This is a genomic window from Enterobacter cloacae complex sp. 342H5 (assembly GCF_050030905.1).
Classification (GTDB): Bacteria; Pseudomonadota; Gammaproteobacteria; order Enterobacterales; family Enterobacteriaceae; genus Enterobacter; species Enterobacter intestinihominis.
In genome coordinates this window covers 1,549,371-1,664,713 of sequence record NZ_JBLGVB010000001.1, presented here as the reverse complement: position 1 = coordinate 1,664,713, position 115,343 = coordinate 1,549,371, and the positions used below count along the sequence as shown (strand labels likewise).

Annotated in this window: 100 protein-coding genes (2 of these 100 cut by a window edge); 37 read left to right on the top strand and 63 right to left on the bottom strand. The window is 55.1% G+C overall.

What is annotated here, in order from left to right; all coding sequences use genetic code 11:
* The 4 genes in view from mukB to cmoM are tightly spaced (at most 3 nt apart) and all read right to left on the bottom strand, a layout consistent with a single transcriptional unit that may run on beyond the window.
* Positions 1-4,320 carry the 5' portion of a chromosome partition protein MukB gene (mukB, locus tag ACQG03_RS07965; RefSeq protein WP_063163388.1) on the bottom strand. The gene continues 129 nt to the left of window position 1, outside the view, so 4,320 of the gene's 4,449 nt are visible here — the first part of the coding sequence; its start codon is at positions 4,318-4,320; the stop codon falls past the left edge of the window.
* Positions 4,320-5,024 (bottom strand): chromosome partition protein MukE, encoded by a 705-nt coding sequence (gene mukE / locus ACQG03_RS07960; RefSeq protein ID WP_003858208.1) that lies wholly within the window; start codon positions 5,022-5,024, stop codon positions 4,320-4,322. Before mukE ends, mukB begins: the two co-directional genes overlap by 1 nt.
* Positions 5,005-6,327, bottom strand: a complete 1,323-nt coding sequence (mukF, locus tag ACQG03_RS07955; RefSeq protein ID WP_022647635.1) for a chromosome partition protein MukF — start codon at positions 6,325-6,327, stop codon at positions 5,005-5,007. Before mukF ends, mukE begins: the two co-directional genes overlap by 20 nt.
* A gap of 3 nt (positions 6,328-6,330) precedes the next feature.
* Positions 6,331-7,110 carry a tRNA uridine 5-oxyacetic acid(34) methyltransferase CmoM gene (cmoM, locus tag ACQG03_RS07950; protein ID WP_006809373.1) on the bottom strand — a complete coding sequence of 260 codons (780 nt, stop codon included), beginning with the start codon at positions 7,108-7,110 and terminating at the stop codon, positions 6,331-6,333.
* Between the two features lie 120 nt (positions 7,111-7,230).
* Here cmoM and elyC point away from each other — a divergent pair, with 120 nt between their 5' ends.
* Positions 7,231-8,010 (top strand): envelope biogenesis factor ElyC, encoded by a 780-nt coding sequence (elyC, locus tag ACQG03_RS07945; protein WP_063137586.1) that lies wholly within the window; start codon positions 7,231-7,233, stop codon positions 8,008-8,010.
* Here elyC and ACQG03_RS07940 read toward each other — a convergent pair.
* From ACQG03_RS07940 to ACQG03_RS07880, 13 genes are all read right to left on the bottom strand, one after another.
* A complete protein-coding gene (locus ACQG03_RS07940) occupies positions 7,987-8,880 on the bottom strand; it encodes a YcbJ family phosphotransferase (protein WP_003858216.1) in 894 nt (297 codons plus the stop codon). The genes elyC and ACQG03_RS07940 overlap by 24 nt on opposite strands.
* Before the next feature lie 130 nt (positions 8,881-9,010).
* The gene (gene kdsB / locus ACQG03_RS07935) at positions 9,011-9,757 is read right to left on the bottom strand and encodes a 3-deoxy-manno-octulosonate cytidylyltransferase (RefSeq protein WP_023299728.1); all 747 of its coding nucleotides are present in this window, start codon (positions 9,755-9,757) and stop codon (positions 9,011-9,013) included.
* Entirely contained in the window at positions 9,754-9,936 is a 183-nt protein-coding gene (gene ycaR, locus ACQG03_RS07930) for a protein YcaR (RefSeq protein ID WP_003858220.1), read from the bottom strand. Before ycaR ends, kdsB begins: the two co-directional genes overlap by 4 nt.
* A 45-nt stretch (positions 9,937-9,981) precedes the next feature.
* A complete protein-coding gene (locus ACQG03_RS07925) occupies positions 9,982-11,211 on the bottom strand; it encodes a winged helix-turn-helix domain-containing protein (RefSeq protein WP_045308854.1) in 1,230 nt (409 codons plus the stop codon).
* Positions 11,212-11,254: 43 nt separating this feature from the next.
* Positions 11,255-12,232 (bottom strand): tetraacyldisaccharide 4'-kinase, encoded by a 978-nt coding sequence (lpxK, locus tag ACQG03_RS07920; RefSeq protein ID WP_063163389.1) that lies wholly within the window; start codon positions 12,230-12,232, stop codon positions 11,255-11,257.
* On the bottom strand, positions 12,229-13,977 hold the full coding sequence (msbA, locus tag ACQG03_RS07915; protein WP_023299725.1) for a lipid A ABC transporter ATP-binding protein/permease MsbA: 1,749 nt from the start codon (positions 13,975-13,977) through the stop codon (positions 12,229-12,231). Before msbA ends, lpxK begins: the two co-directional genes overlap by 4 nt.
* Positions 13,978-14,013: 36 nt before the next feature.
* Complete coding sequence (locus ACQG03_RS07910; RefSeq protein WP_063137587.1) at positions 14,014-16,278, bottom strand: ComEC family protein; 2,265 nt, start codon at positions 16,276-16,278, stop codon at positions 14,014-14,016.
* A 212-nt stretch (positions 16,279-16,490) separates the two neighbouring features.
* Positions 16,491-16,778 carry an integration host factor subunit beta gene (gene ihfB, locus ACQG03_RS07905; RefSeq protein WP_003858233.1) on the bottom strand — a complete coding sequence of 96 codons (288 nt, stop codon included), beginning with the start codon at positions 16,776-16,778 and terminating at the stop codon, positions 16,491-16,493.
* A gap of 170 nt (positions 16,779-16,948) precedes the next feature.
* Entirely contained in the window at positions 16,949-18,622 is a 1,674-nt protein-coding gene (rpsA, locus tag ACQG03_RS07900) for a 30S ribosomal protein S1 (protein WP_003858235.1), read from the bottom strand.
* A 111-nt stretch (positions 18,623-18,733) separates the two neighbouring features.
* Positions 18,734-19,417 carry a (d)CMP kinase gene (cmk, locus tag ACQG03_RS07895; RefSeq protein WP_015570968.1) on the bottom strand — a complete coding sequence of 228 codons (684 nt, stop codon included), beginning with the start codon at positions 19,415-19,417 and terminating at the stop codon, positions 18,734-18,736.
* 185 nt (positions 19,418-19,602) lie between these two features.
* Positions 19,603-20,886: a 3-phosphoshikimate 1-carboxyvinyltransferase gene (gene aroA / locus ACQG03_RS07890; RefSeq protein ID WP_022647628.1), complete on the bottom strand. Its 1,284-nt coding sequence runs from the start codon at positions 20,884-20,886 to the stop codon at positions 19,603-19,605.
* Positions 20,887-20,954: 68 nt separating this feature from the next.
* A complete protein-coding gene (gene serC / locus ACQG03_RS07885) occupies positions 20,955-22,043 on the bottom strand; it encodes a 3-phosphoserine/phosphohydroxythreonine transaminase (protein WP_063163390.1) in 1,089 nt (362 codons plus the stop codon).
* A 162-nt stretch (positions 22,044-22,205) separates the two neighbouring features.
* Entirely contained in the window at positions 22,206-22,898 is a 693-nt protein-coding gene (locus ACQG03_RS07880) for a DUF421 domain-containing protein (RefSeq protein WP_023299721.1), read from the bottom strand.
* Between the two features lie 127 nt (positions 22,899-23,025).
* Between ACQG03_RS07880 and ycaO the strand changes: the two genes are divergently transcribed.
* From ycaO to pflA, 4 genes are all read left to right on the top strand, one after another.
* Positions 23,026-24,786, top strand: coding sequence for a 30S ribosomal protein S12 methylthiotransferase accessory factor YcaO (gene ycaO, locus ACQG03_RS07875; protein WP_022647625.1), 1,761 nt, complete (start codon positions 23,026-23,028; stop codon positions 24,784-24,786).
* 405 nt (positions 24,787-25,191) lie between these two features.
* Positions 25,192-26,049: a formate transporter FocA gene (gene focA / locus ACQG03_RS07870; protein ID WP_017384832.1), complete on the top strand. Its 858-nt coding sequence runs from the start codon at positions 25,192-25,194 to the stop codon at positions 26,047-26,049.
* A 51-nt stretch (positions 26,050-26,100) separates the two neighbouring features.
* Entirely contained in the window at positions 26,101-28,383 is a 2,283-nt protein-coding gene (gene pflB, locus ACQG03_RS07865) for a formate C-acetyltransferase (RefSeq protein WP_022647624.1), read from the top strand.
* Between the two features lie 203 nt (positions 28,384-28,586).
* Entirely contained in the window at positions 28,587-29,327 is a 741-nt protein-coding gene (gene pflA, locus ACQG03_RS07860; RefSeq protein WP_003858250.1) for a pyruvate formate lyase 1-activating protein, read from the top strand.
* A 36-nt stretch (positions 29,328-29,363) separates the two neighbouring features.
* On the opposite strand, the gene ACQG03_RS07855 is transcribed toward pflA, so the two are convergent.
* From ACQG03_RS07855 to lrp, 10 genes are all read right to left on the bottom strand, one after another.
* Complete coding sequence (locus ACQG03_RS07855) at positions 29,364-29,885, bottom strand: anti-virulence regulator CigR family protein (protein WP_022647623.1); 522 nt, start codon at positions 29,883-29,885, stop codon at positions 29,364-29,366.
* A 123-nt stretch (positions 29,886-30,008) separates the two neighbouring features.
* On the bottom strand, positions 30,009-31,157 hold the full coding sequence (locus tag ACQG03_RS07850) for an MFS transporter (protein WP_063163391.1): 1,149 nt from the start codon (positions 31,155-31,157) through the stop codon (positions 30,009-30,011).
* A gap of 274 nt (positions 31,158-31,431) precedes the next feature.
* Positions 31,432-32,295 carry a dimethyl sulfoxide reductase anchor subunit family protein gene (locus tag ACQG03_RS07845; protein ID WP_023299719.1) on the bottom strand — a complete coding sequence of 288 codons (864 nt, stop codon included), beginning with the start codon at positions 32,293-32,295 and terminating at the stop codon, positions 31,432-31,434.
* Between the two features lies 1 nt (position 32,296).
* Positions 32,297-32,914 (bottom strand): DMSO/selenate family reductase complex B subunit, encoded by a 618-nt coding sequence (locus tag ACQG03_RS07840; protein ID WP_108367357.1) that lies wholly within the window; start codon positions 32,912-32,914, stop codon positions 32,297-32,299.
* A 10-nt stretch (positions 32,915-32,924) separates the two neighbouring features.
* Positions 32,925-35,369 carry a dimethylsulfoxide reductase subunit A gene (gene dmsA / locus ACQG03_RS07835; protein WP_038415775.1) on the bottom strand — a complete coding sequence of 815 codons (2,445 nt, stop codon included), beginning with the start codon at positions 35,367-35,369 and terminating at the stop codon, positions 32,925-32,927.
* A gap of 211 nt (positions 35,370-35,580) precedes the next feature.
* On the bottom strand, positions 35,581-36,873 hold the full coding sequence (gene serS, locus ACQG03_RS07830) for a serine--tRNA ligase (protein WP_003858266.1): 1,293 nt from the start codon (positions 36,871-36,873) through the stop codon (positions 35,581-35,583).
* A gap of 92 nt (positions 36,874-36,965) precedes the next feature.
* Entirely contained in the window at positions 36,966-38,309 is a 1,344-nt protein-coding gene (gene rarA, locus ACQG03_RS07825) for a replication-associated recombination protein RarA (RefSeq protein WP_022647619.1), read from the bottom strand.
* A gap of 9 nt (positions 38,310-38,318) precedes the next feature.
* Positions 38,319-38,933, bottom strand: coding sequence for an outer membrane lipoprotein chaperone LolA (lolA, locus tag ACQG03_RS07820; RefSeq protein WP_022647618.1), 615 nt, complete (start codon positions 38,931-38,933; stop codon positions 38,319-38,321).
* A gap of 127 nt (positions 38,934-39,060) precedes the next feature.
* Positions 39,061-42,744 (bottom strand): DNA translocase FtsK 4TM domain-containing protein, encoded by a 3,684-nt coding sequence (locus tag ACQG03_RS07815; RefSeq protein ID WP_426726112.1) that lies wholly within the window; start codon positions 42,742-42,744, stop codon positions 39,061-39,063.
* A gap of 135 nt (positions 42,745-42,879) precedes the next feature.
* A complete protein-coding gene (lrp, locus tag ACQG03_RS07810; RefSeq protein WP_000228469.1) occupies positions 42,880-43,374 on the bottom strand; it encodes a leucine-responsive transcriptional regulator Lrp in 495 nt (164 codons plus the stop codon).
* A gap of 543 nt (positions 43,375-43,917) precedes the next feature.
* Between lrp and trxB the strand changes: the two genes are divergently transcribed.
* From trxB to infA, 5 genes are all read left to right on the top strand, one after another.
* Complete coding sequence (gene trxB, locus ACQG03_RS07805) at positions 43,918-44,886, top strand: thioredoxin-disulfide reductase (RefSeq protein ID WP_022647616.1); 969 nt, start codon at positions 43,918-43,920, stop codon at positions 44,884-44,886.
* Between the two features lie 114 nt (positions 44,887-45,000).
* On the top strand, positions 45,001-46,767 hold the full coding sequence (cydD, locus tag ACQG03_RS07800; protein WP_058676867.1) for a heme ABC transporter permease/ATP-binding protein CydD: 1,767 nt from the start codon (positions 45,001-45,003) through the stop codon (positions 46,765-46,767).
* The gene (cydC, locus tag ACQG03_RS07795) at positions 46,767-48,488 is read left to right on the top strand and encodes a heme ABC transporter ATP-binding protein/permease CydC (RefSeq protein WP_063163393.1); all 1,722 of its coding nucleotides are present in this window, start codon (positions 46,767-46,769) and stop codon (positions 48,486-48,488) included. Before cydD ends, cydC begins: the two co-directional genes overlap by 1 nt.
* 45 nt (positions 48,489-48,533) lie before the next feature.
* On the top strand, positions 48,534-49,238 hold the full coding sequence (aat, locus tag ACQG03_RS07790) for a leucyl/phenylalanyl-tRNA--protein transferase (RefSeq protein ID WP_022647613.1): 705 nt from the start codon (positions 48,534-48,536) through the stop codon (positions 49,236-49,238).
* Positions 49,239-49,522: 284 nt separating this feature from the next.
* Positions 49,523-49,741, top strand: coding sequence for a translation initiation factor IF-1 (gene infA, locus ACQG03_RS07785; protein WP_002211347.1), 219 nt, complete (start codon positions 49,523-49,525; stop codon positions 49,739-49,741).
* Between the two features lie 71 nt (positions 49,742-49,812).
* On the opposite strand, the gene ACQG03_RS07780 is transcribed toward infA, so the two are convergent.
* The 3 genes from ACQG03_RS07780 to clpS all read right to left on the bottom strand — a co-directional run bounded on the left by ACQG03_RS07780 (position 49,813) and on the right by clpS (position 53,142).
* The gene (locus tag ACQG03_RS07780) at positions 49,813-50,262 is read right to left on the bottom strand and encodes a hypothetical protein (protein WP_023299712.1); all 450 of its coding nucleotides are present in this window, start codon (positions 50,260-50,262) and stop codon (positions 49,813-49,815) included.
* A 252-nt stretch (positions 50,263-50,514) separates the two neighbouring features.
* Complete coding sequence (gene clpA / locus ACQG03_RS07775; protein ID WP_022647611.1) at positions 50,515-52,794, bottom strand: ATP-dependent Clp protease ATP-binding subunit ClpA; 2,280 nt, start codon at positions 52,792-52,794, stop codon at positions 50,515-50,517.
* 27 nt (positions 52,795-52,821) lie between these two features.
* A complete protein-coding gene (clpS, locus tag ACQG03_RS07770; RefSeq protein WP_006174393.1) occupies positions 52,822-53,142 on the bottom strand; it encodes an ATP-dependent Clp protease adapter ClpS in 321 nt (106 codons plus the stop codon).
* A 267-nt stretch (positions 53,143-53,409) separates the two neighbouring features.
* On the opposite strand from clpS, the gene cspD reads away from it, so the two are divergent.
* Positions 53,410-53,631, top strand: a complete 222-nt coding sequence (gene cspD / locus ACQG03_RS07765; protein WP_006174390.1) for a cold shock-like protein CspD — start codon at positions 53,410-53,412, stop codon at positions 53,629-53,631.
* Positions 53,632-53,701: 70 nt separating this feature from the next.
* Here cspD and macB read toward each other — a convergent pair whose 3' ends face one another.
* Positions 53,702-55,642, bottom strand: a complete 1,941-nt coding sequence (gene macB / locus ACQG03_RS07760) for a macrolide ABC transporter ATP-binding protein/permease MacB (RefSeq protein WP_063163394.1) — start codon at positions 55,640-55,642, stop codon at positions 53,702-53,704.
* On the bottom strand, positions 55,639-56,754 hold the full coding sequence (macA, locus tag ACQG03_RS07755) for a macrolide transporter subunit MacA (protein WP_022647609.1): 1,116 nt from the start codon (positions 56,752-56,754) through the stop codon (positions 55,639-55,641). The genes macB and macA overlap by 4 nt, the downstream gene beginning before the upstream one ends.
* Before the next feature lie 159 nt (positions 56,755-56,913).
* Between macA and ACQG03_RS07750 the strand changes: the two genes are divergently transcribed.
* Positions 56,914-57,870, top strand: a complete 957-nt coding sequence (locus ACQG03_RS07750; RefSeq protein WP_063163395.1) for a VirK/YbjX family protein — start codon at positions 56,914-56,916, stop codon at positions 57,868-57,870.
* Here ACQG03_RS07750 and ACQG03_RS07745 read toward each other — a convergent pair.
* Positions 57,867-59,525 carry an ATP-dependent endonuclease gene (locus ACQG03_RS07745; protein WP_426726111.1) on the bottom strand — a complete coding sequence of 553 codons (1,659 nt, stop codon included), beginning with the start codon at positions 59,523-59,525 and terminating at the stop codon, positions 57,867-57,869. The two genes, ACQG03_RS07750 and ACQG03_RS07745, sit on opposite strands and share 4 nt — an antisense overlap.
* 291 nt (positions 59,526-59,816) lie before the next feature.
* Here ACQG03_RS07745 and aqpZ point away from each other — a divergent pair, with 291 nt between their 5' ends.
* The 8 genes from aqpZ (at position 59,817) to ACQG03_RS07705 (ending at position 69,914) form a co-directional block, all read left to right on the top strand.
* Complete coding sequence (gene aqpZ, locus ACQG03_RS07740) at positions 59,817-60,512, top strand: aquaporin Z (RefSeq protein WP_026080729.1); 696 nt, start codon at positions 59,817-59,819, stop codon at positions 60,510-60,512.
* 176 nt (positions 60,513-60,688) lie between these two features.
* Positions 60,689-61,588 (top strand): lysine exporter LysO family protein, encoded by a 900-nt coding sequence (locus tag ACQG03_RS07735; protein ID WP_022647606.1) that lies wholly within the window; start codon positions 60,689-60,691, stop codon positions 61,586-61,588.
* A 144-nt stretch (positions 61,589-61,732) separates the two neighbouring features.
* Positions 61,733-63,385: a hydroxylamine reductase gene (gene hcp, locus ACQG03_RS07730; RefSeq protein ID WP_023299708.1), complete on the top strand. Its 1,653-nt coding sequence runs from the start codon at positions 61,733-61,735 to the stop codon at positions 63,383-63,385.
* A 10-nt stretch (positions 63,386-63,395) separates the two neighbouring features.
* The gene (gene hcr / locus ACQG03_RS07725) at positions 63,396-64,364 is read left to right on the top strand and encodes an NADH oxidoreductase (RefSeq protein ID WP_023299707.1); all 969 of its coding nucleotides are present in this window, start codon (positions 63,396-63,398) and stop codon (positions 64,362-64,364) included.
* A 238-nt stretch (positions 64,365-64,602) separates the two neighbouring features.
* Complete coding sequence (gene poxB, locus ACQG03_RS07720; protein ID WP_063163397.1) at positions 64,603-66,321, top strand: ubiquinone-dependent pyruvate dehydrogenase; 1,719 nt, start codon at positions 64,603-64,605, stop codon at positions 66,319-66,321.
* Positions 66,322-66,359: 38 nt separating this feature from the next.
* Positions 66,360-67,361 (top strand): low-specificity L-threonine aldolase, encoded by a 1,002-nt coding sequence (gene ltaE, locus ACQG03_RS07715; RefSeq protein ID WP_032624552.1) that lies wholly within the window; start codon positions 66,360-66,362, stop codon positions 67,359-67,361.
* Positions 67,362-67,371: 10 nt separating this feature from the next.
* Complete coding sequence (locus tag ACQG03_RS07710; protein ID WP_063163398.1) at positions 67,372-68,808, top strand: SDR family oxidoreductase; 1,437 nt, start codon at positions 67,372-67,374, stop codon at positions 68,806-68,808.
* A gap of 92 nt (positions 68,809-68,900) precedes the next feature.
* Positions 68,901-69,914, top strand: coding sequence for an NAD-dependent epimerase/dehydratase family protein (locus ACQG03_RS07705; RefSeq protein WP_022647600.1), 1,014 nt, complete (start codon positions 68,901-68,903; stop codon positions 69,912-69,914).
* A gap of 144 nt (positions 69,915-70,058) precedes the next feature.
* On the opposite strand, the gene ACQG03_RS07700 is transcribed toward ACQG03_RS07705, so the two are convergent.
* The 15 genes from ACQG03_RS07700 to gspC all read right to left on the bottom strand — a co-directional run bounded on the left by ACQG03_RS07700 (position 70,059) and on the right by gspC (position 86,300).
* On the bottom strand, positions 70,059-71,885 hold the full coding sequence (locus ACQG03_RS07700) for a chitinase (RefSeq protein WP_032624555.1): 1,827 nt from the start codon (positions 71,883-71,885) through the stop codon (positions 70,059-70,061).
* Positions 71,886-72,019: 134 nt separating this feature from the next.
* The gene (gene iagB, locus ACQG03_RS07695) at positions 72,020-72,460 is read right to left on the bottom strand and encodes a type III secretion system invasion protein IagB (protein WP_022647598.1); all 441 of its coding nucleotides are present in this window, start codon (positions 72,458-72,460) and stop codon (positions 72,020-72,022) included.
* A 101-nt stretch (positions 72,461-72,561) separates the two neighbouring features.
* Positions 72,562-75,285 (bottom strand): glycosyl hydrolase family 18 protein, encoded by a 2,724-nt coding sequence (locus ACQG03_RS07690; protein WP_058646187.1) that lies wholly within the window; start codon positions 75,283-75,285, stop codon positions 72,562-72,564.
* A 253-nt stretch (positions 75,286-75,538) separates the two neighbouring features.
* A complete protein-coding gene (locus tag ACQG03_RS07685) occupies positions 75,539-76,336 on the bottom strand; it encodes a prepilin peptidase (RefSeq protein ID WP_063163399.1) in 798 nt (265 codons plus the stop codon).
* Complete coding sequence (gene gspM / locus ACQG03_RS07680; protein WP_063163400.1) at positions 76,333-76,818, bottom strand: type II secretion system protein GspM; 486 nt, start codon at positions 76,816-76,818, stop codon at positions 76,333-76,335. The genes ACQG03_RS07685 and gspM overlap by 4 nt, the downstream gene beginning before the upstream one ends.
* Positions 76,815-77,948 (bottom strand): type II secretion system protein GspL, encoded by a 1,134-nt coding sequence (gspL, locus tag ACQG03_RS07675; RefSeq protein WP_063163401.1) that lies wholly within the window; start codon positions 77,946-77,948, stop codon positions 76,815-76,817. Before gspL ends, gspM begins: the two co-directional genes overlap by 4 nt.
* 15 nt (positions 77,949-77,963) lie before the next feature.
* Positions 77,964-78,974, bottom strand: coding sequence for a type II secretion system minor pseudopilin GspK (gspK, locus tag ACQG03_RS07670; protein ID WP_048966127.1), 1,011 nt, complete (start codon positions 78,972-78,974; stop codon positions 77,964-77,966).
* Positions 78,971-79,624 carry a type II secretion system minor pseudopilin GspJ gene (gene gspJ, locus ACQG03_RS07665; RefSeq protein WP_063163402.1) on the bottom strand — a complete coding sequence of 218 codons (654 nt, stop codon included), beginning with the start codon at positions 79,622-79,624 and terminating at the stop codon, positions 78,971-78,973. The genes gspK and gspJ overlap by 4 nt, the downstream gene beginning before the upstream one ends.
* The gene (gspI, locus tag ACQG03_RS07660; protein ID WP_048966125.1) at positions 79,621-80,001 is read right to left on the bottom strand and encodes a type II secretion system minor pseudopilin GspI; all 381 of its coding nucleotides are present in this window, start codon (positions 79,999-80,001) and stop codon (positions 79,621-79,623) included. Before gspI ends, gspJ begins: the two co-directional genes overlap by 4 nt.
* The gene (gene gspH / locus ACQG03_RS07655) at positions 79,994-80,479 is read right to left on the bottom strand and encodes a type II secretion system minor pseudopilin GspH (protein ID WP_023299697.1); all 486 of its coding nucleotides are present in this window, start codon (positions 80,477-80,479) and stop codon (positions 79,994-79,996) included. Before gspH ends, gspI begins: the two co-directional genes overlap by 8 nt.
* Positions 80,479-80,928, bottom strand: coding sequence for a type II secretion system major pseudopilin GspG (gspG, locus tag ACQG03_RS07650; protein WP_023299696.1), 450 nt, complete (start codon positions 80,926-80,928; stop codon positions 80,479-80,481). Before gspG ends, gspH begins: the two co-directional genes overlap by 1 nt.
* 3 nt (positions 80,929-80,931) lie before the next feature.
* Positions 80,932-82,140, bottom strand: coding sequence for a type II secretion system inner membrane protein GspF (gspF, locus tag ACQG03_RS07645; RefSeq protein ID WP_063163403.1), 1,209 nt, complete (start codon positions 82,138-82,140; stop codon positions 80,932-80,934).
* The gene (gspE, locus tag ACQG03_RS07640; RefSeq protein ID WP_063163404.1) at positions 82,140-83,618 is read right to left on the bottom strand and encodes a type II secretion system ATPase GspE; all 1,479 of its coding nucleotides are present in this window, start codon (positions 83,616-83,618) and stop codon (positions 82,140-82,142) included. Before gspE ends, gspF begins: the two co-directional genes overlap by 1 nt.
* A 14-nt stretch (positions 83,619-83,632) precedes the next feature.
* A complete protein-coding gene (gene gspD / locus ACQG03_RS07635) occupies positions 83,633-85,555 on the bottom strand; it encodes a type II secretion system secretin GspD (RefSeq protein WP_063163405.1) in 1,923 nt (640 codons plus the stop codon).
* Between the two features lie 13 nt (positions 85,556-85,568).
* Entirely contained in the window at positions 85,569-86,300 is a 732-nt protein-coding gene (gene gspC, locus ACQG03_RS07630; protein ID WP_032671003.1) for a type II secretion system protein GspC, read from the bottom strand.
* Positions 86,301-86,600: 300 nt separating this feature from the next.
* Here gspC and ACQG03_RS07625 point away from each other — a divergent pair, with 300 nt between their 5' ends.
* The gene (locus ACQG03_RS07625) at positions 86,601-88,163 is read left to right on the top strand and encodes an ExeA family protein (protein WP_063163406.1); all 1,563 of its coding nucleotides are present in this window, start codon (positions 86,601-86,603) and stop codon (positions 88,161-88,163) included.
* Positions 88,163-88,795: a hypothetical protein gene (locus ACQG03_RS07620; RefSeq protein WP_063163407.1), complete on the top strand. Its 633-nt coding sequence runs from the start codon at positions 88,163-88,165 to the stop codon at positions 88,793-88,795. The genes ACQG03_RS07625 and ACQG03_RS07620 overlap by 1 nt, the downstream gene beginning before the upstream one ends.
* Before the next feature lie 3 nt (positions 88,796-88,798).
* On the opposite strand, the gene ACQG03_RS07615 is transcribed toward ACQG03_RS07620, so the two are convergent.
* The 3 genes from ACQG03_RS07615 to ACQG03_RS07605 form a co-directional block, all read right to left on the bottom strand.
* A complete protein-coding gene (locus ACQG03_RS07615; protein WP_022647582.1) occupies positions 88,799-89,422 on the bottom strand; it encodes a helix-turn-helix domain-containing protein in 624 nt (207 codons plus the stop codon).
* A gap of 259 nt (positions 89,423-89,681) precedes the next feature.
* Complete coding sequence (locus ACQG03_RS07610) at positions 89,682-90,512, bottom strand: N-acetylmuramoyl-L-alanine amidase (protein ID WP_063163408.1); 831 nt, start codon at positions 90,510-90,512, stop codon at positions 89,682-89,684.
* Positions 90,509-90,832 carry a heavy metal-binding domain-containing protein gene (locus ACQG03_RS07605; protein WP_003858361.1) on the bottom strand — a complete coding sequence of 108 codons (324 nt, stop codon included), beginning with the start codon at positions 90,830-90,832 and terminating at the stop codon, positions 90,509-90,511. Before ACQG03_RS07605 ends, ACQG03_RS07610 begins: the two co-directional genes overlap by 4 nt.
* Before the next feature lie 97 nt (positions 90,833-90,929).
* On the opposite strand from ACQG03_RS07605, the gene ACQG03_RS07600 reads away from it, so the two are divergent.
* The 6 genes from ACQG03_RS07600 to artJ all read left to right on the top strand — a co-directional run bounded on the left by ACQG03_RS07600 (position 90,930) and on the right by artJ (position 95,449).
* Complete coding sequence (locus ACQG03_RS07600; protein WP_022647580.1) at positions 90,930-91,448, top strand: lipoprotein; 519 nt, start codon at positions 90,930-90,932, stop codon at positions 91,446-91,448.
* A gap of 226 nt (positions 91,449-91,674) precedes the next feature.
* Positions 91,675-92,403: an arginine ABC transporter ATP-binding protein ArtP gene (gene artP, locus ACQG03_RS07595; RefSeq protein WP_006809439.1), complete on the top strand. Its 729-nt coding sequence runs from the start codon at positions 91,675-91,677 to the stop codon at positions 92,401-92,403.
* An 18-nt stretch (positions 92,404-92,421) separates the two neighbouring features.
* Entirely contained in the window at positions 92,422-93,153 is a 732-nt protein-coding gene (gene artI / locus ACQG03_RS07590) for an arginine ABC transporter substrate-binding protein ArtI (protein ID WP_006174322.1), read from the top strand.
* A gap of 6 nt (positions 93,154-93,159) precedes the next feature.
* Positions 93,160-93,876, top strand: coding sequence for an arginine ABC transporter permease ArtQ (artQ, locus tag ACQG03_RS07585; protein ID WP_003858367.1), 717 nt, complete (start codon positions 93,160-93,162; stop codon positions 93,874-93,876).
* Entirely contained in the window at positions 93,876-94,544 is a 669-nt protein-coding gene (artM, locus tag ACQG03_RS07580) for an arginine ABC transporter permease ArtM (RefSeq protein ID WP_022647579.1), read from the top strand. Before artQ ends, artM begins: the two co-directional genes overlap by 1 nt.
* Before the next feature lie 173 nt (positions 94,545-94,717).
* Positions 94,718-95,449, top strand: coding sequence for an arginine ABC transporter substrate-binding protein ArtJ (gene artJ, locus ACQG03_RS07575; protein WP_015571008.1), 732 nt, complete (start codon positions 94,718-94,720; stop codon positions 95,447-95,449).
* Between the two features lie 75 nt (positions 95,450-95,524).
* On the opposite strand, the gene ACQG03_RS07570 is transcribed toward artJ, so the two are convergent.
* The 11 genes from ACQG03_RS07570 to nfsA all read right to left on the bottom strand — a co-directional run bounded on the left by ACQG03_RS07570 (position 95,525) and on the right by nfsA (position 106,240).
* The gene (locus tag ACQG03_RS07570) at positions 95,525-96,994 is read right to left on the bottom strand and encodes a sensor histidine kinase (protein WP_023299687.1); all 1,470 of its coding nucleotides are present in this window, start codon (positions 96,992-96,994) and stop codon (positions 95,525-95,527) included.
* A complete protein-coding gene (locus ACQG03_RS07565; RefSeq protein ID WP_023299686.1) occupies positions 96,978-97,685 on the bottom strand; it encodes a response regulator transcription factor in 708 nt (235 codons plus the stop codon). Before ACQG03_RS07565 ends, ACQG03_RS07570 begins: the two co-directional genes overlap by 17 nt.
* A gap of 72 nt (positions 97,686-97,757) precedes the next feature.
* Positions 97,758-98,885, bottom strand: a complete 1,128-nt coding sequence (rlmC, locus tag ACQG03_RS07560) for a 23S rRNA (uracil(747)-C(5))-methyltransferase RlmC (RefSeq protein ID WP_032676348.1) — start codon at positions 98,883-98,885, stop codon at positions 97,758-97,760.
* Positions 98,886-98,925: 40 nt separating this feature from the next.
* Positions 98,926-99,423 carry a YbjO family protein gene (locus ACQG03_RS07555; protein WP_087878582.1) on the bottom strand — a complete coding sequence of 166 codons (498 nt, stop codon included), beginning with the start codon at positions 99,421-99,423 and terminating at the stop codon, positions 98,926-98,928.
* Between the two features lie 42 nt (positions 99,424-99,465).
* Complete coding sequence (gene potI / locus ACQG03_RS07550) at positions 99,466-100,311, bottom strand: putrescine ABC transporter permease PotI (RefSeq protein WP_022647574.1); 846 nt, start codon at positions 100,309-100,311, stop codon at positions 99,466-99,468.
* Complete coding sequence (gene potH, locus ACQG03_RS07545; protein ID WP_022647573.1) at positions 100,308-101,261, bottom strand: putrescine ABC transporter permease PotH; 954 nt, start codon at positions 101,259-101,261, stop codon at positions 100,308-100,310. Before potH ends, potI begins: the two co-directional genes overlap by 4 nt.
* Before the next feature lie 9 nt (positions 101,262-101,270).
* Positions 101,271-102,404, bottom strand: a complete 1,134-nt coding sequence (gene potG, locus ACQG03_RS07540; RefSeq protein ID WP_023299684.1) for a putrescine ABC transporter ATP-binding subunit PotG — start codon at positions 102,402-102,404, stop codon at positions 101,271-101,273.
* A gap of 143 nt (positions 102,405-102,547) precedes the next feature.
* A complete protein-coding gene (gene potF / locus ACQG03_RS07535) occupies positions 102,548-103,660 on the bottom strand; it encodes a spermidine/putrescine ABC transporter substrate-binding protein PotF (protein ID WP_063163409.1) in 1,113 nt (370 codons plus the stop codon).
* Between the two features lie 350 nt (positions 103,661-104,010).
* Positions 104,011-104,487 (bottom strand): YbjN domain-containing protein, encoded by a 477-nt coding sequence (locus tag ACQG03_RS07530; protein ID WP_022647571.1) that lies wholly within the window; start codon positions 104,485-104,487, stop codon positions 104,011-104,013.
* 63 nt (positions 104,488-104,550) lie between these two features.
* Entirely contained in the window at positions 104,551-105,453 is a 903-nt protein-coding gene (gene rimK / locus ACQG03_RS07525) for a 30S ribosomal protein S6--L-glutamate ligase (protein ID WP_063163410.1), read from the bottom strand.
* A gap of 64 nt (positions 105,454-105,517) precedes the next feature.
* A complete protein-coding gene (gene nfsA, locus ACQG03_RS07520; RefSeq protein WP_063150544.1) occupies positions 105,518-106,240 on the bottom strand; it encodes a nitroreductase NfsA in 723 nt (240 codons plus the stop codon).
* Positions 106,241-106,425: 185 nt separating this feature from the next.
* On the opposite strand from nfsA, the gene ACQG03_RS07515 reads away from it, so the two are divergent.
* Positions 106,426-106,695 carry a GrxA family glutaredoxin gene (locus tag ACQG03_RS07515; protein WP_014169305.1) on the top strand — a complete coding sequence of 90 codons (270 nt, stop codon included), beginning with the start codon at positions 106,426-106,428 and terminating at the stop codon, positions 106,693-106,695.
* 30 nt (positions 106,696-106,725) lie between these two features.
* Here the strand turns inward: ACQG03_RS07515 and ACQG03_RS07510 are convergent, their stop codons facing one another.
* Positions 106,726-107,100, bottom strand: coding sequence for an inner membrane protein YbjM (locus ACQG03_RS07510; protein WP_023299682.1), 375 nt, complete (start codon positions 107,098-107,100; stop codon positions 106,726-106,728).
* 274 nt (positions 107,101-107,374) lie between these two features.
* Here ACQG03_RS07510 and ACQG03_RS07505 point away from each other — a divergent pair, with 274 nt between their 5' ends.
* The 8 genes from ACQG03_RS07505 to arsC form a co-directional block, all read left to right on the top strand.
* Positions 107,375-109,060, top strand: a complete 1,686-nt coding sequence (locus ACQG03_RS07505) for an aspartate:alanine antiporter (protein WP_001024855.1) — start codon at positions 107,375-107,377, stop codon at positions 109,058-109,060.
* Positions 109,061-109,320: 260 nt separating this feature from the next.
* A complete protein-coding gene (locus ACQG03_RS07500) occupies positions 109,321-110,139 on the top strand; it encodes an abortive infection family protein (RefSeq protein ID WP_045308519.1) in 819 nt (272 codons plus the stop codon).
* Between the two features lie 170 nt (positions 110,140-110,309).
* Complete coding sequence (locus ACQG03_RS07495) at positions 110,310-111,212, top strand: hypothetical protein (protein WP_063163411.1); 903 nt, start codon at positions 110,310-110,312, stop codon at positions 111,210-111,212.
* 821 nt (positions 111,213-112,033) lie between these two features.
* Complete coding sequence (locus tag ACQG03_RS07490; RefSeq protein ID WP_426726110.1) at positions 112,034-112,741, top strand: hypothetical protein; 708 nt, start codon at positions 112,034-112,036, stop codon at positions 112,739-112,741.
* Positions 112,742-112,962: 221 nt separating this feature from the next.
* Positions 112,963-113,442: an Hcp family type VI secretion system effector gene (locus tag ACQG03_RS07485; RefSeq protein ID WP_063163412.1), complete on the top strand. Its 480-nt coding sequence runs from the start codon at positions 112,963-112,965 to the stop codon at positions 113,440-113,442.
* A 224-nt stretch (positions 113,443-113,666) separates the two neighbouring features.
* Positions 113,667-113,987: a metalloregulator ArsR/SmtB family transcription factor gene (locus ACQG03_RS07480; RefSeq protein ID WP_038415737.1), complete on the top strand. Its 321-nt coding sequence runs from the start codon at positions 113,667-113,669 to the stop codon at positions 113,985-113,987.
* Positions 113,988-114,027: 40 nt separating this feature from the next.
* Complete coding sequence (locus ACQG03_RS07475; protein ID WP_023299679.1) at positions 114,028-115,317, top strand: arsenic transporter; 1,290 nt, start codon at positions 114,028-114,030, stop codon at positions 115,315-115,317.
* Between the two features lie 12 nt (positions 115,318-115,329).
* Positions 115,330-115,343 carry the 5' portion of a glutaredoxin-dependent arsenate reductase gene (arsC, locus tag ACQG03_RS07470; RefSeq protein WP_023299678.1) on the top strand. Its footprint extends 412 nt past the window's final position, so 14 of the gene's 426 nt are visible here — the first part of the coding sequence; the start codon lies at positions 115,330-115,332; the stop codon falls past the right edge of the window.

Sequence of the window (115,343 nt, the reverse complement as noted above, 5' to 3'; positions counted from 1 at the left end):
CGGACTGATGTTTTCCGGCGCCGCGATGATGAGCTGCATATCGAGTCGCTCGCAAAGCTCAAACAGCGTGGCGATGGAGCGGGCGTCGAGACGCGCGGCTTCATCGAGGAACAGCAGACGGCATGGAGAGATGTCCTTGCCGCGCAGACGACGCGCTTCATCTTCCCAGCTCTGCACCACCATCACCAGAATCGACATACCAGTACCGATGGCTTCACCGGTAGAGAGCGCACCGGATTCCGCGCGCAGCCAGCCGTCTGAGCCACGGTTAACCTCAACTTCCATTTCCAGATAGTTGCGGTAGTCCAGCAACTCCTCGCCGATGGTTTGCGGCGTACGCTGGCCCATGTCAATCTGCGGATTCAGACGCTGATACAGCTTCGCCAGCGCTTCGGAGAAGGTCAGGCGGTTACTGTTGAACAGATCCTGATGCTGCTCATGCTGTTCAGACAACACGTCCAGCAGCGTGGAGTGCGCCTCACGCACGTTCACGTTCAGCCGCACGCTGTTGACCTGGCCAAACGACACGCTTTGCAGGCCCTGGTTCAGCTGACGGATACGGTTCTGCTCGCGCTGAATGGTTTTACGAATAATATTCGCCACGCTGCGGGAGCTGATTGCCAGCTTCTGCTCGCGGGAGGTCAGCTCCTCCGTCAGACGGCCCAGCTCGATCTCCATCTGTTCGATCGCTTCAACCGGATCGTCGGTACGGATGATGTCCTGACGAATACGCTCGCGTAAGTGCTGATAAACCGCCACGAAGAACTGAATTTTGCGCTCAGGACGCTTCGGATCTTCGGACATGCGCAGCACGTCGCGCAGGTGTTCATTGTCCGCCACGGCCAGACGCAGCGCACCCAGCGCCTTATCCGACATAGAGCGCAGTTCATCGGCTGACAGGTACGCCAGCTCGCGACGGTGCAGACGACGCTCCACGTTGTTGTCCTTCACCATGCGCATCACCGCGCACCAGCCCGCCTTCGCAGTCACAACCTGTTCACGCATCTCAAAATAGTCGCGCTCCAGCTTGCGCAGACGACGCGTCAGGTTGTCCATCTCCGCTTCACAGAAGGTCAGCGCTTTTTCGAGCTGATTACGACGCGCACGGTTGTTGCTGAGCTGAGCATGCAGCTCATCACGGCGAATACGCGCCCGCTCTTCTGCGCCGCTGTCGGCGCGCACGCCAATGTCCTGCAACTCTTTATGCAGGTCATTTAACAGCTCTTTCTTGGTGTCGAAGGAGCTTTTCAGCGATGCCATGACCTGGCTGTACTGGCTCAGCTGTGCAGCGTGAGTACGCATCGCTTCACGGGCGCGCGTTCGTTCCGCTTCGGCCTGCTCAAGACGCTGGCGCAGCTTTTCATTCAGATCGCTGTTCCCGCTCAGCATTTCTGCTGAATCGGAGTAGCCGAAGTGTGCGCGACGTTGCACCACTTCCGTGAGGGCAAACGCCTGCTGACGCGCTTCACGCTGCACCTGCTGTGACCAGGCGTAATCTTCTTTTAACTGCTCAAACTGTTCCGGGTCGCTCTGGAGAACGGAAACCATCGGCTCCAGTTTTGCCAGCTGATTGCCGTGTTGCTGCACAAAGCGCGCCGCTTCCTGCGCTTCGTCCAGACGTTCCTGAATCTCATCCACGCGGTCGGCGAGCGTATCGTCCGCCAGCAGGTTCAGGCGCGGCAGGATGCGGTTAAGGGCCGCAACGCCTTCTTTCGCCTGCTCAAACTGCACGCGGCTTTGCTGGTTGTCATTTTCATGGCTGGCAAGCGCACGCTCCAGCTCACCGCGGCGGGTGTTGAGCTTACGAATTTCGGCTTCCGGATCGGGCTGAAAGGCAACGCCCAGATGGCTGCCGATAAAGCGGCTGAACGCCTGATGCAGACGCTGGGTTTTCTGCACGTCAAACGACAGGGTCGCAAAACGCTCTGAAAGCGTTTCACGCTCGGCGTGCAGGCTTTCAATACGGTTTTCACGCGCGGCGCGGCCAAACAGCGGCAGTTCCGGGAAGCGCGAATAGCGCCACTGGCGATCGGCGATTTTCACCACCACCGCTTTTTCCAGCTCGTCGACGCTGAATACGCTGTCATCAAACGACTGCGGATCCCCTTCGATGAGGTAGAGATCTTCCGGGCAGTCTTCCAGCCCTGCAAGCTGGTCAGAAATCAGCGACAGATCCGGCACTACAATCGCGTTACGGGACGGACCGTACAGCGCGGAGAAGTACGGCGCATCGTCCAGGCCGACGTCGTCGTAAATTTCAGACAGCAGCACGCCGCCGAAACGCTCGGCTAACGCATTCAGGCGCGGATCTTCTGAGCCGCCAGGCTGGCTTAAACGCTCGATTTCTTCATCGACGTCACGCTTGCGCGCGCCCACTTCGTCACGCTCAACAATCGCTTCGCGTTCGCGCTCCAGCAGCTGTTGCATGTATTCGGTGACGTCCTGGCTGGAGGCAAACTCCTGACCACACTGCTCGCTGAGCTGGTTCAGGCTGCTTTGTGCGGCCAGCCAGATCGGCGCACGCTGTAAGAGCGTCTTCGAACGGGACTGAAGCTGTTCCAGCTCCTGACGCAGCGTCATGCGCTGTTCGCTGGCGTTCGATACGGTATCGGACAGGGCCGCAATACGCGCTTCCAGCTCCTGATGCAGAGCCTCAAGCTCGTCGAAATCGTAATTTTTACCCTGACGTTTGCAGAATTCCGCCAGCAGACGCTCAGCTTCCTGCTGTTCACGCAGACGCTGTTCCAGCTCGTTCAGGCGCATGCGCAGCGGCTGCACCTGCTCGGCCAGATGGCGTTGATTGACGCCGTCGCGCAGTAGCTCACGGGCAACGTCCCATGCTTCGTTACGCGCCAGCGGACCGTTGATCGCCACCACCAGCTGGTACGCCTGCTCAAACTGGCTGTGTGCCGTTTGCGCCACGCTCATTTTCTGATCGAGAGAAAGCAGTTTCTCAGTGGCTTCCTGCTCTTTGGCCTGGAAGGTATCCAGCCATTCGTCAGCGCTTTCAGGGGTCAGGTCCGGCAGGTGGCACAGCTCTTTGGCACGCTGCAACGCCTGCAGCGCCTGGTTGTATTGGATCGCGCGGGTCTGCTGCACGTCCAGCGCCTGCTGGTAGTCTGCGAGCTGGCTTTTCAGCTCATCCACTTCCAGCTCGGCGGCTTCCGCGCGGGCTTCGTTCTCTTCCTGCAAATCGGCGGCTTCTGCCACCACTTCATTTTGCTCTTCAAGACGAATTTGCAGCTCATCGAGATCGGCTTCATAGCGCTCGATTTTTTCCTGCTGACGCAGCGCGGTTTGCACCAGGTTCAGATGATCGCTGGCCGCCTGGTAATCGGCTTCCAGATCCCCTTCGGCACCGTTGTGCTCGCCCAGTTCGCGCGCCATTTCGACATGCTTATACTGCTCGGCGACCAGCTGTTTGCGGGAGGTAAACAGCTCGCGGCGGTATTCCAGCGCCTGATCGAGATGAATACGGCGCTCGTTGGCGTGACGCATATAGTCTGCCGCCACGTAGTTGGTGGCTTCGCTGATCAGATGCTTAAACAGATCGCGGTCAGATTGCGTAACGCGAATCGCTTCCAGCGTCATGCGGTTTTCACGCAGCGCGGCTTCCATATCCTGGAAGGCCTTACGCACGCCGCTGTTTTCCGGCAGCAGGTAGTCGCGCAGGGAGCGGGTAATGGCGCTTGAGATACCGCCGTACAGGGAGGCTTCAATTAGACGGTAGTATTTACTACGATCTGACGCGCTGCGCAGACGACGGGCCACCACGCCGAGATCGAACATCAGAGAGTGGTAGTCGGTAATGGAGTTAAACTGCTTAAACTGCACGCCTTCGATGGCTTCCAGCTTGTCTTTCAGCTCCTGGAGCGTCAGAACGCGCGCCTGTCGTTCATTCAGGGTTTCCGTCAGCAGCGCGGTCGGCTGCACGGAGGTTGGCAGCCCCTGGATCGCAAACGGTTTGATATCTACTTTACGGTCGCGGCCGGCAACCTGCTGCAGGCGCACGCCTACAACCACGCGCTGATGACGGGAGTTGAACACGTCCAGCACCGAATAACAGACGCCCGCTTTCAGCTTACCGTGCAGCCCTTTATCTCGGGAGCCGCTCGTTGCACCCGCTTCAGTGGTGTTACGGAAGTGCAGCAGGGTCAGGTCAGGGATCAGCGCCGTCACGAAGGCCGCCATGGTGGTGGATTTACCTGCCCCGTTACCGCCGGAGAGCGTTGTCACCAGCTCATCCAGATCGAAGGTTCGGGCAAAGAAGCCGTTCCAGTTAATCAGCGTTAGTGAGCGAAATTTACCGCGTTCAATCATTACTCTTCCTCCCCGCTATCCGGCTGATTCTCTTCGTGCTCGTCATTGAGCTGCAAATGGTTTTCCACCGGCATCGCTTCACCGTCACGGATCATGCGCAGCTGTGCTTCACGCGCATCGTCACCCGCACGAACGTCGGCACCAAAGCGGAAGACCGATTCGGTAATGCGGAACTTGCTGCTGTCGTGACCCATGAACCAGACCATTCCCAGACGGCGCAGACGGTTCAGGGAAGAGCGAACTTTTTCCTGTAATTTCTGACGGTCCAGATCGGACCCCGTCGAGCGGTTATTTACCAGCTTGAGCAGCTTGCTTTCATCCGCTAGCGACAGCAGCTCATCGTAAAGCTCCTGCTGGGTGAAGATCCCTTCATTCGCCAGACGTTCCGGGCTGAGGTAGAGGTAGCAGAGAATTTTGCCGACCATCATATCCAGTTCGGAAAGCACCGAGCGCGGAATAAGCGTAGTAGAGCGCGGACGCAGGTAGAAAAACCCTTCCGGCGCGCGGATCAGCTCAACGTTATAGCGAGCGTAAAACTCTTCCAGATACTCCTGAAAGTCCATCAAAAAGGCGTGATTATCCAGCTCGTCAAGGCCAATGTGACGACCGGCACGCAGCTGGCTGTCCAGCGCCGGAAACAACGGATTCGCCAGCGCCTGTGCCAGCTTAACTGGCATCACTTGTTCAATATTTGTCAATGACATGCGCCTGTACCTTGGCTCCGTAATCGTTAATCGGCTGCCACTTCGGCGGCAGTCCGGTGAAATCGGCTTGTGCGATGCCCAGGCGCACCGCCTGGTCTACAACAATGCGGGCTACATCGAAGTGGCGCGCGCGCGGATACTGCGCCAGATAGTCGCGTACCACGAGGCCAAGATCCAGCGGTGCTTGTCTGGCTTTATAGACAGCGAGCTGTTCTTCGATCATCGCCGCAAGCTGCTCGCGAATTTCGTTAAATTCTTCGTATTCCAGATCCGGCGGCAGTTCACCGGTGACCTCTTCATCACGCAGCGCCATCTCTTCGTCGCGCATATCCAGAAGACGATCGGCGTTGGCGTAGGTCAGCGCCCACGGCGCATCAAAGTAGGTCTGTACCGACTGGCGCAGACGCTGAGCAAAGACGCGGTTCTTATCCATATCGATGGCGGTACGGATAAATTTATGCACGTGGCGGTCGTAACCGATCCACAGGTCGATCGACTGCTGGCCCCAGCTGATAATGCGGTCAAGCTTACTCTGCAAATCAAACACCAGACGGTCGATAAAATGCAGATCGTCGTGCGCCATCGTCGCGTCCTGGATGCGCAGCAGGTTGGCCTGCAGCTTATCCCCAGCCGCCTCCAGCGTATCCTGCAACTCACGTAGCGTACCGGACGTTTCTGACAGCAAAAGTTCACAGCTGGAGATGGCCGCACGCCAGTCTTTATTCAGCAGTTGAGCGATATCGTCTTTGACCTGCTGCTGCTGTTCGTCCATCAGACGTTGAGTCAGATCGATACTGTCGAAAATCTCGGCGACCGAGTATTTTAGCGGCGCGTAAACGTTGCGATGCCAGTGGAACTCGTCACCGTTTTCATCAGCCGCGTCGGCGGCACGCTTCAGCTCGCCTGCAACAATGGAGAGCTGCATGGAGAGACGCAGCGTGGAAAATTCGCGCTGGCGGATGTAATAGTCGGTAATGCCAATGCCCAGTGGCGTAAGACGATAGATGGCGTTTCCTTCCGCCTGCTCGCTGGTAAAGCGGTTCAGCAGACGTTGACGCACCATATCATTGATTGCGTTGTTGGCACGCACGCTAATGGTTTCGCTGGTTTGCTCAAACGCATCACTGACGTGGCGGAACGCATCCACCAGTTCGCCTTCACTCATTTCGCCATCCAGGCGTTCGCCGTTTAGCGTCGCAACCGCCAGCAGGAATGAGAGTCTGTCTACCGGCAGCGAGATGGAGAAATCGTTTTTCCTGGCCCAGGCAACCAGTTCGGGGACTGTCTGGGAAAATTCACTCATAGATTATCCTTGCATCTGCGGCTTGCGCGCGGTGACGTGGATATAGCGGCCAAGGCTCAGATAAGGCTCCTGGCGGCAGTACCGCGTCTCTATTTCTGTTAAGGCGTCTAAACAGTCATCCTGTTTTTGTTTATCACGCAGATAATCATGAAACACCCTCACGCCAGTTTTGCCGGTAATTTCCCAACCGATCTCCTCCAGCCAGCCATAGACCTGCTGCGGTTCACGGGGGAAATCCGGTGAAAGCGTGCGTCGTTTCTTTTTATACATGCCCTGCTGTACATAGCCAAAATTGCCGACCAGCACGTTTCGCATTAGCAGGCCGTTGGCATTGTAAAACATCAGCGATAACGCACCGCCCGGGCGCAACATCGACCACAGCGTTTTTAACATCGCTTGTGGTTCGGCGACCCATTCGAGCACAGCATGAAACAATATCAGATCAACCTGCGTTTCCAAATGCTGCGGAATGTCCTGAGCGGCGCAATGTATAAAATGCATGTTGTCGCTCACACCTTTCTCTTCTGCCGCTCGCCCGGCGCGCGCAACCATCTCGGCAGAAAGATCGCAAAGCGTGACGTGATGTCCCCGCTGCGCCATCAGAATTGCAGTCTGCCCTTCCCCACCGCCGGCATCCAGTACGCGCAACGGTCGGTCACCAAATTCAGCCAGCAGCTTATCCAGATCCTGCCAGAGGATCGTCTGACGAAGCTGACCTTTGGTGGTGCCATAAATGTTGCGCGAAAACTTTTCCGCGATGTCATCAAAATTGCGATCCCGCATTGGGAGGGTTCCACTCACTGCAAAACCGCTATTTTGTCACACCCGCGCGGAGAATGAACCACTCTGGTGTAATATCACGGGCAATCGCCTGCTGTATGGTTAAAAAAGGAACCAAAAAGGATGCTTTTTACCCTAAAAAAATATATCGGAGGCATGATGCTTCCCCTTCCCCTGCTGTTGCTTCTCATCGCGCTGGGGCTGGCATTGATATGGTTTAGCCGCTTTCAGAAAAGCGGTAAATCCCTCGTCACCGTGGGCTGGCTGGCGCTGCTGTTACTCAGCCTGCAACCGGTCGCTGACGGTTTGTTACGCCCGATTGAAAACACCTACCCGACGTGGCAGGGAAACCAGAAGGTGGACTACATCGTGGTGCTGGGCGGCGGGTATACCTGGGATCCGAACTGGGCGCCCAGCTCGAACCTGATCAACAACAGTCTGCCGCGTCTGAACGAGGGGATCCGCCTGTGGCTGGCCAATCCGGGATCGAAGATGATCTTCACGGGCGCTGCGGCAAAAACCAACCCGGTAAGTACCGCTGAAGCAGGGGCAAGAGTGGCTGAATCGCTTGGCGTACCACGTTCCGCCATCATCACGCTGGATAGCCCAAAAGATACCGAAGAAGAAGCTGCTGCGGTGAAACAAGCCATCGGTGATGTGCCGTTCCTGCTGGTGACCTCTGCTTCACACCTGCCGCGCGCAATGATTTTCTTTGAGAATCAGGGCCTGCATCCGCTTCCTGCTCCGGCAAACCAGCTGGCCATTGACGCCCCGCTCAACCCGTGGGAACGGATAATCCCGTCCCCGGTATGGCTGATGCACAGCGACCGCGTCGGTTACGAGACGCTTGGCCGCCTGTGGCAGTGGCTTAAGGGTTCGTCAGGCAAGCCAGGGCAGGAGTGATTTTGCGGCCAGATCGAAACTGGCTCGATTAAAGCGCCCGGTGTTGACCAGTTGCGCCACCTCATCCCAGAGAAGATAGAGCCAGCGTCGCCAGAGAAAGGCCTCCGCAACGGGGGCGCGCTGAAGATAGTGCCAGAGCAAATCTTCCGCCGCCCCGCCCTCGCTCAGCCTGAACAGTTCGTACTCGCGCGGCGCCCAGAGCATGATCCCCGGCCCGACCATCGCCAGAAGCTGATCGCTGCGCGAGTCTTTAAGCATACTGCGCAGCGTGAAGTTGCCGTGAACCAGCACGCAGTTGTCGTTAAAACCCTCAAACAGCGTCGGCAGACATTCCCGGGTGCGGAACAGAATACGTTTGTCCTGCATCGTTAAACCGGTGTTGTTGAACTGGTTCAGCGTGCCCCAGAGCACTTCGACACGCTGGCGATACCATAGCGGCCACAGGTTTTCCTGGGTGCTGTCTACCGCGCCAACAAGACCCCGGCTGTCCTGCCGATGCCAGGCAAGCAGAGCCTCGACAATCTGATCTTTCAGCTGTTCCCAGCGCTCCGGTGTACGCGTCGGAGCTTCAACAGAAACCCCGCGTAAACGTTCAATAAGCAGAACATCCGGGCCGGGATGCTCCTCATGGGTCATCACGCCGTAGACCGTCGGCATACGGACAGTCCCTTCCCGCGCCAGCATCGACATTTTCCAGGCCAGCTGTCTGGCGACACCCGGCGAGGTAAAACTTCTGGCCATCAGCGGCATGGGGTTTCCCTGACTGTCGTACAACGACCAGAGTGCGGTATCGGCCTTTTCATTCACGCATTCCACCCGGCTTAGCTTTTCGCCAAGGAGATGGCTGAGTTCAGCACGCAGCTGTTCCATATGAGATTACCCCCATTAAGACTACTGCTTTTATAATGAGCGCGCGAACCCCGGATGTCACCCGGTCGAGATCAATAATGAAAAAGAAAAGGAAGAGAACATCCCCCCAGAACGAGGGGATGGCAGCGAATTAACGCAATTCGACGCGTACGCGATCGAGATCTTCAGGCGTATCCACGCCGGTGCCAGGGACTTCCTGGGCAACCGCAACGTGAATTTTCTCGCCGTACCACAGCACGCGAAGCTGTTCGAGCATTTCGATATGCTCAAGCGGGCTTGGTGCCCAGGCGACATAGCGACGAATAAAGCCGGCGCGGTAGCCGTAAATACCGATGTGGCGCAGGAAGGTTTCGCCGATCGTCTCTTTCGATTGCGCGAAACGATCGCGATCCCACGGAATGGTGGCGCGGGAGAAATAGAGCGCGTAGCCCTCTGCGTCCATGACCACTTTCACCGCATTCGGATTGAACGCCTCTTCAGCGTGGTGAATCGGCACCGCGAGGGTCGCCATGCCAACCTTACGCTGGGCCAGGTTGTCGGCCACCTGACGGATAATAGCCGCCGGGATCATCGGCTCATCGCCCTGCACGTTCACAATCACCGTCTCGTCACTGAAACCGCATTTTTCGACGACTTCCGCCAGGCGCTCGGTGCCTGACTGGTGGTCGGCACGGGTCATGCACACTTCCCCACCCGCGGCCTCAACCGCTCGCGCGACATCCGGGTGATCGGTGGCGACGATGACGCGTCCGGCGCCCGATTCGCGTGCCCGTTCAAGGACATGCACAATCATCGGTTTACCGTTGATATCCACCAGCGGTTTACCTGGCAGGCGCGTTGAAGCATAACGCGCAGGGATAATGACAACAAAACTCATGGTTTGATCTCTTCTGCCACCAGAGAACGGGCTTCATTTTCCAGCAGGACCGGAATACCGTCACGCAGCGGGAACGCCAGGCTGTCCAGTTTGCAAATCAGCTCTTGTTTATCCTGGCTGTAATACAGTTTGCCGTTGCACACCGGGCAGGCAATAATTTCAAGTAAACGGTGATCCATAGTTCCTCCGTATGGGTAATTGCTAAAGCTTACCACATTCTTTTTTCAGGGAGTGCCTGTTTCCCAGCCACCTCGACAGGTCGTAAACAGCCCCGCAGGCACGCGACCGAGTACAATTTCATACGCCCCCTGCCAGCGCGCAAATTCACTGAGCGCAGACGTTAGCCCTTTTTCCAGGCCAGCCGTGACTTTTATGCCCTCTTCCAGCCAGAGAGCGATAATTTCAAGCGTGCCGGTTTTACGGTGCATTTTAGCGTCCATGCGCCCGACAAGCTGCCCTTTATGAAGCAACGGCAAAACAAAATAACCGTACTGACGCTTTTGCGCCGGGGTGTAGCATTCCAGACGGTAGCTGAAATCAAACAGCTGTTCGGCTCGCTTTCTGTCCCAGACTACGGGGTCGAATGGCGAGAGCACGGCACTGTGGGTCGCCTGGAGTTTGCCCTCTTGCGCCTGCGCCAGCAGAGGGAACAAATCCGCATGCAGCCACATTTCACCTAACGACTCAACCGAGACCGGCATCACGCGCTGTTCACGCTGCCACGTTTCCAGCAGCGGTTTTAGCTGCGGCTGACGCAGGCGATAATAATCCGCCAGCCACTGTGGGCGGAATATGCCCAGGCTGCGGGCGCTGTTCCCGAGCATGATGGCTTCGGCTGCGTCCTGAGACAGCAGGTCACGCGTATCGTCCCAGTGAGGCATAACGCGGTGCGTGAGGTCATAAACGCGCTGAAAGTTGCGGCGCTCGACCACCATCACTTTGCCCGACGTAAACAGCCCTTCAAGATGGCGTTTGTGCGGTTTCCACTCCCACCATCCGCTTGCGCCTTTTCGCGGGTGTTCAAAATCCGCGGAGCGTACCGGACCGTTTTCCTGAATATGGGCAATCAGTTGTTCTATTTCATCCGCGTGTTCCGCCATCCATTCCTGGCGGTATTTCCAGCCCATTTTGTCCGGGGCGAGCATGCGGTGACGCACCAGTGCAAAATCGCTGCGCGGGAGAAAACAGGCTTCATGCGCCCAGTATTCCATCAGTTCGCCCTGACTTAGCGCATTATCCAGCCACTGCGGAGGATAGTTTCCCAGGCGGCTAAACAGGACCAGATACGGGCTACGCGCCACGATGTTAATGGTGTCGATTTGCAGCAACGACATGCGTTGCACGGTAGAGAGGATATCCGCTGGCTGTGCGCGGCGGCGGGACTTTTTCAGAAGCCCCTGGGCGGCAAGATGCAGGTTTCGTGCGGCTGCAAGTGAGAGTTGCGGTAGAGACATGCGTTTTCCTGTCAGTCAAAGCGCCACCGGAACCGCGTAGAAGTTACTGCACTAACGCGAGCAGTTCCTTGAGCAAATGTTCCGGCTGTTCGCCGCTGAGTTCAGCATCAACCGGCAGATACCACCAGTTTTCTTTCGCAAAGGCCCGGCATTTTACCGCGTCTTTTTCCGTCATGATCAGCGTCTGGCCCGGTGCGGCCAGCCTCTCAATCTCTTCGGCAACCAGCGCCTGGTGATCGGCCAGCGGTACCCGTTTCTCCAGCCGCGCGCCGCACTGCTCCAGCGTCGCGAAGAAACGCGGCGGATGACCAATCCCGGCCATCGCAATCAGATGATCCAGTAACGCGACGTCTTTACGCTTGCCGGTCAGCATATTCACTGCCTTTCCGGGACGAAGATGCATCGGGATCTCACTCGCTCTGGCTTCACCACCGTTTACAATCACGGCATCGACGCTCTTCAGGCGCGACGCACGCTCACGCATTGGACCGGCTGGCAACCACCAGCCGTTGCCAAAACGCCGCACGCCGTCAATAACCACGATCTCTTTGTCACGCGCCAGCGCGTAATGCTGCAAACCATCATCGGTAATTATGATTTGTACGTCATGCTCTGCAAGCAGTGCCTTTACGGCATCACTGCGCACCGGCGATACCGCAACCGGCGCGCCAGTACGTTGGTAAATCAGTACCGGCTCATCACCGGCTTCAGCGGTTGTCGTAGCTGGGCTCAGCACCAGTGGATACTGCGCCGCTTTACCACCGTAACCGCGTGAGACAACTCCCGGGCGGATACCGCGCTTCTGGAGCTGTTCTACCAGCCAGATCACCACCGGCGTTTTGCCGTTTCCACCCGCCGTCAGGTTGCCGACCACCACGACCGGTACCGGTGCGCGCCAGGCGCGCTTGATCCCGATGCGATAAAGCAGACGAATAGCACCGCTCACCAGGCCATACAGCCAGGAGAGCGGGAGAAGCAGCACCCACAGAGGGGATTCACCCGACCAGATGCGTGCAATCATTGACCGAACTGCATTTTATGAAGCTGCGCGTATACACCACGTTGTTCCAGCAGGTCCGCATGGCTGCCGCGTTCAACGATAACGCCGTCTTCCACCACCACGATTTCGTCAGCCTGTTCGATGGTCGACAGACGGTGCGCGATAACCAGCGAGGTACGGTTTTTCTGTAATTCATCCAGAGCCGACTGGATAGCGCGTTCAGATTCCGTATCCAGTGCGGACGTTGCTTCATCGAGGATCAGAATCGGGCTGTTGCGCAGCAGCGCTCGGGCAATCGCGATACGTTGACGCTGACCACCGGAGAGCAGCACCCCGTTTTCGCCAATGATCGTATCCAGACCGTTATCCATTTTGTTAATGAAGTCCATCGCATAGGCCATACGCGCCGCATTCTCGATCTCTTCACGGCTGTACTCTTCGGTACGGGCATACGCAATGTTGTTCGCCACCGTATCGTTGAACAGATGCACGTTCTGCGAAACCAGCGCGACCTGGTTACGCAACGACTGTAGGGTATATTCCCGCAGGTCGTGACCATCAAGCAGGATTTCGCCCTGGTCGATATCGTAGAAACGGGTAATCAGGCTGGCAATAGTCGACTTGCCCGAACCGGAACGACCGACCAGTGCAACGGTCTTACCCGCCGGGATGGACAGGCTGATATCACGCAGCGCCGGCACTTCACGGCCTGGATAGGTAAAGGTCACGTTGCGGAATTCCAGGTCACCTTTAGCGCGCTCTATCACGCGTGTACCTTCATCTTTTTCTTGTTCGGAATCGAGGATGCTGAACAGCGTCTGACAGGCTGCCATCCCGCGCTGGAACTGGGCGTTGACGTTAGTCAGCGATTTCAGCGGACGCATCAGCGCAATCATGGATGAGAACACCACGGTAATCGTACCCGCAGTCAGGGTTTCCATGACGCTCGGGAAGCTTGCTGCATACAGGACGAAGGCCAGGGCCAAAGAGGCAATCAGCTGAATGATCGGATCGGAAATCGACGAGGCCGATACCATTTTCATCCCTTGCAGGCGCATTTTGTTGCTGACCTTGTCAAAGCGTTTGGTTTCGACTTCCTGACCGCCGAAGATCAACACTTCCTTATGGCCTTTCAGCATCTGCTCGGCGCTGGTAGTCACCTGCCCCATCGTATTCTGCATATTTTTACTGATGTTGCGAAAACGCTTTGATACCACGCGGATCGCGATGGAGACAATCGGCGCCAGCACAATAAGGATCAGCGACAGTTGCCAGCTGTAATAGAACATCATCGCAAAAAGACCGATGATGGATGCGCCTTCACGCACAACGGTAATCAGTGCGCTGGAAGAGGACGACGCCACCTGCTCTGAATCGTAGGTAATACGCGACAGCAGGGTACCGGTTGACTGTTTGTCAAAGAATGAGACTGGCATCCCCATCATATGGCTGAATAACCGACGGCGCATGGTCATCACCACTTTACCGGATACCCAGGAGATGCAGTAGCTGGATACATAGCTGGAGATTCCGCGTAAGATCATCAGCCCAATAACCACCAGCGGCATCCATAGCAGCACTGAACGATCCGTTTTACCAAAACCGTCATCCAGTAACGGTTTGAGAAGCGATAACATAAACGTATCGCTGGCTGCGTTGAGGATTAACGCTACGCCCGCCACGATCAAGCCTGCTTTGAAAGGTGCAATCATCGGCCAGAGCCGGCGGAACGTTTGCCACGTGGAGAGATCTTTGTCGTTATGCATTCAAAAAACCAGCATTTGTTGAAATAGCCGCATATTCTACCCGTTATCTACGGGCGCGCCAAACCACTGATGATACCAACGCGGTAAATAGTGTTCACGTAAGCGGCGAATTTGCCGACTTTGGTGCGAAAACGTCACAGTTATCTGTCCGGACTGCGGGGTATCAAGCCAGAGATATCCCTCAGTTCGATAGCGCCTGACTACTTTGATGGAAGGGAAACGCCACGCGTTATAGCGGGCCATCGAGGCCAGCGAAACCTGCCCCTCCACGCGCTGTAGCAGCGGTGTTGAAGATGACGTGTTACTCCCATGATGCGGCACCTGAATCAGTGTAGCCGCAAGTTGACGCCAGCGGTGGCTCAACATTGCCAGTTCTGCCTGCGCTTCAATATCTCCGGTCAGTAAAACGCTCTGTTCGCCGTCATCGATTTTTACCACGCAGGAGCGGTTGTTACCTTTCGCCGGGGTGTTTTCGGGTGGCCAATGCACGGAGAACGTTAACCCATGCCACTGCCATCGCTGTCCACGAAAGCATGGAAGATGTCCGGCCCAGGCTAAGGGGCTTCTGATCCACATTGCAGGCCAGGCAGCTTTTAGCGATGCCAGTCCCCCCGCGTGGTCGAGATGTTCATGGCTCAGGATCACCCCTTCCGGCCTAAGATGATGCCAGCGTAGCCAGGGAATAATCAGCTGCTGCGCGCTGTCCCCACCGGGCCATGCCAGCCCGGTGTCATACAGAATGGCCTTCCCGTGACGCTCAATGACCATCGCCAGCCCTTGCCCTACATCCAGCATATGCAGGGACCAGCTGTCAGTTTTAATCCTGTGCCAGAGGGGAAATGCCATCACCACGCTGCCTGCCAGACAGACTGCGGGTACTGCGCTGAAGGCCCTGAATCGCCAGCCAATGATCAGCAGCCACGGCAGTAACGTCAGGTATTGCCAGCGTTCATCCACGTCCTGCCAGCCATTCGGTAAACGCATCAATAGCCAGAAAAGTCCTGCCAGAGACTTATCGGCAGCCAGCCAGACGATACTTTCCAGCGTCGCCACCGGAAACAGATGCAGAAACATGCCGAGCAGGATCAGTGGAACTGAGATAAACGTTACCAGAGGAACAGCAAACAGATTCGCCACCAGCGAGGAGAGACTGAAACCATGGAAAATCAGTACCTGAAGCGGCAACAGAAGCAGCAGCATTCCAACCTGCAAATACAACAGCGTAACCAGCGGCCGCAGGCACCGGCCACGTTGCCAGTGCGGGAGAGGCAACCACTGATACCAAAAAATAAGCGCGGCGACCGCAACCGCGGATAACGCCAGGCTTTGTGACAGTACCGCCAGCGGATCGAAAAACAGGATCGCCGCCACGCAGGTAAGCCATACCTGCCAGGGCGACCACTGACGACCGCCCATTTTTAATGCGGCCAGCACCACAAGCGCCATAACCGTACGCAGCGCAGGCGGCTGCAAGCCCGTTAGCCATGCGTAAAACGCGGCAAAATGCAGACCTGCCAGTAAAGGCACTTGCCAGATAATCCAGCGGCCCGGCAGGAAAAATTGGATGCCCCGAGCCAGTAGCCAGACAGCAGAAGCGGCCAGCGCAATATGCAATCCCGAGATTGCCATCAGATGCATCGTTCCGGTCTCACGCATCAGGTTTTTTATCTCCCGCGAGACCGACAACCGCTCCCCCATCCCCAGCCCCAGGATCACGGGCCCCCACTGATATGCTGAAAGCGTATTCTGTAGTGATGTCAGGTATTGCGAACGCAGGCTACAGCGTGCGTCGACAATCTCCGCATGGGTAAACCGTCCGCTCAGCGTCTGGTGTCGGGCAAAGGCGTTTTTCTGCGAATCATAGCCGCCATCGTTGAGTTCTCCGTGTACCGCCCTGAGCCGCAGGGTCATTGCCCAGCGTTGACCCACGCAGACATTTTGAGGCAGGTAGTTGCCGTAGAGTGACACGCCCATGGCAGCCCACACACGTTCTCCATTGAGGCTGATAATCCTTCCCTGATGCATCGTTGCGCCGTCCGTTGCGGTAATGACCACCTCGGCCTGCTGCGGTGCTTTCGTTAAATGGTTCATCGGCCACACGCTTTCCTGAGCGGCCAGGATCCCCCAGCACATAAAAAGCAATGCGAGGCCTGAAAACCTGAGCCATTTTCTCTGCTGTACGGATAACGCAATTCCTGCGGCAATCAGCAACCAGACAATATGCAAGTCTGGCAAAACGGGTAACCAATAGAGCGGGATTATGGCCAGAATGGCGCACATACTGATAACGTGGATCCCCATCTTCACCTCCATGTTTCAGGCGATTATGCGGCGGGAGTGATGCGTCGTCAGACAGAAAAGGCGTGATTTACAGCGGGCGCTGCAACGTTTTTAAGCGTTTACAGCAAAGAGAAAATTTAAATGCGGCGCGTATTCAGAAATGCAGGGACGGGATACAAAAAAAGCACCCTAAGGTGCTTTCTTTAAACTCAGTTTAACCCTGATGATTAAACTCAGTTACCGTAAATATTGGCGCGATCGCGCAGTTCTTTACCCGGCTTAAAGTGCGGAACATACTTTCCTTCCAGCTCCACTTTATCGCCAGTCTTCGGGTTACGCCCGGTACGTGGTGCACGATAGTGCAGGGAAAAACTACCGAAACCGCGGATTTCAATGCGCTCGCCCTGGGCAAGAGTGGTAGCCATATGCTCCAGCATCTCTTTAACGGCATCTTCCACAGCCTTGGCAGGGATATGCGGTTGCTGACTGGCAAGTCTTTCAATCAATTCTGACTTGGTCATGATTCCTCCGGTTCCTTTCAAACCCATTAGCTGAACAGCTTATTAAACAAGGGCGGCCGTAGCCGCCCTTTGTTATTGATTACAGGACGAATCCTGCAATCTGTCAAGTCTGCTCTCCATCCTTCGCGCTGTAAATGCGTTACAGCTCAAATGATGGTGCGAACCTGAACTTACTCGCCTTTAGCTGCTTTGAAAGCTTCAGCCATTGCGTTGTTAGAGAAGTTTGCATCTTCCTGTTTGTTCACAGTTGCGATTGCATCTTTCTCATCAGCTTCGTCTTTAGCACGAACAGACAGGCTGATTGCACGGTTCTTACGGTCAACACCGGTGAACTTAGCTTCAACGTCGTCACCAACGCTCAGAACCAGAGTTGCATCTTCAACGCGGTCACGTGAAGCTTCGGAAGCGCGCAGGTAACCTTCAACGCCGTCAGCCAGTTCTACGGTTGCGCCTTTAGCGTCAACAGCAGTCACTTTACCGTTTACGATTGCGCCTTTCTTGTTCAGTGCAACCCAGTTGTTGAACGGATCTTCTGCGAGCTGTTTAACGCCCAGGGAGATACGTTCACGCTCTGCGTCAACCTGCAGAACAACTGCTGCGATTTCGTCGCCTTTTTTGTATTCACGAACTGCTTCTTCGCCTGCAACGTTCCAGGAGATGTCAGACAGGTGAACCAGGCCATCGATGCCGCCGTCCAGGCCGATGAAGATACCGAAGTCAGTGATAGACTTGATTTTACCTTCAACACGGTCGCCCTTGTTGTGGGTTTCCGCGAACTGCTGCCATGGGTTGTTTTTGCACTGCTTCAGGCCCAGGGAGATACGACGACGTTCTTCGTCGATATCCAGAACCATCACTTCCACTACATCACCAACGTTAACAACTTTGGATGGGTGGATGTTTTTGTTGGTCCAGTCCATTTCGGAAACGTGCACCAGGCCTTCAACGCCTTCTTCGATTTCAACGAAGCAGCCGTAGTCGGTCAGGTTGGTAACGCGACCAGTCAGTTTAGTACCTTCTGGGTAACGCTTAGCGATAGCTACCCATGGATCTTCGCCCAGCTGTTTCAGGCCGAGGGATACACGAGTACGCTCGCGGTCGAACTTCAGCACTTTAACAGTGATTTCGTCGCCCACGTTCACGATTTCGCTTGGGTGCTTAACGCGTTTCCACGCCATGTCGGTGATGTGCAGCAGGCCATCAACGCCGCCCAGGTCAACGAATGCGCCGTAGTCAGTGAGGTTCTTAACGATACCTTTGACTTCCATGCCTTCCTGCAGGTTTTCCAGCAGCTGATCGCGTTCTGCGCTGTTTTCGGATTCGATAACGGCACGACGGGAAACAACAACGTTGTTACGCTTCTGGTCCAGCTTGATTACTTTGAACTCAAGCTCTTTGCCTTCGAGGTGCAGGGTGTCACGGACTGGACGAACGTCTACCAGAGAACCTGGCAGGAACGCACGAATACCATTCAGCTCAACAGTGAAGCCACCTTTAACTTTGCCGTTGATAACACCGACCACAGTTTCAGCTTCTTCGTAAGCTTTTTCCAGCGTGATCCATGCTTCGTGACGTTTAGCTTTCTCACGAGACAGCAGGGTTTCGCCGAAGCCGTCTTCTACTGCGTCCAGAGCAACGTCAACTTCGTCACCTACCTGGATTTCCAGCTCGCCCTGGGCGTTTTTGAACTGCTCAGCCGGGATGGCGGACTCAGATTTCAGACCGGCGTCAACCAGTACTACGTCTTTGTCGATAGCAACAACAACACCGCGAACGATGGAACCCGGACGGGTTTCGATTTCTTTTAAGGATTCTTCAAACAGTTGAGCAAAAGATTCAGTCATGTTTAATCTTCAGGTTAATATTAACGTCCACCTGGCTCCGTGCCGGATGGGGTTGTTTCACATACCCGCCGTCAATCCATTGCAGCGGGGGTACTGCTAAATCGGTCGCGATTACGCGAGTGCCAGTTTTTGGCGCGCATATTGTAGCGCTTTTTCAATCACTTGCTCAATAGTTAAACTGGTTGAATCCAGCACTAATGCGTCTTGCGCGGGAACAAGTGGTGCGACGGCGCGGTTACGATCGCGGTCATCGCGCTCTTTTATCTCGGATAAAAGGCGATCAAAGTTAACACTAAACCCCTTTTCCTGCAACTGAAGCATGCGGCGTTGAGCACGTTCTTCCGAAGAGGCGTCAAGGAAAATTTTCACTGGCGCATCAGGGAATACCACGGTTCCCATGTCGCGACCGTCGGCGATCAGCCCCGGCGCTTCGCGGAAACCGCGCTGGCGACGTAACAGCGCTTCACGAACGCGTGGGAAAGCCGCCACCTGAGAGGCCGCATTGGCCACTTCCTGCGTACGGATTTCACCGCTGACATCTTCCCCTTCCAGGATCACTTCAAGGTTGCCATCAGTAGAGACAAAGCGCACATCCAGATGTGCAGCCAGCGGTACCAGCGCTTCTTCAGACGCAACATCTACATGATGATGCAGCGCAGCCAGCGCCAGCACGCGATAGATTGCTCCCGAATCTAAAAGATGCCATTGCAATGCTTCCGCCATCGCTTTGCACAGAGTACCTTTCCCTGCGCCACTTGGCCCATCAATGGTGATTACCGGGGCAATTGCCGTCATCTTTTTCTCCTTAATTAAGGCATACCGTTTACATGAACGCCGCGCATTATACGCGCCAACGTGCGCAACTGTTACCTTTGCGTGCAAATTACGGAATGATTGAAGCAGAGTGTAGAAGAAATGAAAGAGGATGACTGTCAGAAAGCGTAAGGAAATGCCGCATCAGGAGATGCGGCATACGATCGTCAGGCCAGGGTGCTAATGCGCGCCAGCTGTTCGAAGTAGTCCGGGAAGGTTTTCGCCGTGCACTTCGGGTCAAGGATGGTGACTGGCGTATCTGACAGCGCCACCAGCGAGAAACACATCGCCATGCGGTGATCGTTGTAGGTGCCAATTTCTGCAAATTGCAGTTTTGCCGGCGGCGTGACGCGAATGTAGTCTTCGCCCTCTTCTACCACCGCCCCCACTTTACGCAGCTCGGTTGCCATTGCGAACAGGCGGTCAGTCTCTTTTACGCGCCAGTTATAGATGTTACGCAGCGTGGTGGTGCCTTTCGCAAACAGCGCAGCGGTGGCGATGGTCATTGCCGCGTCAGGAATATGGTTCATGTCCATGTCGATGGCGTTCAGCTCACCGTGCGTACAGGAGATGAAGTCATCGCCCCAGGTCACAACCGCGCCCATTTTTTCCAGCACGTCGGCAAAACGAATGTCGCCCTGCACGCTGTTGCGACCAATACCCGTCACTTTTACCGTACCGCCTTTAATCGCACCCGCGGCCAGGAAGTAGGACGCGGATGACGCATCCCCTTCAACCAGGTAGTTGCCCGGAGACTGGTACTGCTTTGCCCCGCGCACCACGAAGCGTTGGTATGACTGGTTTTCCACCTCAACACCAAAGGTTTTCATCAGGTGCAGCGTGATATCAATGTACGGCTTAGAGACCAGATCGCCTTTAATGCTAATCACGGTATCATTTGGAGCCAGCGGTGCGGTCATCAGCAGTGCCGTCAGGAACTGGCTGGAGACGCTACCGTCAACCTCAACATTACCGCCAGTGAAACCACCGCGCAGACGCAGTGGCGGGTAATTTTCTTGCTCAAGATAATCAATCTGCGCGCCGCCCTGACGCAGGGCATCGACCAGGTGGCCGATCGGACGCTCTTTCATGCGCGGCTCGCCGGTCAGCACAATATCGTTGCTCCCAAGACACAGCGCAGCGGCCAGAGGACGCATCGCCGTACCGGCGTTACCCAGGAAAAGCTCCAGCGCTTCAGCGGAATGTAATGCGCCGCCGTTACCGGTGACTTCACAACGGGTACGATCGTCTGACAGCGCGTACTGAACGCCCAACGCTTTCAGTGCATTGAGCATATGGCGCACGTCATCGCTGTCCAGCAGGTTGGAAAGGACGGTGGTGCCGTTTGCCAGAGCTGCCAGCAGCAGAGCGCGGTTCGAGACACTTTTTGAACCAGGCAGATTAATGGTGCCATCTACCCGCGCGATAGGTTGTAACGTCAGGGATTCCATGAAACTTAACTCTCAACTCAACATAATAAAAACCCCGCAGGAACGCTGCGGGGGTGAAAAACAGCCAATTAACCGTGACGACGTTCGAAGTCGATCATGAAATCAGTCAGGGCTTTAACGCCTTCCAGCGGCATCGCGTTATAGATAGAGGCACGCATACCGCCTACCACACGGTGACCTTTCAGCGCATGCAGACCCGCCGCGAAGGACTCTTCCAGGAACACGTTATCCAGGTTGTTGTCCACCAGCTGGAACGGCACGTTCATGCGCGAACGGTTAGTTTTGGCGACATCGTTACGGTAGAAATCGCTCTTGTCGATCACGCCGTACAGCAGTTCAGCTTTTTGCTGATTGATCTTGTCCATCTGCGCCACGCCGCCTTTTTGCTTCAGCCATTTGAAGACCAGGCCGGAGAGATACCAGGCGAACGTTGGTGGAGTGTTGAACATGGAATCGTTGTCATTCAGGACGGTGTAATCCAGAATTGACGGGCAAGACTTATGGGCTTTCCCCAGCAGGTCTTCACGCACGATAACGATAGTCAGACCCGCAGGACCGATGTTTTTCTGGGCACCCGCGTAGATGACGCCGTAGCGGCTGACGTCCAGCGGCGTGGACAGAATGGTGGAGGAGAAGTCCGCCGTCACAATGACATTTTCGCCAAAGTCTGGCTCTTCGTGAATAGCGATACCGTCGATGGTTTCGTTCGGGCAGTAATGAAGATACGCGGCGTTGTCAGAAAGCTGCCACTCACTCATCGGCTTCACGGCGCGCATACCGTCAACGGTCACTTTGGCATCGATAACGTTCGGCGTGCAATATTTGTGCGCTTCTTTTACCGCACTGGCCGCCCAGTAGCCGGCATCAACGTAATCAGCGGTGGATTTGTCGCCCAGCAGATTGAGCGGAATACCCGCAAACTGACCGCGTCCACCGCCGTGACAGAACAATACTTTGTAGTTCGAGGGAATGTTCAGCAGATCGCGAAAATCCTTTTCTGCCTCTTCCGCCACCTGAATAAACGCTTTACCCCGGTGGCTAACTTCCATCACCGACGTACCCAGACCGTTCCAGTCACACAGCTCCTGTTGAGCCTGTTTGAGCACGTCTGCCGGTAACATTGCCGGACCTGAACTGAAATTAAAGACTTGAGCCATTTCCCCTCACCACGCTAAAAGCCATAAGTTATAACTGTGGATATCGGTTTTATCATTCAGTGACACGCGCCGCAATGTCTAAAACTTATGGCCGAAGAAATGTGCCCCTCATCACACAAAACAATCTGCCGTACCGTTGTCGCAAAACCGACAAAATCGCTGTCAGGTAATGCGTTTAGCCCGGCTAACCTTCGTCCATTCTGGATTTGTACAGCGAGGGCATAATTGATGATCGCCCGCCTGCATGACCACCACGTGGCTGCATTTTATGCAGGCATACTGGCCCGCATCAGGGACGGTTTTGTATCGCTCGATAAGCATATCCGGCAGTATGCACAGGCCGGGCTTGACCTCATCGTCAGGATAGTAATAAACGCTGATTTGACCGTTCGTTTCCATAATCGCCAGACGCACCTGCCCCAGCTGTTCAACGCTGCTTATACGTAGCTCCATAAAGAACTCAAACTCCGTCATATTGGCGCTTTGCACATTCTCCCAGGCCAGTTGACCATCTTCGACAATCACCACCGGTTTTCCTTCGAACAGATCTTCCAGTTTTTCACTTTTCGACATCAGCCACATGACCAGCCGGTACAGCAGCGCAAGCGTCACGAAGACGATAAAAACCGGCACCATCGGCACATCGTCATAAAAGGCAACGTCCCCTGCCGCCGAACCCAGCGTCAGGATAATCAGCACTTCAAACAGTGACATCTGCCGCACGCCGCGACGTCCGGTGATTTTCAGAAACAGGAAGACGAGTACAAAGGTGTACAGGCTACGCAACGCCACTTCGCCTAAAAACTCAGGTGGGACTTTATCAAACGCCATCCGCTGGAGATCAAATGCTTTCATTTTTTTATGCCTTAACAGTAGGTTACTGCTTATAAGCATAGCCCAGCCATTTATTTTCGCCGGAGATAGCACCCGTCACGCAAAACCCGTATCATTGCGCGCTTTACGTACGATAAAAGTGAACGCCATGACTCAAACGTTTATCCCCGGCAAAGACGCCGCTCTGGAAGATTCCATCGCTCGCTTCCAGCAGAAACTGACCGACCTGGGCTTTAATATCGAAGAAGCCTCCTGGCTGAATCCGGTGCCTCACGTCTGGTCCGTGCATATTCGCGACAAAGACTGTGCGCTGTGCTTTACCAACGGCAAAGGCGCGACCAAAAAAGCGGCACTGGCCTCTGCGCTGGGTGAGTATTTTGAGCGTCTGTCCACCAACTATTTCTTCGCCGACTTCTGGCTGGGTGAAACGATTGCCAACGGCCCGTTCGTTCACTACCCGAACGAAAAATGGTTCCCGCTACCCGAAGACGACGAACTGCCGGAAGGCATTCTTGATGCCCGCCTGCGCGCGTTCTACGATCCGGAAAACGAACTGACCGCCAGCATGCTGATCGACCTGCAATCCGGCAATGAGGATCGTGGTATCTGCGCCCTGCCGTTCACCCGTCAGTCTGACGAGCAGACCGTTTACATTCCAATGAACATCGTTGGCAATCTGTATGTGTCTAACGGTATGTCTGCCGGTAACACCCGTAACGAAGCGCGTGTACAGGGGTTGTCTGAAGTTTTCGAGCGTCACATCAAAAACCGTATTATTGCTGAATCCATCAGCCTGCCGGAGATCCCGGCTGACGTGCTGGCGCGCTACCCGGGCGTGGTGGAATCCATCGCCAAACTGGAAGCAGAAGGTTTCCCAATCTTTGCTTATGACGGCTCTCTGGGCGGCAAATATCCGGTTATCTGCGTGGTACTGTTCAACCCGGCAAATGGCACCTGCTTCGCCTCTTTCGGCGCGCACCCGGACTTCGGCGTGGCGCTGGAGCGTACCGTGACCGAACTGCTGCAAGGTCGTAGCCTGAAAGATCTCGACGTGTTCACCCCGCCAACCTTTGATGACGAAGAAGTCGCCGAGCACACCAACCTCGAAACGCACTTCATCGACTCCAGCGGTTTGATCTCCTGGGATATGTTCAAACAGGACGCAGACTATCCGTTCGTGGACTGGAGCTTTGCCGGTACGACGGAAGAAGAGTTCGCCACCCTGATGGCGATCTTCAACGCGGAAGATCAGGAAGTCTATATTGCCGACTATGAACACCTTGGCGTTTATGCGTGCCGTATTATTGTGCCGGGTATGTCGGACATCTATCCGGCAGAAGATCTGTGGCTGGCGAACAACAGCATGGGCGCGCATCTGCGTGAAACCCTGCTGGCCCTGCCGGGCAGCGAGTGGGATAAAGAAGATTATCTGAACCTGATCGCCCAACTGGACGAAGAAGGACACGATGATTTCACCCGCGTACGCGAACTGCTGGGTCTGGCAACCGGAAAAGATAACGGCTGGTACACGCTGCGCATTGGCGAGCTAAAAGCGATGCTGGCGCTGGCGGGCGGCGATCTGGATCAGGCTTTGGCCTGGACCGAGTGGACGATGGAGTTTAACCAGTCCGTCTTCTCCGCCGAGCGCACTAACTATTACCGTTGCCTGCAAACGCTGCTCTTGCTTTCTCAGGAAGACGACCGCGAGCCATTGCAGTATCTGAACGCCTTCGTCCGCATGTACGGTGCAGATGCCGTTGAAGCTGCCAGCGCGGCGCTGAGCGGTGAAGAACCGTTCTATGGCCTGCAAGCGGTTGACAGCGATCTGAAAGCCTTCCCGGCGCATCAGTCGCTGCTGAATGCGTATGAAAAATTGCAGAAGGCTAAAGCCGCTTACTGGTCAAAATAAGCGCATATAACATTAATGGCTGTAGGCGTATTCAATCGCCTGAGCTATATTACGGGGCAATTTCATTGCCCCTTTTTTTTATTTTTCCGCAATGACGTTTAATTGTAATAATTAAGTTAACCACGGGTAAATATAAAAACGCTTACCTGGGCTTTACTGTTACTAATTCTAATAAATACTCCATTTTAATTAACTGTTCCACGGGAGGCTGAAGGAAAAAATTCAACTCTTTTCATAACTTTTAAAATTTATTTTTATACGGATAATCAAATACTTACTCCGCTTTTGCTGTAAAACCATACACACTGCGGGCCTATAAGCCAGGCGAGATATGATCTATATCAATTTCTCTTCTATAATGCTTTGTTAGTATCTCGTCGCCGACTTAATAAAGAGAGAGTTAGTGTGAAAGCTGACAACCCTTTTGATCTATTACTCCCCGCTGCGATGGCGAAAGTTGCCGAAGAAGCGGGTGTCTACAAAGCAACGAAACATCCGATGACGACGTTCTTTCTGGCCATTACGGCTGGGGTGTTCATCTCCATCGCTTTCGTCTTCTATATCACAGCCACCACCGGCACTGCCGGGATGCCTTTCGGCATAGCGAAACTGATTGGTGGTATTTGCTTCTCACTGGGCCTGATCCTCTGCGTCATCTGCGGCGCCGACCTCTTCACCTCAACGGTGCTGATTGTTGTGGCAAAAGCCAGCGGAAGAATTACCTGGGGTCAACTGGGGCGCAACTGGCTCAACGTCTACGTTGGCAACCTGATTGGCTGTCTGCTCTTTGTTCTGTTGATGTGGCTTTCTGGCGAGTACATGACCGCCAACGGCGGCTGGGGGCTTAACGTCCTGCAAACCGCCGACCACAAAATGCACCATACATTTATCGAAGCCGTTGCTCTCGGCATCCTTGCAAACCTGATGGTCTGCCTGGCGGTCTGGATGAGCTACTCTGGTCGTAGCCTGATGGATAAAGCCATGATTATGGTTCTGCCGGTTGCGATGTTTGTTGCCAGCGGCTTTGAGCACAGTATTGCGAATATGTTCATGATCCCGATGGGGATTGTTATCCGCAACTTTGCAAGCCCGGAGTTCTGGACTGCTGTTGGTTCAACCCCGGAAAGTTTTTCACACCTGACTATTATGAATTTCATTACTGATAACCTGATCCCCGTCACTATCGGGAACATTATCGGTGGGGGTCTGTTAGTTGGGTTGACATACTGGGTCATTTACCTGCGTGGCGGCGATCATCATTAATGGTTGTCTCAGGCAGTAAATAAAAAATCCACTTAAGAAGGTAGGTGTTACATGTCCGAGCTTAATGAAAAGTTAGCCACAGCCTGGGAAGGTTTTACGAAAGGTGACTGGCAGAATGAAGTCAACGTCCGTGACTTCATTCAGAAAAACTATACCCCGTATGAAGGTGACGAATCCTTCCTGGCTGGTGCGACTGATGCAACCACCAAGCTGTGGGACAGCGTAATGGAAGGCGTTAAACTGGAAAACCGCACTCACGCGCCAGTTGATTTTGACACCTCCGTTGCTTCTACCATCACTTCTCACGATGCTGGCTACATCAACAAAGCCCTTGAGAAAATCGTTGGTCTCCAGACTGAAGCACCACTGAAACGCGCAATCATCCCGTTCGGTGGCATTAAAATGGTTGAAGGTTCCTGCAAAGCGTATAACCGCGAGCTGGACCCAATGCTGAAAAAAATCTTCACCGAATACCGTAAAACCCATAACCAGGGTGTATTCGATGTTTACACCAAAGACATTCTGAACTGCCGTAAATCTGGCGTTCTGACCGGTCTGCCAGATGCCTATGGCCGTGGCCGTATCATCGGTGACTACCGTCGCGTTGCGCTGTACGGTATCGACTTCCTGATGAAAGACAAATACGCGCAGTTCGTCTCTCTCCAGTCTGACCTGGAAAACGGCGTAAACCTGGAAGCGACTATCCGTCTGCGTGAAGAGATTGCTGAACAGCACCGTGCGCTGGGTCAGATCAAAGAGATGGCGGCTAAATACGGCTGTGATATCTCTGGTCCTGCAACCAACGCTCAGGAAGCTATTCAGTGGACCTACTTCGGCTACCTGGCCGCGGTTAAGTCTCAGAACGGTGCAGCAATGTCCTTCGGCCGCGTATCCACCTTCCTGGATGCGTATATCGAACGCGATATCAAAGCAGGCAAAATCACCGAGCAAGACGCTCAGGAAATGATTGACCATCTGGTCATGAAACTGCGTATGGTTCGCTTCCTGCGTACTCCAGAATATGATGAGCTGTTCTCTGGTGACCCAATCTGGGCAACCGAATCTATCGGCGGTATGGGCGTAGATGGCCGTACGCTGGTAACCAAAAACAGCTTCCGCTTCCTGAACACCCTGTACACCATGGGTCCTTCTCCGGAGCCGAACATCACCGTTCTGTGGTCTGAAAAACTGCCACTGAACTTCAAGAAATTCGCCGCTAAAGTGTCCATCGACACCTCTTCTCTGCAATACGAGAACGATGACCTGATGCGTCCGGACTTCAACAACGACGACTACGCTATCGCGTGCTGCGTAAGCCCAATGGTTGTTGGTAAGCAAATGCAGTTCTTCGGTGCGCGTGCAAACCTGGCCAAAACCATGCTGTACGCAATCAACGGCGGCGTTGACGAAAAACTGAAAATGCAGGTTGGTCCTAAGTCTGAACCGATCAAAGGCGACCTTCTGAACTTCGACGAAGTGATGGAGCGCATGGATCACTTCATGGACTGGCTGGCTAAGCAGTATGTCACTGCGCTGAACGTCATCCACTACATGCACGACAAGTACAGCTACGAAGCCTCTCTGATGGCGCTGCACGACCGTGACGTCGTTCGCACCATGGCGTGTGGTATCGCAGGTCTGTCCGTTGCGGCTGACTCCCTGTCTGCAATCAAATATGCGAAAGTTAAACCAATTCGTGACGAAGATGGTCTGGCTATCGACTTCGAAATCGAAGGCGAATATCCGCAGTTTGGTAACAACGACGCTCGCGTTGATGACATGGCGGTTGACCTGGTAGAACGTTTCATGAAGAAAATTCAGAAACTCACTACCTATCGTAACGCTATCCCGACTCAGTCTGTTCTGACCATCACCTCTAACGTTGTGTATGGTAAGAAAACCGGTAACACCCCAGACGGTCGTCGTGCTGGCGCGCCATTCGGCCCAGGTGCTAACCCAATGCACGGTCGTGACCAGAAAGGTGCGGTTGCCTCTCTGACCTCCGTTGCTAAACTGCCGTTTGCATACGCGAAAGATGGTATCTCTTACACCTTCTCTATCGTGCCAAACGCGCTGGGTAAAGACGACGAAGTACGTAAAACTAACCTCGCGGGTCTGATGGATGGTTACTTCCACCACGAAGCGTCCATTGAAGGTGGTCAGCACCTGAACGTGAACGTGATGAACCGTGAAATGCTGCTCGACGCGATGGAACATCCTGAGAAATATCCTCAGCTGACCATCCGCGTATCTGGCTACGCAGTACGTTTTAACTCCCTGACGAAAGAACAGCAGCAGGACGTTATCACCCGTACTTTCACTCAGTCCATGTAAGTGGAATTGACTGAAATCACGCGTTAAAAAGCGTACAATAAAGGCTCCACGCAAGTGGGGCCTTTTTAACACCCTCGCTTCATCAGTCTCTTTTGTCCGCTATCTATACTTAATGGATAACAGCCAAAACAGACTCGACATAGCCTTTGAGCTGTGCATCTACATAGGCCCCCGGATGGGCCAAATTCGGAGATATCACCGCAATGTCAATTATTGGTCGCATTCACTCCTTTGAATCCTGTGGCACCGTCGATGGCCCGGGGATCCGCTTTATCACTTTCTTCCAGGGCTGCCTGATGCGCTGCCTGTACTGCCATAACCGTGACACCTGGGACACCCATGGCGGTAAAGAAGTCACCGTTGAGGATCTGATGAAAGAGGTGGTGACCTATCGCCACTTCATGAACGCGTCCGGTGGTGGCGTGACGGCATCCGGCGGTGAAGCTATTCTTCAGGCTGAATTTGTGCGCGACTGGTTCCGCGCCTGCCATAAAGAAGGTATTCATACCTGCCTCGACACCAACGGCTTTGTGCGCCGTTACGATCCGGTTATTGATGAACTGCTTGAAGTGACCGATCTGGTGATGCTCGATCTCAAGCAGATGAACGATGAGATCCACCAGAATCTGGTTGGCGTCTCAAACCACCGTACGCTGGAATTTGCCAAATACATTGCCAACAAAGGCGTCAAGACCTGGATCCGCTACGTGGTGGTACCGGGCTGGTCAGATGATGATGATTCTGCACATCGTCTGGGCGAATTTACCAGGGATATGGGTAACGTGGAGAAAATTGAACTCCTGCCCTATCACGAGCTGGGCAAACACAAATGGGTGGCAATGGGTGAAGAGTACAAGCTCGATGGCGTGAAGCCGCCGAAAAAAGAGACGATGGAGCGCGTCAAAGGTATTCTTGAGCAGTATGGCCACAAGGTCATGTATTAACGAAAAGGCCCGGTGAAAACCGGGCCTTTTTATATTCTATTTAAAGACGCCGTTAATCACCGAAGTCACAATCGCGGTACTCAGCGCAATTAAGACCAGGTCGTCACCCACCACGCGCCATTCATAGCCCGGATAAGAAGGAAGCTGACCCAGCATATCGGCTGGCACGGTTTTCTTCGCAATGCCCGGAGGCAGTGGCTTACCGCGCGCCAGGTTTTTCGCAATACCCGGAGGCAGAGAGTCGTAGCCCGTTAAGCCGTAATTCAGTGCCAGATGGCGGGCATGATCGAAGCTCACGCGGACGTCAACATCATGACCAACATCGTTGCTGTTTTTAAAGCTCTTATCCGATTTTCCTGGATTATCCTGGCCGGTATTGTGCTTATTACCATGGTTACCAGCGTTCCCGTTACCATGATTGCCGCTATTACCTTGTCCGCCACCGTTTCCGTGACCACCGCCATTCCCGTTTCCTGGATTAGCCATGGCCGGAGCCGTTGCAAACGTTAAAGCCAACACTACGGCAAGTGCGGTAGTGGAAAAACGACGAGTAGACATGATTGCTGCCTTTTAGTGGTAGAACTCATTTGAATTATCGCCAGGCAGTAAAAACTCACAATAAGTAAAAGTCTTATATGTGACAGGGACAAAAAAGCCTGTCATCGACAGGCTTTTATTTAATCAGGCATGTGCCACTGGCGTTGGGTGCTCGCCCGCTTTGCGCAGCAGCATTAACAGATAAATAAACGATACGCTGGCGATCATGATAAACAGCAGATTATCAGAGTAATTTTGCATGAGCATAGCGGTAAAAGTCGGCCCCAGTAAACTGCCGATGGTGTAACTCAGCAACAATGCCTGGTTCATCGCCACCAGCTGGTGATGCTCAACTTTCTCACAGGCCCAGGCCATCGCGACCGGATAGAGCGTAAAACCCGCAGCCCCCAGAATGAACAGCGCAGGCGCCATCGCGGCGTTGCTGAGCATGGCGAGACAGCCCATGATGACCACGAAAACCTGGACGCGCAGCACCAGCAGACGACCAAAGCGGTCCGCCAGGCGGCCAATCGGCCACTGACCGACAATCCCCGCGCTGACCATCACCGCCATCCAGAAACCGATCCCGGAATCGCTGACGCCCTGATGGTTGAGATAGAGCGGCATCAGGCCATAGAGCGACCCCAGCACAATCCCGGAGATAATGCAGCCGTTAATCCCCAGGCGCGCCTGACGCAGTCTCAGCATCGGCCAAACGTGCGTGGCCTCCTGATGCTCACTGCTCTGGTTCACGATACGGGTAAAGAGCAGCGGCAGAATTGCGGCCAGCACCATCCCGTTTACCCATGGCAGAACGCTCATCAGGTCGGTTGGGAATTTGCTGACCATCAGTTGTCCCAGAACGGTACCGACGTAGTAAACCATCATATAAGCCGCCAGCAGACGCCCGCGATTACGGGACGTGCCGCTGCACATCAGCGCACTTTCAACCACCACCCAGATCATGGCGCAGCCAACGCCCGCAATAAAGCGCCAGACCATCCAGCTCCAGAAGCCGACCATCAGTCCTAAACCGGCGCATCCGACGGCAAAGATCAGTGACGCCAGATAATAACTGCGGTTAAAACCAAAGCGCTTAATAAGGCTGCCCGTTAATAAGGTACCCAGCAGATTGCCCGTAAAAAAGGACGAGCTAACCATACCCACCTGCCAGGTTGGTAAGTTTTCATGGGCGAGCCATAGCGGGACGAGTGTGTTCAACACCGCGATCGCCAGGGTCAGCAAAAGCAGGCCACAGAGCAACAAAAGCACCGGGCGGGTATAGGTGGTCATGGATTAAAAACCGTGAGGAAGTTCAGATTTCGTGCGCATCATGCCACTGGCAAAAACAAAGTCAATCCACCGATTCAGGCGTCACGCACGATATGCGCCTTGTCGATTTAAAAAACTCATCCTGCTAATGCAAAGCCTGCTACCAATATTAATTATCTATTTGTTTTTATTTATTTCCGGGAATTTTTACAACGAAACATCAGTCGAAAAATTTCATGAATGAAACAAGAAAAGCCGGGCACTATGTCCCGGCTTTTTATAACAAAATCTAAAATTAGCTGGCGACAGCCATACCGACCGTCATATGCAGACCGTAAAATACGCCGCGACCAATTAACTCCCCTGCCAGCACCAGCACAAAGGCCAGTGACAGCAACGGTAGCGCAGGCGCGTAACCTTTAAGCTGAGGGGCAATCCAGCACACCAGCGCCGCCGTCAGCAGCACCACACGCCAGGCCATCAGAGAACCGTAATCCGGTACCAGCGCCGAAGCCTGTTGGATAGAGCTGTGAATCGTCGCCAGCTCCGCTCCCTGCATAAGCGCTACAACGGTACTGATGACCAGTGCCAGCAGCGAGACCGCGGGCAGCAGGCGCATCGCCCAACCATTAATGCCAGCTACACGCAGAAGCAGATAACCCAGCAGCGGCCCGCCAATAAACATGGTCAGGAAGAAGCTCATCGGCGTCCAGACGCTGTACCAGGTCGGAACGGTATCGATGGTGTTGTACACCCGGACCATCATCCAGACGAAGACAACGCCCAGTACCATGGTGACGATGAGCCACAACGCACGTAACCCTGACGGCAGCTTTTTCAGCGCTGCCAGTAACCACCCCAGCCCGCCAACTGCAAAGAAGATTGCGCCGCTGGCAATCTCGTTACTCAGCGAAGAGGCACCTACGCGGTTCAGGGAGTTAAACGCGCGCATCGGTGAGCCCAGGTGCAGCGTAGAGGCGATAAACCCAATCCCCATCAACACCCACAGGCCAAACATGCTCAACACTAAACGCTGCTGCTGTTCAGCATTGAGGTTCCCTTTTAACAGCGCCAGCGCAAGGACGATAAACCCGCCTGCCACGCACTGCCCAAAGACCGTGAAGATCATAAGCGGCCATTCATGCCATCCACTTCCCATCTCACACCTCCTTCGGGTTTGCCAGGTAGCCGGTGGTGTCACCCGTCGGACGGCTGTTGGCGTTAGGTTTAATCACAATACTCGGCTTCGTGAAGTGCGCAGACGGCAGCGGCGCGACCGCAGCAAGCTGGCCGTGTTTTTTACGCAGCTCTTCAATCGGGCCAAAGTCCAGCGCGCGCAGCGGGCAGGACTCGACGCAGATGGGCTTTTTGCCGTCCGCCACGCGGTTGTGGCAGCCGTCGCACTTGGTCATGCGGCCTTTAGCCGCGTTATACTGCGGCGCACCATACGGGCAGGCCATGTGGCAGTAGCGACAGCCGATGCAGACATCCTCGTCCACCACCACAAAACCGTCGTCGCGCTTGTGCATTGCCCCGCTCGGGCAGACCTTGGTGCAGGCCGGATCTTCGCAGTGGTTGCAGGCAATCGACAGGTAATAGGCGAAGACGTTCTGATGCCAGACGCCGTTATCCTCCTGCCAGTCGCCGCCCGCGTATTCATAAATACGACGGAAGCTGACGTCCGGGGTCAGGTCTTTATAATCCTTGCAGGCCAGCTCGCAGGTTTTGCACCCGGTGCAGCGGCTGGAATCAATAAAAAATCCATACTGGGTTGTCATCGGTTACTCCTTACGCCTTTTCAACCTGAACGAGGTTTGTGTGGGATGGGTTGCCCTTCGCCAGCGGCGATGGACGCTGCGTAGTGAGAACGTTGATGCAGCCCGCCTGATCGATACGGTTCGCATCCGGGTTATACCAGGCCCCTTCCCCCAGCGCGACAACGCCAGGCATCATGCGCGGAGTCACTTTAGCTTCGATATGCACTTCGCCACGTCCGTTGAAGATACGTACGCGATCGCCATTACTGATGCCGCGCGCTTTCGCATCCATCGGGTTGATCCACATCTCCTGTCGGCAGGCCGCTTTCAGAACGTCAACGTTGCCGTAGGTGGAGTGAACACGCGCTTTGTAGTGGAAACCGGTTAACTGAAGTGGGAATTTCTCCGTCAGCGGATCGTTGTAGTTTTCGAAGCCTGGCGTATAGATCGGCAGCGGATCGATAACGTCCCCTTCCGGCAATTCCCACGTTGCGGCAATTTTTGCCAGCTCTTCGGAGTAGATCTCGATTTTGCCCGACGGCGTGGTCAGCGGATTGGCCTGCGGATCGTCGCGGAAGGCTTTATACGCCACGTGATGCCCTTCCGGATCGCGCTGCTTGTACATGCCCTGCTTGCGGAAGGTATCGAAGTCCGGCAGGTCTGGAATGGCTTTGCGTGAGAGCTCGTGCAGATGGCGCATCCACCCTTCCTGAGTACGCCCCTCTGTGAACTGCTGCTCAACGCCAAGACGTTTCGCCAGCTCGGACGTCATCTCATAGATAGTTTTGCACTCGAAGCGCGGTTTGATGGCCTGGTCTGTGAAGATCACATAGGACATGTTGCCGCAGGAGGCGTCCAGCGCGAAATCCATCTGCTCAGACGCGGTGCAGTCTGGGAGCAGAATATCGGCATACTTCGCCGATGAGGTCATGTGGCAGTCGATCACCACAATCATTTCGCACTTCTTGTCGTCCTGCAAGATTTCGTGGGTGCGGTTGATCTCTGAGTGCTGGTTGATCAGGCAGTTACCGGCATAGTTCCAGATCATTTTGATCGGCACATCCAGCTTATCTTTGCCCCGAACACCGTCGCGTAGCGCGGTCATTTCCGGGCCGCGCTCGATCGCGTCCGTCCACATAAACATGGAGATGCTGGTCTGAACCGGGTTATCCAGCGTTGGCATACGCTCAAACGGTACTTCATACGAGCCTTCACGCGCCCCGCTATTACCGCCGTGAATGCCGACGTTGCCAGTCAGAATCGAGAGCATAGAAATAGCGCGGGTGGCAATTTCGCCGTTCGCGTGACGCTGCGGTCCCCAGCCCTGGCTGATATAAGCCGGTTTTGCTGAACCAATTTCACGGGCCAGCTGAACAATACGTTCGACTGGAATGCCGGTGATGGTGGATGCCCACTCAGGGGTTTTCGCTACCCCGTCGCTGCCCTGACCAAGTATATACGCTTTGTAATGCCCGTTAGCCGGTGCGCTGGCTGGCAGCGTCTTCTCGTCATAGCCGACGCAGTATTTATCAAGGAACGGCTGATCGACGAGGTTTTCAGTGATCATCACATACGCCAGCGCATTGACCAGCGCCGCATCGGTACCAGGGCGGATAGGGATCCACTCGTCTTCTCGCCCCGCGCCGGTATCGGTGTAGCGCGGATCGACGATGATCATTCGTGCGTTGGATTTGGCGCGCGCCTGCTCAAGATAATAGGTTACCCCACCGCCGCTCATACGCGTTTCGCCCGGGTTGTTGCCGAACAACACCACCAGCTTGCTGTTTTCTATATCCGACGGGCTGTTACCGTCTGCCCAGCCGCCATAGGTGTAGTTCAGGCCCGCGGCAATCTGTGCGGAAGAGTAGTCGCCATAATGGTTGAGATAGCCGCCGCAGCAGTTCATCAGGCGCGCTACCAGCGTTTTACCCGGCGGCCAGGAGCGGGTCATGGTGCCGCCCAGCGTCCCGGTGCCATAGTTCAGGTAGATGGATTCGTTGCCGTATTCTTTGATCAGGCGCTGCATGTTGGTCGCGATAATATCGTAGGCTTCGTCCCAGCTAATGCGCTCGAACTTCCCTTCCCCACGCTTACCGACACGCTTCATCGGATATTTCAGACGATCCGGGTTATAAACGCGACGGCGCATTGAGCGGCCACGCAGACAGGCACGAACCTGGTGTAACCCTTCGTAGTTATCATCGCCGGTATTGTCGGTTTCAACGTATTTGATTTCACCGTCCACAACATGCATACGCAGGGGACAACGGCTACCACAGTTAACGGTACAGGCACTCCACACCACTTTTTCCGGGGCTGAAGCGGGAGACAGAGCCTCCGCCGCCGACGCCAGACGGGTAAAAGGAAGCGTAAAGGCGCTGCTGGCAACCGCCAGACCACCTATTGCCGTGGTTTTCATCAACCCACGGCGAGTGACCTCGGCAGCCATTAACGCTTCAGGCGCTTTGATTTTCATAAAGACTCACTTTGGTTGCTCACAAAGAAAAGAGAGGCGGCGCATACCGCTATGTAGTTTTATATATAACGAATTCCTTCGTTACAGGTGTTTTATGCTAACTTTCGTTCGGAGGAGTATTACTACTTTAGAGGGAGGGAATATTGCGTCGTATCAAATCAAAGATATAAAAAAAGCGCCCTGAGGCGCTTTTTTGTTTTGCAGCAAAATATTAGCCGATGAACTGCTGGCCTTTCATGTAAGGACGCAGCACCTCAGGGATCTCAATACGACCATCTGCCTGCTGGTAGTTCTCCAGCACGGCAACCAGCGTACGGCCAACCGCCAGACCAGAACCGTTCAGGGTATGAACCAGACGGGTCTTCTTATCGGACTTGCTGCGGCAACGCGCCTGCATACGACGCGCCTGGAAATCCCAGACGTTAGAGCAAGAGGAGATTTCACGGTAGGTGTTTTGCGCAGGCACCCAGACTTCGAGGTCGAAGGTTTTGCAGGCGCCGAAGCCCATGTCACCGGTGCACAGCGCCATACGGCGGTATGGCAGCCCCAGCAGCTCCAGCACTTTCTCTGCGTGACCTGTCATCTCTTCCAGCGCGTCCATAGACTCTTCCGGACGAACGATCTGCACCATCTCAACTTTATCGAACTGGTGCATACGGATCAGACCGCGCGTATCACGACCGTAAGAACCGGCTTCAGAACGGAAACATGGAGAGTGCGCAGTCAGTTTGATTGGCAGATCGTCTTCGTCGATGATCTCATCACGCACGAGGTTGGTCAGCGGCACTTCCGCGGTTGGGATCAGCGCGTAGTTGCTGCTGTCAGCTTCTTCGTCCAGCGGACGGGTATGGAACAGATCGCCGGCAAATTTCGGCAGCTGGCCTGTACCGTACAGCGTATCGTGGTTAACCAGATACGGAACGTAGGTTTCGCTGTAGCCATGCTGCTCGGTGTGCAGATCCAGCATAAACTGCGCCAGCGCGCGGTGCAGGTGAGCAATCTGACCTTTCATTACCACGAAGCGAGAACCGGTCAGCTTAACCGCAGCCGCAAAGTCCAGGCCCGCGTGCATTTCGCCTAGCGTCACGTGATCGCGCACCTCGAAGTCAAACTCGCGAGGCGTACCCCAGCGTTTCACTTCAACGTTGTCGTTTTCGTCTTTGCCGACAGGGACGCTGTCGTCAGGAATGTTCGGGATCGCCAGAGCGATATCACGAATTTCAGCCTGAAGAACGTCCAGTTCAGCTTTCGCCTGATCCAGCTCTTCACCCAGTTTGTTCACTTCCAGGCGTAATGGCTCAATATCTTCCCCGCGCGCTTTCGCCTGGCCAATGGATTTCGATCGAGAATTACGCTCTGCCTGCAGATTTTCTGTTTGTACCTGCAAAACTTTACGACGCTCTTCAAGAGCGCGCAGCTTATCTACATCCAGCTTAAAGCCCCGGCGTGCCAGTTTTTCAGCGACTGCGTCTGGCTCATTACGCAGCAGATTGGGATCGAGCATGCTTATCCTGTGCTTATCGAATTAAAAGAGGAAAAAGTGACCACAGCCTGCAGCCACAGAGATATATTGCCAACATTACCGCAACGATTGAACTAACGGTAGCGTTTTATAGGGCTATTTTGATCCTGTCCGGCAAGCCAGGCGAGCTTTTCGCCAATCTTACCCTCAAGACCTCTGTTTGTGGGGTGATAATAGCGGGTTTGTGCCATCTCCTGCGGGAAATACTCTTCCCCGGCGGCGTAGGCGTTGGGTTCGTCATGGGCGTAGCGATACTCCTGCCCGTAACCCATCTCTTTCATCAATTTGGTAGGCGCATTGCGCAGATGAACCGGCACATCGTAGTCCGGACGTTCACGAGCATCCGACATCGCCGCTTTGAAGGCGGTATACACCGCGTTACTTTTCGGTGCGCAAGCCAGATAGACAATTGCCTGCGCAATGGCACGCTCGCCCTCCGCAGGCCCGACGCGGGTAAAGCAGTCCCAGGCGGAAATAGCGACCTGCATGGCGCGTGGATCGGCATTACCGACATCTTCTGACGCAATCGCCAGGCAGCGACGCGCGACATATAACGGATCGCCACCGGCGGTGATGATACGCGCATACCAGTAGAGCGCCGCATCCGGAGCGCTGCCGCGCACGGACTTATGTAAAGCAGAGATGAGGTCGTAAAAACGATCGCCTTTATTATCGAAACGCGCGCTACGCTCACCGGCAATTTCGGTGAGCAGTTCAGGCTTTAATACGCGCTTGCCCGCATCGTCCACTTCGGCCATATCGGCCATCATTTCGAGCGTGTTCAACGCACGACGGGCATCACCGTTAACCAGTTCGGCGATAGCAAGACGCGTCTCGTCCGGCAGAACGATATCCTGTCCGCCGTAACCACGCGCGTTGTCCTCCATCGCCTGCGTCAGAACTTTTTCGATATCTTCCGTGGTAAGCGATTTAAGCAGATACACGCGCGCCCGGGAGAGCAGAGCAGAATTCAGTTCAAACGACGGGTTTTCCGTGGTGGCGCCGATAAAGAAAATCGTACCGTCTTCAATGTGCGGCAGAAAGGCGTCCTGCTGGCTCTTGTTGAAGCGGTGAACTTCGTCGACAAACAGAATGGTGCGACGTCCGGCATTGCGGTTTTGTCGCGCCCGCTCGATCGCCTCGCGGATCTCTTTCACCCCCGACGTGACCGCCGAGATGCGCTCAACGTCCGCGTTGGCATAGCGGGCGATCACTTCAGCGAGCGTGGTTTTTCCGGTGCCGGGTGGCCCCCAGAGGATCATGGAGTGCAGATGTCCCGCCTCAATAGCGCGCGGCAAGGGTTTCCCCGCAGCCAGCAGATGTTGCTGACCGATGTACTGCGCTAAATTTTCTGGCCGCATACGGGCGGCCAGAGGTTGAAACGCATTATCTGAAAAATCGAGCGACAGGTTGCTCACTCATGCCTCTTACTTATTGCGTTGGTCGTCCACCGTTACGCCCTGCGGCGGGGTAAAGGTGAATTTCGATGCATCAATGGCGCCGTTTTGCTGAGACTTCAACTGATAGCTGCTGCGCTGATCGTCCTGCTCAACCGCGCCGAACTGATTGATGGTACCGTTGCTGCTCACGTTAATGGTGAACTGCTTCAGATTACCGTTGCTGCCTTTTGGCGTCAGGACGAACTCATCACCGTTTTGTTTGATGTTGTACTGCTGCCAGTCGCTGGACTGGTTACGGGCAATGAGCATAAACGGCGTATTGCTGGTCGCGTCTTTTAGCCAGGTGGCGGTCGCCTGCTCAACAAACGGATTGTAGAACCACAGGGTTTTACCGTCAGACACCAGAACGCTTTCATCCGGCTGGGTCATGTGCCAGTTGAACAGATTTGGGCGTTTCACCCACAAATCTCCCTGGCCTTCCTGCACCGCGTTGCCGCTGCCGTCAGTCACTTTTTGCGTGAAGCTGGCGTGGAAACTGCTCACTTTATCCAGTCGGCTTTTAAGGTCGCTGGCTGCATCAGCCCAGACGCTGCTGGCAACAAAACTGGAGAGTAATGCACAGGCGATGGCGATTTTTTTCATTGTTATTCCTTAAAATACGTCTTTCCGATATGGGGGTTCCGTTTCTATTCTGTACCTGCCCGAAGGCAGGCGACAGAAGAATATGCTTAATTTTTGCTGATTTACCCTTCTTTGCAATCGCTGAAGATTACTCAAAAGGCGGTGGCGCCAGCACCTCACGGTTACCGTTGTGCCCCTGTTCGCTCACGATGCCCTGGGCTTCCATCTGCTCAATGATACGCGCCGCGCGGTTGTAACCGATACGGAACTGGCGCTGCACGCCGGAGATGGACGCTTTGCGTTTTTCGGTGACGAAATTAACCGCCTGGTCGAATAACGGATCCAGCTCTTCGCCGCCGTCAAAACCACCGCCGCCACCTTCGTTTTCGCTGTCAGAGGTGATGCCGTCAACATATTGCGGTCGCCCGCGCGCTTTCCAGTCTTGCACAACCGCGTGCACTTCCTGGTCGCGAACAAACGCACCGTGAACACGCACCGGCGAGGTGGAGTTCGGCCCGGAATAGAGCATATCACCCATCCCCAGCAGCGACTCTGCTCCGCCCTGGTCAAGGATAGTACGGGAGTCAATTTTACTCGACACGGTAAACGCGATACGGGTCGGGATGTTTGCCTTAATAAGACCGGTGATTACATCCACGGACGGACGCTGCGTTGCCAGTACCAGGTGGATGCCCGCCGCACGCGCTTTCTGTGCCAGACGCGCAATCAGCTCTTCCACTTTCTTGCCAACGGTCATCATCAGGTCGGCAAATTCATCCACCAGCACCACGATGTAAGGCAGTTTTTCCAGCACCGGATGCTGGGCATCCATGCTGTCACCCGGCTTCCAGTATGGGTCCGGAAACGGACGGCCCATACGCGCCGCCTCGGCGATTTTCTCGTTATAACCGGCCAGGTTACGCACGCCCAGCGCCGACATCAGCTTGTAGCGACGCTCCATTTCATTGACGCTCCAGCGTAATGCGTTGGCGGCGTCCTTCATGTCGGTAACCACTTCCGTTAACAGATGCGGAATGCCTTCGTAGACGGACAGTTCGAGCATTTTTGGGTCGATCATGATGAAACGCACGTCTTCAGGCTGCGCTTTGTAGAGCATACTGAGGATCATGGCGTTCACCCCGACCGATTTACCGGAGCCGGTAGTACCCGCAACCAGCAGGTGCGGCATCTTCGCGAGATCGGCAACCACCGGATCGCCGGCGATATCTTTACCCAGCACCACGGTCAGCGGGGACGGGTTGTCGCGGAATTTGGTGTTATCCAGAACTTCACGCAGATAAACGGTCTGGCGTTTCTTGTTTGGCAGCTCAAGGCCAACGTAAGGCTTGCCTGGGATCACTTCCACCACGCGTACCGCCACGGTGGACAGAGAACGCGCCAGGTCGCGGGAGAGGTTAGAAATACGCGCCGCTTTTACGCCCGGTGCCAGGTTCAGTTCGAAACGGGTGATCACCGGGCCCGGTGAGTAGTTCACCACGTCCGCTTTAATGCGGAAGTCAGCCAGACGCGCTTCCACCAGACGGGCCATCTGCTCAAGGGCAAAGGTATCCACCGGCTCGACTTCCGCTGGCGGTGGCGTTAACAGATCCAGCGACGGTAGCGGCGTACTTGGTCGTTGCAGCGGTCGGCTGTCTCCGTTACGCATCAGCAGCGGGTGAATCAGGCTCTCCTGCGGCTGTGGTGCTGGCTGCTGGAACTGTGGCTGAGGCGGTTGAGAAGGTATCTGCGGCTGCGCATACGCCTGCGGCGCCGGCTGTTGCGGCTGCACATAAGCCTGTGGTGCAGGCGGCTGACGCACCGGCTCCGCTTCCGGCATTACGCTCGGCGTGAACAGCGGTTCGCTTGGGCCATCATCCACCAGATCTTTCATTGGTGAGAATTCGAAATCCGACAGCGAGAACGGGTTTGCCCCCGAAGGTTGCTCACCGGAATAACGCTGCTGCTGCGTTGCTGCAAACTGGCGCGCCAGCTCCGCTTCGGCCGCATCATCGTCGTCCTGCTGTGAAGGCACGTGATGCTGTGAAGGCACGTCATGCTGATACTCTTCGCCGTAACGCTGATTCTGCTGGGCAGCAAACTGACGCGCCAGCTCATCCTGATGCAGTTCGTCGGCATCATCTTCGTAGTCGGACTCACGGGCTTTTTCTTCCGCCATACGCTGGGAAGGCAATTTAATGCCATAAGAGGCCAGCTCCCGGCGAGTCGGTACGCGCACGCGGTTAGGGCGCGGCAGCTGTGGACCAATGCCCTCTTTCACCTGAGGACGCGGGGCGCTGTCGGCTGCCGGGCTGAATAGCGGAGCGGACGCGGCAGCGGCTGCCGTTGCCTGCTTCACGGCTTCTGCACCCGACGCAACGGCTGGCGTAGGTTCTACAGGTGGAACGCTGACCGAAGGCGCTTTTGCAACAGGCTCCTGCACCGGCTCGGGCACGGGCTGATACCAGGCGGCAAGCTGCTCGCGCTCACGGGCGCGGCGCTCTTCCACTTCTTCAAAATAGTATAATGGCGGACGGGATGGCTTCGCTTCCTCCACCACTTCGGGTTCAGACACCGGTGCAACGTATGGCTGTTCAGGTACAGCGGGTTCGGGCGTATAAGCCTGATACGGTTGTTGCGGCACGCTGGCAGGCTCAGGCGGCTGATACGGTTGCTGCCACTGTTCCTGCTGCACAGGAATATAACTTTCAGGCTCAGGCGCAATGGTCGGTTCAGGCGTATGGACGCCTGGCGCAGTCTGCCAGTCTACCTGCGGTTGCTGGATCGCGGACTCCGGTGCCGGAACAGGCGAGGACGGCATCACGGCTTCAACAGGCGCAACATGGGCCTGAGCAGCCGTCGTTGCGGCAGCAGCAGCGGCTACCGGTTCAGTCACGGAGTGGCCATTCAGCAGCGGATCGTATTCGTCATACTCTCCCGGCGTGGCTCGATGGCCAGAGAACAGTACGTCATCAGGGTCGACGGCCGCACCGCGATACTCAATCTGCTCGTCTTCATCCATACGTTTGCCGGAGAACAGCGCGGCATCCGTTTTACGGCCTAACGGGTTAGCAAATTTTTCAGCGACGCGCTGGCGGCGCGCCAGAGCACCGCGCAGAATACGCGCGCGGCGAGATTCACGCCGCTGTACAGGCGCCTCGTCTTCCTCTTCGTACTCATCTTCATACTCGTCTTCATCGACCCACGTATCGTCACGACGGGTACGGTTGCTGGCGAACGTCAGCAGCGTCAGAATAAAGCTGCCGATCTTCTCAGCAATGCTCACCCAGGACCAGCCGGTAAACAGCGTCAGGCCCGCCGCCCAGATACAGAGCAGCGCCAGCGTGCCGCCGCTGCTATGAAGCATCGGTTGCAGCGCGGAGCTCAACAGGCTGCCGATCACCCCGCCGGAGGCGAAGTACCAGATATCATCAGCGTTGATCGCCGCCAGCCCACAGGAGGTGAGGATCAGCGCCAGGGCGCCAATCAGGCGCAGCGAAACGGCAAAATAATCGATGTAGTCGTCGTTCTGTCGATGACGCCAGGCAAACCAGCATCCGCCAATAATGATGACGGGAAGGGTATAAGCCATCACTCCGAAAATGAAAAAGAGCGTGTCCGCAAGCCAGGCACCGGGAACGCCACCTAAGTTATGAATAGGCTCATGCCATGCGGTTTGCGACCAGCTGGGATCTGAGGGGTTGAAACTGAGTAAGGCGGCCATCAGCCAGACGGCAAAAAGGGCAATAACAATCAGTAACGCCTCGAGGAGACGACGTCCGCTGCTTAGCTTAGATAATGTGACTTCTTTGTCTTCAGTGTATTCCTGGCTCAAGAAAGGCTCTCCAGGTATCAGGCATGTCCTGCCTGTGTGCTAAAACGGACAACAGCGCCGGGTATCCCCGGCACTGTTGCTGTATGGATTAACAGGAGTGTAATCAAACTACACTGATTTTGCACCTGTTCCGTGTTAGCGCGTCTTAATAACCAGACGATTGCTCTGTTTGACCTCTTCCATCACCACATAAGTACGGGTGTCGTTCACGCCTGGCAGACGCAGCAGGGTTTCACCCAGCAGCTTACGGTAGGCGGACATATCAGGCACACGGGTTTTTAACAGGTAGTCAAAATCACCGGAAACCAGATGACACTCTTGAATTTCTTCAAGTTTTTGTACAGCGGCGTTAAATTGCTCAAACACATCCGGCGCACCACGATTCAGAGTAATCTCAACAAATACCAGAAGTGAGGCATCCAGATAATGCGGGTTTAGCAGAGCCGTATAGCCCTGAATAAAACCCTGTCTTTCCAGTCGACGCACACGCTCAAGGCACGGCGTCGGGGAAAGTCCCACACGTTTTGAAAGCTCGACGTTGGAAATACGCCCATCCTTTTGCAATTCATTAAGAATGTTACGATCGATACGGTCGAGATCTTTGCCAGGGCGCTTCTTGCTATCTACCATTATTATTGTCTCTCTGTATTCCTTCCCTACTCCTGCCTGGACCCTGTGCACATCACTGTTCAGAGCCTGCACCCGTTATTCATCACATCGCCTGGTTATGTATTAGACGCGATGTGGATTCGGGGTCTGCGGTAAGAAGACCGTTGCCCGAAAGCAGTCACAGACATCACGTATGGCGTCTGTCCACACCATGCGTAGATTTCACTGACCCGGTAAAAATGGCATTTACGTGCATGTCTATTCGGCATGCAGTTCATGCGTCTTTTTTTCTTCCTTGAATGTTTTCGCAAAAGCGCAGGGGATTGTCAAAGCAAAACATCGATTTTTAGTACAAGATGCCGGATATTCATTACGGGGGGGTATTAATCATCATTTTATTGCCTTATAAACGCGCGATTTTCAGTAGCAGACGTGATATGACCGTGTCTGATCCATAGGGCGTGACTATTGCATATATCGGAAGCAAAACTGTCGTGCTCTTTTTTTACGGCAACAAATTCCCTACAATCCAGCCCATTGCCTGCCAACAACAATGGGGATCTCATGGGCACGACCAAACACAGTAAGCTGCTAATCCTTGGTTCTGGACCTGCGGGATATACCGCAGCGGTCTATGCTGCACGCGCTAACCTGCAACCGGTACTGATTACCGGGATGGAAAAAGGCGGTCAGCTGACCACCACCACGGAAGTGGAAAACTGGCCGGGCGACCCGAACGACCTGACCGGGCCGCTGCTGATGGAGCGCATGCACGAGCATGCTGCTAAATTCGAAACCGAAATCCTGTTCGACCACATTAATAAAGTGGATTTGCAGAACCGTCCGTTCCGTCTGACCGGCGACAGCGGTGAATACACCTGCGATGCGCTGATCATCGCTACCGGTGCCTCTGCCCGTTATCTCGGTCTGCCGTCTGAAGAAGCATTCAAAGGGCGCGGCGTATCAGCCTGCGCGACCTGCGACGGTTTCTTCTATCGCAACCAGAAAGTTGCGGTGATCGGCGGCGGCAACACCGCTGTGGAAGAAGCGTTGTATCTGGCGAACATCGCCTCAGAAGTACACCTGATCCACCGTCGCGACACCTTCCGCGCCGAGAAGATCCTGATCAAACGCCTGATGGATAAAGTGGCGAGCGGCAACATTGTGCTGCATACCAACCGTACGCTGGAAGAAGTGACCGGCGATCAGATGGGTGTGGCGGGTCTGCGAATTCGTGATACGCAGAACACCGACACCGTCGAAACGCTGGAGGTGGCAGGCCTGTTTGTGGCAATCGGTCACAGCCCGAACACGGCCATTTTCGAAGGCCAACTTGAGCTGGAGAACGGCTACATCAAAGTGCAGTCTGGCATTCACGGCAATGCCACGCAGACCAGCATCCCAGGCGTCTTCGCGGCTGGCGACGTGATGGACCATATTTATCGTCAGGCGATCACCTCTGCGGGCACCGGCTGTATGGCCGCGCTGGACGCAGAACGCTATCTGGACGGACTGGCAGAACAAGGTAAATAATCTTTACAAGTCAGTAACAAACGTAAATAAAGGCGGCCACTGGTCGCCTTTATTTTTGCTCACGTGTAACATGCAGATGTCTAATTTCTTATAACGTCACCTGCAAAGTACGCAATGGAAAAAACCCGTCAACAAGAGTTAACGCGCTGGCTGAAACAGCAAAGCGTTCTGTCCCGCCGCTGGCTTATGATTTCCCGCGTTCTGGGATTTATCAGCGGTCTGTTGATTGTTGCCCAGGCATGGCTGCTGGCCCGCATTCTCAATCATATGATCATGGAGAGCATCCCGCGCGAAGCGCTGCTGCTGCCGTTTATCGTTCTGGTGCTGGTTTTCGTCCTGCGTGCGTGGGTGGTCTGGCTGCGCGAACGGGTTGGGTTCCATGCCGGCCAGCACATCCGCTATGAGATCCGCCGCAAAGTGCTCGACCGGCTTTCGGAAGCCGGGCCTGCGTGGATCCAGGGCAAACCGGCCGGTAGCTGGGCGACGCTGATCCTTGAGCAAATCGACGATATGCACGATTACTATGCGCGTTATCTTCCACAGATGGCGCTGGCAGTGTTTGTGCCTCTGATGATTGTTATCGCCATCTTCCCTGTTAACTGGGTAGCGGCTCTGATCCTGATGGGAACCGCCCCGCTCATCCCGCTGTTTATGGCGATGGTCGGCATGGGCGCGGCAGATGCCAACCGTCGCAACTTCCTTGCGCTGGGTCGGTTGAGCGGTCATTTCCTGGACCGTCTGCGCGGAATGGAAACCCTGCGGATCTTTGGTCGTGGTGAAGCGGAAACCGAAAATATTCGCCTGGCGTCGCAGGATTTTCGTCAGCGCACCATGGAAGTGTTGCGCATGGCCTTCCTTTCTTCCGGCGTGCTCGAGTTCTTTACCTCCCTGTCGATCGCGCTGGTGGCGGTTTACTTTGGCTTCTCCTACCTCGGCGCGCTGGACTTTGGCCACTACGGTACGGCGGTCACGCTTTCCGCCGGGTTCCTGGCGCTGATCCTGGCCCCGGAATTTTTCCAGCCGCTTCGCGATCTCGGCACCTTTTACCATGCCAAAGCGCAGGCGGTGGGTGCTGCCGACAGCCTGAAAACCTTTATGGAAACGCCGCTGGCACATCCGGAGCGTGGTGAGGTGACGCTGAATACGAACGATCCGGTGACCATTGAAGCACAGGATTTTTCTGTTCTGTCGCCTGAAGGCAAAGTGCTGGCCGGCCCGCTGAACTTTACCCTGCCTGCCGGGCAACGTGTGGTGCTGGTGGGTACCAGCGGCTCAGGTAAAAGCTCATTGTTGAATGCGCTGTCAGGTTTTATGGCGTACACCGGATCGCTGCGTATCAACAAAACGGAGCTACGCGAGCTCGATCCTGATGCCTGGCGTAAACAGCTAAGCTGGGTGGGTCAAAACCCTCAACTGCCTGCCCCGACGCTGCGCGAGAATGTGCTGCTGGCAAGGCCGGATGCGCGTGACGATGAGCTGCAATCGGTCCTCGACCGCGCCTGGGTCAGCGAGTTTTTGCCGCTGCTTGCGCAGGGTGTCGATACCCTCATTGGCGATCAGTCTGCCGGGCTGTCAGTGGGCCAGGCACAGCGCGTCGCGGTTGCCCGTGCGCTGCTGAACCCCTGTTCGTTAATGCTGCTGGACGAACCCGCCGCCAGCCTGGACGCTCACAGCGAGCAGCGCGTGATGGATGCGCTTAACGCAGCCTCACGCCAGCAAACTACCCTGATGGTGACCCACCAGCTGGAAGGTATTGCCGACTGGGATCAGATCTGGGTGATGGAAAACGGACACATTGTTGAGCAAGGCGATTACGCCGCGCTTGTTGCCGCGCAGGGGCCCTTTGCGACCCTGCTGGCGAACCGTCAGGAGGATATCTGATGCGCGCCCTGCTTCCCTATCTTGCTTTGTATAAACGCCACAAATGGATGCTGACGCTCGGGATCGTACTGGCGATTATCACTCTGCTCGCCAGCATCGGCCTGCTTACGCTTTCTGGCTGGTTCCTCTCCGCGTCTGCGGCCGCAGGCTTTGCCGGGCTATACAGCTTTAACTACATGCTGCCTGCCGCCGGGGTGCGCGGCACGGCGATTACGCGAACTGCCGGGCGCTACTTCGAACGCCTGGTCAGCCACGACGCGACCTTCCGCGTGCTGCAACACCTGCGTATTTATACGTTCAGCAAATTGCTGCCCCTCTCCCCTGCCGGGCTGGCACGTTTTCGGCAGGGCGAATTACTCAACCGCGTAGTTGCGGATGTGGATACGCTGGATCACCTCTATCTGCGCGTCATCTCGCCCATGGTGGGCGCGTTTGTGGTGATTGTCGTGGTCACGCTGGGGTTGAGTTTCCTGGATGTTCCCATCGCACTGACGCTCGGCGGCATCATGCTGATGACGCTGATTATTCTGCCGCCCCTGTTTTATCGTGCAGGTAAAACCACCGGGGAAAACCTGACGCGTCTGCGCGGGGAATACCGCCAGCAGCTCACCTCCTGGTTGCAGGGTCAGGCCGAGCTCACCATTTTTGGTGCCAGCAAGCGCTACCGCACCCGTATGGAAAATACGGAACTGAACTGGCATGAAGCCCAGCGTCGCCAGTCTGAACTGACCGCGTTTTCTCAGGCGCTGATGATGTTAATCGGTGGGTTTGCCGTTATCGCCATGCTCTGGATGGCCTCCGGTGGCGTGGGCGGTAACCCGCAGCCTGGCCCGCTGATTGCGCTGTTTGTTTTCTGTGCCCTGGCAGCCTTCGAAGCCTTAGCCCCGGTCACCGGCGCCTTTCAGCATCTCGGCCAGGTGATTGCCTCTGCGCTGCGCATTACGGATATTGCAGAGCAGGAGCCGGAAGTGAAGTTCAGCGCGGGTCAAACCGCTGTGCCGGAGCAGGTCGCGCTGACGCTCAGCAACGTCACCTTCGCCTACGACAAGCAGGCGCAAAACGCGCTGGAAGACATCAGCCTTTCTGTTGATGCCGGGCAGCGCATTGCGATCCTTGGCCGTACGGGATGTGGCAAATCGACGCTTTTGCAACTCCTCACGCGCGCCTGGGACCCGCAGCAGGGCGAGATTCGGTTTAACGACCTTCCGCTGTCTGATTTTAGCGAAGCGGCCTTGCGTAAAACGGTCAGCGTCGTGCCCCAGCGTGTGCACCTGTTCAGCGCTACGCTGCGCGATAATCTTCTTCTGGCGGCACCGGACGCCTCTGACGATACGCTGCGGGCGATGCTGGAACAGGTTGGGCTGCACAAGCTGCTTGAGGACGACGGGTTGAACAGCTGGCTGGGTGAAGGGGGCCGACAGCTTTCCGGCGGCGAACTGCGTCGTCTGGCCATCGCGCGCGCCTTGCTGCACGATGCGCCGCTGATGTTGCTGGATGAACCGACAGAAGGTCTGGATGCGACAACCGAGAGTCAAATTCTTGATTTACTGTCAAAGGTGATGAAAGGCAAAACCGTGCTGATGGTCACTCACCGCCTGCGCGGGCTGGTGAGTTTCGATCGAATAATTGTGATGGACAACGGACACATAATTGAGCAAGGTAATCACGCAGAGCTGCTGGCAAAACAGGGTCGCTACTACCAGTTTAAACAGCGCCTGTAGACTATATTTGTAGCGTCCTCTCTCGCGTACTGGAGTTCTGTTGTCATGCGCCTGGTGCAGCTTTCTCGCCATAATATTGCGTTCCCTTCTCCGGAGGGGGCGCTGCGTGAACCTAACGGATTGCTGGCTTTGGGCGGCGATCTCAGCCCGGCGCGTCTCTTAATGGCTTACCAGCGCGGCATCTTCCCGTGGTTTTCTCCCGGCGACCCGATTTTATGGTGGTCTCCGGACCCGCGAGCCGTGCTGTGGCCCGGGCAGTTTCACCTGAGCCGCAGCATGAAACGTTTTCACGCAAATTCGCCCTATCGCGTCACGCTCAATCACGCCTTCGGGCAGGTAATCGAAGGCTGCGCTGAAGATCGTCATGAAGGCACCTGGATAACCCGCGACATCATTATCGCCTACCACCAGCTTCATGAGCTGGGCTACGCGCACTCCATCGAAGTATGGAAAGATGATGACCTCGTTGGGGGGATGTACGGGGTGGCGCAGGGCACGCTTTTCTGCGGTGAGTCGATGTTCTCCCGCGCCACGAATGCGTCGAAAACCGCGCTGCTGGTTTTTAGCCAGGAATTTGCCCAACGCGGCGGACAACTGATGGATTGTCAGGTGCTGAATGAGCACACCGCCTCGCTCGGCGCGGTTGAAATTTCCCGCCGACGCTATATCGAACACCTTGAACAGTGCCGACTGGAGACTCTTCCGCGCGATTTTTGGGTTCCCAGAATGCTCTTTATGCCCAATGCCTAAATGTTTTCCGCATATTTTTTATGAGGGTGTTATAATTACGCCGCAGAGTAGCTTCTGCCTGTTGCCCCGCCGCCGTTTGGGACCCTCGCTTCAGATAACGTCCTGACGTTTATCCTGTCGTATCCCCTTTACGAATGCGCTTTCCGTTCGGTTGTACCGTGACGCTTGGGCAATACGCTGAAATTGTTTTGCTGCGTTTTAAACGCGCAATTCTTTACTTAATTGATGAATTTCGGCATTATCTTGCCGGTTCAAAACTTGGTAGTGATACCCCAGAGGATTAGATGGCCAAAGAAGACAATATTGAAATGCAGGGTACCGTACTTGATACGTTGCCTAATACCATGTTTCGCGTAGAACTGGAAAACGGTCACGTGGTAACTGCGCACATCTCCGGTAAAATGCGCAAAAACTATATCCGCATTTTGACGGGCGACAAAGTGACTGTTGAACTGACCCCGTACGACCTGAGCAAAGGCCGCATTGTCTTCCGTAGTCGCTAATTGTTTTCGCCTGTAATGGCAGATGAATATTTAAAAGGTCGGGACAATCCCGGCCTTTTTTATTTATGGCCTTAGTGTGGCTGTGTCGGCAGATGTATTGTCATGCACGGGTTCATGGGTACGATTAAATCTTCAGCTATCGCGTGGGTAATGTCATGCAACAGTCCCGTCAGGTGCGGCAACATATCGCGGTCAAAATGCGAAACCAGCAGCACGTGGTTTAACGCCCGGCAGTAGTCACATTTCGTTTCTGTATCTTCCAGCAACCACTCTTTTTGTCGCGGCTTTTCCGCTTCGTCCTCAAATTCCACCACCTGAAAATCACGCATGGATTCTGTGAGGCCGGATTTTACCTCTTCCAGATAAGCTCCGAGACAGCGGCAAACGGGCTGCGTTTGTGGGAGAGATTTGCAGTCGAGAAGGATTTCGGTGAGCAGCTTGCAGCGCTCGGCCAGGGTTGGGAGATCGGGGTTGAGGGAGAGTTCGGTGTAGAGCTGGGCGAAGCTATTAATATTAGTCATATGTAATCCTTTATGCACGCAAGATTGTCTGTGCACACACTTTCAGGACGCCAATCCCGGCACCCGATTTTGCAGGTGCGACACCATTTTATTACTGTAGATTTATCCAGCAACTGACTTCGAAAGAATCTGGAAAGCGCCTCGCAAAATTCCTCTGCGGCCTGATGCCCTCACCCCAGCCCTCTCCCACTGGGAGAGGGAGCAAACAAAAAAACGGCAACCGAAGTTGCCGTTTTGCTTTTACCTTTCAACTCAGTGAGCCGCTTCCGGCTTGTGCTTCGCCGCACTCTGGAAATCGTACGTCAGTTCGTTCTTCGCCTGATCCAGCGCCACGGTCACCTGGCCGCCGTCAACCAGCGATCCAAACAGCAGTTCGTTCGCCAGCGGTTTCTTCAGGTTGTCCTGAATCACGCGCGCCATCGGACGGGCACCCATCGCACGGTCGTAGCCTTTCTCGGCCAGCCAGTTGCGGGCCTCCTGGCTCACTTCCAGCGACACGCCTTTCTGATCCAGCTGAACCTGCAGCTCGACGATGAACTTATCCACCACCTGATGGATCACCTCGGTAGACAGGTGATCGAACCAGATAATGTTGTCCAGACGGTTACGGAACTCCGGCGTGAAGATCTTCTTGATCTCCTCCATCGCATCGGTGCTGTTATCCTGATGGATCAGGCCGATGGATTTGCGCTCGGTTTCACGCACCCCGGCGTTCGTGGTCATCACCAGCACCACGTTGCGGAAATCGGCCTTGCGCCCGTTGTTATCGGTCAGCGTCCCGTTGTCCATCACCTGCAACAGGATGTTGAACACGTCCGGGTGCGCTTTCTCGATTTCATCGAGCAGCAGGACCGCGTGCGGATGCTTGATCACCGCGTCGGTGAGCAGGCCGCCCTGGTCAAAGCCCACGTAGCCCGGAGGCGCACCAATCAAACGGCTGACGGTGTGACGCTCCATATACTCGGACATATCAAAGCGCAACAGCTCAATGCCCAGCGCTTTGGAGAGCTGCACCGTTACCTCGGTTTTACCCACACCGGTCGGGCCGGCGAACAGGAAGGAACCGACAGGCTTGTGGTCATGCCCCAGGCCAGCACGGGCCATCTTGATCGCTTCGGTTAAGGCCTCAATGGCTTTATCCTGACCAAAGACCAGCATTTTCAGGCGATTGCCGAGGGTGCGCAGCGTATCACGGTCGCTCTGAGAGACGCTCTTCTCAGGGATACGTGCGATACGGGCCACCACGGACTCGATATCCGCTACGTTCACGGTTTTCTTACGCTTGCTCGCTGGCATCAGGCGCGCACGCGCACCCGCTTCATCAATCACGTCGATCGCTTTATCCGGCAGATGACGATCGTTGATGTATTTCACCGCCAGCTCCACCGCCGCACGCACCGCTTTCGCGGTGTAACGCACGTCGTGGTGCGCTTCGTACTTGGTTTTCAGACCGTTGATGATCTGCACCGTTTCGTCAACCGACGGCTCGGTAACGTCGATTTTCTGGAAACGACGCGCCAGCGCACGATCCTTCTCAAAGATGTTGCTGAACTCCTGGTACGTCGTAGAGCCCATCACGCGGATCTTGCCGCTGGAGAGCAGCGGTTTGATCAGGTTGGCGGCATCTACCTGACCACCGGAAGCCGCGCCTGCGCCGATGATGGTGTGGATCTCATCGATAAACAGGATGCTGTTGGTGTCCTGCTCCAGCTGTTTTAACAGCGCTTTGAAACGTTTTTCAAAATCACCGCGGTATTTGGTGCCCGCCAGCAGCGAGCCAATATCCAGCGAGTAGATGGTGCAGTCGGCAATCACTTCCGGCACGTCGCCCTGCACAATGCGCCAGGCCAGACCTTCGGCAATCGCGGTTTTACCCACGCCAGATTCCCCCACCAGCAGCGGGTTGTTCTTACGGCGACGGCACAGCACCTGGATGGCACGCTCCAGCTCTTTGTCGCGGCCAATCAGCGGGTCGATACCGCCAACGCGAGCAAGCTGGTTAAGGTTGGTGGTGAAGTTTTCCATACGATCCTCCCCGCCTGCTTGCTCTTCATTGCTGTTGATCTGTCCGCTGGGATCCGATGCCTGGTTAGGCTCGTCTTTTCGCGTTCCGTGAGAGATGAAGTTGACCACGTCGAGCCGGCTGACTTCGTGTTTACGCAGCAGGTAGGCCGCCTGGGACTCCTGCTCACTGAAGATGGCGACCAGCACATTGGCGCCCGTCACTTCGCTACGTCCGGAAGACTGGACGTGGAAAACCGCGCGCTGCAGCACGCGCTGGAAGCTGAGCGTCGGCTGTGTGTCGCGCTCTTCTTCACTGGCTGGCAGCACCGGTGTGGTTTGTTCGATGAAGGCTTCGAGTTCCTGACGTAGCGCCACCAGATCCACGGAGCAGGCTTCCAGCGCTTCGCGGGCAGATGGGTTGCTAAGCAGTGCGAGCAGCAAATGCTCGACGGTCATAAACTCATGTCGGTGCTCACGCGCTCTGGCGAAAGCCATGTTTAAACTGAGTTCCAGTTCTTGATTGAGCATAGGCACCTCCCCCAATTTTATGCCTTATCAGGCCTTTTCCAGCGTACACAGCAACGGATGCTCATTCTCCCTTGCATAGTCGTTCACCATCGCTACTTTGGTTTCCGCAACTTCGGCAGTAAAGATGCCGCAGATCGCTTTGCCACGATAATGAACGGTAAGCATCAGTTGCGTTGCACGTTCAACATCATAAGAAAAGAACTTTTGTAGCACGTCAATAACAAATTCCATCGGCGTGTAATCATCGTTCATTAACATAACTTTATACATAGATGGCGGTTTTAGCGCGTCGCGCACTTTATCTTCCGCCAGCTGGTCAAAATCCAGCCAATCGTTGGTCTTACCCATTATGCATAACCACTTTGAATCTACCTCAGATGTTAGATAACAATCATCTATTACTGTCATCCGCGATGTCTGTCACAAACTGTTGCAATAGCGTTAACTGCCTCAAATTTTGGTTGATTATTGTCCCAACTCCAGCGCCAAACGCTTGACGGCTTCTTCCGTTTCTCTAAATTGTACAAGCGTGAGTTGGCGAGGTTTTGAACAGCCCCCACTCCACCACCGGTTCATTCCATCTTAATTTATAAGATTTACGAAGGATGTCGAAGCATGGAAATGGGTACTGTTAAGTGGTTCAACAACGCCAAGGGGTTTGGCTTCATTTGCCCCGAAGGCGGCGGCGAGGATATCTTCGCTCACTATTCCACCATTCAGATGGATGGTTACAGGACGCTCAAAGCCGGGCAGTCCGTCCGGTTCGATGTACACCAGGGGCCAAAAGGCAATCATGCCAGTCTGATCGTCCCCGTTGAAGCAGAAGCGGTTGCATAGCTCTCTGATTCATTGTGTACACCCTGCAGGCAAAATGCCAGCCCGATCGGCTGGCATTTTTATTTTCGGGTTATTCGCGCGCCAGCGCATCCACCGGATCCAGCCGCGCCGCGTTTCGCGCCGGTAGCCAGCCGAACAGAATACCGGTGAAGGTGGAACATAAAAACGCCGTCAGGATCGCCATCGGCGAGAAGCCAATCTCCCAGCCCGGTAAGAAGAGCTGGAGCGCAAAGGCGATCATCATCGAGAGCGCAATCCCCATCGCACCGCCCACCAGACACACCAGCACGGCTTCAATCAAAAATTGCTGCAGCACGTCGCTGGCTCTGGCTCCGACCGCCATGCGGATGCCGATCTCCCGCGTACGTTCGGTCACCGACACCAGCATAATGTTCATCACCCCTATCCCGCCGACGACCAGCGAAATCACCGCCACCAGCGTCAGGAACAGCTGAAGAGTACGTGTGGTCTTTTCCGCCGTTTTCAAGAGGCCATCCATATTCCAGGTGAAGAAATCCTTTTTCCCGTGGCGCAGGGTTAACAGCCGCTCCAGCTGCTGTTCCGCCAGCCCGCTGTCGTAGCCCTCCTTCACTCGAACGGTAATAGAGTTAAGCCATGACTGCCCCATGATGCGCCCGGAAATGGTGGTGTACGGCAGCCAGACGCGCAGGATTTTACTGCTGCCGAACATCGACTGCTTCTCTTCCGCCACGCCGATCACCGTCGCTGGCATGTTGCCTACGAGGATCACTTCCCCCACCACATTGGTCTTATTCGGGAACAGCTGCCTGCGGGAGTTAGCGTCTAACACCACCACCTGCGCCCTGCCCGCCAGCTGTTCAGCGTTGAAGGTCGCCCCTTCGCTGAAGGTCATGCCGTAGACGTTGAAGTAATCTCCGCTGACGCCGTTAGCGCTGGCCGCCACGTCGATGTTGCCGTAGCGCAGACGCAGGTTTTGCGAGACGGCAGGCGTGGCGGAGTTCACCCACGGCTGCTTCTGAATAGCCGCCAGATCGTCATACTTCAGCGCCTGCTGATACTGCGGCTCGTCGTCGCCAAAATCTTTGCCGGGGTAAACGTCGATGGTGTTAGTCCCGATGGCGCGAATATCTGCCAGCACCAGCTGTTTCGCCGCATCGCCCACCACCACAATCGACACCACTGAGGCAATACCAATAATGATGCCAAGCATGGTCAGCAGAGTGCGCATTTTGTTGGCCGCCATCGCCAGCCAGGCCATGGTCAGCGCCTCGCGGAAACCGCTGGAAAACTGGCCCCAGCCAGTTGCGGCCGGCAGCGGCTCTTTCGGCGCCGCCGCTCTGGACTGACGTGGCGGCGGGTTGCTGACCAGCTCGCCGTCGTGGATCTCGATAATGCGTTCCGCCTGCGCTGCCACCTGCGGATCGTGGGTGACGATAATCACCGTATGCCCCTGATCGCGAAGCTGATGCAGGATCGCCATCACCTCTTCACCGGAATGGCTGTCGAGCGCACCGGTTGGCTCATCGGCGAGGATCACCTGCCCACCGTTCATCAGCGCGCGGGCAATACTCACGCGTTGCTGCTGACCGCCGGAAAGCTGCGAAGGCTGATAATCAACACGCTCCGCCAGCCCAAGACGCGTTAACAGCGCCTTCGCGCGTTCGAGGCGTTTTTTGCGCTCGACGCCCGCATACACCGCCGGCACTTCCACATTCTGCGCCGCGCTCAGGTGTGAAAGCAGATGGTAACGCTGGAAGATAAAGCCAAAATGCTCGCGACGCAGCTTCGCCAGCGCGTCGCCGTCCAGGGTGGAAACATCCGTCCCGACCACGCGATAGGTGCCGCTGGTAGGCTTATCCAGACAGCCGAGAATGTTCATCAGCGTTGATTTACCCGAGCCCGATGCCCCGACAATCGCCACCATTTCACCGGCTTCAACGCGCAGGGAGATGCCTTTCAGCACCTCCACCGGCCCGTCGCCGGACGGATAGCTGCGACGAATGTCATTCAGCTCAAGCAGCGCCGTCATTGCGCGGCTCCAGGCAGGCTTTCGCTGGTGACCACTTCCTCACCCTCTTCCAGCCCTTTTACCACCACCACGTCGGTGTCGTTACGTGCGCCAATCACCACTTCCCGCTCGCGGGTTTCACCGTTGCGCAGCACTTTCACCTTGTAGCGATTGTCCCCGGCGGATTCGCCCAGCGCGGAGAGCGGAACCGTCAGCACGTTTTTCACGCCGGTCAACTGGATATGCACCTGAGCGGTCATGTCCAGACGCAGCACGCCCTGCGGGTTTGGCACCTCAAAACGCGCATAGTAGAAGATGGCGTCGTTGACCTTCTCCGGCGTCGGCAGGATATCTTTCAGCACCCCTTCATAGCGGGTTTGCGGATCGCCCAGCACCGTAAACCAGGCTTTCTGCCCCGGCTTAAGGTGAATGACGTCCGCTTCAGATACCTGGGCTTTCACCAGCATGGTGCTCATATCCGCCAGGGTCAGGATGTTCGGCGCCTGCTGCGCGGCGATGACCGTCTGGCCTTGCAGGGTGGTTATCTGCGTCACTTCCCCGGCCATTGGCGCAACGATTTGCGTGTAATCGAGGTTGGTTTTCGCCGTATCCAGCGAGGCCTGATTCCGCTTGATTTGCGCATCGATGGTGCCAATCTGCGCCTGCTTCACCGCCAGCTCCGTGGCGGCTGTGTCCAGATCCTGTTTCGAGATGGCCTGCGTTTTCGCCAGCGCCTGCTGGCGCGACAGGGTGACCTGAGCGAGATTACGCTCCGCCTGAGCCTGAGCGCGCTGCGCGCGCAACTCCATCAGCGTCGCTTCCACCTCGCGGATCTGGTTTTGCGCCTGCTCAGGATCGATCACGCCCAGCAACTGGCCTTTTTTAACCTTATCGCCAATCTCAACCGACAGGGTTTTAAGCTGACCGCTGACCTGCGCGCCCACGTCAACCTTACGCAGGGCATCCAGCTTCCCCGTCGCCAGCACGTTTTGTTGCAGCTCGCCCGGACGAACAATCAGCGTTTGATACTGGGGTACCGGCGCGTTCAGTACCTTCCATAACCAGAATCCGCCTGCTAACACCACTACCGCCAGCAGCAGAAACAGCTTTCTGCGTTTTCCCTTCAGGTTCATAAATATTCCAAATAATTGTTCTGGCTATCATCACCGTTGATTTTATCTAAACCACTCCTCAACGAAACCCCCGATCCCCGTTATCGTCGGGAATTGTTTACCCGATGTTGATAAAGCGCCTGCTGAAATAGCGAAATTCCACCAGAAGCAGGATCTAACATGTCTTCCATCGTCGATACACCTTATTCAACGCTGTCCCAGCCTAAATCGGGCTGGCAACTGTTTAAAAGCCTGGCATCGGGTTCCCTCACGCCGGGGCTGGCGTGGCAAAATCCGGCCTATCGACGTAAGTTTATGCTGCGCTCGCTGGCAACGCCGTTCACCACTGCGCGCCTGCTCGGAAACCTTGCAAAACAGCCCCGTCTGATGCAGATCCTGCGCGTGCAGCCCGGCCTGCCGTGCCGCCTGCACCGACCGTGGCTGACCGTCAATATGGGCCGTCAGAATACGCTGGACGCATTGGACAATCACTATCAGATGATGAGCCGCCATCTTCCGGCGTCACTGCTGAACGGCTACCTTTCCAGCCAGGGCATCACGCTGGTGACGTTAACGGGCAAAGAGGAGCAGCAGTTTAGCGTTCGCCTGAGCGCGGATGCGTTTCTGGACAAAGAAGGGGAAGCGACCCTCACTTTTTGCGACCACCAGAACACGGTGCTGGCCGAGCTGACCTTTACGCTGTGCAAATACCAGGGCAAGTCAACGCTCTTCATCGGCGGAATGCAGGGGGCGAAAGCGCATGTCCAGCACGAGCACATTCAGCTGGCGACCAAAGCCTGTCACGGACTGTTCCCAAAACGTCTGCTGGTTGAAGCGGTCATGACGCTGGCAGGCGCCTTCCCCGTCGAGCAGATCCTCGCGGTGAGTAACGCCACCCACATCTACCGCAGCTGGCGCTATCGCAAGAAAAAAGAGGGAAAATTGCTGGCTGACTATGACAGCTTCTGGCGCTCCCTTGGCGGACAGCAGCAGGAGAACGGCAACTTTGCCCTGCCACTGACCATGCCACGCAAACCGATGGAAGAGATTGCGAGTAAAAAACGGTCCGAGTACCGCCGCCGCTATATCCTGCTTGATAGCCTGCTCCAACAGGTATCGCAGGCGACTGCCCGTTAATCGGCTCTCCCGCGTGCCAGCCAGAGGACGCGGGAGAACATTTTACGCAGCAGCGTGGGCACCGACTCTACGCCCCGCCTGCCCGCTTCCGTCGCGACTTCAATGGCCAAATCCGGTTTTGACGACCGATGGATAGCTTTGGCGATCACCCGACGCATATTCATGGGCACATCCACCGGGATCATCGCCACGCGGTGAAAGACGTCGTCAAATCCCTGGCGGTACATAAAGTGCTCCATGTCCATCGCGGGCAGCGTGGTCAGATGTTCCCGCTCCTCTTCACGATCGTTATTGAGCAGGCTGCGCACGGTCGCCGCATATTTTTTACCCGCCTCATCGCCATCCACCAGCACGTGCCACTCTATCCCCATCCGGCGCGCAAATTTGATCAGCGGCTTTAAGCCAGACTGAGCAAATTCGATCACTTTGATGCCTTCGGCATCAAAGTGGTGTCCGCACTGGCGAGCCAGCTCGTTTATCACCCAGGTTTCGGTTTCCCCTTCCACCAGCAACCAGCAGCGGGCAAACAGGGAAGAGGCACGGTTAAAACGGATATGAAACGCAATGCGTCGGCCATCTTCGGCATTTAACCCGCCGGGCCCGAGCCGGTAGGCGGTGACCCGCGAGGATTCACGCACCAGGCGGCAGACATACTCCACCGGCGTCAGGGAGAGCAGCTCGCCGGAATTCGTGGTGGTGACACGCTGCAACGGCAGCAGATTAAGAAGATGCCACGCCACGGAAAGCATAATCGGGTGCAGCCGCGTTTCCGGATCTTCTACCAGCAGCAGCGGGCGCGCGTCCCGATCCAGGCGCACCGTCCCTTTCGCCTGTAACAGCGTGGAGAATAATCCCAGCAGGATCACCCGATGCGTGCGCCCGCTGAGGCGGTCGATCATGCGGTTGATAATATCGAGATAGCGCCAGCTTCGTTGCTCGTCGTGCGAGCGGCGGCGCATCAGGCGGTGGCGCGCCTGCCCCGTTCCCTGCTCGGAGAAGTAGTGCTCCAGCAGTTGGACCATGGCAGACAGTCCCTGACGGATCTGGCCGTCGGTGAGGTTCTGCGGCCGCGAGACCAGTTCACGGGCGAGGAAATCCAGCTCGCGGGCGGTCACCTCCACCTCGGGCATATTCGGTACGGTGCCGTTACGGATCCGCCGCATAAAGCGCGCGTCTCGTAAGCGCAACACGGGGGAGAGGCGGATAAGATGGCGGGCAAGCTCGTCAATATTATCGAGCGGGATCGGATTCCCCTTCTCATCAAGGAATTCACGCAGGGTTAATACCCCGTCGTTTTGCGCCATTTCGCCCTCAAGGCGATAGAAAATACGCTGGAACCCATCTTCACAGGGCACCCAGCAGGGCGACATAGGGCGAAAACGACGCACGCGATGGCGACCGGGCTCGGATTCGCGGAAGGTCAGAATGATATGCAGGTGTTTCTCGCGCCCGTTGACATCCCCCGGCGGAAACCAGAAGTCATCATGGACGAAGTGGTACAAGTTCTCTTCGGGCGAAAGCAGCAGCGTCAGGGCATCCAGCAGGCTGGATTTACCCCAGGCGTTTTCGCCTATCAGGACGTTGTTCTGTTCCAGTTGCAGCGACAGGCGGTTAATCCCGCGAAACCCGACAATCTCCACACGTTCGAGTAGCATACATCCCCCGCATTTCGGCCACTTTTTCCTTCAAGTTATCAGCAGTATAGCGGCAGGCTGTAGGTCACGACAGCAGAATATACGCCCCCTTAATTATTGGGCTATGCTCTAATTACCTCCGTTCTGAACAAGGATTGACATCACATTGCCTTAAATCAAATTTAGTGAATTTATTTGAGTGGCGAAGGGATGTTGATGGTTTCAAAATACTGGCTCTTTGAGTCGTCATCCCTTTATGGCGATATAACCCGCGCGCAGGAATGGGCGCGGACGTTTATTATTGAGGTGGTTATGTTCAGAAAATTAGCGGCAGAATGCTTTGGTACATTCTGGCTGGTGTTTGGTGGCTGCGGTAGCGCAGTACTGGCAGCCGCATTTCCGGAATTAGGTATTGGATTTGTCGGCGTCGCGCTGGCATTCGGTTTAACCGTATTAACCATGGCATTCGCCGTGGGGCATATTTCCGGCGGTCATTTCAACCCGGCCGTCACGTTAGGTTTATGGGCGGGCGGACGTTTCCCGGCGAAAGATATTATTGGCTATATTATTGCCCAGGTTATTGGCGGTATTATTGCCGCGGCGGTGTTGTACGTCATTGCCAGCGGGAAAGCCGGGTTTGACGCCGCGGCCAGCGGATTTGCGTCAAACGGCTTCGGCGAACACTCTCCAGGCGGCTACTCAATGCTGTCTGCTATCGTGATTGAAATTGTGCTCACCGCAGGTTTCCTGTTGGTGATCCACGGCGCAACGGACAAATACGCGCCTGCGGGCTTTGCCCCCATTGCTATTGGTCTGGCGCTGACGCTTATCCACCTGATCTCCATCCCGGTGACCAATACCTCCGTTAACCCGGCACGCAGCACCGCGGTGGCTATTTTCCAGGGCGGCTGGGCGCTTGAACAGCTGTGGCTGTTCTGGGTGATGCCAATTATTGGCGGTATTCTGGGCGGCGTGCTGTATCGCACCCTGCTGGAAAAACGCGATTAATTAAGTGCGGCCTGTAATGTCGGGTGACGCTAAAGCTTACCCGACCTACGTGAGTGTGCACTTTGTAGGCCGGGTAAGGCGTAGCCGCCACCCGGCTTTTTTTGTAGCTTTACCTCACAGCCTTTATTGGGTAGTGTCTCTGGCGCTTAAATGATACTCAAAAGGACCGGCTGTTCATGTTCTCAGGACTCCTCATCATTCTTCTGCCCCTGATTGTGGGCTACCTTATTCCGCTGCGTCATGAATCGGCCTTAAAGCTTATTAATCGTTTTCTCAGCTGGATTGTTTACGTCATTCTGTTCTTTATGGGGATCAGCCTGGCCTTCCTGGATAATCTGGCGACGAACTTGCTTTCCATCCTGCATTATTCTGCGGTTACGGTAGTGGTTATTCTGCTGTGCAATATTGCCGCGCTGTTCTGGCTGGAACGCACTATTCCCTGGAAAAATCACCACCATCAGGAAAAGCTTCCCTCCCGAATTGCGATGGCGCTGGAATCATTAAAGCTGTGCGGCGTGGTGGTGCTCGGTTTTTTACTGGGGCTAACCGGATGGGCTTTTTTACAGCACGCTACGGAAGCCAGCGAATATACGCTGATTTTCCTGCTCTTCCTGATCGGTATTCAGTTGCGAAATAATGGCATGACGCTGAAACAGATTGTCCTGAACCGCCGGGGCATGATGGTTGCCGTTATCGTTGTGGCCAGCTCAATGGCGGGGGGAGTGATTAACGCCTTTATTCTCGATCTGCCGCTGAAAACCAGCCTGGCGATGGCATCCGGTTTTGGCTGGTATTCGCTGTCCGGTATTCTGCTGACCGAATCGTTTGGTCCGGTGATCGGCAGCGCCGCCTTCTTTAACGATCTGGCGCGCGAGCTGATAGCCATCATGCTGATCCCCGGCCTGGTACGCCGCAGCCGCTCTACCGCGCTGGGCCTGTGCGGGGCCACCTCAATGGACTTTACCCTGCCGGTGTTACAGCGCTCGGGAGGTCTGGAGATGGTTCCTGCCGCTATTGTACACGGCTTTATTCTGAGCCTGCTGGTCCCCATTCTGATGGCGTTCTTCTCAGCCTGATACTGCTTTGGCGGTAGTGAACCTGCCGCCAAAATTGCGCTAAATCAATAACCCTCCACTTAGTATAAGAAAGCACTTTTCTCCGTTGTGGCACAGGCATAACCTTAAACATGTATCTCAAATATAACTTTAACAGGTGTGATTATGTTTTGTGTGCAATGTGAACAAACCATCCGTACTCCGGCAGGCAACGGCTGCTCTTACGCACAGGGTATGTGCGGCAAAACCGCAGAAACGTCCGATCTCCAGGACCTGCTGATTGCGGCGCTGCAAGGCTTATCCGCCTGGGCCTTCAAGGCCCGTGAATATGGCCTTGTCGATCACTATGTCGACAGCTTTGCGCCGCGCGCATTTTTCTCCACGCTGACTAACGTTAACTTCGATTCGCCACGCATTGTGGGCTATGCCCGCGAAGCGATTGCCCTGCGTGAAGCCCTGAAAGCGCAATGCCTGAATGCCGACGCCAGCGCCCGCGTGGACAACCCGATGGCGGAACTACAGCTGGTGAGCGACGACCTGGGCGAGCTACAGCGTCAGGCCGCCGAATTTACTCCCAATAAAGACAAAGCGGCGATTGGCGAGAACATCCTCGGCCTGCGCCTGCTGTGCCTGTACGGTCTGAAAGGTGCTGCGGCGTATATGGAGCACGCGCACGTACTCGGCCAGTACGACAACGACATTTATGCCCAGTACCACAAAATCATGGCATGGCTGGGCACCTGGCCTTCCGACATGAACGCCCTGCTGGAATGCTCGATGGAAATCGGCCAGATGAACTTCAAAGTGATGAGCATTCTGGATGCCGGTGAAACCAGCACCTACGGCCACCCAACGCCGACACAGGTCAACGTCAAAGCGACCGAAGGTAAATGCATCCTGATCTCCGGCCACGACCTGAAAGATCTCTACAACCTGCTGAAGCAGACCGAAGGCACCGGCGTTAACGTCTATACCCACGGCGAAATGTTGCCCGCGCACGGCTACCCGGAACTGCGTAAATTTAAGCATCTGATCGGTAACTACGGCAGCGGCTGGCAGAACCAGCAGGTGGAGTTCGCCCGCTTCCCTGGCCCAATTGTCATGACCTCTAACTGCATCATCGACCCTACCGTGGGCGCGTATGACGACCGAATCTGGACCCGCAGCATCGTCGGCTGGCCGGGCGTGAGCCACCTTGAAGGCGATGATTTCGGTCCGGTTATCGCACAGGCGCAGCAGATGGCAGGCTTCCCGTACAGCGAAATTCCGCACCTCATCACCGTCGGTTTTGGCCGTGAAACCCTGCTGGGTGCGGCGGATTCCCTGATTGACCTCGTCAGCCGTGAAAAACTGCGTCACATCTTCCTGATCGGCGGCTGTGACGGCGCGCGCGGGGAACGTAACTATTTCACCGATTTCGCCACCCGCGTTCCGGAAGACTGTCTGATCCTGACCCTGGCCTGCGGTAAATACCGTTTCAACAAGCTGGACTTCGGCAACATCGAAGGTCTGCCACGCCTGGTGGATGCTGGTCAGTGTAACGATGCGTATTCAGCCATCATTCTGGCGGTCACGCTGGCAGAGAAACTGGGCTGCGGCGTGAACGATCTGCCGCTGTCGCTGGTGCTCTCCTGGTTCGAGCAGAAAGCGATCGTTATTCTGTTGACCCTGCTCTCTCTCGGCGTGACCAACATCGTCACCGGGCCGACCGCGCCAGGCTTCCTGACGCCGGACCTGCTGGCCATCCTGAACGAGAAATTTGGTCTGCGTTCCGTGACCAACGTTGAAGATGATATGAAGCAACTGCTGAGCGCGTAAGGAGTAACTCATGACCATGCCAACCTCACAATGTCCGTGGCGGATGCAGGTTCATCACATCCAACAGGAGACGCCGGATGTGTGGACACTGTCGCTGCTGTGCCATGACTACTACCCGTACCGCGCAGGTCAGTATGCGCTGGTGAGTGTGCGTAATTCGGCGGATACCCTGCGCGCCTACACGATCTCCTCCACGCCGGGCGTGAGCGAATACATAACGCTCACCGTCCGTCGTATTGATGACGGCGCAGGCTCCCGGTGGCTGACCCGTGACGTGAAGCGCGGGGATTACATCTGGCTGTCTGACGCGCAGGGCGAGTTCACCTGTGACGACAAGAAGGAAGACAAATTCCTGCTTCTGGCGGCAGGCTGTGGCGTAACGCCGATTATGTCGATGCGCCGCTGGCTGGCGAAATACCGTCCTCAGGCCGACGTGCAGGTGATCTTTAGCGTGCGTTCCCCGGAAGATGTGATTTTTGCCGAGGAATGGCGAAATTATCCGGTGACCCTGGTGGCTGAGCACAACGCGACGCACGGTTTTGTCGCGGGGCGTCTGAGCCGCGAAATGTTGCAAAGCGTGCCGGACATTGCGGATCGTACCGTGATGACCTGCGGCCCGGCGCCGTACATGGAGATCGTGGAGAAAGAAGTGAAAGCGCTCGGCGTGACCCGCTTCTTTAAAGAGCAGTTCTTCACGCCTGTAGCGGCAGCGGCGACCAGCGGGATGAAGTTCACGAAGCTGCAACCGGCGCAGACCTTCTTTGGTCGCGTGGGCACCACGCTGCTTGAAGCGCTCGAAAGCAATAACGTGCCGGTAGCGGCAGCCTGTCGCGCGGGTGTGTGCGGCTGCTGTAAGACGAAGGTGGTTTCCGGTGAATACACCGTCACCAGCACCATGACGCTGACCGATGCGGAAATTGCAGAGGGTTACGTGTTGGCGTGTTCATGCCATCCGCAGGGGGACCTGGTGCTGGCATAATCTGGCGCAGTGCCTCCATTTGTTGCCGGGTGGCACTGCGTTTACCCGGCCTACTTTGTACATGTTGGCTCTTCGTAGGCCCGGTAAGCGTTAGCGCCACCGGGCTTTTTGCCGGGTGGCATTGCGTTTACCCGGCTTACGTTGTGCCTACTGCCTGTGCGTATGGAATACCAGGCAGCCAATACAGTGACTTTCTTCTAAGCTTGTAAGCGATATCACATAAAGGAGAAGGACCACCATGAAACAAACCGTGGCTGCATACATAGCGAAAACCCTGGAGCAGGCTGGCGTAAAGCGTATCTGGGGCGTCACCGGCGATTCGCTGAACGGACTCAGCGACAGCCTCAACAAGATGAAGACCATTGAATGGATGCCCACCCGCCATGAAGAGGTCGCCGCCTTTGCCGCGGGTGCCGAAGCGCAGCTCACGGGCGAACTCGCCGTCTGTGCAGGTTCCTGCGGACCGGGAAACCTGCACCTTATCAACGGTCTTTTCGACTGTCACCGCAACCATGTTCCGGTGCTGGCGATTGCCGCACATATTCCGTCATCCGAGATCGGCAGCGGCTATTTTCAGGAAACGCATCCTCAGGAGCTGTTCCGTGAATGCAGCCACTACTGCGAGCTGGTCTCGTCGCCGGAGCAGATCCCACAGGTGCTGGCGATAGCCATGCGTAAGGCGATCCTGAATCGCGGGGTTTCGGTGGTTGTGCTGCCGGGGGACGTGGCGCTGAAGGCTGCACCTGAAACCGCCACCACCCACTGGTACTCTGCGCCACAGCCAACCATTACCCCTGCGGATGAAGAACTTAAAAAGCTGGCGCAGCTGCTGCGATACTCCAACAATATCGCCCTGATGTGCGGCAGCGGCTGTGCTGGCGCGCATAAAGAGCTGGTGGAATTTGCCGCTAAGCTGAAGGCGCCAGTTGTGCACGCCCTGCGCGGCAAAGAGCACGTTGAATACGATAACCCGTACGATGTGGGCATGACCGGGCTGATCGGTTTTTCCAGCGGCTTCCATACCATGATGAACGCCGATACGCTGATCCTGCTCGGCACCCAGTTCCCGTACCGCGCGTTCTACCCGACGGATGCCAAAATTATCCAGATCGACATTAATCCCGGTAGCATCGGCGCGCACAGCAAGGTGGATATGGCGCTTATCGGCGATATTAAATCCACCCTCGCCGCCCTCCTGCCGCTGCTGGAAGAAAAAACGGACCGCAAATTCCTCGATAAAGCCCTGAGCGACTATCGCGATGCGCGTAAGGGGCTGGACGATCTCGCCAAACCGAGCGAAAAAGCGATCCACCCGCAGTATCTGGCGCAGCAGATCAGCCACTTCGCCGACGACGATGCCATCTTCACCTGCGACGTGGGTACGCCCACCGTCTGGGCCGCGCGCTATCTGAAAATGAACGGCAAACGACGCCTGCTTGGGTCGTTCAACCATGGCTCAATGGCCAACGCCATGCCGCAGGCGCTGGGCGCAAAAGCGACGGCACCGGAACGGCAGGTGGTGGCGATGTGCGGCGACGGCGGGTTCAGTATGCTGATGGGGGATTTCCTGTCGGTGGCGCAGATGAAGCTTCCGCTGAAAATCGTGGTCTTTAACAACAGCGTGCTGGGCTTTGTGGCGATGGAGATGAAAGCCGGAGGCTACCTCACGGACGGCACCGAGCTGCACGACACCAACTTCGCCCGCATCGCCGAAGCCTGCGGTATCACCGGTATTCGGGTGGAGAAAGCCTCAGATGTGGACGAAGCCCTGCAACGTGCCTTCGCCATCGACGGCCCGGTACTGGTGGATGTGGTGGTCGCCAAAGAAGAGCTGGCAATCCCGCCTCAAATCAAGCTGGAACAGGCTAAAGGTTTTAGCCTCTACATGCTGCGCGCCATCATCAGCGGGCGCGGTGACGAAGTGATCGAACTGGCAAAAACCAACTGGCTCAGGTAAAACATTTCACAAGACCTCTTAAATGAAAGGGATGTGAAATGATTGATTTACGTAGTGATACCGTTACCCGTCCGGGCCGCGCCATGCTCGAAGAGATGATGGCCGCCCCGGTCGGGGACGACGTCTACGGCGATGACCCGACGGTCAACGAACTCCAGCGCTATGCGGCCGAGCTGAGCGGTAAAGAGGCTGCCCTGTTCCTGCCCACCGGCACGCAGGCTAACCTGGTGGCGCTGCTGAGCCACTGCGAGCGCGGCGAAGAGTATATCGTCGGCCAGGGGGCGCATAACTACCTGTACGAAGCCGGCGGCGCGGCGGTGCTTGGCAGCATTCAGCCGCAGCCGATCGATGCCGCGCCGGATGGTACGCTGCCGCTGGACAAAGTCGCGGCAAAAATCAAAGCCGATGATATTCACTTCGCCCGCACTAAACTGCTGAGCCTTGAAAACACCCATAACGGTAAAGTTCTGCCGCGCGAATACCTGAAAGCGGCATGGGATTTTACCCGCGAGCGCAAGCTCGGCCTGCACGTTGACGGCGCACGTATCTTCAACGCCGTGGTGGAGTACGGCTGCGAGCTAAAAGAGATCACCCAATATTGCGACTCGTTCACCATTTGCCTCTCTAAAGGGCTGGGTACGCCGGTGGGTTCCCTGCTGGTTGGCAGTGCAGACTACATCAGACGCGCCAACCGCTGGCGTAAAATGACCGGCGGCGGGATGCGTCAGGCGGGTATTCTGGCGGCTGCCGGACTGTACGCCCTGAAAAATAACGTGTCACGCCTGAAAGACGATCACGACAATGCGGCGTGGATGGCAGCGCAGCTGCGTGAAATCGGCGCTGATGTCATGCGTCATGACACCAACATGCTGTTTGTCCGCGTCGGCAATGAGCATGCTGCCGCGCTGGGCGAATTTATGAAAGCCCGAGGCGTGCTGATCAACGCCTCCCCGGTCGTGCGACTGGTGATGCATCTTGACGTTAACCGCGAGCAGTTGACCGAGGTGGTGAAACACTGGCAGGCGTTTTTACAGCGTTAAGGAGCATACCGTGCCGCAACGTATTCTGGTGCTCGGTGCCAGCGGGTATATCGGTCAGCATCTGACCACTGCGTTAAGCCAGCAGGGGCACCAGGTGCTGGCAGTGGCACGCAACACGGAACGCCTGCAAAAGCTACATTTGCCTGGCGTGACGTGTCACAACGTTGACCTTAACTGGCCGAAAGCGCTTCCTGCGCTGCTGGCAGGGGTCGATACGCTTTACTACCTTGTTCACAGCATGGGCGAAGGCGGCGATTTTATCGCCCACGAGCGTCAGGTGGCGATGAACGTACGTGATACGCTGCTGCAAACGCCGGTAAAGCAGGTGATCTTTCTAAGCTCGCTTCAGGCGCCTGAGAACGAGCAGTCAGACCATCTGCGCGCCCGGCAACTGACGGCAGAGACATTGCGAAGCGCCCGTATCCCCGTCACCGAACTGCGGGCAGGGATCATCGTCGGCGCGGGTTCCGCCGCGTTCGAAGTGATGCGCGATATGGTCTACAACCTGCCTGTGCTGACACCGCCGCGCTGGGTACGCTCGCGCACCACGCCCATTGCGCTGGAGAATTTACTCCACTATCTGGTGGCATTGCTGGATCATCCGGCGGCGGCGCATCGTGTGCTGGAGGCGGCTGGCCCGGAAGTGTTGAGCTATCAGGCGCAGTTCGAACATTTTATGCGGGTGAGTGGCCGCCGCCGCTGGCTGGTGCCCGTCCCCTTCCCGACCCGCTGGATTTCGGTGTGGTTTTTGAATGTGATCACCTCCGTGCCGCCGACGACTGCCAAAGCGCTTATACAGGGACTGAAACACGATCTGCTGGCGGACGATCGTGAACTGCGTGCCTTGATCCCTCAGGAATTGATCCCCTTCGACGATGCCGTACGCAATACGCTGAAAGAAGAAGAGAAGCTGGTGAACTCCAGCGACTGGGGCTACGATGCGCAGGCGTTTGCCCGCTGGCGGCCCGAGTACGGCTATTACCCAAAACAGGCGGGCTGTACGGTAAAAACCACTGCCAGCCTCACAGCGCTGTGGGACGTTGTGAACCAGATCGGCGGCAAAGAGCGCTATTTCTTCGGCAATATCCTCTGGCAAACGCGCGGCGCGCTGGATCTGCTGGTGGGTCACCGGCTGGCAAAAGGCCGTCCTGCCGCCCCGTATCTGAACGTGGGCGATACGGTCGACAGCTGGAAGGTGATCATCGTTGAGCCGGAAAAACAGCTGGCGCTGCTGTTTGGCATGAAGGCACCGGGGCTGGGGCGGCTCTGCTTCACCCTTAAAGACAAAGGCGATCACCGCGAGCTGGACGTTCGGGCGTGGTGGCACCCGCACGGAATGCCCGGGCTGTTCTACTGGCTGCTGATGATCCCGGCACACCTGTTTATCTTCCGCGGAATGGCGAAACGGATTGCGCAACTGGCAGAAGAAAAGCGGGAAAGTAACTAAATAAAACTCTTAATCTTTCACCTTTCCCATTGCAACACATCGTAATTCACGAAAGAATGCGCACGAAATTCTTTTCAACACAGTGGATTGTTATGAAGGTACTGGTTACCGGGGCGACCAGCGGCTTAGGCCGAAATGCGGTCGAATTTCTGCGCAACAAAGGCATCAGCGTGAGGGCCACCGGTCGCAACGAGGCGATGGGCAAGCTCTTGCAAAAAATGGGCGCTGAGTTTGTCCATGCCGACCTGACGGAGCTGGTCTCCTCTCAGGCCAAGGTGATGCTCGCCGGTATCGATACGCTGTGGCACTGCTCCAGTTTTACCTCCCCGTGGGGTACCCAGGAAGCCTTCGATCTCGCCAACGTGCGCGCCACGCGCCGTCTGGGCGAATGGGCCGTCGCCTGGGGCGTGCGTAACTTTATTCATATCTCTTCCCCGTCGCTCTATTTTGATTATCACCATCATCGTGATATTCAGGAAGATTTCCGCCCTGCGCGCTTTGCCTGTGAATTTGCCCGCAGTAAAGCGGCTGGCGAAGAGGTGATCGACCTGCTGGCCCAGTCAAATCCGCACACCCGCTTTACCGTGCTGCGACCACAGAGCCTGTTTGGGCCGCACGACAAAGTCTTTATCCCGCGACTGGCCCAGATGATGCACCATTACGGCAGCGTGCTGTTACCGCGCGGCGGCGATGCGCTGGTAGACATGACCTATTACGAAAATGCCGTTCACGCCATGTGGCTGGCGAGCCAGCCGGAGTGCGATAAGCTGGTGTCGGGCCGCGCCTATAACATTACCAACGGCGAACCCTGTACCCTGCGCAGCATTGTGCAAAGGCTGATTGATGAGTTAAAAATCGACTGCCGGATCCGTTCCGTTCCCTACCCGATGCTGGACATGATTGCCCGCAGCATGGAGCGCTTTGGCAGTAAATCGGCGAAAGAGCCTGCGCTGACGCATTACGGTGTGTCGAAGCTCAACTTTGATTTTACGCTGGATATTTCTCGGGCGGAGAACGAGCTGGGGTATAAACCGATTATCTCGCTGGATGAAGGGATAGTGCGTACGGCGGCGTGGTTACGGGATCACGGGAAGTTGCACCGGTAAGCGTTCCAGCCTCATGTAGGCCGGGTAAGCGCAGCGCCACCCGGCAAAAAACAGAGAGTGCGGACTGATGCCCTCACCCCGGCCCTCTCCCACAGGTAGAGGGTGCAAACATTAAAACGGCAACCCGAGGGTTGCCGTTTGCTTTTACAGAGCCGTCCAGGCTTCAGCCCATGCCAGGCCTGCACCCGGCTCATAGTACGTCGGCGCACTGTTACACCAGCCGCTGTACGGGAACGGTTTGCACTGGAACAATTTACCGTGGTTGTTCACGATATCACCGGCGTTGTACTTGCTGTTCGCGCTCCATGCCGGGTAAGACGTATCTTCTCCGGATGGCGTTGTCGCTTTCGCTTTCACGTTCAGCAGGTAAGACGTGGTGCTGCTCAGCTCGCCATCGCTGACGGTCAGGCTCACTTCATACTGCTGCGCCGTTGTAGACTCAGGCGCCTTAAAGGTCACCACCGCTTTATCTTCGCCGGTCACGGTCTGGCCATCCTGAGAACGCCAGGTGTAGGTCAGCTTGTTGCCGTCTGCGTCGGTAGAGCCTTCCGCGCTCAGAGAAACCTGCGCGCCCGCTTCAACGGCACCGATTGGGCCCGCAATCTGCGCAACCGGCGCGTGGTTCACCGCGACAGGTTCAACCGGAGTTTCATCCGGAACTGGCGCTGGCGTTGGGGCCGGCGTAACATCTTCAGAAGGTGTTGGCGTTGGCGTGACCGGGGTTTCGTCCGGCGTCACCGAGGAACCGTCGTCATTCACGATATTCACGTTATAGAACTTCTGCACGCACTTGCTGTAGTCGCCCTCTTTGAACGCGCTAAACGGTGTCTGATAGCCCACCAGCTGGCAAGAGTAAGTCTTGCCGTCCGGGGTATCCGCGCTCCATCCCCAGTCCTGTTCCCAGTAAATCTTCAGGGCGCCTGCGCCACCTTCGTCGAACTGCTTCATGTTGGCGCAACCCAACACTTCGTTCGCCGGAACAGGGACTTTCAGGTAGTTCGCAAATTCTTTGTAATACTTGATACGGTTCTGAGACTGCGCAATTTCAGTCGGGCCGCCGCACTCAACGCCGCCGTTGATGATCTGGGTTGTTACACCGAAGCCCGGGACCAGGCCGTTGGCTTTATCGTGATCGTTCGGCTGCCATGTACCGTCGATCACCTGCAACATGCTTGGTTTTGGCGGCTGTGGATAGGCGAAGAAGAAGATAGCACTGGCCAGGTTCAGCCAGGTGTCCGCCACCAGCTCAGGTTTATCGAGCAGAGTACGCACGTCGCCGTACATCGCTTCAGAGAATGGACCGTAGTTGTAGTTGTAGGACAACTGTTTCGCACCGCGTCCGAAATAGCTCAGGAAATCGCCGTCTTTGTCTTTACCGCAAGGCCAGGTCTGTCCCTGCCAGACGTCCGGGTTACATTCACCGTTATAGCCCCCCTTCTGCCCTTCGCTCCAGCCCATTTCACGCACGTGGACCAGCGCCTGACGCCATTCGGCTTCCGGACGCCAGCTTTCGTGGCCGCCGGTTTCCTGGGCAAAGTGGGCAAACATGGTCGCCAGCTCTTTGCGGCAGATAGCGTCGCTGTCACGACCGTCGTTGTAGGTCTTACACAGCGCCGGGAATTTACCCACGGCTTTCAGGAAGTTGCTGTAGGTATAAGCCTGTGCACGCAGCGGAAAGAGATATTCCCAGTCGCTGGCTTTCACAATCCCTTCAACGCGTTTGACGTTGTCCGGGTTCGCCGCGCGGCCTGGCTCAATCAGTTCGACCTGCGCGTTGTCCAGGGTCTGAATAGTCTCTTTAACGGAGGCCATCAGCGGGAAGTTAGTGAGCTCATGCTCTTTCTTCGCCAGATCGCTGGCTTTCATGGTGTACGGCTCGCCGGTGGTCGCCTGCAAAGAGGCGGCCTGCGCCATAAAAGGTGCAACGCAAGCACCAGCAACAAGTACACTCAGTAACGTCCTTTTGTTCATTTCAGTTTTCCTGTTCGTTTCAAATTAAATGTTAATATCCCGGCTTAGGTATTATTCCGTTAATACATAAACCACATTCAGCTGTTTTCACTTTTCGAAGAACACCTTCAGGAATTCTTCAAAAATAAAAAACGTTAATCACGTGCTGCTAATTTTAATTGCTGATATTTAGCCCAGACCTTATGGGCATATTTCATCCGCTGCGGATAATTCTCTTTCTTCAACCCGGCGTTATAAGCACCTACCGCTTCCCAGTTATAGCCATATACTCTTATCATTCCGGAGAGAATGGAGGCACCCACCATGATGGAGGTACACGGCTCGGTCATTAAGCGATACTCATCGATGCCTCTGCTTTCCAGCGCGGTAAAATGCGAGCTGTTGATTTGCATCAGCCCGACATCCCGCGTGCCATCGCGGTTTTGCCCAACCGCGTACGGATTCATACCGGATTCCACATTCGCTATCGCGTACAGTAAATAAGGGTCGACATGATAATAACGCGCCGCTTTATCCCAACAGTTTGCCAGAGCGCCCTGGCTTATTATTAATAACAACAAAATGAGCTTTTTCATTTTTACCTGCTGACTTTATTGGTTATTTCTCCTTAGAAACATCCTGTAAATGAATTTCTAATTACTCCCCCTCAGAAGGGGGGAGTAATTAATGGGTTAGATTATTTGCAATCTGTTGATGCGCCTTCTTTTACCCATACGTCGCTATTTGCTGGGTTATCGCCACGGGTCCACCATTTCGCACGGTAAACGTTACCTTCATAGGTGGTGGTGTCGCCGCCGTTGTAGACCAGGTCAGAACGCCAGTTCATCTTCACGTTGCTTACCAGCTCCCACGCGTCCATACCGAAGCCAGGCTGATTGCCCTGAGTCCAGTATTTCGCTTTCCACACGAGGTGGTCGAAGCTTACGGTATCGCCGTTGTTATAGATTTTGCTCGCGTCCCACGCAGCGTATTTGCTGGCGTTGTCATCGACAGGTGCGTCGCAGCTGCCAGCGGTATCATCAGCTGGCGGGGTTACGTCGTCAGCCGGTGGTGTGACGTCATCGGCAGGAGGCGTTACGTCGTCAACCGGTGGGGTTACGTCATCGGCAGGAGGCGTTACCTCGTCAGCTGGCTTAGGCTCCACCGTCACCTGCACGTCAGACTGCACGCTGGTTTTACCGTCCGTCACAATAACGCTCAGGGTGTAGGAAGAAGTATTGTGCACTTCTGGCGCAGTGATGCGAACGTTGGCCGAATCAGTGCCGGTCGCGTTCATATCAGCCGGTACGCTCCAGCTGTAGGTCAGCGCGTCACCATCAGGATCGGATGCCTGTGCGTGCAGAGAAATTGCTTCACCGGACTGAACGGTAACGGCTTCCATAGCATTGATTACCGGCGCCTGGTTGGCTTTAGGCGCTTTATTCACAACCTGGACGTCAACAGCATTGCTCAGCCCTTTAGCGTCGGTTACGGTCAAACGGAAGACCAGGTTCTGGTCGCTTGTCACAGCCGGAACGCTAAAGCTGGCTTTTGCTTTGGTGCTATTGGCGATGGTCACAGAAGGGCCTGAAACCTGCGTCCATTTATAGGTCAGCGCATCGTCGTCCTGGTCGCTAGAAGCAGAGCCATCCAGGGTCACGGTTGCAGGACCGGTGACATTTTGATCGGCAGCTGAAGCCACTGGCGCATGGTTAGTCTCAACAGGCAGATCCGGGATGGAACTTCCGCCCAGCAGGCTTTCGTTCATGGCGTTCAGGATATCGCCGTTATCAGACTCGATAGACCATGCGAACAGTCCGCCCAGGTTTTTGTTCAGTACGTATTTGCCTTTCGCCATAACGGAACGGGCGTTATCGTACGTCACCAGCTCACCGGTGGACTTGTTGAACACGTACGGCGCTTCAGCCGCTTCGTCATATTTGTATTCCCAGCCCGGTTTGCCCAGCATCTGGTTGACGATTTGACGATAGTCAACGATACCGTTTTCCCATGTCCCTTTAATTGGTCCGGTTGCGGTGCCGGTAAATGGATTATCGCCGGTATAACCATGAACGCCGGTCCAGCCGCGGCCATACATACCTGCGCCTACCACGATCTTGCCTGGCTTAACGCCCTGCTCCAGCATCGCTTTCACCGCGTTATCGGTGGTGTAGTTAGTGTCTGGTTTCCAGGAAGCACCGTACAGGGCGGTCTGGTGGCCCAGATCGGTATTGCTCCAGGCACCGTAGAAGTCGTAGCTCATCAGGAAGATATGGTCGAGGTACTGCTGCGTGGTGTTATAGTCCACGTCTTCGATCTTATCTTTACCGGCACCGATTGCAGTAGTCAGCTCGTAGGTACGACCGGTTTCCGCAGACAGTTCATTCAGCATCTGACGCAGGTCGTGCATCAGCGCGGTGTAGGTGGCTTTATCGGTCTGAGGATTGCCGAGTTTGGCGTTTTCACCGCCGCCGCCCGGGAATTCCCAGTCAATATCCACGCCGTCAAACACTTTCCAGGTGGTCAGGAAGTCTTTTACCGACGCCACGAAACGGTCACGCAGTACTTTGTTATCCATCTGATAGAACGGATCGGACAGGGTCCAGCCACCAATGGATGGCAGAATTTTCAGGTCAGGATGGGCTTTTTTCATCGCCATCAGCTGCCCATAGTTACCTTTGTAGGGATCGTCCCAGTTGCTTACGCCTTTCTGCGGTTTCTGCAACGCAGCCCATGGATCGTGAATGGCCACGGTGTAGTCCTGACGGCCAGCACAGGCGCGTTTCAGGGATTCCAGTGCACCTGAAGATTTGGCGCTGTCGTTAATACCGTCGCCGCCGCAAATTGGAATAAAGCCGTACAGCAGGTGGTTAATGTTCGCGACCGGGATCTTATCCGCAGAGAAGTTTCGATCGTAAACGCCCCACTCAGGGAAATAGGCACCGACGACTTTATCGGTATGCTGAGCGAAAGCTTTGTTATTTTCCAGCAGCGGCGTATTCAGCGGCAGCAAATGGCTTCCGTCGGTATCCGCCACGATAATCAGTTTGCTTGCGCTTTTGGTACAGCCGCTGTCGTTACACAGTTCGACCTGTTCCTGATAGCGGCCCCCTTTTTTGACTTTGAAGGTCGCAGAACCCGCCGCGCTGCCCGCGCCGGTCCAGACGGTCTTGCCGTCCAGCAGCACTTTTGCAGACGTTGGGGCGTCACCGCTCCAGACGTTCCATTCCACTTTTACATCAACACCCTCTTTATGCACTTTGATGAGGTTGTTGTAATCCTGTGCCGCCTGATCCACTTCTACCAGCGCAAATTTATCATTGCCCGATGTAATAGAAGGCGTACCCGGCGCAGCTGCAAATGCGGAGCTGGTGGCCGCCGCAATAAAGAGCGCCAGATATTTTGGTTTCATAAATTTCATTTTTATTTCCTGATAAATTTATTTATAACGTAATAACCCATGCCTTCCGTGAGATCATGGATGCGTTTCGCGTAATGCGTATTTAACCAACGTGAGTGCCGTGAACAAAAAATTGTTGCTGCGCTGTATTCCTCCATAAAAAGATACAAGCCAAATCCCGTGTAGCTTATATCTCCTACGATACACCGAGCGTAAAGAGTCGTCCTTCTCTCCCAGCATCAAAAAGATTTATAAAAAACCTTGACCAGTATATTTAAAATGTGAAAGCAAACTGCTGACTAATAAACACCACGATTCCAGAAAAGGCGAGGTAAGGACCAAAAGAAATAGTGAGGTTATTTTTATTTAAATTATTGACGGCGAAATAACCGACAATACCGCTTAACGCTGCCGCCAGTTCAATGGAGGGTAATGCCTGCCAGCCGCACCAGGCGCCCAGCGCCGCCAGTAGCTTAAAATCCCCGTAACCCAGCCCTTCTCGTCCGGCGATCAGACGAAAAGCCCAGTAGAGCAGCCAGAGCGACAGATAGCCCGCCACCGCGCCAAACAGCGCAGCGCGTAGCGACAATGTGTGGTCAATAGCATGGAGCACTAACCCCGCCCACAGCAGCGGCTGGGTCAGGCAGTCCGGCAACAACTGATGCTGCCAGTCGATCATGGCCAGCGGCAGTAAAAAAGCCGCCAGTAACCACAAAGAGAACAGCGCCTGAACGTCCGGCATGCACCAGGCCGTGATGCCAAAAAACAGCGCGGAGAACAGTTCCACCAAAAAGAGTCGCAGCGGGATCGCGCTGCCGCACTGGTGGCAGCGCCCCCGTAATAACAGCCAACTGAGCAGCGGGATATTTTCCCATGCAGCAAGCGTGTGCTGACACACCGGGCAGTGCGAGGCAGGAAAGAGCAGATTGCCGCTCCCCTCCTCATCCATCACCATTCCCGGTACGCGCTCGGCAACAACGCCGAGAAAACTGCCCATAATCCCGCCCAGGATAGCACTCATCATCGGGAAACCGAGCGGACAGGCCTCCCGCATCAGCGTGAAGGTATTCATGCGCTTTTTGACCAGGTAAGCTGCACCTGTGCTTTCACATCGCTGAGGTGGTCAACCGGCGTGAGGTTTATTTTTTGCAATGTCACGCCGGAGGTCTGATTAATTTCACGCAGCCAGCTTTTTAATTCATGTACATTTACCCGATTCACCACGAACGATAAAGTTTGCCCCTCCTGGCGCACATCCGTCAGTGAAAGATTAATTTCATGAGCGCTGTTCTCGACCACCGTACGCGGATTATTCGTTTTAACTAACTGGACCTGAAGATGATTTTTATCAATTTCACTGCGCATCCAGTTGAGCGTCTCTTTTTGTCTTTTAAGCGTCGATTTACTATTTTGGATCATATTATCCAGGGGAATTACTCCTGTGTAATACACTGCAGCCCCCACAATGGCAACGGCACATATTTTTAAAATGATTTTTTCCCGGGCGCTGTAATTCAGATAGCGTGATTTCAGCTGCGCGATTCGCTCTTTCATTTATGTTTCCCTGCGATCATGGCGGTATACGGTTCGGTTGTTGAAACAGGTTGTAAGGTAAAATCAAAATTCTCACTGGTCTGGTTCACAAACGCCTGCAACGCGGGCTGGCTTTGCGCGCTAACGCTCAGCGTCAGGGTGTTTTGCTGCGCATCGTATTCCAGCAGATCGATCTCCATCGCAGGGACTGACTGCCGGGCTTTCTCCAGCTCCTCAAGCTGAAGAAAGAACCCCTTGCTCTGTTTTTTCAGGCTTTGGCCAAAGTGATATTTGATATTGGTCTGCTGGCGCATGCTGGGGAAATGGTGCTGATAAACCTGAACGATCTCCTGCTGAACCCGATTTTCCTGCTGCACCAGCATCCAGGCCATCGCAATGCGCGGCCCCAGCAGCAGACCAACGGACAGCAGGCCCGCCGCTATCATCGCTGCTTTCATGCTTTTTGCGGCCTGGCCATGACCGGCCTTAAGGCTGAATTCACCGTGAAGCAGATTCACACGACAGGTTTTCCACTGCGGCTGGATCAGCACCAGCGGGTGCTGCCAGGCATGCTGTACGTCAACGTGAACGTCCGCAGGCGCGTCGCCGTAGCAACACACTTCCCCGTCTCCGGCTTTCTGCATCAACAGCGGCAGCAGGGTTCCCTCCATTTCACCCGCCACGTGGGGAGATAAACGCAGCCAGTAGCCTTTATCCTGTGCGACCAGCGTGCTGTCCCCTGCCGCCACGGGCAGCAGCCAGGCATCAGGCAGGGCCTGAATCACGTTTAATCCGGCCTCGTGACAGCGGGTCAATGCCGCACGCAGGCGGTCGGCGTCAATGGCAACGGCGTCGACGTCAGCGCCTTTTTTGTAGAGCACCGTCCAGTGGAGGTTGTCCACGTCGCCAATCAGCGTCTCTTCCGCCATCCACGAGAAGGCCATCGCCTGAGAAGCCACCTTTTTCGGCAGCGTGAAATGGCGGAAAATCATGTCGCTGGCGGGCAGCAGGAGACAAACGCGTGTAGCCAGCGGGTGTTCGGCCAGCATCTCCAGGCTGTCGAGCACCTCGACGCGCTCGCTGCCGAACTCACAGCACATTATTTTCCCGCCCTCGCGGCTGTCGGGGCGAACAAAAAGTACCTGTTTCATAACGTTCTACTTTTCTTATTCAATCATTCGGTAACGACGCTGCCACGTCACGATCTCACCGGCTTCGTTATTCATCTGAAGCTGGCTGACCACGCGAAGCGTTAATTCATCGGTATTGCCGCTGTAATTCACGCGGAAGTACCGGCTGTTTATAGAAAATTGATCTGCCACCTGCGGGAGATCGTCTTTTAACTGCGGGAAGGTCTGCTCCAGCGCTTTGCTGAACGCGTCCATATTTTCCCAGCCCGATTCCGGACGTGTATCCAGCAGACGAACCGCGTCATCCTGCGTGAATTTTCCCGGAAACATGGCCGCCAGCACAGCGGCCTGTTCCGGTTGCAGGGTGTTAACGTCCACCTTGCTGGCGGCGTCCGGCAGCGCGCATAACAGCTTGCTCACCTTCGGATATGCCGTAACCGGGAACGCTGGCAGCAGTTTGATCTCCGCGATGCTGCGCATCATCTGGTTTGCCGGTTGCCGGGCGGGCACGACGCCAGCCCACGCATCGCTTTCGGCACCCTCTTTCGCCGTGGTGCTGTCACCATCGAGATAATCCACCAGCTGGAAATAGACCGCCTCCGCCGTGCCCGGACTGAGCCCGCTTTCCGTCAGGAGTTGTTCAACAATCCGCTCTTTACGCGGTTTTTCCGCCACCGCGGGAGCGCTTTGCCCCTGGGGCGCGACGTCGGCGGTCAACAGGTTATTGACGTTAAAGCAGTCCTGAGCGTCTTCCACCTGGCTCACGACCGTGTAGTCTTCTCCCTGCGTCTCCAGCGGCTGATGCCAGTCGCCGTCCAGCGCCAGCGGCTTGCTCTCGCCGCTGGCATCGGTCTGTAACCTGTCCTTCACCACTTTTTCCTGGGCCTGCATCGCCCAGCGCAGCTGCTGCTGGCTTATCTGATAATGCGTTTTCTGCAAATTACGGCAGAACTGCTGGCTGATTTTGGCGGCCAGCGCCGACATCATCACCAGCAAAATCAGCACCACCAGCAGGGCGACGCCCTTTTGTTGACGGATTCGGTTCATGGTCTGGTCTCCGGCGAAGGCGCAGGGGCTGCGTCCGGAGTCGTCGCAGGCGCGTCGGCGGCTTTCTCTGGGGCCGCGGCAGCGGCCACCTCCGGCATATCCCCCGGCGTGGTGAACACCCAGCGCCAGGTATCCCCGTTTTCCATCGTCAACGTAACCTCCACGCCGTCCGGCAGATGGGCGGCGTCGTGCCAGGATGTCAGCCAGCCCTGACGATAAAACCGCCACTGCAATGCTTTAACACCGCTGACAATCGGCACTTCGTCAGGCTTAACGTCCACCGGGCCGTCAATGACCGGCCAGACGTCGCGGTACAAACGCCCCTCTTCCAGCCGCCAGCGCACGCGCTCCAGCTGGACCGTTCCGCTCACGCCATTCAGGGTGGTCAGTTCAAGGGCATCGCCCTCCTGACGGAACCGCTCTGGCTCATTACGCGGCGCTCGCGCCTGTAGCTGGAAAAAGTCGCGCTCCATCAGACTCCAGCCGCGCTGAAGCTGGTTGAGCTTAGCGGCACTGGCATCGGTGGCCGAGCTGGTACGCATCGCGCCGTCCAGAATTTGCCAGGCCAGGGTGCTGATTACCGCGAAAATAGTCAGCGCAATCATGATCTCCAGCAGGGTAAATCCGCGCTGGCGTCGCGTTTTCTTCACTTGCTCTCTCCCGGCGGAATGATGTGCAGGGAAACAACCGGCTGGCTCTCATCGCCTTCCGCATAGACGCGAATGGAGTTCGCCCAGCCGTTGTCGGCGGTTTTCACCCGCTGCTTACGCCAGTTCCAGCTGCGCCCGCCCATGATTTCCGTCCCCTGCTGCTCAGCATCCGGGAAGTCGGTTTTGGTGAGTTGCGCTTCCGCCAGCTGATTTTCCGCCACCCAACTGGCCTGCAAGGTATCGGCCAGACCATGGGTAAAACGCACGTTCAGGGAGACCGAGTTCATTAGCGCCAGCGCGGAGGTGGAGAAAATCACCAGCGCGACCATCACCTCCAGCAGCGTCATCCCCTTTTGCTTTGTGTTGTCGTTAGCCATCGTTTTCTACCGATACCGGCGCCGCACCCTGCGACACCACGCGGAAATGGTGCTGTTTGTCGTAACTTTGCAGCGTCAGCGTAAAGCGGCTGATTTCACCGTCCGGTAAAAAGATCACCTGTGGCTCGGACGCCACCGTCGCGGCCAGGCGCTGCGGCGAGAGCGACACGTGCATCTCTTCCGGAAAATCACCTTTGGTGGTAATACGTCCGGCAGATAATGGCACCCAGTGACGCTCGCCATTTTTATCCGCGATCGTCACCAGCTGATATTTATCAGTGGCGATCACCAGCCCGACAATATTTCCGTCCATCACCGCACGGTCTGAACCATAATCAACGAGCGCTTTTAATTGCTGGCCAAATATATCCGCGCCGCTGCGCGAAGGAATGGTGGACACCACCATCATGGCGCAGCTGGCAAATATCACCAGCGCCAGAATAATTTCCAGCAACGTAAAGCCGCGTTGATTTTTCATTACTTCTCGTTCTTATCCAGAGACCAGTTGGTAATGTCATCGGCAGTATTCGCTTCGCCGTCCGGACCCGCAGAGAAAATGTCCACCGCACCGTGTTCACCTGGGCTGACCAGAATATAATCGCTGCCCCATGGATCCTGCGGCAGGCGGCGAATATAGCCATCCGCGCGATAGCCGTTCGGGATTGGTGCGATTTCCGGCTTCGTCACCAGCGCCTGCAAACCCTGCTCTGTGGTCGGGTAGCGGTGGTTGTCCAGCTTATACATATCCAGCGAGCCTTCGAGCGCGACAATATCGCTGGTCGCCTTTTGCGTATCCGCTTTTTCTTTATTACCCATTAAGTTTGGCACTACCATACTCGCCAGAACGCCGAGAATAACAATCACCACCATTAATTCGAGCAATGTGAAGCCCGCCTGGCGAGCCAGGTTTTTACGTTTTAGAGCCATGATTTAACCTACCATATTATTAAGTTGCAGAAGCGGTTGTAATATTGAAAGAACGATGAATAAAACAATCGTCGCCATGGATACCACCAGCGCCGGTTCAAATACCGACAGCGTTAATGTAATTCGATGCTGTAATGCCGATTCCTGATTTTCTGCAGCGCGATCCATTAAATTACCTAATTCCCCGCTCTCTTCACCGGAGGCAATCATATACAGCATGGTTGGCGGGAATAATTTCGCCTGTTCCAGCGCCGCATACAGCGACGCCCCCTGACGTACGGTATCGGCGGCCTGCTCAAGCACCTGACGGGCATAGAGATTTTCAATACCGTCCATCGCGATATACATCCCCTCCAGCAGCGGCACGCTGCTGGCCTGCAAAATGCTCAGGGTACGGATATAGCGGGCGCTGTTGATGGCGCACACCAGCTTTTTAATCGGCGAGCCGTTCACCAGCCAGCTGTGCCAGCGAAAACGGTTTTTCACGTTTCGCACCCAGGTTTTGAAGCCGACGAATGCCCCCGCCAGGCTGCCGACAATACAGATACCCCAGGCTTGCAGGAAATCACTTACCGCAATCAGCGTCCGGGTGGTGATCGGCAGTTGCTGTTTCATGTGGGTAAACTGCTCAATCACCTGCGGCACCACCGCCACCAGCAGAATGCCGATCACCGCGATAGCGACCACGGTGAGGGTAATCGGGTAGACCATCGCCTGCGTCAGCTTGCTTTTCATCTTCTGGCGCTGTTCGTTGTACTCCGCCAGCTTCTCCAGCACGTCGCCCAGGTGGCCGGTCTTTTCACCGGCCATCACCAGCGTGCAGTAAAGTTTGTCGAAGGTGCGTGGAAACTGGCTAAAGGCGTCGAACAGCGTATGCCCCTCGACCACCTTCTCGCGGATCTCCACCACCATCGCCGCCAGCTTTTTATCTTCCGTCTGCTTAGAGATCGCCTTCAGCGCACTTTCCAGCGGCAGCGCGGCGTTCACCAGCGTCGAAAGCTGACGGGTAAACATCGACAGCACCGGGGTAGAGAGCTTCGCCCCGGTTTTCGCTTTCCCGCCTGTCGCCGTTTCGCGGGTTTCGGTGATACTCACGGGCATCAGCTTTTGCTCGCGAAGCCACTGGCGAACCTGCTTCTGTCCCTCGGCCTGTAACGTCCCGCGCTGGGTTTTTCCCGCGGCACTCGTCGCCGTCCAGGCGTAGAAAGCCATTACGCATCCCCCCCACGCTCGGCGGTGACGCGCATGACTTCTTCCAGAGACGTCACGCCGCTAATCACCTTCAGCAGCCCGTTTTCACGCAGGCTGTAGGCCTGCTTAAAGAGCTGCGTTTCTATGGACATTTCGTCCTTATCTTCATGGATGGCGCGGCGCATGGTACTGTCCACCACCAGAAACTCATGAATACCGGCGCGGCCCTGATAGCCGCTCTGACGGCAGTGTTCACACCCCACCGCGCGATAAATCGCTTTTGGCGGCGCGTCCATAAAGCTGAACAACGCTTTTTCATTGGCATCCAGCGGACTGGTGGTCCGGCAGTGCGTACACAGCCGACGCACCAGACGCTGGGCAATGACACCGAGCAGCGATGAACCGATTAAAAACGACTCCAGCCCCATATCCCGCAGACGGGTTATCGCCCCTGCGGCACTGTTGGTGTGCAGCGTCGACATCACCAGGTGACCGGTCAGCGACGCCTGCACCGCGATCTGGGCGGTCTCACCGTCGCGAATTTCCCCGATCATCACCACGTCCGGGTCCTGACGCAGAATCGCGCGCAGCCCACGGGCAAAGGTCATGTCCACGCGCGGGTTAACCTGCGTCTGCCCCACGCCTTCCAGCTCGTATTCGATCGGGTCTTCCACGGTCAGAATGTTGCGCTCGTGACCGTTCAGCGCCGAAAGAATGGCGTACAGCGTGGTACTTTTACCGGAACCCGTCGGGCCGGTAACGAGGATGATCCCGTGCGGGCGGTCAATCAGCCCTTTCAGCTTCTCCAGCTCTTCATCAATCAGCCCAAGCTTGTTGATGTCGGGCTTGAGATTGCTTTTATCGAGCAGGCGCATGACCACGCGCTCGCCGTACTGAGACGGAATGGTCGACACACGCACGTCGATGGCCTTACGACCAATGCGCAGGGAGATACGTCCATCCTGGGGGAGACGTTTCTCGGCGATGTCGAGTTTCGACATCACCTTAATACGCGACACCAGCAGCGGCGCGAGCTTACGCGCCGGTTGCAACACCGGGCGCAGCACGCCGTCAACACGAAAGCGGATGCTCAGCGTGCGCTCGAAGGTTTCGATATGAATATCCGACGCGCCGTCCTTCACCGCCTCGCCGAGAATGGCGTTGATCAGGCGGATCACCGGTGAGTTTTCGTCGTTATCGAGCAGATCTTCGTTATCCGGGATCTCCTCGGTTAAGGCCATCAGATCGATATCCGCGTCCATGTCGTCCACCAGCTGCTGCGACACGCCGCTGCTCTGCTGCCAGATTTTGGCCAGCATCTCGTCAAACGCTTCCGGCGTCACAGTGACGGGGATGAAAGCACGGCCCAGCACCCGGCGCACCTCCAGCAGAGCATGCGCAGGAGTGTCGTCCCGGATATAGACATCATTGTTGTAAAACAGAACGCCGTTATCTTTTGCGTAGTTGCTGCTACTCAGTGTTTTACTCAGTTCGTCCACGTTACCCCTCCGCGCTATTCTTTAAACGGATTGCGCGTGGCGCTGGTTTTCACCGGTGCGGCGCCAGTGCTTGCAGAGGGAAACGCGGGCAGGACGGCGTTGTCAGTCGGCTCAACAATACCGAGCTTTTTCTCCTCCACTCGCTGCATCTGGCGCACCCGGATCTGGTCATATTTCTCTTTCGAGGCCGCGCTGTAGTTGTCGTCGTCACGCAGGACGGTGGTATGAATAAACACCATCAGGTTGCGTTTGGAAGTATCCTGCGAGGTGTAGCGGAACAGCTGACCGACCAGCGGGATATCGCCGAGCAGGGGCACTTTGGACACGGACTGTTTGGTCACATTTTCCATCAGACCGCCGAGCACCACCGTCTGACCACTGTGGACCATCACTTCGTTATTAATCGTGCGCGTGTTGAAGGTTGGGCCGAGGCTGGAGTCTTCCGTCGCGCTGTTGTCGACACTCGACACTTCCTGCTCAATCTTCAGATGGATCATGTCGCCATCGTTAATCTGCGGCACAATCTTCAGCTTGGTCCCTACAGTTTTACGCTCAACCGAGTTAAAGACGTTGTCGCCGCTGGTGGTTTGCGAACCGGAAAGCACCGGCACATCCTGACCGACGTTGAACGACGCTTCTTTGTTATCCAGCGTGACCACGCTTGGCGTGGAGAGGATGTCATTTTTGCCGTCAGTGGAAAGCGCGGTCACCAGCGCACCGAAGTCACCGTTAAAGAAGCCGGTCGCAAGGCCAGTGAAACTTGCCCCTTTCATGGTGCCATTTTTAATCTGGCTGATTGGCAGGCCGGTGGAGCCAAACTGCACCCCGCCGTGCTTGCTGGTCCACTGCACGCCAAGATCCAGGCCGTTACCGTCCTGCACTTCGGCAATGATCGCTTCCACCAGCACCTGCGGACGGCGAATATCCAGCTTGTCGATCACTTTCTCGAGGGAGTTCATCACGTTAGGCTGTGCGGTGATCACCAGGGAGTTGGTTGACTCGTCGGCGGTAATATTCAGATCGGTTGAGGCGCTCGCGGATTTCGCTTTGGCCGCACCCGACTTGTCTTTCAGCTGCTCACCAATCCCGGTGAGAACCGGCACCACTTTGGTGGCGCTGGCATACTTGAGGTAGAAGACGCGGGTATTGCCCTCGTTATTCTGCTCACGATCCAGCTGATGAATAAGGGAACGGGTGCGCGCCCGCGCATCTTCCGCGCCGCTGATCACCAGGCTGTTGGTTTCGTCATCCGCGACGACTTTAGTCGCCAGCTGCGGCGCGTTCTGCCCTTTCTGTTCTTCATTGTTGAGGTTATTCAACATCTCCGAGAGTTCTTTGGCGGACGCAAAGCGCAGCGGGATGATTTCGCGACGCTGGATGCCGTCTTTATCGACGCGCTGCACCAGATCCACCAGCCGGTTCACCACCGAGGCTTTACCGGTTAACAGCAGGACGTTGGACGGCTCAAAGTGGACCACATTCCCGATACCGGTGGCATCGTTGAGCTGACGCAGCAGCGGGGCCAGCTCACGAACAGGCACGTTTTCCATGCGCACCACGCGGGTGATGATCTCGTCACCTTTGCCCGGATTTTTGCTGTCTGCCAGCGGCGCACCTGCGGTACGCGCTACGCTTGAGCGCACCACTTTGACCATGCCGTTGTCCATCGGGATCACCGACAGGCCGTAGAGATCCAGCACGCTCAGAAAGAATTGATAGTACTCATCTTCTGTCAGCACGTTGTAGGTTCGGACCGAGACGGTTCCCTGGACGGACGGATCGACCAGAATGGTTTTATTGAGATTGCGGCCTACCGTATCGATAAACTCGCGAATATCAGTATTTTTAAAACTCGCGCTAAAGTTAGCTGCAAGCAGCGAACTGGAATATAACGACAATGCGGTCAGCGCCACGCACGCCCAGGGAATTTTTTTCATGTCTGCACACTTTTTAATTGTTTAGAACATTAATCCGAATATTTTCAAGGTGAGCGTGACGTCGTACGATGACCTCCGCTTCTTTCATTTTTGACCAGTTGGCAATAATGCTTTTCGCTTTTGCTTCATCGGTCATATCGACAGAGTTAACCTGAACCGCCACATCGCCTTTTACCAGACCTGACTGGCTGTAAAAGGCGGAGGCATTCCTTGGGTTTATCCTGTAGCCTTCCAGTCGGCCCTTTTCAATTATGGGTTTTAACACCAGATAATCATCAAGATGCACACTCTCTGCGCCAACATCTTTTGTCGATTTCGTTACCGGGCCGCTATCCACGCCACCCTTAAAATAGTCCGGTTTATTTAATGCCAGAACCTGCGTAGTACCTTCATAATTAACCACCACATTATCTTTGTTTATTTCCTGAATAAATGCGTCGTTAAATCCAGAGAGAGGTTCACCCTCACGGTAGCTTCTCTGACCGCCTGGCGTTTTGATGACAGCAAAGGAGAGCCAGGCGTCATCGCTGTTCACAATACCTTCGATTTCAGCTGCCAGCGGGGCTTTCACCGCACCCGGTAAGATTTCCTGACGCACGGCTGCCGTAAAAAGCGAAAAGGATTTCTCTTCGCGCGTTTTTTTCAGCGGCTGTTGATCGGCATTAGCCAACTTATTCATAACTTTTTTATAATCTTTAAAGGTGAGATACCCTTGCTGGCCGCAAAAGATCAGCAGCACAAACATAATACAAGGCGTTATCCACCGTGAAAGAAATGAGAACCTCATTTTTTATCCGGCCTATAGCAAAGCAAAAATAAGCAGCGTCATACTGCGCCAATATGGATGAAAATAGTAATAAGCTGGTGCAAATGCGACCACTGACTTCGCCGCTAACTTTCATAAAGAAAAATATTGACCGTATAAAATCCAAATGTTAGACGCTGCCAGCAGGATATTTTTACCCTGTTTGCAAATTGACCGTTCAGGGGCGTTACCTTACTTTCTGATGCTGTTGCTATTCCTAATCAGAGACGGTAAGTCGTTATGTATCAGAGCCACTTTAATTTTAAAAATCCGCCATTCAGATCGATCGCCCGTTTATCCGGGGATTTTCTGGTGCCTTATCATCAGGATGTGTTCAACCTGTTGAAAGAGAAAACCCAGCAGGCGGGAATTATCGGGCTCTTTTGCGACGACGCCCCGCTTCTGGGTCACTTCAGCGATGCGCTAAAAACCCGCCACAGTAACGTCCTTGTTATCAATGCGTTTCCCAAACTGAGTGCCAGTAGCCTGCTGTACAAGCTCAATCCGGTAACGAAAGAGAGCAAGAATCGCCTGCAGGCGGTGGATGCCATCCTGCGCCAGTGGCACGAGGAAAAAGCGAAAACCAGAGTGCTGGTGATTTCACACGCCGAAGCCATGAAAGAGAGCTGCCGTGAAGTTCTGGGTACGCTGCTCACGCGAGCCCAGGAGCTGAACTTCCGGCTCTCCGTGGTGCTGACGGGCACTGCGGATCAGGAAATCCTGCTTAAGCAACCTGAACTGCGCGAATATACACACACTCGTCATGTCCTGCGCCCCCTGACCTGCCGCGAATTCCTGGGCTATGTGCAGGCGCAATGCGAAGAACACGGCTGTGAAAATTCGCCGTTAACGCCGGCCCGCGTGCGCAAAATGCACACGTTGACCAAAGGCAACATCAGCAAACTTAACGAACTGGCGCACCTGTCAATGCTCGCTGCCTGGACGGAACGCGCGTCGCAGGTCAGCCCGCGTCATTTACGCCTGGCGGCGGGAGAGATCCTGCCCGCGAAAAAACACGGTAAGCGTCTGGCAACCGTGGGGCTGTTCGCTTCGGTGCTGTTTGCCGCCTGCGGCTGGTATTTAACCTCGTCCATCAGCGGGCACCTTCCCATCCAGCTGCCGGTCCCCGTCAGCTGGAAACAGCCGACGCGAAAAACGGAGGCGCCCGTGGTGCCGGTTATCGACAATGAAATGGTTAATCAGCCGGATGCGATGCACCAGCTCTATCTGATGTGGGGATATGACGCCTCGGCCGAAGATGCGCTGTGCCAGAACGCCGCTAAAGTGAACCTGATGTGTAAACAGGGGAACGCGTCGCCGGAGACGCTGGCGCAGGAAGGGTATCCGTGGGTCAGTGAGCTGAAAACCAGCGGTCACCTTAACTATGCGGTGGTCGCCAGGGTCGGAGATACATCAATTGACCTGTTAATGAATAACCGGACCTGGCAGGTGAGCCGCAGCTGGTTTAACCGGCATGCGACCGGCAACTTCACCCAGTTGCACCGCCTGACACCGGAAGGAAAAGACGCGATCGGCGCGGCCAGCGACAGCAAAGACATGGCCTGGCTCGATCAGCAGTTAAGCATCGCGCTGAACCAGCCCGAAACGCATGCCCGGATCTGGACCGCAGAGATGATGAAACGCACCCGTGAGTTTCAGCAAAAAATGCATCTGCACGTGGATGGCATCCCCGGCGAAGAAACGCTGATGCAGCTGATGCGCGTAACCAACAGCACGCCGAGCGTACTGATTCAGGCCACCCGCACTACCCCGGACGCAAAAATGCAGGAGAAGAAAGCCTAATGTCGACCATCTGCCTTGCGGCCCAGCGCAGCTATACAACCGGGGAAGCGGTCTGGTTTTCGTATCGCCTCCCCAGCCTGAAAAACGTATTCGGCAAAACAGCATTATGGATGGTCGGCCTTTGCGCCATGCTGGTTGTCGGCCTGTATATGCATGTCTACTGGAACATGCGCCACCCGGCGCCTGAACCGGTCAACGCCAGCGTTGCCAAACCGGAAACCCAGCTTTCGGAGATGCACTACGTGTACGTGAGTAAACCGTTCCCGCATCCGCAGCCTAAAGCTGCGCCAGTGCCTGTTGATGTTCCACCGATGCAGAATCTGCCGATCATCAGTGATGATGCCGACTGGCAGCAGGCGCCCGACGGCGCGGTGCCGCAAGACCCCTCGCGGGATACCCTACCCGGAACTGAGGCGCATGAGCACGATACCGCCCCCGCCAGCACGAGCAGTGAAGAGTCATCATTAACGGAATTATTTAAACAGGCATTAAAAGAGCAGGAGCAGGATTATTCTCAAGGAAAAATTCCCGCACCGCCGGTTGACGAAACGCAGGATAATTCACAAGCAAGTGTTAAAAACAGTGAAAACAGCCGTTCCCCTTTCAGTGATAAAGGAGACCGGCGGGAGTAGGCATTAATATTTTTCAGGCAGTGCGGTGAGGTTAAGCAGTCGACCTTTTTCCACCACAATATATTGACCTTTTTTCAGATCGGAGAGGATTTTAATAATGGTGCTACGTGCCAGGTTAGTGTATTCCTGAATGTAATCATAAACGTTAATATCACGCTGATGCTGTACAATCAGGTCGTTGATCTCATATAAAAATTCGCGAACAACAGAATATGCGCTGCGAGCGACCAGAATATCATCGCGCTTGCTCATCAGGCATATGTACCAGGAAAGCACTTTTGTCAGTTCAGGCCACAGGTTTTTCTCGGTCATCAGCTGGGCGAAGACCTCTTTCTTGATCGAGCGAACAACCGTATTCGACCGAACAAGGCCGTACATATGGGTGGCGTTGTAATACATCGACGACAGGCCGAAAATGCATTGCCCGGTAACGGTGAACAAGCACAGTTCGTCAGAGTCACGTCGAAATTCGACTTCGCCGCTGACAATAATATGAATTAAACCGGAATCAGCAGTGGAAATCTTCTGCCATTTTTTTAACGTTCTTTCTTCAACGCATGAGGTTGCAGAAATAATTTTTTCCATTTCATGTTGCGGACGTAATTTTTTTCCATAGATGCTTAACATTGTTATACCCGTTTTAAGATGTGATTTTAAAAAACATGGCAACGGCATTCATACCGAACCATAAATATTTTCCTGATGAAAACTCAAGAATAAAAAAAAGAGTAAAGTTTTTTATTCGCTAAATTGCTTAGCGTGCTATGTGTCCATCTTAAATCCGAATAATTTTAAGTCAATTAACTAAAAATGAAATGAGAATGTACTTAGGATTAATCTAATAGAAACTTGCGGAAATATACTCATTTGGGGGTAAGCCAAAAGTTTACCCCTGCCCGTATTTCTCTAAAAGTGCTTCGGCAATCGCCATGGTTTCCACATCCGCGACGCCATTCCATAACTGCGGACGGAAATGCATCTGGAACACCATGATGATGCGTTTTTGCTGTGCAGGCGTGCTGTTTTCTGGCACCTCGTAACCGTAGCGCGCCAGCACATCGAGCAGTGCTGCGGTATCAACCTGCTGATAATGCGGTCGCCCGTTGATATAAAAATTTACCCGCGCCGGTTCAGGCCAGGCTCCGATGCCCTGCTGCGCCAGCTCGCGCCACGGAAACAGCGGGCCTGGGTCGTCTTTACGCTGCGGGGCGATATCCGAATGGGCCACAACGTTCTGCGGTTTAATGTCGTAGCGGGCGATGATGTCTCTGGCAAGCGGGATTAGCGCCGCAATTTGCCCCGGTTCGAAGGGGGTAAAGGTTTTCACACCATCGGTTTTCCGCCAGCCGCGGTTTTCCAGCTCAATGCCGACGGAGGTATCATTTATGCGGTTGGTCCCACGCCAAAAGCTAATACCTGCATGCCAGGCCAGCTCGCTCTCCGGCACCAGCTGCCAGATACGCGGTTTGCCCTGCGGAGCTGGGGGCTTTGCGGGGATGAGATAGTGAGAGCTGACGTTTTTATCGGTTAAGGTCGCAAGCGAGGTGTCGAAATCATCGGCGGTGTAATGGATCACCAGCACCTTTATGCGCGGGTAGGCCGCCTGCGCCTGATGGCGCGTATCAAGTTCGTACGCGCCTTTATCAACAATGCCCTCTTCCGAGGCGCATCCTGCCAGCAACAATGCCAGCAGGAGGGTTGAGAGCGAACGCTTCATCGACGGGTTTTCACCGCCGTGCCGCTTACGCTCACCATCAGCATGCTGGCATCTTTCCCGACCGTTTCGTAGTCGATATCAATGCCCACCACCGCATCCGCGCCCAGCGCTTTGGCCTGCTCGCCCAGCTCCTTAAACGCAATGTCACGCGCTTTACGCAGTTCTTTCTCGTAGGCACCGGAGCGCCCGCCGACGATATCCCGAATGCCGGCAAAGAAGTCCCGGAAGATGTTGGCACCCAGAATCGCCTCACCGGTGACCACGCCGCAGTACTCGGTAATGGGTTGACCTTCCAGGGTTGGTGTTGTTGAAAATTGCATACTTCCTCTCCGTCTTTAGCGTTCAATGCGTTAGCAACTGCATTATCGGTTCGTTACGCTATGATTGAAAGGATAGTTAATAAATAAGGAAATCAACATGCGCTACTCTGCTTTAACGCTTTTAGTGCCCTGCGCGCTGGTGCTCAGCGCCTGCACTACGCCGGTCACGCCAGCCTTTAAGGATATCGGTTCCCGCAGCGGCCCCTGCATTGAGGGCGGCCCGGACGCCGTGGCGCAACAGTTCTATGATTACCGCATTCAGCATCGCGGTAATGACCTCACCGCCCTGCGCCCGTACCTGAGCGATAATCTGGCGAAACTGCTTAATGACGCCTCGCGCGATCCGCAGCAAAACGCGCTGCTTTCATCCGATCCGTTCTCCAGCCGCGCCACGCTGCCGGACAGCGCCGACGTCGCCAGCGCGTCCACCATTCCGAATACCGACGCACGGAATATTCCTCTGCGCGTGAAGCTAACCCAGGGGACGCAAACCTGGCAGGATGAGGTGCTGATGATCCGTGAAGGCCAGTGCTGGGCAATAGATGATGTGCGCTACATTGGCGGCAGCGTTCATGCTCCGGCGGGCACCCTTCGCCAGTCGATTGAGAACCGCTAACGCATACGTTAAATAAACGTTAACCCCGTAAAATGTCCGGCATTTCATGCGGAATGCCGACATTTATTCTCGCCCCCCTTTCCCGTCGCTATTTTGTGCTATGTTTAAGAGGAAACACGGGTTATATTTAACTTTTAACGCAGAAATATTGCATAACTATTCTGTCAACGGTACTATCTGCGGCCTCAATTGCTATAGATTGCCTGGATGAGTAAAGACTGCCCCGATGAGTATTAAACTAAACGGCATTAACTGCTTCTACGGCGCACACCAGGCGCTGTTCGACATTACGCTGAGCTGCCCGGAGGGCGAAACGCTGGTTTTGCTCGGCCCAAGCGGCGCGGGAAAAAGCTCCCTTCTGCGTGTTTTAAATCTGCTTGAAATGCCCCGTTCGGGAACGCTGGCCATCGCCGGTAACCATTTTGACTTCGCGAAAACCCCTTCTGATAAAGCGATTCGTGAACTGCGTCAAAACGTGGGCATGGTTTTCCAGCAATATAATCTCTGGCCGCATCTGACAGTGGTGCAAAACCTGATTGAAGCCCCGTGCCGCGTGCTTGGCTTAAGCAAAGACCAGGCGATGGCGCGAGCTGAAAAGCTGCTGGAACGTCTGCGTCTGAAACCGTACAGCGACCGTTATCCTCTGCATCTCTCTGGTGGTCAGCAACAGCGTGTGGCGATCGCCCGTGCGCTGATGATGGAGCCAGCGGTGCTGCTGTTCGACGAACCAACCGCAGCGCTGGACCCGGAAATTACTGCCCAGATCGTGAGTATCATTCGTGAACTGGCGGAAACCAACATTACCCAGGTCATCGTGACCCACGAGGTGGAAGTGGCGCGCAAAACCGCCAGCCGCGTGGTCTACATGGAAAACGGGTATATTGTTGAGCAAGGTGATGCGAGCTGCTTCACCAACCCGCAAACCGATGCCTTCAAAAACTACTTATCACACTGATGTGTTAGGGAAATTATAATGAAAAAAGTATTGATTGCCGCGCTGCTTGCTAGCGTCAGCCTTTCCGCTACCGCAGCCCAGACCATCCGTTTCGCCACTGAAGCGTCCTACCCTCCGTTTGAATCCATTGATGCGAACAACAAGATTGTTGGCTTCGACGTGGATCTGGCAAATGCCCTGTGTAAAGAGATCGACGCGACCTGTACCTTCAGCAACCAGGCGTTCGACAGCCTGATCCCCAGCCTGAAGTTCCGCCGTATCGACGCCGTGATGGCCGGTATGGACATCACTCCGGAGCGTGAAAAGCAGGTTCTGTTCACCACCCCTTACTACGACAACTCGGCGCTGTTCATTGGTCAGAAAGGTAAATACGCCTCCGTTGACCTGCTGAAAGGCAAGAAAGTCGGCGTGCAGAACGGCACCACGCACCAGAAATTCATCATGGATAAGCACCCGGAAATCACCACCGTGCCGTATGACAGCTACCAGAATGCGAAGCTGGACCTGCAAAACGGCCGTATCGATGCGGTGTTCGGGGACACGGCTGTCGTGACTGAATGGCTGAAAGCGAACGACAAGCTGGCCGCCGTGGGTGACAAGGTGACAGATAAAGACTACTTCGGTACAGGTCTGGGTATTGCCGTACGTCAGGGCAACACCGAGCTGCAGCAGAAATTCAACGCTGCGCTGGAAAAAGTGAAGAAAGACGGCACCTACGAAACCATCTACAAAAAATGGTTCCAGAAGTAATTCCTGATGAATGAAATTTTTCCTTTAGCAAGCGCCGCCGGGATGACCGTCGGCCTTGCCGTTTGTGCACTGATTATCGGCCTCGTACTGGCGATGTTCTTTGCGGTGTGGGAGTCCGTTAAGTGGCGCCCTGTCGCATGGCTCGGTTCAGCGCTGGTAACTGTGCTGCGTGGACTGCCGGAAATTCTGGTGGTCCTGTTTATCTATTTCGGCTCCTCACAGCTGCTGTTAACGCTGTCGGACGGCTTTACGATTAATCTCGGCTTTGCGCAGATCCCGGTGCAAATGCAGATTGAGAACTTCGACGTCAGCCCGTTCCTGTGCGGCGTAATTGCGCTCTCCCTGCTCTATTCGGCCTATGCGTCACAAACGCTGCGCGGCGCGCTGAAAGCGGTACCGCAGGGACAGTGGGAATCCGGTCAGGCGCTGGGCCTGTCGAAAGCGGCGATCTTCTTCCGCCTGGTGATGCCGCAGATGTGGCGTCATGCCCTGCCAGGGCTGGGCAACCAGTGGCTGGTACTGCTGAAAGATACCGCGCTGGTGAGCCTGATCAGCGTGAACGATTTGATGCTGCAAACCAAAAGTATCGCCACCCGTACGCAGGAGCCATTTACCTGGTACATCGTCGCGGCGGCTATCTACCTGGTAATCACGTTGCTGAGCCAGTACGTTCTGAAGCGTATTGATCTGCGCGCAACGCGTTTTGAACGGAGACCAGGCTGATGCTGGATTATTTACCCGAACTGATGAAAGGGCTGCACACCAGCCTGACGCTGACCGTTGCGTCTATCATCGTAGCGCTGATCCTGGCGCTGTTCTTCACCATCGTCCTGACGCTGAAAACGCCGGTGCTGGTGTGGATTGTCCGTGGCTACATTACGCTCTTTACCGGTACGCCGCTGCTGGTGCAGATCTTCCTGATTTACTACGGTCCAGGGCAGTTCCCGTCGTTACAGGAATATCCGGTTATCTGGCATTTGCTCTCTGAGCCATGGCTCTGCGCCCTGATAGCTCTCTCACTGAACAGCGCGGCCTATACCACGCAGCTGTTTTACGGCGCGATCCGCGCGATCCCGGAAGGCCAGTGGCAGTCCTGCGGTGCGCTGGGCATGAGCAAGAAGGACACGCTGGCGATCCTGCTGCCATACGCCTTTAAGCGTGCGCTCTCTTCCTATTCCAATGAAGTCGTTCTGGTGTTCAAAAGCACCTCTCTGGCCTACACCATCACCCTGATGGAAGTGATGGGCCACGGGCAGCTGCTGTACGGACGTACCTACGACGTGATGGTGTTCGGTGCGGCGGGTCTGGTCTATCTGGTGGTCAACGGTCTGCTGACGCTGATGATGCGTCTTATCGAGCGTAAGGCGCTGGCGTTTGAGCGCAGGAATTAATCACGCCAATGCATAAAACGGTATTCATTGAGCGGGTAACCTGATGGGTTATCCGCTTTTTTTTGCAACAAAGGTAATATTTAATCATTTTTATTGCATATAAATTCAGTAAATGGCATTGTATATCCAGGCCGCAGACACGGCGCATAAATAAGACAGACGGGAGCATTACAATGAAAAAGTTAGTTCTGGCCGCATTACTCGCAACCTTCGCCGCAGGCGCATCCGCCGCAGATAAAATCAATTTTGGCGTTTCTGCCACCTATCCGCCGTTTGAATCGCTGGATGCCAGCAACCAGATCGTCGGCTTTGACATTGACCTGGCTAAAGCGCTGTGCAAGCAGATGCAGGCCGACTGCACCTTTACTAACCACGCGTTTGACAGCCTGATCCCGTCCCTGAAATTTAAAAAATACGATGCGGTGATCTCCGGCATGGATATCACCCCAGAGCGCAGCAAGCAGGTCGCGTTCACCGACCCGTACTACGCGAACTCTGCGGTAGTGATTGCGAAGAAAGGGGCTTATAAGTCTTTCGACGAGCTGAAAGGCAAGCGCATCGGCATGGAAAACGGCACCACGCACCAGAAATATCTCCAGGACAAGCATCCTGAAGTGAAAACCGTGGCCTATGACAGCTACCAGAACGCAATTATCGACCTGAAAAATGGCCGTATCGATGGCGTATTTGGCGACACCGCGGTGGTGAATGAGTGGCTGAAAACCAACCCGCAGCTGGGTACAGCGACGGAGAAAGTGACCGATCCGCAGTACTTTGGTACCGGCCTCGGCATCGCGGTACGTCCGGATAACAAAGCCCTGCTGGAAAAACTGAACGGCGCGCTGAAAGCGATCAAAGCTGACGGCACATACCAGAAAATCAGCGAGCAGTGGTTCCCGCAGTAATCTCTTTTTGCCGGGTGGTCTGGCCTACGGGGGTGGTCTGTAGGCCGGGAAAGCGCAGCGCCACCCGGCAATTTCTCATAGCGGCACAAAGAACCTGAACCGCGCCCCGCTCACGGACTCCATCAGCCTGATCCCGCCACCATGCAGCTCCAGCATTCTCTTCACGATTAACAGCCCTAATCCCCCACGGTTCTCCCGCGACGCCTGAGGATTTAACGCTGAAGGCCGCTGGAACAAATCGTCGCGCAGCGAGGCATCTACGCCCGTACCATTGTCTGCCACTTCGACCTGAAGTCGTTCATTCTCCTGCCAGACCGCCAGACGAATTTCTCCGCCGCTCGGCGTATGACGGATGGCGTTATCCAGAAGATTAGTGACCACGCGCTCGATCATCGACACGTCGGCGTTCACCAGCGGCAATCGCCCCGGCACATCAATACGCAGGTTCACCTCGCGCGTGCGGGCGGTAAGTTCAAACTTCTGCGCCACGTCGGAAATCAGTTCAGCCATGGCAAAACGCTCGCGCTGGGGCTTGATGCCGCCGTGCTCAAGACGCGCCAGCTCGAACAGCTGCTGCGACAGATGGCGTACCTTTTGCCCCTGACGCAGCGCGGTAGCGAGGTACTGCTGATGCTCCTGCGGCGACAGCGTGGCGGATTTCAGCGACAGCGTTTCCAGATAACCCAGCAGCGACGTCAACGGGGTGCGTAAGTCGTGCGAAATGTTGGCGATAAACTCCCGGCGCTGGCGGTCGCTGTCGGCCAGCCGATCCCACTGAGAGGTGATTTTGCGCGCCAGCTCGATAAAGGTATTGCGCAGGATCGCCACTTCATCCTGGCCGGCAGGCTCGAGCGGCTGGGCCGCCAGCTGCTTAATCGCGCTGATGCTGTCCTGCTCCAGCCCGGCCACGTCCAGCGTGAGCTGTTTAACCGGGCGCGTCACCCAGTACCAGAGCAGCAACCCGGCCAGCAGACCAAACAGCGCCACCAGCAGCATCGACCACAGCGCCGTACTCCAGAGCGCTTTGTGCCAGGCCATCTCCGCCAGCGCGTTGGACTCCTCCCCCTGCAAAATAATGTACAGATACCCCTTCAGCTCGCCGTCCTGTCGCAGCGGGGTGGCGCTGAAGACTTTCTTATTCTGGCTTCGGGGATCGTCGCCAAACACCGGCATCACCGTCCCGCTCAGGAAATTCTGTATCGGCGCGAGGTCAATTTTTTGCCGCTGAATGTGCCCCGGCGGGGCGGCATCGGCCAGGATATCGCCATCAGGCGAGACAACATACAGCTCGACGCTCGGATTAAAGGTCATCAGCCGGTCGAACAGCGGCTTTAAGGCGCTGCGATCCACCCTGCCCTGCGTATCCAGAATCGCTTCCCGCTGCGCAATCTGCTGCGCCAGCCCACCGGAGAGCCGCTGCACCATCGCATTGCCGTACTGCATGCTAACGTAGAGCTGCACCGCACAGGCGACGGTGGCGCAGAGCAAAAGTAACACCGTAAACAGCAGCGTCAGGCGCTGGCTCAGGCTAAAGCGACGCATCATGATTCTGCTCCGCAAATTTGTAGCCTTTACCCCAGACGGTGCGAACGATCTCCGGCTCGGCGGCATCTTTCTCTATTTTGATGCGCAGGCGGTTAATATGGGTGTTGACGGTGTGTTCGTAGCCTTCGTGCTGATACCCCCACACCTGCTCCAGCAATGCCAGCCGTGAAAAGACCTCTCCGGGATGGCGGGCAAAAAAATAGAGCAGTTCAAATTCACGCGGGGTGAGATCGACGTGTTGACCGTTAAGACGCACGGTGCGCGCCAGCGGATCGATAGTCAGACCGTGCGCCTGAATAATGCCGTCCGTCTGCGCCTGGCCCATCGCCTGCTGTCGGCGGAACAGCGCCTTAATGCGGGCAATCAGCTCCTGCACCGAGAAAGGTTTTGCCAGATAATCATCCGCCCCGGTTTCCAGGCCGGTAATACGGTCAGTTTCACTGCTGCGGGCGCTAATGATGATAATGGGCAGGTAGCGGGTCATCTGGCGGATACGGCGGCAAATCTCCAGACCATCAACATTCGGCAGCATCAGATCGAGGATCACCGCGTCCCACGGCTGTTTTTCCAGAAGCGGTAACGCCTTTCCCCCGTCCGGCTCGTGGGTAATGGCGTAGCCTTCATCTTCCAGGTTAAGACGCAGGAGTGCCGCGATATCGTGGTCATCTTCTACCAGCAGGATCTGCTTCATGGGTAAGCCTTCAATCATTTGTTATGGCGTAAGCTTACCTGATTTCGAGCGGGGGAAGAGTTCACATTTTGTTTAAGATTTCACGAGCAACGTCAGCACTTCGTAATGCGCAGTGTGCGGGAACATATCAAAGAGCTGAACGCGCGCAATGCGGTAGCCCGGCAGGCTGGCGATATCCTTCGCCATGGTCTGCGCGTTACAGCTGGAGTAGACGATGTACTCCGGCGCCATCTGGCTGAGGTAATCGCAGAGCGCCTGGCCGATGCCCCTGCGCGGCGGGTTTACCAGCACCAGCTCCGGCACGTTGCCCTGGCCGGTGGCGAACCGGGTCGAGTCCAGCGCCTGGAAGTGCAGATTCGTCAGCCCCAGCTCCGCGGCGGACTGTTTCGCGCAGGCGATGGCCTCCGCAGAAATTTCAATCCCGGTGAGCTGCATGTCTGGCGTGGCACAGTGCAGGCCAAAGCCGCCGACGCCGCAGAACAGATCCCACATGTGATGAACCTGTAACGCACGCACCCAGTCGCGCGCGGTCGCGTACAGCGCGCTGGCGACGGTGGGGTTAGTCTGGAAGAAGCTTTGCGGACGGATCCACAGCGGCACGCCGTTGAAATTCTCCGCCAGCGCATGCTGTTCGGTGAAGAAAATCTCTTTCTCTCCTTCCATGATCGCCATATGCACCGGCTGAATATTAGCGGTAATGACCTTGAGCTGCGGAAGCTGTTCCTGCAGCCACGGCAACACCGCGCGAAGCTGCTCCAGTTTGGTTTCCGAACGCAGCACAAAGCGCAGCATCATCCCGCCGTCGATTTGGCTTTCGGTCAGCAGAAGGTACTTAAGCTCGCCGCGCCTGCGGGCAACGTTATAGGGCGTTAACCCCGCGCGGGCGATAAAGGGTTTCAGGGCGGTAAACACTGGCTCAAACGAGGCGGGATACAGCGGACAGCCGGTGAGATCGACGGGCGTGCCGTCACGGTGCAGCATGCCCAGCAGCGGCTTTTCGACGCTGCCGCTGACCACCATTTTGGCTTTATTACGAAAGCCCTGCTCCGGCCCGCTGACGGGTGCGCACCACTCGCCCACCGCGTGTGCTGCCAGCAGCTGTTGCAGGTCGGCCATTTTGGCGGTGAGTTGTTGAGGGACCGGCTGTTCTATCCACTGACAGGAGCGGCAGCGTCCGGCGTCATAGAGTGCGCACTGCATATGAAAACCTTAAGAATCACGAGGGCTGCGATTATACACATTATTGCAGGCGGAAGAACCGCCGACTGGAGGCGGGAACATAGAGCAGGCAGAGCACCAGCATGTCCGGCAATTTTTGCATCACTAAGGAATGGAAAATCTCGCGGCGGGAGCCGCCGGGAATGCTGAACAGCTCCGGATAGCCATAGCCCAGCGAGGCGGCCCACAGATAGCTGGCGGCGGTGATCTGCGTAAGAAAATATACCCAGCGCGCCCAGTTGCGCCCCTTTACCAGCGAGAACGCACAGTAGATCTCAATAAACACCAGCATCAGGCTGCTGAGAAACACCAGCGTCAGATTCCACGTCTGCGCGCTGCGGTGAATGAACTCCCCCATGCCTCGCGGGCCCAGCGTGTTCATAATCATCAGCACATCCAGGCAGCGGATCATAATAATGGCGAGCGCCGCCACCTGCACCAGCGCAGGGACGTTCGGACGGGCGTGCGAATGACGTGTTTTTTGTAAGAATCCCAATGTTTTTACTTCCCTGAAAAACAGTGCCGCGTCATACGCGGCACATCACTGGAAATAATAATTCCTTCAGCCGCGTCTTGCACGCTGGATATCGCGCACGCGCTGCTTTTCCGCGCGCGCCATCAAATACCAGGCGATAAATCCGACAATTCCGACCACGCCGAGGATGATGGAGGCCAGGGCATTAATCTCCGGATTCACCCCCATGCGCACGCTGGAGAAGACCAGCATCGGCAGCGTCGTCGCGCCCGGCCCCGACACAAAGCTGGCGATAACCAGATCGTCGAGCGAGAGCGTGAACGCCAGCAGCCAGCCGGAGATCACCGCCGGCATAATCATCGGCAGCGTAATGATGAAAAAGACCTTCAGCGGCGTGGCGCCGAGATCCATCGCCGCCTCTTCAATGGAGCGATCCAGCTCGCGCAGCCGCGAGGAGATGACCACCGCCACATACGCCGTACAGAAGGTGACGTGCGCCAGCCAGATGGTGAGCATCCCGCGATCCGCTGGCCAGCCGATGGCGTGCGCCAGCGCGACAAACAGCAGGAGCAGCGACAGACCGGTGATGACGTCCGGCATCACCAGCGGGGCGGTGATCATAAACGCAAAACCATTTGCTCCGCGAAAACGGCCGAAGCGCACCATCACCAGCGCGGCAATCGTGCCCAGCACGCAGGCCATCGTCGCCGCCAGCGCCGCAATGGTCAGGCTCAGCCCCACCGCACTCATCATCGCATCATCGTGGAACAGCTCGCTGTACCAGCGCGTCGACCAGCCCGCCCAGACGGTGACCAGCTTAGAGCTGTTGAACGAGTAGATCACCAGCATCAGCATCGGCGCATACAGGAAGGTAAAGCCGATAATCAGGATCAGAATTCGCCACGGGGAGCGTACTACCGGTAAGTTGTTCATCCGTGGTCTCCCATCTGTTTCTGCTGATGTTTGTGGAACCACATGATCGGCACGATCAGCAGCAGTAACATGACAATCGCCACCGCCGAGGCCACCGGCCAGTCGCGGTTATTGAAGAACTCCTGCCACAGCACGCGGCCAATCATGATGCTGTCCGGGCCGCCGAGCAGTTCGGGGATCACAAACTCCCCGACCGCCGGGATAAACACCAGCATCGATCCGGCGATGATCCCGCCTTTTGTGAGCGGCACAATGACGCTGAAGAACGTCTTCAACGGGCGTGCGCCGAGATCCAGCGAGGCTTCCACCAGCGAGTAATCGATTCGCGTCAGCGCCGTATAGATTGGCAGCACCATAAACGGCAGATAGGCATAGACAATCCCGATATACACCGCAAGGTTGGTATGCAGGATCGTCAGCGGCTGGTCGATCACCCCAAGCCACAGCAGGAAGTTATTCAGTATGCCGTTATTCTTCAGGATCCCCATCCACGCGTACACGCGGATCAGGAACGATGTCCACGACGGTAAAATGACCAACAGCAGTAAAATATTTCGCGTCGACGGCTTGCTGTGCGCCACTGCCCACGCCAGCGGGTAGCCCATCAACAAGCAGCAGATCGTTGAGATCGCCGCAACCTGTAACGACTGTAAATAGGCTTCGAAATAGAGCGGATCCTCAGTCAGTTGCAGGAAATTCCCGAGGTTTAAGGTCAGCGTCAGCTGCCCGTCGGCCCACTCCCACAGATCGGTATACGGTGGGATCGCCCGCGCCATCTCCGCCAGGCTGATCTTAAAGACGATCAGGAACGGCAGCAAAAACAGCAGGATCAGCCAGATATAGGGCATGGCGATGACCAGCTTGCGGCCATGCGCCATCTGCACGCGCGCCAGCCAGTGCGAGAAACCGCCCGGTTTTTTGACGCGGGCTGGAGGTTCAAGTGTGCTCATGACCGCTCCTTATACCGTCAGGACTACGCAACTGTCCGCATCCCAGCACAGGCTCACTTCGTCGCCCCAGGTTGGCTGTCCCTTGCGATACCGGTGTTCGTTCTGTAACTGGGCGCTGAGCATCTGCCCGCTTTTCAGGCGGACATGGTAAATCGACAGATCGCCGAGATAGGCAATGTGTACCACTTCGCCCACGGCAAAGTTATAGCCATCGGCGGGCGGCTCATCGCAAAGCATGATTTTTTCCGGGCGCAGGGCAACGTAAACCGGCACGTTGTCCACCACGGAATTATCAGAATCAACCTTAAGCGGGTGCACCAGCCCCGGCGATTCAATCACCAGACCGTCGTCATGGCGTTCCTTCAGCAGCCCTTCGAAGACGTTTACCGAGCCGATGAACTCCGCGCTGTAGCGGGTTGTCGGGTGTTCGTAAATCTCCTCCGGCTCGCCTATCTGCACGAACTTACCGCGATTCATGATCGCAATGCGCCCGGCCATGGTCATCGCCTCTTCCTGGTCGTGCGTCACCATCACGCAGGTCACCCCTACGCGCTCAAGGATATCCACCACTTCCAGCTGCATCCGGTCGCGCAGCTTTTTATCCAGCGCGCCCATCGGCTCGTCGAGCAGGAGTAATTTCGGCCGTTTGGCCAGACTTCTTGCCAGCGCCACGCGCTGACGCTGGCCGCCGGAAAGCTGATGCGGCTTACGCTTCGCGAACTCCTGCATGTGCACCAGGCTCAGCATCTCCGCCACGCGCGCGGTGATTTCGGCTTTCGGCAGTTTGTCCTGCTTCAGGCCGAAGGCGATGTTCTGCTCGACGGTCATGTGCGGGAACAGGGCATAGGACTGGAACATCATGTTAATGGGCCGCTGGTACGGCGGCACGCTGGAGAGGTCTACCCCATCCAGCACGATCTGCCCGGCGGTAGGTTGTTCAAACCCGGCCAGCATACGCAGCAGGGTCGATTTACCGCAGCCAGATGCGCCGAGCAAAGCAAATATTTCACCTTTGTAGATCGTCAGGCTGACATCGTCCACGGCATGCTGGCCGTCGAAGGATTTGGTGAGGTTTCGAATTTCAAGAAGCGGGGTCAGCGCTTTACGGACTTTCGCCTGCGGGCGGGGGATCGCGTCATTCACGGGGTGCTCTCCGGCATAGATCAACACTGGTGCAAACGCACCGTCAGGGTGCGTATCGCCGGGCGGCGCTAACGCTTGCCCGGCCTACGGGATTTGTCGGCCCGGTAAGCGACAGCGCCACCGGGCAACGATATCAAACGCCGTTACTTACCGCTTTTCACCTTCGTCCACGCGCGGGTACGCACACGGTCAATTTTCGGTTCCTGCACTTTCAGGGTGAAGAGCTTGGCAAACACATCGGCTGGCGGGTAGATCGCCGGATTATTGCGGATTTCTTCGCTCACCAGCGGCACGGAGGCCTTGTTACCGTTGGCGTAGTAGACGTGGTCGCTGATGTGGGCAATCACTTCCGGACGCATCAGGTAGTTGAGGAACTGATACGCTTCCTCTTTGTTTTTCGCATCAGCCGGCATCGCGAAGACGTCGAAGAACGCCAGCGCCCCCTCCTTCGGAATGAAGTAGGAAACATTCACACCGTTTTTCGCCTCTTTCGCACGGTTCGCTGCCTGCCAGACGTCACCCGCCCAGCCGATGGCCACGCAGATATCCCCGTTAGCCAGGTCGTTGATGTACTGAGAGGAGTGGAAGTAGCGAATATTCGGACGCAGCTTTAATAGCAGGTCGGTCGCCGGACCGGTGTAGTCGTCGGCCTTGCTGCTGTTTGGATCTTTGCCGAGATAGTTAAGCACGGTGGCGAAAATCTCTTCCGGCGCATCGAGGAAAGAGACGCCGCAGCTTTTCAGCTTCTCGAGGTTTTCCGGCTTCAGCACCACGTCCCAGCTGTCCAGCTTGACGTCCGGGCCCAGCGCCGCTTTGACTTTATCCACGTTATAGCCAATACCGGTGGTCGCCCACAGGTAAGGCATGGCGTATTTGTTGTCCGGATCATGCTTCGCCACCAGCTTCAGCACTTCCGGATCGAGGTTTTTCCAGTTCGATAACTTGTTCTTGTCCAGCGGCTGGAAGACACCGGCGGTCAGCTGACGCTCCAGGAAGCTTGCAGAGGGCACCACCAGGTCGAAACCGGTACTGCCCGCCATCAGTTTGCCTTCCAGTACTTCGTTGGAATCGAATACGTCGTAGACAACCTTAATGCCGGTCTCTTTTTCAAAATTCGCGACGGTGTCCGGCGCAATATAGTCAGACCAGTTATAGACGTGCAGCGTTTTTTGTTCCGCAGCGAGCGTGCCGGCAGAGACGGCCATCAGAGCACCCGCAACCAGACCCGATAACCATTTTTTATTCAAGGCGATCATATTGTTATTCCTTCTGAAAGCTCGTTAACAAACGAACCAAAACTGTGCAGCCTGAAGATATGCAATATTCATGCATAGTTTGTCGCTCTGCCCGAAATAAAATACACCCCTCTTCCCGGCAGGTTCCGCTCGCTTTTTTAAGCACCGCAAGAATAACTGTAGCCCGTGTCTCCGGCTATAGCCCAGACGAAAAAACGCCTTTTATCAATTTTTTATGCAGATTATGTCTATGTGATAAGCCGAAACGGCCTGAGAGGAGGTGAAAAATTCTTTAAAGAAAGGTTAAAAGCAGCAGAAAAAGCGGTGTTATGCAGCCGCTCTGGTAGCGACTGCGCAAAAGTCAGACAGGCTTAGTGGAGAAAATTGGAAGATGCATCATTATTCTCGGCATCATCTTCCGCGCTATACAGCAGGTGATGTGCGTTGGCTTCCATCATTACCATGGAAATTTGCTCTTCGCTCAGGCGCATAAACCAGGCGAATTGTTTGAAGGAGAGCCCCGCGCCGGAGAATAAAGACTGGCAAACCACCAGCTTCGGCAGATTATCATCCTGTATGTCGAGAAACGCTTTCACCGTCAAAGAACTGGCGTTAATCGCTGACAGATCGGATGCCAGTGCAAGCAGCGCTGAAGGCTTCACTTCAGCCAGCGCCGAGAACAGGATCACGTCGTTAATCAGATCAATTTTGGCATCAAAAATACCATCGAAATTTTGCATGTGAGGCAGATGCAGCGCCTGGCAGGAGTCGCATTCGAAAAAAGTAATACCGGCATCATCGAGCCATTGACGTAACGTATCCAGTGTAGGTACGACCTGTAAATCCATCGCTGTGCAGCCTCTTAAATAAAAACGTTGTCCAGCTTACGCAAAAAGTGCGCGCCGATCCATTTAACCGCCCGTTTTCAGGCAAAATCCCGGCGTCGCATGGCGTTCAATCCATGCGATTATTTTACCTGCAATATCGACGCCTGTGGTTTTTTCCACCCCTTCCAGCCCCGGCGAGGCGTTAACTTCCATCACCAGCGGCCCGCGGTCGGCACGCAGCAGATCGACCCCCGCCACGTCCAGGCCCAGCGTCTGCGCCGCTTTCACCGCAATCTCGCGCTCGCGCTCGCTGATAAGGGCCACCCGCGCGATACCGCCGCGGTGCAGGTTAGAGCGGAAGTCGCCCTCTTTCGCCTGCCGCTCTATGGCGGCCACCACTTCATCGCCCACCACAAAGCAGCGGATGTCGCACCCTTTGGCCTCTTTAATATACTCCTGCACCAGAATATGGGCATTCAGACCGCGAAAGGCGTCAATCACGCTTTCCGCCGCCTGACGCGTCTCCGCCAGTACCACCCCAATACCCTGCGTGCCTTCCACCAGCTTAATGACCAGCGGCGCACCGCCCACCATGTCGATTAAATCGCTGGTGTCGTCCGGGGAGTGAGCAATCCCGGTGACGGGCAAATCGATCCCCTGGCGCGCCAGCAGCTGCAGCGAGCGCAGCTTATCGCGAGCGCGTGAGATCGCCACGGATTCATTGAGCGGATAGCTTCCCAGCATTTCAAACTGGCGCAGCGCGGCCGTGCCGTAATAGGTGATCTGGGAGCCAATGCGGGGAATTACCGCATCAAAATGCGGGAGTTTGCGGCCTTTGTAATGAATCGACGACGCCGCAGGGTCGATGTTCATATAGCAGGACATCGGATCGAGGATCTCAACCTGATGTCCGCGTTTCGCCGCCGCTTCTCGCAAGCGTTTACATGAATAGAGCGTTCCATCCCGGGACAATATGGCAATTTTCACCCTGCACCTCTCTAAAGACATGGGAAAAGCCTGCCTATCATACACGAGGCGCAGGAGGAAGGGACTATCGCGTTGCCCAGCCCTGTTTGTGCAGGTAATCAAGAATGAACGGGCGGTTTTCTTTAATGATGGTGCGACGAATATGGTCGCTCCAGGTATCGCGGCGGTTGTTGCTGTCGCGCGTCAGATAGTAGTTCGCCAGCTCTTCATCGTAGTGATGCAGAACGTCCTGATCGACCGGCTGGTAGTGGTTTTCATGCACCAGCATCGCAGCAGGAATACGCGGCTTCAGATCCGGGTTATCCGCCGGCCAGCCGAGGCACAGACCAAACAGCGGCAGCACGTGTTTCGGCAGCTTCAGCAGTTCCGTCACGCTTTCGATGTTGTTACGCAGCCCGCCAATATAGACGCCGCCAAGCCCCAGCGATTCCGCCGCCGTGAACGCGTTTTGCGCCATCAATGCCGTATCCACCACGCCCAGCAGCAGCTGTTCCGCCAGCCCCAGCTCCGCCTCAGGACAGATTTGCAGGTGACGGTTAAAATCGGCGCAGAACACCCAGAACTCAGCCGCCTGGGCAACGTGCTTTTGTCCGCCCGTCAGCGTTACCAGCTGTTCACGCATCGCCGGATCGGTGATGCGGATAATGGAACTGCACTGCAAAAAGCTGGAGCTGGAGGTGCCTCTTGCGCTGTCGATGATCGCGTCCCGCTGCGCCTGGGTGATCGGCTCATCGGTGAAATGGCGAATGGAACGGTGGGAACGAAGCAGGTCAATGGTTGGCGTCATTTTGTCTCTCTTTGTATTGCGTAAAACGTATGGCAGCCAGTATAGGCAATGATCCACCTGATGTAATTGGCGAAACATAGCCTGACTGTATCAAAGTGACAGGTGAAACCTTCTTTCCATGACGGCAGGTTATCGTGCACTATAGGGATTATTCGCCGTCAGGCTTGTTTTTTGAGGAGAGAGAAATGTTTGCAGTAATTTTTGGTCGTCCAGGATGCCCTTACTGTGTGCGCGCGAAAGAGCTGGCTGAGAAACTGACTGAAGAACGTGATGATTTCAACTTCCGTTACGTGGATATCCACGCGGAAGGCATCAGCAAAGCCGATCTGGAAAAAACCGTGGGTAAACCGGTTGAAACCGTGCCGCAGATCTTCCTCGATCAGAAACACATCGGCGGCTGCACCGATTTCGAAGCGTACGCCAAAGAGCACCTGGGCCTGTTTGCCGCTCAGTAATGCTAAGACGCCCTCACCCTGAGGGCGTTTTTATTTATGGTGCTTCCGCTGTTGCAGCAGGCTGCGCATAAATAAGAAACAGAGCGCGCCCAGCGCACACCAGAAAACGCCACTCAGTAGCCACGCCACTTCCTGCCAGACGCTTCTCGACGAGAGAAACAGCACGCGCATCAGAAGCAGGCAGAGGGGCGCCGCAAGGATGGCCCCCAGCAGCGGCATTACCACCTCGCCTTTGCGCGAGAGAAAACTGGCCACTACCCCCGGCAGGATGAAGAACAACAGGCCCAGCTCGGGATGACCGGACGCTCTGAAGGCGCCCTTCACATTAAAAGCAAGCGACATGCAAACGACCGTAAACAGCAAAAAGCAGCTGATTACGCCAACCCAGTTTCGTTTAAAGTTCAAACTATCCTCCTGACTTATCTCTATCAAATACAAAAATCGTCCGGTGGACGCCCAGTCAGATAAAGCATTGCGGCAATCCTTGCCAAAGCACGCACACAAGTCGTGCGATAATAGGTGGCTGTCGGTAGCTATTACGATTAAACTAACCGCCTGCTAGTGTTTAGGGTATTTATCAGGAAGCAGGGAGGTGCAAAGTGATTCCCTGACTCTGAAAACAGTAGCCCAAATAGTCCTTTCATTCAACAACTTACTGGTAAACAAGAAGTTAGCCTCCGTGAATATAAACGTCGCAGACTTGTTAAATGGGAATTACATCCTGTTATTATTTGTGGTACTGGCACTGGGCCTTTGTCTGGGTAAATTGCGCCTGGGTTCAGTTCAACTTGGTAATTCCATTGGCGTTTTAGTCGTCTCCCTGTTATTAGGTCAGCAACATTTCAGTATTAACACGGACGCGCTTAACTTAGGTTTCATGCTGTTTATTTTCTGTGTTGGCGTAGAAGCCGGTCCGAACTTTTTTTCCATTTTCTTCCGAGACGGCAAAAATTATCTGATGCTGGCGCTGGTGATGGTCGGCAGCGCCCTGCTGATTGCGTTAGGGCTGGGCAAACTGTTTGGCTGGGACATCGGCTTAACGGCCGGTATGCTGGCAGGCTCGATGACCTCCACGCCGGTGCTTGTTGGCGCGGGGGATACGCTTCGTCATTCTGGCATGGCAGGCACGCAGCTTTCCGCCGCGCTGGATAACCTGAGCCTGGGCTATGCCCTGACCTATCTGATTGGTCTGGTGAGCCTGATTGTTGGCGCGCGCTATCTGCCAAAACTTCAGCATCAGGATCTCCAGACCAGCGCCCAAACCATTGCCCGAGAGCGTGGTCTGGATACGGACTCCAAACGTAAAGTTTACCTGCCGGTGATCCGCGCATACCGCGTCGGGCCAGAGCTGGTTGCCTGGACCGACGGGAAAAACCTGCGCGAGCTGGGGATCTACCGTCAGACCGGCTGCTACATCGAACGTATCCGTCGTAACGGCATTCTGGCAAACCCGGACGGTGACGCAGTACTCCAGATGGGCGATGACATCGCTCTGGTTGGTTACCCGGACGCCCACGCGCGTCTCGATCCGAGCTTCCGCAACGGGAAAGAAGTGTTCGACCGCGACCTGCTGGACATGCGTATCGTCACCGAAGAGATTGTGGTGAAGAACCACAACGCCGTGGGCCGCCGTCTGGCGCAGTTGAAGCTGACCGACCACGGCTGTTTCCTCAATCGCGTGATCCGCAGCCAGATTGAAATGCCTATCGACGATAACGTGGTGCTTAATAAAGGCGATGTGTTGCAGGTCAGCGGCGATGCCCGACGTGTTAAAACCGTTGCCGACCGTATCGGCTTTATCTCGATCCACAGCCAGGTGACGGACCTGTTAGCCTTCTGCGCCTTCTTCATTGTTGGCCTGATGATCGGGATGATCACCTTCCAGTTCAGTAACTTTAGCTTCGGCATCGGTAACGCTGCCGGTCTGCTGTTCGCCGGGATCATGCTGGGCTTCCTGCGAGCGAACCATCCCACCTTCGGCTACATCCCTCAGGGAGCGCTGAACATGGTGAAAGAGTTCGGTCTGATGGTCTTTATGGCGGGTGTCGGCTTAAGCGCCGGGAGCGGCATTGGCAATGGCCTGGGTGCGGTCGGCTGGCAAATGTTGGTTTCCGGACTTATCGTCAGCCTGGTACCGGTAGTCATCTGCTTCCTGTTCGGCGCCTACGTGCTCCGCATGAACCGCGCCCTGCTCTTCGGCGCGATGATGGGCGCGCGCACCTGCGCACCGGCAATGGAGATCATCAGCGACACCGCGCGCAGCAACATCCCGGCGCTGGGCTATGCAGGCACCTACGCCATCGCAAACGTGCTGCTGACGCTGGCAGGTACGCTGATCATCATTATCTGGCCAGGACTCGGATAAATCTCAAGATTGCGTGTGGCTGAAAAAATTTTCGTTACGCGCAGAACTTTTTACGCAGGATGCAGTCATAACTAGTGCCACTGCTTTTCTTTGATGTCCCCAATTTGTGGAGCCCATCAACCCCGCCATTTTTGGTTCAAGGTTGATGGGTTTTTTGTTGCCTGCTATATTATCCCCTGAAAACCAACCACTTATAACCTTTCACTAAAGCCATTGGCGACAAAATGGCGGCAGCGCGTAATCACGTTGATGGAGTCTATATGGGACGACAAATTCCACAGCCAGTTATTTCGGTTTTATCGGACCATATGGGCTCAGTCGAAACTCACGCAACCATGAACAGTTTGTTCATGTACGCTGATGCACCTGGCGATGCTCCTGATTTAGCGAAAGCGGCGAAAGCACAGGACTGGCTGAGAAGAATCAACAAAGAATGTGACGACCCATTAGCAATCCTTGGCAGATTGATAGAAGGCTACATGGAAGCTGATCAGCCTAAAGGCAGCATATTCGGTTGGGAGCAACCCAAGGTTGATTTTGCCGAAAAAATGACTGATTTGCTTGGTCGATATGGATTGCGATATCTAACTGGCGGACATATTTCTGATGGAGCATCGATAACTTCTGTCACCCTAAAAGAGGCAATTGGTAAACGCAACATTCCCGCAGTAGAGATGGAGTTTTCCAGGGCACTTGAGAATATCCACACTGATCCGAGAGAAGCAGTATCCGCAGCCTGTAACATTATGGAATCTACCTTCAAAGTGTTTATTGCCGATGAAAAACTTCAGGTTCCAGCTAAGCAAGATCTCCAGGGACTATGGAAAGTTGTTCGCGAGTCTTTAGGGCTTGATACTAAAGCAGTTGAAGATGAAGACCTCAAACGCATTCTTAGTGGCCTTTATTCGTTGACTGATGGGATTGGTGCCCTACGAACTCACGCAAGTTCAGCTCACGGAGCCGGGAGAAAAATCTATAACTTAAAGCCTCGCCACGCTAGGTTAGCTATAAATGCCGCACATACCTTGACTATGTTCATTCTCGAATCTTGGGATGAACAGAAACAAAAAAGCCCGTGATACTTTGAATAAACCTAAGCATTCAAGTAAGTATTTGTTGGCCGAGAAATGAGTGACACAAAAGTGTCGCACTAGATTTATCTGTTTGTGATGTATGACACTCTATGCGCCTTAGTCCTGATGCTTAATAATTCATATATGATAACTGGTTACAAACTGAGGAGGACTCAATGGCTGACCCTTTAGCAACGGTTCTATCGCACTTAACAAATCTTGTTTCATTTAGATCGTCACTCAGGCTGCTGATAATCGCTGGTTCGATCATTTTCTGCTGGGTTTTTATTGCACCAATGCTGACCCCATTTAAGCTACCCAGCGAATTATCATTAGGATTAATTACAGTAATTGGTTTTTCATTTGGTGCTTTGACATCTTCCATTCTATTCAACTCAGTAGACTTCCTATACAGTTTCACCAAAAACAGAATACAACTCAGAAAGAATAAATTGGACCTTCAAAAACAAGCAGCAGAAAAAGAGATAAGCGAGCGCAAGAAATTAGACTTATTTAAAAGTAGCTTCAATGACTATTCATTCCAAGCCAAAAATGTAATGTTAAAGCTCAATAAAAGTGATTGCACAATTGCTCTGGAATCATATAGTGAATCTGAGCACAATAAGGCATTCATGGGACTCCTTGAAAGTAAGATTATATTGCCACTACACCGACTAGATAAAAAAACCACTTTCTGCACTATTAATCCGCTATATAAAAATGTAATCAACCAATTATTTGAATTCAAACATCGAAAAGAAGTTGATGAATTATTTGATTTCAACCCTGATGGACTTAAAATGTTGATGAAAATTTTTCAAGATAACACCTTTGATGAAGAACATATATTCAACATTCCCTTTGTTAGTTATCAAAACAGGTACAACTATCAACCTGTTATTAAAAATGAAATATACGAACTAGGTGAATTCATTGATAACTGCAATATACAGTTTTATATCGACGAGCATCATTACCCCTACGTTCATGAGAAATTGGGCGCAGAGATTAGAAGTTACATACTCTGTAATTTTAATGAAGAGAGGGCTTTGAAACGACTTGGCCAGTTACATTCCTAACGTGCCCCCATAAAATCATGTGTATCCTAACACTGATAATCTTTTCAGTTTTTCATAGGTTCTTGCCTAATGGAAAACCCGCACCAGTTCTCACCCTGCGGGTTTTCCCTGAGCTTCTCGCCTCATAAAATTTGATCTTCTTTTTTCACTTAAAATTAAAAATGTCATTTTTTTTCAGATGGTTACATGTTTCATTAGATCCTCCACAGATCCATAAAAGTGAAAAACACTGAAATTCTTTTCAATCTTTTCAGTTGCGGTTTTCCGCAAGGCCGCCAGCACTGGTGCGGCCAAGCGGTCTGGTTTGAAGAAAAATAAAACTGAAAAATTTTTATGATCCAAAAACCGCAGGTGGGTGCGGTGTAGTGCGATTTTGGTCTGCGAAAGATTTTTTGGCTATGCTGTGACGCGCCAGCGCCCTGCTGGGGGCTAGATCTGCTTTAAGGGTGGCGCTAACTGCCTGAAAGGCTGGAACACGCCAGAGCGCTACTAGTTGCGCGTGGCAAAGTCTGTATGTGATGATATTTCTGTTGGATTTTGGAACGAGTCACTCAATGTTGAACTTATCTATTCGCACTAAAAGCTCGCCGATAAATCGCATATTGGTTAAAAAACATCAAGTCATTATCCTAAAAATACCCTGCTTTTCATGAACATGATCTGCTTTGAACTTCCATATTAGTTACAGATATACGCTGGAGCGGATAGAAACACTATGGAGGGGACAGGAATGCAGTTTTCAAGTTCAGTAATAGCAATGCCGGTCTTAGGGGATGCAGCAAAAAATCGCTCAATTGAGCTGAAGTGCGAGGTCAGTAAGCATGTACCATTCTGAAGAGATCATCCGCCAGCTTCAGAGCCAAAAGATACTGGCAATGAAGCTGGACCGGGCGGTACGTGATGTAGGTGAAGAGGTAAAGAGCCACCTGAATAATATAGGTGCCGGTGCCCAACGCCTGCTGTACTACACCTCCTGCTTTACTGATGAATATTACGATGTATGCACCCGACAAAACCTGGAGGACGCTAGATTCCGAAAGGGCATATTCCATCTCGTTTCTCGCTGGAACATCGTCTTTGACCTAATCAACACGTACGTAGAGGAGCTGGTTAAGGATTATTCCCCGGCAGAATTATCAGCGATACAGCATGCTCTAATGCGCGCTAACGTTTATATATCCACCAGCACGCTAACCTCGTATTCATTCTCTGCAGGCGTCGCATCGACTGTTTGCCTCTATGTGACCCTTCCACCTTCAGGGTTAAAGGTCGTTTCAGGATTAACGGGCGCGGCTATTGGAGGGCTGGGGATATACGGGGTTGTGCAAAAAGCTGCTGACAGCGCTCATCGCCTGCAAGCGATGCATCCCGCCTACTATCAAGCGTTATACCTGCGAGAACTGGAGATGATGTATTTCCTGGTGGAGCCTGCTTTTATGCGCGCGGGCGTGCTAACCCAGCAATGGACTGACAGTCAAAGCCCTTATGATGCTGCTGACACGATCCTGAAGCTAATGGGTAGACACTGATGGGCTTTTTAAGACGCTGGTTCAAATCTCAGGCTCAGTTTTTCTTCTGGACCTATGTCCCGATCATCCTCACGTTCATTTTTGGCTATGTCCTTGACGTTTACTTCCCTGAGGTTAGCCAGGGATTCATCCTCCTGTTTTACCTGGTAACACTGGGACTGGCTTACTGGATATGGCATTGAGGAACATCAATGCGTTACGCTTACTAATAAGGAAATTACATGTCTACACCCGCACACCTATGGCTAGAAGACGAGAACGGTTCGCCGATTATCGGTAGCTGCATGATGCCCACGCGTCTTGGTTCCATAGAGCTAAAATCGTTCTCCCACGGTGTAACCATTCCGGTTGATCCAAGCTGGGGTAAACTCACCGGCACGCGCGTCCATCGCCCTATTACGATAGTTAAAGAATTTGATCAGACTACCCCGCTTCTTTACCGCGCCGTGTGCGAAGGGAGAGTTATGAAGAAGGGGATCATTAAGATGTACCGCATTCTGGAGTCCGGGATCGAGGCCGAATATTTCAATATCGTGATGGAAAACGTTAAGTTCACGACAGTGGCACCCTTCATGACCCCTAACGGGATGAGCAGCACCCATCTTGAAACGCTCGAATTGCGTTACGAAGCAGTCTCATGGAAGTACACGGAGGGGAATATCATTTACCGTGACACCTGGAACGATCGCTGCTGCGCCTGAGCACAGAAGAGCGTTGAAAGTGAGCAGATATAAAGAAACCGTCCCCCTGGGGCGGTTTCTTTCCCATGACTATCAGGAGTAGTCCGGACAAGCCATAAAGACTATTTTGACCTTAGCGAGTCCTCCAGTCGCTTTTTTATCCTTCCTGCTATCTCCTTCTTCTCTCCTTTACTACAATCACATATGATTTAATGCATATGACACAAAACATTCAGGATGACAGAATGCTCCACCCGCTCCAGCTCTTCAAAACCCTCTCCGACGAAACGCGCCTCTCCATCGTCATGCTTCTGCGTGAAGCGGGCGAGCTGTGCGTCTGCGATCTCTGCTCCGCTACCAACGAGCCGCAGCCCAAAGTCTCCCGCCATATGGCATTGCTGCGTGAGGCCGGGCTGGTCATCGATCGTCGTGAGGGTAAATGGATCTACTACCGTCTCTCTCCCAACATGCCCGCGTGGGCGGCAACCGTTATCGATAACAGCTGGAACTGCCTGCGAGAAGAGACACGTATGAAGCTGAAAAACCGCCTCCCGGGCTCGTGCTGACCACAACACATTCACAAAAACAGATATAACGGAGTAAAAGATGTTTCTGGCAGGGGCTATTTTTCTGTTTACGCTGGTACTGGTTATCTGGCAGCCCAAAGGGCTCAGTATCGGCTGGAGTGCCACCATTGGCGCCGCGCTGGCGCTGGCGAGCGGTGTGATCCACGTTAACGATATTCCGGTGGTCTGGAACATCGTCTGGAATGCGACGGCCACGTTTATCGCGGTAATCGTTATCAGTTTGCTGCTGGATGAGTCCGGTTTTTTCGAGTGGGCGGCGCTGCACGTTGCTCGCTGGGGAAACGGTCGCGGGCGGTTGCTGTTTACCTGGATCGTGCTGCTGGGTGCGGCCGTGGCGGCGCTGTTCGCCAATGACGGTGCGGCATTGATCCTGACGCCTATCGTTATCGCCATGCTGCTGGCGCTGGGGTTCAGCAAGCAGGCCACGCTGGCGTTCGTGATGGCGGCGGGATTTATCGCCGATACCGCCAGCCTGCCGCTGATTGTCTCCAACCTGGTCAACATCGTCTCAGCGGACTTCTTTAAGCTGGGCTTTAGCGAATACGCCTCGGTGATGATCCCGGTTGATATCGCCGCAATTGCCGCGACGCTGGTGATGCTGCATCTGTTCTTCCGCAAGGAAATACCGCCGGAATATGACCTGGCAAAACTCCGCGAGCCCGCACGGGCCATTCATGACCTGCCGACGTTCAGAACGGGCTGGATCGTGCTGCTGCTACTGCTCGTCGGTTTCTTTGTGCTTGAACCTCTGGGTATCCCGGTCAGCGCTATCGCAACAACTGGCGCGCTGATTTTATTTGCCGTTGCGAAACGCGGGCACGCCATTAACACCGGGAAAGTGCTGCGCGGCGCACCCTGGCAGATCGTTATCTTTTCGCTGGGGATGTATCTGGTGGTGTATGGCCTGCGTAATGCCGGGCTGACGGAGTCTCTTTCAGGCGTTCTTGATCGCTTAGCCGGACACGGACTCTGGGCCACTACGCTGGGAACCGGATTTATCACCGCCTTTCTGTCATCCATAATGAACAATATGCCAACGGTATTGATCGGCGCGCTCTCCATTGAGGGTAGTGCGGCAACAGGCTTGATTAAGGAGGCGATGATTTACGCTAACGTGATTGGCTGCGATCTGGGGCCGAAAATCACCCCCATTGGTAGCCTGGCAACCCTGCTATGGCTTCATGTGCTGGCACAGAAAAACATGACCATTACCTGGGGCTACTATTTCAGGACGGGCATCATAATGACGCTGCCGGTTCTGTTTGTGACGCTCGCCGCGCTGGCGCTACGTCTCTCCTTCACACTGTAATGAGTAACGGATATGAGCAACATCAC

Excerpts from the sequence above, each read along its gene's own strand:
- mukE (WP_003858208.1), bottom strand. The coding sequence starts at position 5,024 with ATGTCATTGACAAATATTGAACAAGTGATGCCAGTTAAGCTGGCACAG.
- mukF (WP_022647635.1), bottom strand. The coding sequence starts at position 6,327 with ATGAGTGAATTTTCCCAGACAGTCCCCGAACTGGTTGCCTGGGCCAGG.
- cmoM (WP_006809373.1), bottom strand. The coding sequence starts at position 7,110 with ATGCGGGATCGCAATTTTGATGACATCGCGGAAAAGTTTTCGCGCAAC.
- elyC (WP_063137586.1), top strand. The coding sequence starts at position 7,231 with ATGCTTTTTACCCTAAAAAAATATATCGGAGGCATGATGCTTCCCCTT.
- ACQG03_RS07940 (WP_003858216.1), bottom strand. The coding sequence starts at position 8,880 with ATGGAACAGCTGCGTGCTGAACTCAGCCATCTCCTTGGCGAAAAGCTA.
- kdsB (WP_023299728.1), bottom strand. The coding sequence starts at position 9,757 with ATGAGTTTTGTTGTCATTATCCCTGCGCGTTATGCTTCAACGCGCCTG.
- ycaR (WP_003858220.1), bottom strand. The coding sequence starts at position 9,936 with ATGGATCACCGTTTACTTGAAATTATTGCCTGCCCGGTGTGCAACGGC.
- ACQG03_RS07925 (WP_045308854.1), bottom strand. The coding sequence starts at position 11,211 with ATGTCTCTACCGCAACTCTCACTTGCAGCCGCACGAAACCTGCATCTT.
- lpxK (WP_063163389.1), bottom strand. The coding sequence starts at position 12,232 with ATGATTGCACGCATCTGGTCGGGTGAATCCCCTCTGTGGGTGCTGCTT.
- msbA (WP_023299725.1), bottom strand. The coding sequence starts at position 13,977 with ATGCATAACGACAAAGATCTCTCCACGTGGCAAACGTTCCGCCGGCTC.
- ACQG03_RS07910 (WP_063137587.1), bottom strand. The coding sequence starts at position 16,278 with ATGGGGATCCACGTTATCAGTATGTGCGCCATTCTGGCCATAATCCCG.
- ihfB (WP_003858233.1), bottom strand. The coding sequence starts at position 16,778 with ATGACCAAGTCAGAATTGATTGAAAGACTTGCCAGTCAGCAACCGCAT.
- rpsA (WP_003858235.1), bottom strand. The coding sequence starts at position 18,622 with ATGACTGAATCTTTTGCTCAACTGTTTGAAGAATCCTTAAAAGAAATC.
- cmk (WP_015570968.1), bottom strand. The coding sequence starts at position 19,417 with ATGACGGCAATTGCCCCGGTAATCACCATTGATGGGCCAAGTGGCGCA.
- aroA (WP_022647628.1), bottom strand. The coding sequence starts at position 20,886 with ATGGAATCCCTGACGTTACAACCTATCGCGCGGGTAGATGGCACCATT.
- serC (WP_063163390.1), bottom strand. The coding sequence starts at position 22,043 with ATGGCTCAAGTCTTTAATTTCAGTTCAGGTCCGGCAATGTTACCGGCA.
- ACQG03_RS07880 (WP_023299721.1), bottom strand. The coding sequence starts at position 22,898 with ATGAAAGCATTTGATCTCCAGCGGATGGCGTTTGATAAAGTCCCACCT.
- ycaO (WP_022647625.1), top strand. The coding sequence starts at position 23,026 with ATGACTCAAACGTTTATCCCCGGCAAAGACGCCGCTCTGGAAGATTCC.
- pflB (WP_022647624.1), top strand. The coding sequence starts at position 26,101 with ATGTCCGAGCTTAATGAAAAGTTAGCCACAGCCTGGGAAGGTTTTACG.
- pflA (WP_003858250.1), top strand. The coding sequence starts at position 28,587 with ATGTCAATTATTGGTCGCATTCACTCCTTTGAATCCTGTGGCACCGTC.
- ACQG03_RS07855 (WP_022647623.1), bottom strand. The coding sequence starts at position 29,885 with ATGTCTACTCGTCGTTTTTCCACTACCGCACTTGCCGTAGTGTTGGCT.
- ACQG03_RS07850 (WP_063163391.1), bottom strand. The coding sequence starts at position 31,157 with ATGACCACCTATACCCGCCCGGTGCTTTTGTTGCTCTGTGGCCTGCTT.
- ACQG03_RS07845 (WP_023299719.1), bottom strand. The coding sequence starts at position 32,295 with ATGGGAAGTGGATGGCATGAATGGCCGCTTATGATCTTCACGGTCTTT.
- ACQG03_RS07840 (WP_108367357.1), bottom strand. The coding sequence starts at position 32,914 with ATGACAACCCAGTATGGATTTTTTATTGATTCCAGCCGCTGCACCGGG.
- dmsA (WP_038415775.1), bottom strand. The coding sequence starts at position 35,369 with ATGAAAATCAAAGCGCCTGAAGCGTTAATGGCTGCCGAGGTCACTCGC.
- serS (WP_003858266.1), bottom strand. The coding sequence starts at position 36,873 with ATGCTCGATCCCAATCTGCTGCGTAATGAGCCAGACGCAGTCGCTGAA.
- lolA (WP_022647618.1), bottom strand. The coding sequence starts at position 38,933 with ATGAAAAAAATCGCCATCGCCTGTGCATTACTCTCCAGTTTTGTTGCC.
- lrp (WP_000228469.1), bottom strand. The coding sequence starts at position 43,374 with ATGGTAGATAGCAAGAAGCGCCCTGGCAAAGATCTCGACCGTATCGAT.
- trxB (WP_022647616.1), top strand. The coding sequence starts at position 43,918 with ATGGGCACGACCAAACACAGTAAGCTGCTAATCCTTGGTTCTGGACCT.
- cydD (WP_058676867.1), top strand. The coding sequence starts at position 45,001 with ATGGAAAAAACCCGTCAACAAGAGTTAACGCGCTGGCTGAAACAGCAA.
- cydC (WP_063163393.1), top strand. The coding sequence starts at position 46,767 with ATGCGCGCCCTGCTTCCCTATCTTGCTTTGTATAAACGCCACAAATGG.
- aat (WP_022647613.1), top strand. The coding sequence starts at position 48,534 with ATGCGCCTGGTGCAGCTTTCTCGCCATAATATTGCGTTCCCTTCTCCG.
- infA (WP_002211347.1), top strand. The coding sequence starts at position 49,523 with ATGGCCAAAGAAGACAATATTGAAATGCAGGGTACCGTACTTGATACG.
- ACQG03_RS07780 (WP_023299712.1), bottom strand. The coding sequence starts at position 50,262 with ATGACTAATATTAATAGCTTCGCCCAGCTCTACACCGAACTCTCCCTC.
- clpA (WP_022647611.1), bottom strand. The coding sequence starts at position 52,794 with ATGCTCAATCAAGAACTGGAACTCAGTTTAAACATGGCTTTCGCCAGA.
- clpS (WP_006174393.1), bottom strand. The coding sequence starts at position 53,142 with ATGGGTAAGACCAACGATTGGCTGGATTTTGACCAGCTGGCGGAAGAT.
- cspD (WP_006174390.1), top strand. The coding sequence starts at position 53,410 with ATGGAAATGGGTACTGTTAAGTGGTTCAACAACGCCAAGGGGTTTGGC.
- macB (WP_063163394.1), bottom strand. The coding sequence starts at position 55,642 with ATGACGGCGCTGCTTGAGCTGAATGACATTCGTCGCAGCTATCCGTCC.
- macA (WP_022647609.1), bottom strand. The coding sequence starts at position 56,754 with ATGAACCTGAAGGGAAAACGCAGAAAGCTGTTTCTGCTGCTGGCGGTA.
- ACQG03_RS07750 (WP_063163395.1), top strand. The coding sequence starts at position 56,914 with ATGTCTTCCATCGTCGATACACCTTATTCAACGCTGTCCCAGCCTAAA.
- ACQG03_RS07745 (WP_426726111.1), bottom strand. The coding sequence starts at position 59,525 with ATGCTACTCGAACGTGTGGAGATTGTCGGGTTTCGCGGGATTAACCGC.
- aqpZ (WP_026080729.1), top strand. The coding sequence starts at position 59,817 with ATGTTCAGAAAATTAGCGGCAGAATGCTTTGGTACATTCTGGCTGGTG.
- ACQG03_RS07735 (WP_022647606.1), top strand. The coding sequence starts at position 60,689 with ATGTTCTCAGGACTCCTCATCATTCTTCTGCCCCTGATTGTGGGCTAC.
- hcp (WP_023299708.1), top strand. The coding sequence starts at position 61,733 with ATGTTTTGTGTGCAATGTGAACAAACCATCCGTACTCCGGCAGGCAAC.
- hcr (WP_023299707.1), top strand. The coding sequence starts at position 63,396 with ATGACCATGCCAACCTCACAATGTCCGTGGCGGATGCAGGTTCATCAC.
- poxB (WP_063163397.1), top strand. The coding sequence starts at position 64,603 with ATGAAACAAACCGTGGCTGCATACATAGCGAAAACCCTGGAGCAGGCT.
- ltaE (WP_032624552.1), top strand. The coding sequence starts at position 66,360 with ATGATTGATTTACGTAGTGATACCGTTACCCGTCCGGGCCGCGCCATG.
- ACQG03_RS07705 (WP_022647600.1), top strand. The coding sequence starts at position 68,901 with ATGAAGGTACTGGTTACCGGGGCGACCAGCGGCTTAGGCCGAAATGCG.
- ACQG03_RS07700 (WP_032624555.1), bottom strand. The coding sequence starts at position 71,885 with ATGAACAAAAGGACGTTACTGAGTGTACTTGTTGCTGGTGCTTGCGTT.
- iagB (WP_022647598.1), bottom strand. The coding sequence starts at position 72,460 with ATGAAAAAGCTCATTTTGTTGTTATTAATAATAAGCCAGGGCGCTCTG.
- ACQG03_RS07690 (WP_058646187.1), bottom strand. The coding sequence starts at position 75,285 with ATGAAATTTATGAAACCAAAATATCTGGCGCTCTTTATTGCGGCGGCC.
- ACQG03_RS07685 (WP_063163399.1), bottom strand. The coding sequence starts at position 76,336 with ATGAATACCTTCACGCTGATGCGGGAGGCCTGTCCGCTCGGTTTCCCG.
- gspM (WP_063163400.1), bottom strand. The coding sequence starts at position 76,818 with ATGAAAGAGCGAATCGCGCAGCTGAAATCACGCTATCTGAATTACAGC.
- gspL (WP_063163401.1), bottom strand. The coding sequence starts at position 77,948 with ATGAAACAGGTACTTTTTGTTCGCCCCGACAGCCGCGAGGGCGGGAAA.
- gspK (WP_048966127.1), bottom strand. The coding sequence starts at position 78,974 with ATGAACCGAATCCGTCAACAAAAGGGCGTCGCCCTGCTGGTGGTGCTG.
- gspI (WP_048966125.1), bottom strand. The coding sequence starts at position 80,001 with ATGGCTAACGACAACACAAAGCAAAAGGGGATGACGCTGCTGGAGGTG.
- gspH (WP_023299697.1), bottom strand. The coding sequence starts at position 80,479 with ATGAAAAATCAACGCGGCTTTACGTTGCTGGAAATTATTCTGGCGCTG.
- gspG (WP_023299696.1), bottom strand. The coding sequence starts at position 80,928 with ATGGCTCTAAAACGTAAAAACCTGGCTCGCCAGGCGGGCTTCACATTG.
- gspF (WP_063163403.1), bottom strand. The coding sequence starts at position 82,140 with ATGGCTTTCTACGCCTGGACGGCGACGAGTGCCGCGGGAAAAACCCAG.
- gspD (WP_063163405.1), bottom strand. The coding sequence starts at position 85,555 with ATGAAAAAAATTCCCTGGGCGTGCGTGGCGCTGACCGCATTGTCGTTA.
- gspC (WP_032671003.1), bottom strand. The coding sequence starts at position 86,300 with ATGTTTGTGCTGCTGATCTTTTGCGGCCAGCAAGGGTATCTCACCTTT.
- ACQG03_RS07625 (WP_063163406.1), top strand. The coding sequence starts at position 86,601 with ATGTATCAGAGCCACTTTAATTTTAAAAATCCGCCATTCAGATCGATC.
- ACQG03_RS07620 (WP_063163407.1), top strand. The coding sequence starts at position 88,163 with ATGTCGACCATCTGCCTTGCGGCCCAGCGCAGCTATACAACCGGGGAA.
- ACQG03_RS07615 (WP_022647582.1), bottom strand. The coding sequence starts at position 89,422 with ATGTTAAGCATCTATGGAAAAAAATTACGTCCGCAACATGAAATGGAA.
- ACQG03_RS07610 (WP_063163408.1), bottom strand. The coding sequence starts at position 90,512 with ATGAAGCGTTCGCTCTCAACCCTCCTGCTGGCATTGTTGCTGGCAGGA.
- ACQG03_RS07605 (WP_003858361.1), bottom strand. The coding sequence starts at position 90,832 with ATGCAATTTTCAACAACACCAACCCTGGAAGGTCAACCCATTACCGAG.
- ACQG03_RS07600 (WP_022647580.1), top strand. The coding sequence starts at position 90,930 with ATGCGCTACTCTGCTTTAACGCTTTTAGTGCCCTGCGCGCTGGTGCTC.
- artP (WP_006809439.1), top strand. The coding sequence starts at position 91,675 with ATGAGTATTAAACTAAACGGCATTAACTGCTTCTACGGCGCACACCAG.
- artI (WP_006174322.1), top strand. The coding sequence starts at position 92,422 with ATGAAAAAAGTATTGATTGCCGCGCTGCTTGCTAGCGTCAGCCTTTCC.
- artQ (WP_003858367.1), top strand. The coding sequence starts at position 93,160 with ATGAATGAAATTTTTCCTTTAGCAAGCGCCGCCGGGATGACCGTCGGC.
- artM (WP_022647579.1), top strand. The coding sequence starts at position 93,876 with ATGCTGGATTATTTACCCGAACTGATGAAAGGGCTGCACACCAGCCTG.
- artJ (WP_015571008.1), top strand. The coding sequence starts at position 94,718 with ATGAAAAAGTTAGTTCTGGCCGCATTACTCGCAACCTTCGCCGCAGGC.
- ACQG03_RS07570 (WP_023299687.1), bottom strand. The coding sequence starts at position 96,994 with ATGATGCGTCGCTTTAGCCTGAGCCAGCGCCTGACGCTGCTGTTTACG.
- ACQG03_RS07565 (WP_023299686.1), bottom strand. The coding sequence starts at position 97,685 with ATGAAGCAGATCCTGCTGGTAGAAGATGACCACGATATCGCGGCACTC.
- rlmC (WP_032676348.1), bottom strand. The coding sequence starts at position 98,885 with ATGCAGTGCGCACTCTATGACGCCGGACGCTGCCGCTCCTGTCAGTGG.
- potI (WP_022647574.1), bottom strand. The coding sequence starts at position 100,311 with ATGAACAACTTACCGGTAGTACGCTCCCCGTGGCGAATTCTGATCCTG.
- potH (WP_022647573.1), bottom strand. The coding sequence starts at position 101,261 with ATGAGCACACTTGAACCTCCAGCCCGCGTCAAAAAACCGGGCGGTTTC.
- potF (WP_063163409.1), bottom strand. The coding sequence starts at position 103,660 with ATGATCGCCTTGAATAAAAAATGGTTATCGGGTCTGGTTGCGGGTGCT.
- ACQG03_RS07530 (WP_022647571.1), bottom strand. The coding sequence starts at position 104,487 with ATGGATTTACAGGTCGTACCTACACTGGATACGTTACGTCAATGGCTC.
- nfsA (WP_063150544.1), bottom strand. The coding sequence starts at position 106,240 with ATGACGCCAACCATTGACCTGCTTCGTTCCCACCGTTCCATTCGCCAT.
- ACQG03_RS07515 (WP_014169305.1), top strand. The coding sequence starts at position 106,426 with ATGTTTGCAGTAATTTTTGGTCGTCCAGGATGCCCTTACTGTGTGCGC.
- ACQG03_RS07500 (WP_045308519.1), top strand. The coding sequence starts at position 109,321 with ATGGGACGACAAATTCCACAGCCAGTTATTTCGGTTTTATCGGACCAT.
- ACQG03_RS07495 (WP_063163411.1), top strand. The coding sequence starts at position 110,310 with ATGGCTGACCCTTTAGCAACGGTTCTATCGCACTTAACAAATCTTGTT.
- ACQG03_RS07490 (WP_426726110.1), top strand. The coding sequence starts at position 112,034 with ATGTACCATTCTGAAGAGATCATCCGCCAGCTTCAGAGCCAAAAGATA.
- ACQG03_RS07485 (WP_063163412.1), top strand. The coding sequence starts at position 112,963 with ATGTCTACACCCGCACACCTATGGCTAGAAGACGAGAACGGTTCGCCG.
- ACQG03_RS07480 (WP_038415737.1), top strand. The coding sequence starts at position 113,667 with ATGCTCCACCCGCTCCAGCTCTTCAAAACCCTCTCCGACGAAACGCGC.
- ACQG03_RS07475 (WP_023299679.1), top strand. The coding sequence starts at position 114,028 with ATGTTTCTGGCAGGGGCTATTTTTCTGTTTACGCTGGTACTGGTTATC.